Raw genomic sequence first — 110,746 nt, 5'->3', positions numbered from 1 at the left:
TCGGATTGTTCGACGCGTCGTTACCGGTTTGTGGTCGCGCCCACCCGCGCCGGGACAACCCTTACGACCAGGGGCCGCCGGGTCCGCCGCAGGCGGGCGGTAGCGTGGGGAAGCCCAAATCGGACCCTTACACCGACCGAGACGAACAGCGGGGAACTCGACCCATGAGCGGCCAGCCCACCGGTAACCCCCTCGCGCACGCTGTCCAGCTCGCCCGCGAGACGTTCCCGCCCATGCACCCGGCAGGACGGCCGTTCCTCCTCGGCGGCCTCGCCGCGACCTTCGTGCTGCGCCGGTTCTCCAAGCGCCTCGGCGTCGTCGGCGCGCTCGCCACCGCGGGCATGACGGCGTTCTTCCGCGAGCCGAAGCGCGTGCCCCCGGTGCGGGACAACGTCGCGATCTCGGCCGCCGACGGCACCGTCTCGCTCATCGAGGAAGCGGTCCCGCCCGCCGAACTCGGCCTGCCCGCCGAGCCGCGGATGCGGGTGAGCGTGTTCCTGTCGGTCTACGACGTGCACGTCCAGCGCACGCCGGCGGCGGGCGTGATCTCGAAGGTGGCGTACAAGCCGGGCAAGTTCCTTTCCGCGGACCTCGACAAGGCGAGCGAGGTCAACGAGCGCAATTCGCTGGTGCTGCACACCGTCGACGGCCACGAGCTCGTCGTCGTGCAGATCGCCGGGCTGGTCGCGCGCCGCATCCGGTGCGACGTCCGCGAGGGCGACAAGGTGGCCGCCGGCGAGACCTACGGCATCATCCGCTTCGGCTCGCGCGTCGACACCTACCTGCCGCCGGGAAGCCGGGTCGTGGTGGCCAAGGGCCAGCGCACCGTCGGCGGCGAAACCGTGCTCGCCGAACTTCCTGCGCAGGGAGAAAGCTGACCATGGTCCGCGTGACCACCCCGGGCGTCCGGCTGCTGCCGAACGCGATCACCGTGCTCGCGCTCTGCGCCGGGCTGTCCTCGGTGCAGTTCGCCCTCACCGGCAACTACGCGATGGCGATCGGCTCGATCGGCATCGCGGCCGTCCTCGACAGCCTCGACGGCCGGATCGCCCGCCTGCTCGACGCGACGTCCAAGATGGGCGCCGAGCTCGACTCGCTGTCCGACGGCATTTCGTTCGGCGTCGCACCCGCGCTGGTGCTCTACGTCTGGCAGGCGCACGGCGACCGCATCGGCTGGGTCGCGTCGCTGATCTTCGCGGTCTGCATGATCCTGCGGCTCGCTCGCTTCAACACGCTGCTCGACGACACCGACCAGCCGCCGTACGCCGCCGAGTTCTTCGTCGGCGTGCCCGCGCCGGCCGGCGGTCTGGTCGCGATGCTGCCGCTGATCGTCACGCTGCAGTGGGGCGAGGGCTGGTGGTCCGAGCAGTACGTGGTGCTCGTGTGGACGATCGCGGTCGCCGCGCTGCTGATCAGCCGCATCCCGACGCTCTCGCTCAAGACGGTGAAGGCCCCGGCGAAGGCGATCGCGCCGCTGCTGGTGGGCGTCGGCCTGCTGGCCGCCGCGATCATCGTGTTCCCGTTGGCGGCGCTGGCGGTCGCGCTGGTGCTGTACCTGCTGCACATCCCGTACTCGGTGTACCGGCACCGCTGGCTCGCCGCGCACCCGGAAGCCTGGGAAGTGCCGCCGAGGGAACGCCGCGCGATCCGCCGGGCCCGCAGCCACCGACGGTTGCGGCTGCGCCCGGCGTCGGGCCGCGTCGCCGGTGCCGCGATGCGCGCGGTGCGGTTGCCGCGGCAGAACTCGGACCTGGTGCGCAGCCGGAATCTGCGAGACCGCGACCACAGCTCGGCCACGTCCGGGCCCAGCCAGCGGCGGCGCAGCTGGCGCCGGATCGGCATTCGGCGCCGGTAGGTTTCCCGCCGCGCGTGCGGGCAGCCGCGGACGCGTCTGGGGCCTCACGACGTCAACCTTGCTCTCTCCCGCGGTCCGCGGCTGGTGGGCAACGCGGTAAGCGGCCTTTCGTTCACGCATAACCGCCCACCGGTTCATTAGGGTGAGAAGCGTGAGCGATCCGCAGATCACCCTGACCGTCCGGCACACGCCGTCCGCGCTTGACGCGCGGCGGGGAGTGGTCCGGCTGCACCCGGAAGTGCTTGACGCGCTCGGCCTGCGGGCTTGGGACGCCGTGCACCTCACCGGCGCGCGGCGCAGTGCCGCATTGGCCGCGCCCGCCGCGGAGGAGGCGACGCCGGGGGTCGTGTTGACCGATGACGTCACCATGTCGAACGTCGGCGTCGCCGAGGGCGGCGAGATTGTCGTTTCGCCAGCAGAGGTCACCGCGGCTCGGACGGTCACCGTGTCCGGGTCCCGGCTGGCCTCGGTTTCGGTGTCGCCGCAGACGTTGCGGCTCGCGCTCACCGGCAAGGTGCTGACCCGCGGCGACGCGGTTTCCCTGTTGCCGCAAGACCTCGCGCCCGCGCCGGGATCGGACGTCGCCGCGGTGCGCGGGCAGTTGTCCCGCGTGATCGGGGCGACGTGGACCAACGAATTGCTGACCGTCACGGCGACCGAACCGGCTGGCGCGGTCGTGGTTGGACCGTCCACTGTGGTCAGCTGGCGGGACGGTGCCCGTACTGGCGCGCCGACCGGCGGCGAGCAGCCAGTACGCACCGCGACCGCGCTCGTGCGCACTACGGCTGTCACCGCGGCAGAGGACTACCTCGAAGCGGAGATCGTCGAAGAGGTCGTCACCGAGGCTCGCGAGGAAGAGCTGGACGAGCCGGTGCCGGTCGCCGATCTGGTCGGGGCCGAGGGCGCGGCGCGCAAGCTGTCCGAATGGTTCGACCTGGCGTTCCACCGGCCGGAGCTCCTGGCGAAGCTGGGCACTTCGGCGCATCTGGGCGTGCTGCTGTCCGGGCCGGAAGGCGTCGGCAAGGCGACGCTGGTGCGGTCGGTCGCCGCGGCGGAGAAGGTGCGCGTGGTGTCGGTGACCGCGCCGAATATCGCGGTGCTGGAACCGAACGCGGCGCACCGTTCGCTGCGCGAGGCCATCGACCGGGCCGCTGACGGCGATGGTCCAGGCGTGCTGTTGATCAACGACATCGACGCTCTGCTCCCGGCCACTCAACCGCCGCCGGTAGCCACTGTGGTGCTGGAGGAACTGCGCGCCGCGCTGCGCCGGGAGGGGCTGGCGGTGGTGGCCACGACCGCGCGAGCCGAGTCGGTGGATCCGCGGCTGCGCGGGGCCGACCTGCTCGACCGCGATCTGGGTCTGCCGTTGCCGGAGGCGAAAACGCGCGTCGAACTCCTGCGGATCCTGCTCCGCGACGTGCCCGTCGAATCCGGTGCCGACCTGGGCGTGCTCGCCGAGCGGACCCCCGGATTCGTCGCCGCCGACCTGCTCGCCCTTCGCCGGGACGCGGCGTTGCGGGCCGCGCTGCGCCAGCGGGACGTCGAAGAACCCAAGATCTCCCAGCAGGATCTGCTCGACGCGCTGGCCACCGTCCGGCCGATCTCACTGTCCACTTCGGACAATCTCGCGACCGGCGGGCTGACGCTGGACGACGTCGGCAACATGACGTCGGTCAAGGAAGCGCTCACCGAAACCGTGCTGTGGCCGCTGCGCTATCCGGATTCGTTCGCCCGCCTCGGCATCGAACCGCCGCGCGGCGTGCTGCTGTACGGCCCGCCCGGCGGCGGCAAGACGTTCCTGGTCCGCGCGCTCGCCGGCACCGGCGCGCTGAACGTGTTCGCGATCAAGGGCGCGGAACTGCTGGACAAATGGGTCGGCGAATCGGAACGCGCGGTCCGCGACCTGTTCCGCCGGGCCGCCGACGCCGCCCCCTCGCTGATCTTCCTCGACGAGATCGACGCGCTCGCCCCGCGCCGCGGCCAGTCCTCCGACTCCGGCGTGGCCGACCGCGTGGTCGCCGCGCTGCTCACCGAACTGGACGGCGTCGAGCCGATGCGCGAAGTCGTCGTGCTGGGCGCGACGAACCGGCCCGAACTGGTCGACCCGGCCCTGCTGCGCCCCGGCCGTCTGGAACGGCGGATCTACGTCCCGCCGCCGGACGCCGAATCCCGCGCCGCGATCCTCGCCTCGACGGCCAAGCACACCCCGCTGGCGTCCGATGTGGACCTCGAGGCCACCGCGGCGGCGCTGGAGGGCTACTCGGCCGCCGACTGCGCCGCTCTGATCCGGGAAGCGGCGCTCACCGCGATGCGCGAGTCGCTGGAAGCCCGCGAGGTGACCGCGGCACATCTGGCCAAGGCCCGCGAGACGGTGCGGCCGTCGCTGGACGCCGCGCAGCTCGCGACGCTGGAGGCGTACGCGCAGGCGCAGCAGGAACGCTGAGGTCGTGGGTGCTGGTGCCAGCACCCACGGCATCTCGCCACCTCGCACTGGGCACGCCAAGCCTTCGAAGGTGAGGGAGCTTCGCGACCGCGCCCACCGTGCCGAACCGCACGCCCGCCGCAGCCACCGGTTTCGCTCGCCTCGGCACCCGCCCAGTGAGGTTTCCGCAGCAGCCGTCGCGCCCGTGGTCCCGCGGCGGGAGCAGGGGGCATCGTCTGGGCTCGTGGGGCGGCGTGGCTGCGAGGCCGCGCACCCGCCTACTGAGAAAACCGCTGGCAACTCACCGGGCAACGCCCGTAGCGGCACCCGGCACACATGACAAAGCCCGCGCCGGAGCGCGGGCTGTCACGAATCAGGTCAGCTGCCCTGGTGTCCGCCGGGCTGGTAGTCCTTCGTGATGATCACGATCACGCCCGGGCTGGAGTTCTGGATGCCCTCGAACCGGGGCTGGGCCTGGAAGCCGAACTCCTTGGCCAGCTGTTTCGCGGCGGCTTCCTCGTCGGTGCCCGGCCGGAAGTAGGCCGTGGTCGTCGGGATGACGCCCTGCGCGTAGTTGCCGACCTCGACGACGTTCCAGCCGGAGCCGCGGAAGTCGGCGGCGGCCTGTTCGGCGAGGTGCTTGATCAGCGAGTTGTTGTAGACCCGCAGGGTGACCCACTTGTTCGAGGCCTGCTGGTCCGGACCCGCCTGGCCCGGCTGTCCTGGCTGCTGCCCCGGCTGGCCGCCGGGCTGCCCGGGCTGGCCTGGCTGGCCCGAAGCGGGAGCCGACGAAGCGGCGGACGACGAGGCCGGCGCGGACGAGGCGGGCGACGACGGCGTGGAGCTGGGAGCCGAGGACGACGACGGCTGCGGCGCGGACGACGAGCCGCCGGGCGCGGTGGGCTCGCCGGACGTGCTCGGCCCGGCGTTCTGGTCCCCGCTCGTGGTGAGCACGGTGACCCCGCCGATGACGGCCGCGACCACCGCGACCCCGATCAGCGCGACTCCCGCGGCCTTCAACGGCCTGGACAGTCCCGAGAAGACGCTCATGACAGTTCGATCCCCAACCGCCGGGCCCCGCGTTTGCGCTGACGGGCGGCGCGCGTTTTGCGCAGCCGCTTGACCAGCATCGGATCGGCGGCGACCGCCTCCGGCTTGGCCAGCAGCGTGTTCAACAACTGGTAGTAACGGGTGGAAGACAGCCCGAAGCGCTCCCGGATGGCGTTCTCCTTCGCCCCGGCGTGGCGCCACCACTGCCGCTCGAACGCGAGAATGTCCAGTTCGCGTTCGGTCAGGCCACCGACATTGTCCGGCGGCGACGGCTGGTTTCCAGCCATCGACTCCGCGGCGTCCATGCGGTCCTCGCAATCGGTGTCGGCAGTCCTTCCGCGGGCGTCATTGAACCACGGAACCCATGGTCGACATGGGCATCCGACACGGCGCGTCACGGTCCGATCCAGGTGTACCAGAAGGGTCCGACTAAACTCGGCGTCCGTGACCGTCCACCCCATCTGCATCGCCGGCGAACCCGTGCTGCACCAGCCCACGCGCGAGATCACCGAGTTCGACGACAAGCTGGCCACCCTCGTCGAGGACATGTTCGAGACCATGTACGCGGCCGAGGGCGTGGGCCTCGCGGCCAACCAGATCGGGCTCGATCTGCGGGTGTTCGTATACGACTGCCCGGACGACGAGGGCGTCGAGCACAAGGGCGTGGTGGTCAACCCGAAGTTGGAGACCTCCGAGATCCCGGAGACCATGCCGGACCCGGACGACGACTGGGAGGGCTGCCTCTCCGCCCCCGGCGAGTCGTACCCGACCGGGCGCGCCTCGTGGGCGAAGGTGACCGGCTTCGACGTCGAGGGCAATCCGATCGAGGTCGAGGGCACCGGCTACTTCGCGCGGTGCCTGCAGCACGAGACCGATCACCTCGACGGGTTCATCTATCTGGACCGCCTCGTCGGCCGCCACGCCCGCGCGGCGAAGAAGATGCTGAAGAAGAACAAGTGGGGCGTGCCCGGCCTGACCTGGCTGCCGCCCAAGGAACCCGCGGACGCCTGACCCGCGCGCCAAGCCTTTCCGGACCACAACCCCGAGACCGCCCCGCTCCCTGGGCCCCAACCCGAGACCGCGCTGCTCCCTGGACCACAACCCCCGATCGCGCCGGTTTCTGGACCGAAACCCGAGATCGCGCTGGTTTCTGGACTGAGCGATTTCCCCGGCCCCCAGGCCGGGGAAATCGGGAGGGAAGAAACCAGCTTCCCGGCGATCTCGGCGCCCCGGCGGAGCCGGGGCAATCAAACGGAGCCGGGGCAATCAAACAGAGCGGGGCAATCAAACACTCCGGCAGGGTTGTGCCAACCCGACGCCGCATGGCATCGTCGGACGAGCAACCTCAACCGAATGCAACGCGGGAGCTCGCGCCTTGGCGGGCTGAGAGGGTGACTGGTGTCCATCTCGCGGGCACCCGGCGTCACCGACCGCATGAACCTGACCGGGTAATGCCGGCGTAGGGAGTGAACGTCGTTGACGACGCTGGAAAATCAGGGTGCCATCGCTCCGTCCGTCACCACCGGGCCGATCACCGGCTCGCGGAAGGTCTATCACCGCACCGAATCCGGGCTGCGGGTTCCGGCGCGGCGGATCGACCTGTCGAACGGGGAGCATTTCGACGTGTACGACACGTCCGGCCCCTACACCGATCCGGACGCGAACATCGATGTCCACAAAGGACTGCACCCGCTCCGCTCCGGCTGGGCCGACGGGCGCGAGCACAACACCCAGCTCGGCTGGGCCAAAGCCGGGGTGATCACCCGGGAAATGGAATTCATCGCCGCGCGGGAGCGCTGCACTCCGGAGTTCGTGCGGGACGAGGTCGCCCGCGGCCGCGCAGTGATTCCGGTCAACCGCAAGCATCCGGAGACCGAGCCGATGATCATCGGCAAGAACTTCCTGGTGAAGATCAACGCCAACATGGGAAACTCGGCCGTTTGGTCCTCTGTGGAGGAAGAGGTCGACAAGATGGTGTGGGCCACCCGCTGGGGCGCCGACACGATCATGGACCTCTCCACCGGCAAGCGGATTCACGAAACGCGCGAGTGGATCGTGCGCAACTCGCCGGTCCCGGTCGGCACCGTGCCGATCTATCAGGCGCTGGAAAAAGTCAACGGGGAGCCGGAAAAGCTCACCTGGGAGATCTACCGCGACACCGTGATCGAGCAGTGCGAGCAGGGCGTCGACTACATGACGGTGCACGCCGGCGTGCTGCTGCGCTACATCCCGCTGACCGCGCGCCGGGTCACCGGCATCGTCAGCCGCGGCGGGTCGATCATGGCCGCCTGGTGTCTCGCGCACCACCAGGAATCCTTCCTGTACACGCATTTCTCCGAACTGTGCGAGATCCTGCGCGAGTACGACGTCACGTTCTCGCTCGGCGACGGCCTGCGCCCCGGCTCGATCGCGGACGCCAACGACCGCGCCCAGTTCGCGGAGCTGGAAACCCTCGGCGAGCTGACGCACATCGCGCGCGAGCACGACGTGCAGGTGATGATCGAAGGCCCCGGCCACGTGCCGATGCACAAGATCAAGGAAAACGTGGAGCTGGAGGAAAAGCTCACCGGCGAGGCCCCGTTCTACACGCTCGGCCCGCTCGCCACGGACATCGCTCCGGCCTACGACCACATCACCTCGGCGATCGGCGCGGCGCAGATCGGCTGGTACGGCACGGCGATGCTGTGCTACGTCACGCCGAAGGAACACCTCGGCCTGCCCAACCGCGACGACGTGAAAACCGGCGTGATCACCTACAAGATCGCCGCGCACGCCGCCGACCTGGCCAAGGGCCACCAGTACGCGCAGGACTGGGACGACGAATTGTCCAAGGCCCGCTTCGAATTCCGGTGGAACGACCAGTTCAACCTGTCGCTCGACCCGGACACCGCGCGGTCCTTCCACGACGAGACGCTGCCCGCGGAACCGGCGAAGACCGCGCATTTCTGCTCGATGTGCGGGCCGAAGTTCTGCTCGATGCGGATCACCCAGGACGTGCGCAAGTACGCCGAGGAACACGGTCTGTCCTCTGTGGAGGCGATCGAGGCGGGCATGGCCGAGAAGTCCGCGGAGTTTTCCGAGCAGGGCAACAAGGTTTACCTTCCCGTGGTCAACCAGTGACACGCACGCCCCGCACCGCCCTCACCATCGCCGGATCCGATTCCGGCGGTGGTGCGGGCGTGCAGGCCGACCTGCGCACGTTCTTCGCCAACGGAGTACACGGACTGGTCGCGCTCACCGCGGTCACCGTGCAGAATTCTCTTGGCGTGCAAGGGTTTTCCGAGATCCCGGTCGACGTCGTCACCGCGCAGATCAAAGCGGTCGCCGAAGACATGGGCGTCAACGCGGCGAAGACCGGCATGCTCGCTACCGCGGACATCATTCAGGCGGTGGCGAAAACCCTCGACGAAGTCCACATTGGACGCAGCACGGATACGCCGTTCGTCGTCGACCCAGTGGCCGCGTCGATGACCGGCCACGCCCTGCTGCGCGAAGAAGCGCTGGAAGCGATCCGGACGGAATTGTTCCCGCGCGCCACGCTCGTCACGCCGAATCTCGACGAGGTCCGGCTGCTGACCGGCGTCACGGTCACTGACGCCACGAGCCAGCGCACGGCGGCGGAAGCGTTGCTGGAGTTCGGTTCCCAGTGGGTCCTGGTCAAGGGCGGGCACCTCTACGACGCCGCGGATTGTGTCGATTTGCTGACCGACGGCTCGGCGGTGATCGAGCTGAGCGGTCCGCGGATCGACACGGAAAACACCCACGGCGGTGGCGACACCATGGCGTCGGCGATCACCTCGTCGCTCGCGAAGGGCGCGGACGTGCCCACGGCGGTCGCGGAGGCGAAACGGTTCATCGAACGCTGCGTCCTGGAGGCGTACCCGCTCGGTGCCGGAGTCGGCCCGGTCTCCCCGTTCTGGCGGCTCGCGAACCCGCGGTGAATGCGACACTGGCCGGATGAGCGAGACACCGGAAGCGTTGTGGGCGAGGCTGCCGCTTGAGGTGCAGCACGCGGTCGACGGCCTGGTCACCGAGCACCGCACCGCTTCGGCGGTCAAAACGATCCGCAAATCGGGCGTTACGCCCCGGCCGGGGATCGCCGAAGCGCAAGCGGTGTACGAATACCGGATGTCCGTGCTGAAACCGCCGCCGCGGTTTTAGCCGCGCGCGTCCACCATCGGCAACACGGTCGTGAGGCCGGTCCAGTCGGACGTCACCACGGAGGCGTGCTGTTTGGCCAGCTCGGCCACGCGCTGAGTCGCCTGGTCAACGGTCGGGTTGTGGTCGTCGATGGCGGGCGCGACGTTTTGCGCGTCCGTCATCACCACGTAGTAGTGGTTTTCGTCGTACCAGGACATTCCGGCCTTCGCGAGCCATTCGCTCGCGTCCCCGTCGAAAACGACGAACCACGGTTTCTGGTCCGCGGAGTATTGGTCCCGCGGGTCGCCGCCCGCGGCACCGTGCACGGTCGGGAAGATCTGTACCGAATTCAGCTTCCCGGCCGCCTTCTGGTCCAGCAGATACCCGGCGTACTCGACGTCGGTGTGCAGGGTGTCGGTCGGGTTTCCCTCTTCGACCGTGCCGGGGATGATCTCGGTGAGCACCTTGCCCCGCAGCGCGTCCAGCGTCGGCCAATTGTCCGCTTTGGACGCTTCGTCGAGCGTGGCGTGGCTGCCGAGAAGGTCGGCCGGCTTGAACACGGCATCGCCGAGATGGTCGCGGAAAGCGGCGTCCAGCTGGGCTGGGCCGAGGCCGGTGTTCGCCGAGAAACCGGTCTTCATTTCGATCTTCAAGGTAAGCGGGGTATGCCCGGGATGCGCGCCGAGCCAGATCCGGATGTCGTCCAGACAGGATTCGAGGTCTTTGTTCGTCTCGCCGGAGTAAAGGTCCGCCGCCGAACGCGCGTCGACGCAGTTGTTGCCGTTGCCCAGCGGGTTGGAGTGGCTGACCTTCCACTCGTGGGTGAAGAAGTCCGGCCAGACGTCGAGTTCGAGCAGGGACGAGCCGTTGTCCAGCGCCTGCGCGAGGTACGGGTACGCGGCCGGATCGTAGGTGTTGTGCACGCCGACCGTGGTCACGTGCGAGAGCTTCGGGCTGTCCGCGTGCGCCACCCCGGGCACGGCCAGCGCGGACAGGAGGAGAAGACCGGCCGCGGCGAGCTTCACAGATTTCTCCTTCGGCAGGAGGACCAGCACGGACGTTTACTGTGCCATCGTGGTGGACTGTGCATGAAGCACCTTTGCCTCAATGGACCAGACCAGAAGTCGGAACGCGCACATGACTGAGAACCCGAGCCCGCCGTCGGCGCTCACCATCGCCGGATCGGATTCCGGCGGGGCCGCCGGACTGCAGGCGGACCTGCGGACCTTCCTCACCTGCGGGGTGCACGGCCTGGTCGCGGTCACCGCGGTCACCGTCCAGAACACGCTCGGCGTGCACGACCGCTCCGATCTGCCGCCGCACATCGTGGCCGGGCAGATCGAGGCGGTGGCGGCGGACATGGGCGTCGGCGCGGCGAAAACCGGCATGCTCGCGTCCGCGGAGATCATCCACGCGGTCGCGGCGGCCTGCGACAAGGCCGGGATCGGCCGCGACGGCGCGATCCCGTTCGTGGTCGACCCGGTGGCCGCGGCGATGACCGGCCAGTCGCTGTTCGACGACAACGGCCTCGCCGCCCTGCGCGACGAACTCCTGCCGCGCGCCACCGTGCTCACCCCGAACCTGGACGAGGTGCGGCTGCTCACCGGCCTGACCGTGACCGACCGCGAAGGCATGCACACCGCGGCCGTCGTGCTGCACCAGCTCGGCCCGAAGTACGTGCTCGTGAAGAGCGGCCACCTGCAGTCCGACCCGGAGTGCGTCGACCTGCTTTTCGACGGTTCGACCTTCGTTGAGCTGCCCGGCCCGCGCTGGCAGACCCCGCACACGCACGGGGCGGGCGACACCATGGCCTCCGCGTTGACCGCGGGGCTGGCCAAGGGCATGCCGGTGGTCGAGGCCGCGCGCTACGGCAAGTGGTTCGTCTCGCAGGCCGTCGAACACTCTTACCCGATGGGCGCGAAAGTCGGCCCGGTGTCGGCGTTCTGGCGGCTGGCTCCCGAAGAACGCTAGCCCTCGTCCGAGATCAGGGCTTCCAGCGCGGGCAGTGCGGCGATGATCGACTCGCGCGCCTCGGGCGTGAGCCGGTCGAGGCGGCGGTTGAGCTCCTGCACGCGGGTAGACCGCACGCCGGAGACGAGGCGTTCGCCTTCTTCGGTGGCGCGGGCGAGCCAGGCGCGCCGGTCGACCGGGTCGGATTCGCGGGTGACGTAACCGGCCTCCACCAGCGTGGCCACGATCCGCGACATCGTGGCCGCCGCGACCCCCTCCTTCGCCGCGAGGTCGCCGAGGCGCAGCTCGCCGAAGTGGACGAGCGTGGCCAGCGCGGAGATCGACCCGTGTCCAGGCCCGGGCGCGCCCGCCTGGCGCAGCGAGCGGGAAAGCCGCCCTACCGCGAGATACAACCGGCCCGTTACGTCCTGGACCGAGGAAAGAGTCACGATCGGCTCCTTCTGACGCTGGTGCCCGCCGCTGGGTGCGCCGGAAAGGGTGCCGTCAACCATACGGCGTGCCCGTGCTCAATCCGTGTCAAGCGCGGGCGAAATCACCACGACCCGGGCATTTGTGCAGCCTGGCCGCCCATTTAGAGCACCGACACGTCGAGCGGAAGCTCCGCGGGCGGCGGCAGCGGCGCGGCCGCCTCGGCCCGGAACGACTGCAGCAGATAGCCGGCGAGCCGACGCGACGCCGCCGGTGCCGCCGTTCCCGCGCCGGAGCGCAGCCCGCCGTTCGCCAGCAGGATCAACGACAGGTCGGATACGGCGAAGTCGGCCCGCAGCGCACCGGCTTCCTGCGCTCGGCGGATCAGCTCGGTGAACGCTCGCAGCGCACGGTCCCGCAGCTCCGCGAAAACAGCCTGATCCGGCAGCGCGGTCACGATCGCGGCGGAGAAACCGTGGTTGCGCGCTTGCATCGAGCACACCTCCTCGATCACCCGGCAGAAGCCGCGCCAGGGATCGGGGTCGGCGAGCGCCTCGTCGAGCATGCCCGCGCATTCCGCCATCGGCCCGGCGAAGGCTTCGGCGACGAGGTCGGCCTTGGTCGGGAAATGGCGGTACACCGTGGCGACGCCAAGGCCGGCGCGACGGGCCAGCTCGCTCATCGACACGTCCAGGCCCTCGGTCTCGAAGGTGCGCTCGGCGACCTCGAGCAGGTGCGCGCGATTGTGGGCGGCGTCGGTGCGCAACCGAGTCGATTTCTCCGGCACTCTCTCACTTTAGCCGAACCGGAAGACCCTTTCCATTTTCCGTGCTAGAAGTGGAACATGCCTTCCACTTCGATGCGCGCCATCGTCTACGACCGCTATGGACCACCGGAAGTCCTGCACGAAGCGAATGTTCCGAAACCCGTGCCCGGTCCCGGCGAGGTCCTCGTCCGAGTGCGCGCCCTGTCAGTCAACGGCGGCGAGCTCGCTCTGCGGTCCGGGAAGCTGCTTCCGTTCAGCGGCAAGCGTTTTCCCAAGCGGATCGGCTTGGACCTGGTCGGCGAGGTCGTCGAACCCGCAGCAAGCCGGTTCGCCGTCGGCGACCTCGTGTGGGGCATCGGGCGGCGGATGGGCACCGCCGCCGAGTACTCCGCGATGGCCGCTGATCGGCTGGACCACGTGCCAGCCGAGCTGGATCCCGCGTCGGCGGCGTCGCTGTTGGCGGGGAGCACCGCGATCACCGCCCTGCGCGACAAAGCTCATCTCAAACCCGGCGAGCGTCTGCTGATCCGCGGCGCGACCGGCGGGGTCGGCTTTGTGGCCACCCAGCTCGGCAAGGCGATGGGCGCGCACGTGACCGGGCTGGCCAGCGCCAAAAACCTGGAGCTGGCAAGGGAACTCGGCGCGGACGTCGCGCTCGACTACCGCGCTCCGGGCGAACTGGGGAAGTTCGACGTCATCCTCGACACCGTCGGGCGGGACCTGGGCGCGTTCCGGCGGCTGCTGACCCCGCGCGGGCGGATGGTCACGATCGCGTTCGACCTCGACCAGCCAGCCCGCACGCTCGGCTATGTGGCGGCGAATTCGCTGCGGCCCCAGCGCTGGGTGCGGGCGTTCAGCGGGAATCCCCGGGCCGACCTGCTCGCCGACCTCAGCCGGTGGGTCACCGCTGGGCTGGTGCGGCCGTTGGTGGACCGGGTGTTTCCGTTGGCGGACCTCGCCGCGGCACACCGCGCGCTCGAAACCGGCGGTGTGCGCGGCAAAATCGTCGCCGAGGCTTAGCTCAGCGCGGCGGACTCGACGCCTGCGCCCAAAACCGCTGCGGCACCCGCCCCGCGCCACGCGCCAGATACCCGGCCTCCACCGCGCTCCGCATCGCCAGCGCCATCCGTTCCGGATCCGCCGCCCGGGTGACCGCCGTCGACAGCAGCACCGCGGAGCAGCCGAGTTCCATCGCCAGCGTGGCGTCCGACGCCGTCCCGATCCCCGCGTCCAGCACGATCGGCACCGACGCGCGCGAGACGATCAGCTCGATATTGTGCGGATTCCGGATGCCCAGCCCGGTGCCGATCGGAGCGCCGAGCGGCATCACCGCGGCGCAGCCCGCCTCTTCGAGCCGAAGCGCGAGGACCGGGTCGTCGTTGGTGTAGGCGAACACCGTGAACCCGTCCGCCACCAGGCGTTCGGCGGCTTCGAGGGTTTCCAGCGGATCGGGAAGCAGGGTGCGGTCGTCGGCGTGCACCTCGAGTTTGATCAGGTTCGTTTCCAGCGCCTCGCGGGCCAGCTGGGCGGTGAGCACGGCTTCGGCCGCCGTCCGGCAGCCCGCGGTGTTGGGCAGCAGTTCGATGTCCAAGCGCCGCAGCAACTCCAGTACGCCGGAGCCGCCCTCGGCGTCGGCGCGGCGCATCGCCACGGTGGTGAGCTGGGTGCCCGACGCGACCAGCGCTCGTTCCAGCACCTCGAGATTCGCCGCGCCACCGGTGCCGATGATCAATCGCGACGACAGCTTGTGCTCGCCGATGATCAGGTCGTCCATGCTCAACCTCCTTGAACCGCGGTCAGCACTTCGAGCTGCGCGCCCTTCGGCACGACCGCTTCTTCCCATTCGCCACGCCGCACGACCTCGCCGTTGACCGCGACGGCCACGCCCCGGCGTTCCGCTCCCAGCGCGTCGAGGACCGCGGAAACGGTGCTGTCGTCGGGAAATTCCCGCCATTCGCCGTTGACCTTGATCTCCATCAGACTCGCTCCTTCTCGACCAGCCGGGCGGGCGTCGCCGCGGCGACCTCCGGCGGCGGGGTTTCGCCAGCCAGCCACGCGACCACGGCGTCCGCAGTCGCGGGCGCCATCAGCAAACCGTTGCGGTGGTGGCCTGTCGCCGCGTACACGCCTTCGCTCACTTCACCGATGTACGGCAAAGCGTCGCGGCTCGCGGCCCGCAGTCCGGCGGCGACTTCCACCAGTTCGTACTCCGTGATGCCGGGCAAAATCCGTTCCGCGCCTTCCAGCAGCTCGCGTACGCCGCGTGCGGTGACGGCCTGGTGGAAACCGGCTTCGTACTGTGTCGCGCCAAGAACCAGTTCGCCGTCTTTTCGCGGTACCAGATAGATCGGCCGTCCTTCGACCATCGCGCGCACCGTGTACGGCGGAGGCGGCAGACAGCCGCGACGCGGACGCAGTCGCAGAATCTCGCCCTTCAACGGGCGTACAGCGTGCTCCAGCAACGGATGCAGCTGACCGGTCCATGCTCCGGCGGCGAGGACCACCGGACCGGACACTTCGGAAAGGCTCTGCAGCCGTTCGCGACGGAACTCGACCCCACGCTTCGTAGCCGCTTCGCTCAGCGCAGTAAGCAGTTTTCGGTTGTCCACGGCTAAATCGCCCGGCACGTGCAGGCCGCTGCGTACGGCACCGACGCCCGGCGCGAGCCGCTTCACCGCGCGACCGGTGAGCGTCTCGACGTCGCGGCCGAGCGAACGCAGGTACCCAGCGAGGATGTCGAGGTGCCCGGCGTCGGCGCTGTCGAACCCGACGACGATCGTGCCGTGCTCGGCCAGCCCCGGATCGGTGCCCTCGGCGGCGAGCTCCCGCGCGAAGCCCGGCCAGCGCCGCAACGACGCTTCCCCCAGGCTGAGCACGGCTTCCTCACCCGGCCATGCCTCGGTGACCGGGGCGAGCATCCCGCCCGCCAGCCAGGACGCGCCGCCCCGCACGGGGTCCGGGTCGACGACCGTGACGCGCCATCCACGAGCGGCCGCGCGCCAGGCAACGGACAGCCCGATGACGCCGCCGCCGACGACAGTGACGGTTGTGGTGCTGGTGTTCACAGTGGAATCACGCTCCCTGCGCCGGCATGACCCGGATCAGGTTCCACGGTCGGAGCGGCAGCTCCCTCTCAGCCCGTTGCCTCGGGCTCCCGTGCGGACTCCCACACCGTAGCGCGCGGGTAACGTCACCGCCATGCCTGCCTTGACCGGAGACCAGATTCGCGCCCGGCTCGCCGATGCCCGGCTGTACCTGTGCACCGACGCCCGCACCTCCCGCGGCGCCCTGGCCGAGTTCGCCGACGCGGCCCTTGCCGGCGGCGTGGACATCGTGCAGCTACGCGACAAGACCGGCGGCGCACCCCTCGAGGCCAAGCAGGAAATCGCAGCCCTGGAAATCCTGGCGGAGGCCTGTGCGCGCCACGGAGCGTTGCTCTCGGTCAACGACCGAGCGGACGTAGCCTTGGCCGTAGGCGCCGATGTCCTGCACCTGGGCCAAGACGACATCCCGGTCTCGCTGGCCCGCCGAATCCTGGGCGACGACGTAGTGATCGGCCGATCCACCCATTCGGCGGAGCAAGCGACCGCGGCCGCGACGGAACCCGGAGTGGACTACTTCTGCACCGGCCCCTGCTGGCCCACTCCCACCAAACCCGGACGCTCCGCCCCCGGCCTCGACCTGGTCCGCTCCACCGCGGCGAGCGATCCGAAGCGCCCCTGGTTCGCGATCGGCGGGATCGATCTGGAGCGGATGGCCGAGGTCGTGGAGGCCGGGGCGTCTCGGGTGGTGGTGGTCCGGGCGATTACCGAGGCGGAAGATCCTCGGGCAGCGGCGGAGGCGTTGCGGGCTCGGCTTTCTTAAGGAGGTTCGTCGCCTGGCAACGGACCGTGCGGGGACTTTAACGCGGTGCAAGTCCCCGCACGGACAGCGGCGGGACGCTACTCCCCGCCGTTGGACGGAACCGCGGGAGCAGTAGGCGTCTGGTTGGTGCTGGGCGCCTGCGAAGACGTACTCGGCTTGGAGGACGTCGAAGGCACCCGGCTCGGCTCCTGCGTCGGGTTGCTAGACGGCGGAGCGGACGGTGTCGTCGTCGGGGTGGACGTCGGCTTGTTCGGCCGCGACTCGCCAGAAGGCGGCACCTGCGGCTCGGTGCTGGGCGTGTTGTCCCGGCGCTCGTCCTCGTGCTGGCTGGTATCCGGCTGCCGCGGAATCAGCCCCGTGGATACGCCGCCCTTGGTCGTCCAGTCGATCCCCAGCAAAACGACCAGCGAGACCACGAACGCCACCGCACTGGACCCGATGATCAGCGGCCACCGCATCTTGCGAAGCTTCTCGCCCAGCGTGTCGGCCTTTTCCGGCTCAGTCGGCCGCAGCTCGGACAACCGGACCGTCGGCATGTTCGCCAGGTCATCGGGCACATGCACCGTCGGTGCCGCACCAGGCGCGGACTCACGCACGGCGTCAACCGGCACCTGCACCGGCGACAGTCCGCTACGGCTACGCCGAGCAGCCGTCTCAAGGGCTTTCCGAGCGGCATCACGAGTGCGCTGCAGAGAACGCAGGTACAACTCACCGCCGACCGTGCTGACCACACTGGCCACCCCGGCGCCGATAACTGTCCCCGCCACCCCCAGCGTCGAACCCAGCAACGCCGCGGTGACCGCCGCGAGCGCCGCGGCGAGCACCGAGGTCATCCGGATGTTCTTCTTCTCCTCCGGCGCTTCCTTCTGCTCCTCGCTCATGATTCCGATCTGATCGTTTCCCAGCCGTTCTTCCCTGTTTCTTCAACGGTTAAGTCGCGTGAGGTGCTCCCTTCGTTGCCCCGGCGTGAGGGACGCCACGTTGACTGTCCACAATGGATAAACTAGAGCTCACACTTTCCTGACATACTCAGCTCATGCACCTCGTGACGATCTCCGACATCGAAACCGCGGCCGAGCGGGTGAAGGGCACCGCGGTGCGCACCCCGTTGCTGCGTCAGCTCTGGGTTCCCGGCGAATTCTGGGTGAAACCCGAGAGCCTGCAACCGATCGGCGCGTTCAAGATCCGCGGCGCGTACAACGCGATCGCCGCACTCACCGACGCCGAACGGAAGCGCGGCGTGGTCGCGTATTCGAGCGGCAACCACGCGCAAGCGGTCGCCTACGCCGCCCGCGAATTCGGGATCACCGCGGTGATCGTCGTGCCGGACGTCACGCCGCGGCTGAAAGTCGAAGCGACGCTGCGCTGGGGCGCGGAAGTCCGCGAGGTGCCGATCGCGGAACGGGAATCGGCGGCGCTCGCACTCGCCGAGGAACGCGGCCTCACGCTCATCCCGCCCTTCGACCACCCGGACATCATCGCCGGGCAAGGCACCGTCGGGCTGGAGATCGCACAGGACCTGCCGGACGTCGAGACCGTGCTGGTCCCGGTCAGCGGCGGCGGTTTCGCCTCCGGAGTCGGCACCGCGATCAAGGCGAAGTGCCCGAACGCGAAGGTGTACGGCGTCGAACCGGAACTGGCCGCCGACACCGCAGCCAGCCTCGCCGCGGGCGAACGCGTGGACTGGCCCATCGCCGACCGCGCCCGCACGATCGCGGACGGCTTGCGCGCGCAACCGTCCGAACTCACCTTCGCGCACCTGCGGCGCGTCCTGGACGGCGTGATCACCGTAACCGAGGACGAAATCCGCGACACCGTCCGCGCGCTGGCCCGGCAGGGCCGCCTAGTCACCGAACCCAGCGGTGCCACCGCCCCGGCCGCCTACCTGCACCACGCCGACGAACTGCCCGGCGGACGCACCGTGGCGATCGTTTCCGGCGGGAACATCGACCCGGCGATGCTGGCCGAACTGCTCGCCTAGCTCAGCCGCCCCAGCCGCATGGGGTGTGCCGGGTTGCCGCGGACGCCCGTGAAGGACTGCTTGAAGACGTCAAGGAGTCCTTCACGGACCTCCGCCGCAGCGGCGGCCAGTCACCAGTTGACGGTCTGCCCCTGCCGGTCCAGGTAGTGCAGCCCGCCCTTGCCCGCCCAAGCTTCGATCGTGTCGGCGACGCCGGGAATGCTCTCGTCGATGGTCAGCCGCGCACTCGGTCCGCCGAGGTCCGTCTTCACCCAGCCGGGCGCCATGAGCAGCAGCGTGCGCGGGTCGTCGGCGTGCCGCGCGGCGAAACTGCGCATGAGCTGGTTCAGCGCGGACTTGCTCGCCCGGTAGACCTCGAAGCCGCCGTTCGTGTTGTCGGTGACGCTGCCCTGGCCCGACGACATCACGCCGAGAGTGCCTGTCTCGGGGACCAGATCTTGCAGGGTTTCGACGACTCGCATGGGGCTCAGCGCGTTGGTCACCATGACCTGGACGAAGTCCTCGGTGGACACGTCGGCGAAGGTCGCCGAGGGGTCGGTCGTGTAGTTGGTTCCAGCGTTGACGAACAGCAGGTCGAACGCCGATCCGGCCAGCCGCTCGCGCAGCGCCGCGACCTCGGCGGGCACCGCGATGTCGACAGTCTCCACCGTCAGCCTGCCCTCGGCCGACCCGGCCAGCTCGTGCAGCGCGGAGGGGGTTCGTTCGGTCGCGGTGACCCGCCAGCCGCGCCCGAGGAACTCGGCGGCGAGCGCGTAGCCCAGTCCGCGCGAGGCCCCGATGATCAGTGCGTTCTTGCCTGCCATGAGCGCTCCTTAGCTATCATTTGATAGCTAACCTACGGCGCGAATGAGATACCTGTCAAACGATAGGTAATGGGTTAGGCTGGTCGCGTGGAAGACGAAAAGAGCGCCCGGCTCTTCGAGCTGGCCGACCTGATCCTCGCGGTGGCCCGGCACATCAATGCCGCCAAGGAAGCCAACGCCGAGTCGGGAACGCCGCTGGAGGGAGCGGTGATGCGGTTCGTCGACCGCCACCCGGGGACCACGGTCAACGCCGCCGCCGAGGCCACGCAGATGATCTCCAGCAACGTCAGCCGAGCCGTGCGGGGCCTGGAGAAGAAGGGCTTGATCCGCCGGGAAGCCGACCTCGACGACGCCCGGAGAGTACGCCTCTACCCCACTCCGAAGGCAGCGGAGAATCTGCAACGGCTGCGTGACACCTGGTCTGCGCTGCTCGACAGGACCTCCCCGGCAGAGACCAGCACCTTGATCACGGCCCTGCAGAACATCGAGGCCCGGCTAGTCGCCCAGTCCCGCGGCTGACCCGCGCAGCCGAGCCAGCACCGCGTCCAATCCTCGCCGCACCATCTCCGGCATCCCGCCCTGCCGAAGGGCAGTCAGCAACTGCTCGTTGATCCCGCCCGGAGTCATGTGCCGGGAGGTCAGCTCGTCCAGCGGCCCGCCTCCGGCCAATGACTTGCCGACCTGCGCGAACACCTGGGCCACGTACGCCGAGGCCAGCTCAGCTTCGACTCCTTGCGAGGCCATCCACCCGGCAATGGTCGCCAAGTAGTCCAAGTGCGCGGCGAAGGTCGCCGTAGCCGCGCTGAACGCTTCCAAACTCGGCTCATCACGAGGTACCACCACCTCGCCAACGCGCTCGAACAACTCCCGCGCGACGTCGTCCTCCGGGTACATCGCGGTGAGGCTCTGCCGCTGCGCCGCCTGTGGCAAGGGAATCGACCGCACCACTCGCGAAGCCGGTGCGACCCACTCCCGCACCTGCTCCGTTCGCACCCCGGCCACCGCACTGATCACCACGTGCTCCGGCCGGAACGTCAGCTCGTCCACCACTTCACGCAGCACCGGCGGACGCACGGCCAAGACCACCGTGTCCGCCTGATCAAGCACTTCCTGATTGCTCGCGCACACCCGCACGTCCGGATACCGCGCAGCCAGTCCCGCGCTGATCTCCCGCGAGCGCGGCGACAACACCACCGGCAAGCTCCCGTCGAGCCCGGTCACGATGGCCGCGGTCAGCTCCCCGGCACCAACAAACCCCAGCACAATTCCCCCGGCGAAAGATCAGTGATGTCCACCTGGATGGACGTGCGTGGGCGGTCCCTCCACCCCGCAGTGCAGGCAATCCCCGGGATGCGGCGAATCATCGGCTTCCGCGGCGCCGAGCACCCCGTTGTGAATTCCCAACGCGATCAGCCCGCCGGCGATCGCCAGCACCGCGCAGATCACCAGTGCCGTCCGCCATCCGGCGGTCAGCGCGACCGGGTCCCGGTAAGCCGAACCCGTCAAACCTGCCGCGGCGGGCAGCACCGCCACCGCCAGAAGTCCACCCGATCGGGCGATGGCGTTGTTCACCCCGGACGCGACCCCGGCGTACCGGTCCGGCGCGGCGGCCAGCACGGTCGCGGTGACCGGAGCGACCACAGTGGCCAGTCCGAGCCCGAACACCACCACCGCGGGCAGCACCGACCCGAGATACGACGATCCCGGCCCCACCCGCGTCAGCAACAGCATCCCGGCGCCGACGACGATCGGCCCGACGACCAGCTGCAGCCGCGGCCCGATCCGTTGCGCGAGCGCCCCCGACCGGCCGGACAGCAGCAGCATGATCACCGTGATCGGCAATCCGGCCAGCCCGGCCAGCGTCGGCGAATAACCCAGTGACACCTGGAGCTGCAGAACCAGCAGCATCATCACGCCGCCGAGTGCCGCGTAGACCACGAACGTCAGCGCGTTCGACAGCGTGAACGTCCGGTCGCGGAACAACGAAGGCGGCACGAGCGGCTCGGCGGCCCGATGCTGAAGCCAGAGAAACATCCCCAGCCCGGCGACGCCGACCACCAATGCGACCAGCACGACCGCGTCGCCGATCCCGCGCACCGGGGCCTCGACCAGCGCCCCGGTCACCCCGGCCAGCCCGAGCGCGCCGACCGCCGCCGCGACGTAATCCGGATGCCCGGTCGCCGCGGTGTCCCGCGACTCCGGCACGAACCGCCGCGCCATCAGTACGACGACCACCGCGAGCGGCAGGTTGATCAGGAACGCCAGCCGCCACGACCACGCCTGCACCAGCAGTCCGCCGAGCAGCGGGCCGACCGCCGCGGCGATCCCGCCGAGCCCGGACCACGAGCCGATCGCCCGGGCCCGGTCGTCGTGCGAGAACGACGATTGCAGGATCGCCAGGGACCCCGGCGTCAGCAACGCCCCGCCGATTCCCTGCAGCACGCGGAACAGCACGAGCAGTTCGGTCGACGTCGCCGCCGCGCACAGCCCGGACGCGAGGCCGAACCAGACGACCCCGATCAGGTACATCCGCCGTCTGCCGTAGCGGTCGCCGAGCGACCCGGCGACCAAAATCAGCGCGGCCAGGGCGAGCAGGTAGCCGTCGAGAATCCACTGCAGACCGGCGACCGACGCGCCCAGCTCCTCGCCGATCCGGGGCAGCGCCACGTTCACGATCGTGCCGTCGAGCATCGCCATCCCCGAGCCGAGGATGGTCGTCCAGAGCACGCCGCGAGCCGCGGGCGTGCCCCAGCGGATGCCGGTGTCCCCCGCGGTCGTCACGCGATCAGGGCAGCAGCGTGGTGACGAACTTGTACCGGTCGCCGCGATACACCGCGCGGGCGAACTCGACCGGCTTGCCGTCGGTGGCGAACGAATGCCGGGTCAGCATCATCACCGGCATGCCGACGTCCGCGCCGAGGATCTCCGCTTCCTGCGGCCCGGCCAGCGAGGTCTCGATGGTCTCCTCCGCGCGCTCCAGCTCGACGCCGTAATGCTCGCGCAGCACCGCGTACAGCGAACCGCCCGCGGTGATGTGCTTGCGCAGCCCGCGGAACCGGCCGAGCGGAAGGTGCGTGGTCTCCAGCGCCATCGGCTGGCCGTCGGCGAGCCGGAGCCGGCGCAGCCGCAGGATCTTCGCGCCGTTGCGCAGCTGCAGCAGCTTGGTCATCTCGCCCTCGACCGGCAGCTCTTCGAGTTCCAGTAACTGGGACGAGGGCTTCAAGCCCTGCTTGCGCATGTCCTCGGTATAAGAGGACAGCTGCAGCCGCTGCGCGAGCTTCGGCTCGGCGGCGAAGGTGCCCTTGCCCTGGACGCGATGCAATCTGCCCTCGGCGGTGAGATCCGCCAGCGCTTGGCGCACCGTGGTGCGCGAAACGGTGAACTCGCCCGCCAGCGCCCGCTCGGTCGGGATCGGCGATCCCGGCGGCAGTGCGTCGAGCAGGTCCAGCAAATGCTGCTTCAGCGCCCAGTACTTGGGTTCGCGCTGCCCTCGCGCAGCAGTCCCCGCCTCGCTCGCGGGGGGTGTCTCCAGCATGCCCGGCTCCCTCAGTCTTCCCACATTAAACGCGCCAGCGCCCCGTGAGGAAACGTACCCTTCTCCCGACCCGCTCCGCCCGGCTAGCATTGGTCTAGACCTGACCGGACGCCGCTCAGCACACCGGGACCTCCGTCCCGGCGGAGAGGAAAGTGATGACCCAACTACGTCCCGGCGAGCACATGGCCGCGGAGATCTCGGAGCAGCCCAGCGTTCTCGCCGGGCTGGTCGAGCGGCGGTCCGGCATCGCGGAAGTCGCGGAAAAGATTTCACAGCACCCGCCGCGGTTCGCTTTGCTCGCCGCTCGCGGTTCGAGCGACCACGGCGCGCTGTACGCGAAATACCTGATCGAGGTACTCCTCGGGCTGCCGGCCGGGCTCGTGTCGCCGTCCACCGCGACGCTCTACGGAGCCCGTCCGGACCTGCGCGACGTGCTCTTCATCACCGTCAGCCAGAGCGGCGGTTCGCCCGACCTGATCGAGGTCACCGAAGCCGCCCGCCGTCAGGGCGCGCTCACCGTGTCGGTCACCAACACCCCGGACTCGCCGCTGCGCGCGGCTTCGGAACTGGGCATCGACATCGGGGCCGGTGTCGAGAAGGCGGTCGCGGCGACCAAGACGTATTCGGCGACGCTGATGGCGCTGTATCTCTTCATCGACGCGATTCGCGGCGGCAAGGGAGAAGACGCCGAGAAGATCGGCGAATTGGCCCAGCAGACACTCGACGGCGCCGTCGAAGGCGTGCAGCGCGCAGTGGACCGTTATCGCTTTGTCGACCGCGTGCTCACCACTGGCCGCGGTTACTCCTACGCCAGCGCGCTCGAAGCGTCGTTGAAGCTGGCCGAGACGAGCTACCTCGCGGCCCGCGCGTACAGCGGCGCGGACCTGCTGCACGGTCCGGTCGCGGCGGTCGACGGCGAGACCGCCGTGCTCGCCGCCACCAGCCTCGGCCGTGGCGGCGAAGCCATGCGAGAGGTGCTCGAAGCGGTCGGCGAACGCGGCGCGGACGTGCTCGCGGTCGGTTCGGCGGCGCAGGACGTGCCTGCCGCGCTGCGCATCCCGGTCGCCCCGACCGTCGAGGAATTGGCTCCCGTACTGGAAATCCTGCCGATCCAGCGGATCGCGCTCGGGCTGTCGCTCGCGCGCGGCGGCAACCCGGACAACCCGCGCGGTCTGCTGAAGGTGACCAAAACCCGGTGAGCCTCGTAGTAGGCGTGGACGCCGGCGGCACCTCGACGCGAGCGATCGCGATCGACGCCGCCGGCGTCGTGCACGGCACCGCGGCCGCGGCGGGGGCGAATCCGAACTCGCATCCGCCCGCGGAGGCGGCGGCCCGGATCGCCGGAGCCATCGAGTCCGCAGTGGACGGACGGGCCGGCGTGCTCGGCGTCGTGGTCGGCATGGCGGGCGAGAGCAAACTGTCCGACCCAGCGGTCGCCGCGGAGTTCGCCGCGGCGTGGGAGCGGATCGGGCTCGGCGGGTTGGTCCGGGTGACCGGCGACGCCGAAGTGGCTTACGCGTCCGCGACGGCCGAGCCGGACGGCACCGTGCTCGTCGCGGGCACCGGTTCGATCGCCGGGCGCATCCGCGGCCGCCGGATGGTCGCCACCGCGGGCGGGCACGGCTGGCTGCTCGGCGACGAGGGCTCCGGTTTCTGGCTCGGCCGCGAAGCCGTCCGCGCCACTCTGGCCGCGCTCGAAGGCGACGGCCCGCTCGGCGGATTGCCCGAGGCGGTCCTCGCCGAAGCGTTCGGACCGTCCGCAGTGGACTTGTCCGACCGCGCCAAAGTCATGTGGGCGCTCGTCACCCATGCCAATGCCGAACCCCCGGTCCGGCTCGCCCGGTACGCGCCGCTGGTGAGTGCGGCAGCCGCCGCGGGCGAGCCCGGCGCGGAGGAAATCGTGGCGCGGGGCGCCCGGCATCTCGTGCGCATCGCCCGCGCCACGCGCGAGCCGGAAGAAAAAACTCCGATCGTGCTCGTGGGCAGCGTACTGGCCGAAAACAGCCCGGCCGGGGCTCGCGTGCGGGCCGAGTTCGCCGGGCTCAACGTTCTGACCAGCTCCGATGGTGTGCTCGGCGCGGCGTGGCTGGCGGCGGTGCGAGCGTGGGGCGAGGACACCCCACGACCATCCCGACGGGTGAATGCCACCAAAACTTGAGCGGAAGAGTCGAAACCGTCGACTCAACCCCTCCGGTCCGGGTACCGTAGGAACCGGCCCCCGGACCCTCCCCCCTCGCCGGGGGCCGCCTTAACTTCCGGGTCCGGTTTCGGACCCGCCCGCACTCGGGTCTTTCGCCAGGCGAAGGCCCGGGTGTTCTGCGGGAAGGCTCCGATAGAGGACCCAGCCGCTCACTGCCACGGTCGCGGCCACCAGCGGCCAGGAGAGCACCGTGCGCGCCACGCCGAGCGCCACCACCTGCCCGGTCCACCACAGCAGTCCGTAAACGACCACGCGCAGCAAGTACTGCAGCACCCACACCCCGCTCGCCCACGAATACGCGCGCAGCAGGGCCGGATCGCGCCGCCACCGGGTCTTCTGCCCGAGCAGTATTCCCACGATCACGCCGAGCAGCGGCCAGCGCACCGCGATGCTCGCCGCGAACAGCAGCGCGCTCGCCGCGTTCGAGAACAGCTGCAGAAGGAAGAAGTCCTCGGCGCGGCCGGTGTGCATCGCGATCAGCGCGGCGATCACCACCGCGGCGAGGCTCACCACCACCGCGCGCGCCTTGTCGCCGTGGATCAGCCGGTACACGCCCAGCAGCACGGCGACGCCGATCGCGACCCCGGCTCCCCAGGCGATCGACTGGCCGGAGGCGAGCCAGCCGACGACGAACGCGGCGGGCGGGATGCTGGCGTCGATCGCGCCGCGCCGCCCGCCGAGGATCTGCGTGAGCGACTCCCGCGCCGGCCCCTTCGCAGTCTCGTCTGTCACAGCTTCCAGCCTGCCGCAACTCGCGGCGGACCCCCAGGTCGGGAGACCTACCCCACATGGCGCCCGGTACGGGTCCGATCGTGAGGTTCGTCCCGGTGAAAATGCCGTAATAGGGAGGCGGAAACCCCCGACAAGGTAAGAGACTGTGACATCCGGCTGAACCAGTCGTGGCCGGCGGGAAGGATACGGGGATATCCGACTGTTAGTTGGGGTGTACAACTAGGTCCGGGACTTCACGGGGAACAGGCGCGCACCAGCGGGAAAGGGGAACCCAGCGTGTACGGGATCAACAGCTACGTAGCCATCGGGGACAGCTTCACCGAGGGGCTCAACGACCATCGGGGCGACGGGACGTTCCGGGGCTGGGCCGACCGGCTCGCCGAGATGCTGGCGGGCGACGAGCCCGGCTTCCAGTACGCGAACCTGTCGCTGCGCGGCAAGATGCTCGACGAGATCATGGACGAGCAGCTCCCGATCGCGCTGGAACTCAAGCCCGACCTGGTCACGCTGTGCGCGGGCGGCAACGACGTGATCGTGCCGGGGGCGGACGTCGACGCCATCGCGGAGCGCTTCGAGGCGGGGGTGGCGAAGCTGCGCGCGGCCGGGATCCCGGTGGTGATCTTCAACGGGCCGGACACCAAGACGCTCTCGGTGATGAGCGTGCTGCGCGGCAAGGTCGCGATCTACAACACGCATCTGTGGGCGATCGCGGCCCGGCACGGCGCGAAGATGGTCGACCTGTGGACGATGGAGCCGCTGCACGACCGCCGCGCCTGGAGCGACGACCGGCTGCACTTCACGCCGGACGCGCACCGCCGGATCGCACTGCTCACCGCCGAGGTGCTCGGCGTCCCGGTCACCGAGGACTGGCGGGAGCCGTACCCGGCGAGCACCGAGCCGGCCACCTGGATCACGTCGCGGCGCTCCGATCTCGCGTGGACCAAGGTGCACCTGCTGCCGTGGATCCGCCGTCAGCTGCGCGGCGAGTCCATGGGGGACGGTTTGTCGCCGAAGCGCCCGGAGCTGGCTCCGCTCGTGCCGAACGACGCGGCGGCCCTCGACCTCGACGTGCGAGGCAACGCGACCGCCTCCTGACCGCCGTTTCCCCGACAGTGCCGGCGCCGGTGACCACCGGTGCCGGCACTGTCGCGAGAGCCACCCGAACGGCTGCTGTCACCAGGTCGCCAAGCGGACGGACCCGGCATATGGTCCTCTCATGTCCGGTGCACGAGGGTGGCTTCGCTTGATCCCCGTCGCGGTGGTGGTCACGGCCCTGCTCGCGGGCCTGGCCACGTGGCTGCAGGGCAGCGGAATCCAGGACGACCTCGCCTCGCGCTCGCGTTCGGCGCTCGACGCGGCCGGGATCCGCGGCGGCGACGTGAAGTTCTCCGGACGGCAGGCGACGCTCGAAGGGTTTCCCGCCGAGGAAGCCGGTCGCGCGCTGGGCATCGTGCAGGGAGTCGACGGGGTCGAATCCGCGCAAGCCTCCGGCGGGGCCGGGCCGGTGCGACCCGCGCCGTCGCCCGAACTTTCGCCCGCGCCGTCGTCGGCACCGTCGTCCAGCCCGCCGCCGAGCCCGTCCACCACGCCCTCCGCGCCGCCGACCGACCGCGACGGGATGCAGGCCGAATTGGACCGCAGGCTCGCGGCCGCGCCGATCACTTTCGAACCGGAAACCGCGAACCTCACCGACCAAGGCGAGCAGGCGGCGCGCGATCTCGCTCCGCTGCTGCGCGACGCGCCGGACAATCTGCGCTACCGCCTCGTCGGCCGGGTCGCCGACGGTCCGGGCGGGCGCAGCGCGGCACTCAAGCTTTCCCGCAACCGGGCGCTGACGGTGATCCGGTTGCTGATCCGCGAGGATGTGCCGCCGGACCGCTTGCTCGCGGTGGCCAGCACGGGCAGCACGGGCAGTGCGGATAACGGGAACGGCGACAGCGACCGGCGGGTCGAGATCACAGTGGAACAGAGGTGAAGGCGGATGCTCTGGCTCTTCGGGCAGATCTGGCTGTGGCTGCTCGTCTCGTTCCTGATCGGGGCGGCGGTCATGTGGCTGTTCACGCGGGCGTCCCGGCCGAAGGCCGCCGCCGAACCTGAGCCGTACCGGGCCGCGGCGGCGGAGGCGCCTGCCGAGGAAACCCGGCACATCCCGCCGGCGAACCCGTACGAGGACTACGAGGAGCACGAGGAACCGGCGTACCCGCAGTACGACGACCAGCCGGAGCGCGTCTACAACGACTATCCGGAAGTCGATCCGGACGAGCCGTACCACGAGCACCGTCCGCCGCAGCACGCGGCCGGGCACGCCCTGCCCGATCCCGAGCCTCGGCTGTCCGGAGAACTGAGCTGGCCCGAGGAGGACCAGCGGAGTCCGCACTGGCCGCACGACGACGAACCCGCTCCGCGGCGACCTGGACGCGGTGGCTGACACCCACCTGGTAGATTCGGCTACGCACGGTAAGCGGGCGCCGAGGGCCCCGGACGATGTCAGGAGGTCCGATGGCGCTTCCGCACTGGACGCCACAGAACCTGCTGCCGCCCGGCCGTCACCACGCCGACCTCGCCGACGTCTACGAGCGGCTGGTCTACGACGCGCCGCACCAGAACGAACGCGAGATCCTGTTCAGCGCGCTCAACAGCTACCTCGGCGTCGCCCAGCGGGTGATCACGTCCGGGCGAGCCTGGCTCGGCGGCGCGTTCATCACCCGCACGGCGCATCCGCCGCGCGGGCTCGACGTGGTGCTGCTGCCGGACGAATGGGGCGCGTTGAAGCGGCTGGACGACAGCGGCCGCACCGCGCTGTACGGCCTGCTGACCCTGCGCGGCATCATCGTCGGCCAGCCCGCGATGTACCTCGACCAGATCCAGCCGGTCGGCGGCATGCTCGACGGCTTCCTGTGCCGTCCCGGCGACGAGGACGTGTGGGAATCGGTGTGGGCCGAAGGCGGCAGAGGCATCCCGGAGATGGTGTGGTGAGGAACGAGTTCCGGCGGATCGCCGACGAGATCCCCGGCGGCACGTGGCTGGACGACCTCGCACGGGCCTCGGCGATGGCGGCGAACGCGAAGTTCGAGCGCACCTGCCGCGCGCCGCTGCTGCACGTGTCGGTGATCGGCGAAACGCACATCGACGCGTACACCTTTTCCGACATCAGCCGCGCGCTGCAGGACGCGACGGCGAAGATCGGGCACATCATCCGCAATCCGTCGAACGAGGTCACCTTCGTCCAGCAGGCGGACCGGGACAAGGCCCCGCTGATCCAGAAAGGACAGGCGGGCAACGCGATCTTCTTCGGCTTCCCGGAACCGGCGGTCGACGACGCGCTGATCCACGACGGCATCGAAACGCTGTCCGAGCGCGCGGTGAAGGAACTCTGCGATTTCCTGCCCGCCAACGGTTCCGACGACGGCGCGCTCGACGCGGTGCTGCTGCAGCGCGACACGGTGCGCAACGCCGTCAGCGACGTCGTCAACGCGGTCAGCAAGCACGCCGGCATCGGGATGGCGCTCACGCCCACCGCGGGTGAGCAGGTGACCAGGAGCATGACCACCGAACAGGCCAGGGTGCTGCAGGGCAGCCTGCGCGAGTCCCGCGAGGCGGTCGGCTACGAGACGGTGACCGGACGCCTCGACGGCGTGCGCACCCGGCGGCGGATTTTCTACCTGGAGCGGGAATCGGGCGGAACCATTCAGGGCGCGGTCGCCCCGGATCTGCTCGACCAGATCAAAGAAAATCTCGATCGACCGGTGACCGCGCGGTTGCGCGTAGTGCGCACCACGACCATCGACGGCAGGCGCGGCAGGCCGGTGCACGAACTTCTCGAGATCACTCCGGAAGTCAGCCTTTTCGATCAGTGAATGGCGTGCGGAACATCGCGTCGCCAGGTCAGGGCCGTCGGGTAAGCACGCGGTCGCTCTTCGGAATCAGCGCGAATCCCCTTTTTCCGCGCAGCAAATGGCGCCGCTTCGGGCAATCCGGCGGGAAATGACCCCGATTGCCCGGACGCGGTAAATGAATGACATTGTCACTCGATAACGATTATTCCAACTTCGCGCCCATCTGCGTTAGCGTCTTCGCCAACCAAGGCGGAAGAGGCACGCATGACGACCGAGCAGCCGTATCCGGCCGCACCCGCACGACACAGCCGGACCACTACTCGCCCTGGTCCGCCCCGCCCGCCCCAGCAGACGCTGTCCCGGCGGCAGGCGAACTGGCCCGGCGGCCTCGGGGTCACGCTGGGACTGGCCGCGGCCGCTGTCGCCTTCCTCCCGGATTGGGGTTTCCTCGGCTGGCCGGTCGCCGGTCTGGGACTCCTCGGGGGAATTGCGGGAATCGTCCTTTCCTCCAAGGGCACAATGCGCGGATTCGGCGTCGCGCTCACCGGCACCACGCTTTCCGCGCTGGCCGTCCTGCTGTGCGGCGCGATGCTGCTGTACCCGTCGATGTTCGGCACCGCGCGGGCGGGCGAACTGCACATTCCGCCGCAGCCGGGCGAGAAGCATTCGGTCGACTTCGTCGTGACCTCGGCGGGCGGCGCGACCGTCCGCTTCGGCACGCTGAACGACCAGCGCACCGCGTCCACCCCGCCGAGCACCGACGACTGGCACGGGCACGCCTCCTACGACGGCGGCAGGCCGGTCCTCTCGCTCACCGCGGACACCGCGAACGCGGGCGTGACCAACCAGATCAGCTGCCAGATCCTCGTCGACGGCAAGAAGGTCGCCGAGAGCAGCGGCAGCTCGATCGCGCTTTGCACCTCGAACGTCGAATAGAGCCTGGCGGCCGGCCGGCCTACCCCCATCTCGGCCGGCCAACCGCCACCGAACCGCTCCTGGCGGCTCTTCCAGGTCCGCGCGGTGCTGCCGCGGTCCCGTCGCCGGCTTCACAGCCTGCCCCTCCCCTAGGGCTCCGCCAGCGTCGCGGCCGACCCTACGCGCGCTGACCGGCCAATGGCTAAGAATCCGCTAAGCGGACGCGATTATTACCACGTTGACCAGCGAAAACACAGCTGAACATTGTACAAGAGCCGGGCTCGCCGACTGCCCGCTCACCGCGGGCCGACCAGGGGCGGGCGCTACTGCTCCTCCAGAGCGGCCGCTTCCTTGCGCAAGTCCTCGACCTGCCGCGGATTCATCCGCTCGAACAGCGCGATCGCCCGCCGGTACTCTTCCCGCGCCGGCTCCAGCCGCTCCTGGCCGCGCAGAATCCGCGCCAGCGTGACCCGCAGAATGCCCTCCTGCAGCTCGAACTGCCGCACGACCGCCAGCGACACCGCCTCCCGCGCGTAGCGTTCCGCCGCCGCCAGGTCGCCGATGCCCAGGTGCAGTTCGGCGAGGTTGTTCAGCGACACCACGGCGTAGCTGTCGTCGCCGAGTTCGCGGTCTATTTTCAGCGAGGCCAGCTGATGCGTGATCGCCTCGGCCGGGCGGCCGGCGCGCTTTTCCGTCTCGGCGCAGTTGTTGAGCGCCTGGCCGCGCAGTTCGAGATCGCCGGTGCGTTCGGTCTCCGCGACGGCCTCCAGCAGCCGTTCGATCGCCTCCGAGTAGCGGCCGAGCAGCGTCAGCACGCTGCCGAGGTGGATCTTGGCGACGATGAGCGAACGCCCGTCGAGCCGGGTGGCCAGCCCGACCGCGCGTTCGGCGTCGGCGATGCTGCCCGGCGACAGCTCGAAGGTGAGCGCGATGGCGCAGCGGGAGATCAGCATCCAGCACTGGCCGAGCGGCTCGTTCGCGGCCTCGGCGGCGGCCAGGCCGAGGTCGACCAGCCGGATCCATTCCTCGTACAGCGGGCAGACGACGCGGTAGGTGTGCGCGACCCGGGCGAGCCGCCAGACGTCGGCGTAGCGGCCGTCGGCGTGCGCGGCGTCCAGCACGGCGAGCAGGTTCGGCCATTCCGCGGCGAACCAATCCTGCGCCTGGGCGAAGGTTTCCAGCGGCGGCAGCTTTTCCGGCGGCACGAGGCCGGTGAGGTCGAGCGGGTCGACGATGCGCAGCATCTTCCGGCGCGCGGTGTCCGAGGCGGCCTGGTGGTAGCGGATCGCCCGGTCGAGCACCGCGGCGCGTTCCGCCGGGTCCAGTTCGGTTTCCGCCAGGTCCCGCAGGTACAGCCGGACCAGGTCGTGCGGAGCGAAGGCGTCGCGCGAGACTTCGGCGATCAGGTTGTGCGCGGCGAGCGTGCGGAGTTCGCGGCGGGCCTGCTCCACCGGGATCTGCGCGATCGCCGCCGTCAGATGCGGTCCGGTGTGCCGGGCGGGCACCGCGCCCAGCCGCAGCAGCGTCCGGGCGAGACCCTCCGGAAGGCCGCGGAACGAGACGTCGAACGCCGCCCGCACGCCGTCGTCGGCTCCGGTCACGTCCAGTCCGGCCAGCCGGGTGCGTTCGTTTCCCAGCTCGCCGACGAGATCCTTGAGCGTCCATTGTGGACTGGCGGCGAGTTTGGCCCCGGCGATCCGCAGCGCGAGCGGCAGGTAGCCGCACAACCGGGCCAGCGCGTGGTTGAGGTCGAAATCCGCCGGCCCGGCCAATTCTTCGATCACGCTCACCGCGGCTTCCGGCGCGAGCGTGCCGAGCACGCGCAGCTTCGCCGCGTGGGACACCGCCAGTGCCTCCAGCCGCGACCGGCTCGTCACCACCGTCATCGACCGCGCACCCGGCGGCAGCAACGGACGCACCTGTTCGGCCGAACGCGCGTCGTCGAGCAGCACGAGCATCCGCCGTCCGGCGATCAGCGAGCGGTACAGCGCGACGCGTTCGTGCACGTGCTCCGGCACCTCGTCGGCGGGCACGCCCAGCCCGAGCAGGAACTGCGACAGCAGGTCGCCCGGCTCCAGCGGCGGCTGATGCGGATCGAACCCTTGCAGCGCCGCGTACAGCACTCCGTCCGGGAACAACCGGGCCGCGCGATGCGCCCACCAGATGACCAGAGCGCTCTTGCCGACCCCGGCGGTGCCGGAGACGATCACGGTGCTGTCGCCGCGTTCGGCGAGCCCGTCGAGCCACTCGACCTCCGCCTCGCGCCCGGCCAGCGTCGGCAGCGCGGGCGGCAGCTGGGACGGCGCGACCGCCTGCTCCAGCTCCGCGCTCTCGTGCGCGGCGAGATCGTCGTTGAGCACGCGCTCGTGCAGCGCGCGCAAATCCGCGCCGGGTTCGACGCCGAGCGAGCCGAGCGTGGCCCGCGAAACGGTGTGGTACAGCTCGAGCGCTTCCCCGCGCCGCCCGGCGTGGTAGAGCGCGCGCATCAGCTGTCCGGCGACGCGTTCGGCGAGCGGATCGGCCCGGACGATCGGGCTCAGCTCCACGATCAGCTCGTCGTACCGGCCGAGATCGAGATCCGCGTTGACCCGGGCGTAGCGGATCGCGCGGCGCAGCTCCTCCAATTCGGGCGCCCGCACCGAATCGGGCACGCCGGACAGCGCCGGTCCCTGCCACAGCGCGAGCGCTTCGGCGAGCAGCTTCGAGGCGTTCTCCGGGGTTTCCAGCGCGGCCTGGTCGAGCAGAGCCCGCGCGCGATGCGCGTCGATCCGCTCCGGCGCGAGGGAAAGCTGGTAACCCGGCGGACGGGTGCTGATCTCGGCGACCGGATCGGCCATCTCCCGCAGCAGCCTGCGCAGCTGCGACACGTTGCCGTGCACGATGGTGCGGGCGGTGGCGGGCGGATCGTGGCCCCACAGCGCGTCGATGATCTCCTCGAGCGGCACCACCTTGCCCACGCGCAGGGCGAGCAGCGCCAGCAGCCCCCGCACCCCGGGGCCGCCGACGGGAACCGCGCGGCTGCCGTCGAGCAGCCGCACCGGGCCGAGCAGTTCGACCCGCGCGCCGCCATCGGCCATGCTCGCGCGCACCTCCCAGGCTCACCCCCAGCCAGAGGTGTCAACTTACCGTCAGCGGCAGCCCGCAGAAACCGCCCTTTCGTGAATTTCGACCCCTGAACAGACGAGTCCGGCCCCGCACCATCAGTCCCGATCTGATGGTGCGGGGCCGGACTCAATGATCGTCGGCCGGGCCGCCAGGGGGCGCGGTCCACCCGTCTTTCGTGGCCGTCCACCGGCGGCTCGGGGGGCTCACCCCGAGCAAGAACCCGGACCGCTGCGGACAACCGTGCCTCCGCAGCCGAACTGCGAGGTGGCGATAACGTAACAGGGCGCACATCCCTCGTTACGAGCGACCCGCCGGTTGGCGAAGGTAACGCTGGTCACCGCGTGATCGGGGCGGGGTCGCGGCCGGCGATGAACGACGGCCGCGGCTCGCTCGCGGCGAACGGCTCCTGCAACGCGTTCTCCACGCTGTTGAACACCAGGAAGATGTTCGACCGCGGATACGGCGTGATGTTGTTCGACGAGCCGTGCATGATGTTCGAGTCGAACCACAGCGCCGAACCGGCCGAGCCGGTGAACTGGTCGATGCCGCAGTCGGCGGCGAGCTTGGTGATGTCGTCCGGCGACGGCACCCCCACCCGCTGGTCCTTGAGCGAGCTCTTGTAGTTGGACTCCGGGGTCTCGCCGACGCACTGCACGAACGTGCGCTGCGAACCCGGCATGATCATCAGCCCGCCGTTGTACGGGTAGTTGTCGGTGAGCGCGATCGAGCAGCTCACCGCGCGCGGCGACGGCATGCCGTCCTCCGCGTGCCAGGTCTCGAAATCGGAATGCCAGTAGAAGCCGGTGCCCTTGAAGCCCGGCATGTAGTTGATCCGGCTCTGGTGGATGTAGACCTCGGAGCCGAGGATCTGCCGCGCCCGGTCGAGCACTCGCGGATCGCGCACCAGCTCGGCGATCAGGCCGGAGATCTCGTGCACGTCGAAGATCGACCGGACCTCGCCGGTGCGCGCCTCGGTGATGACGCGTTCGTCGTCGCGCAGCTTCTCGTCCGACGACAGCCGGACGACCTCCTGCCAGTACGTCTGGACCTCACCGGGCGAGAGCAGTCCCTCGACGACCGTGTAGCCCTTGGCGTCGTGATTCGCCAGGGTGGCGGCGTCGATCGGGCCGTCAGCCTCGGTACCCCACACGGTGGGGTGCACGCGCGGAAGATGATCCGGCGTACCGGTGATCCGGGTCGGGTAACCGTCTTCGACCCGGGTGTCCATGATCGTCACAGTGGCTCGCCTCCAGTTCTTCTGGCGTTTCTTCTTTCTCGGGGTGGTGGTGGGAGTGGCGCCGTGTCAGGAGTCTTCGGTGACGAGCGGGTAGACCCCGTTTTCGTCGTGCACCTCGCGGCCGGTGACCGGCGGGTTGAACACGCACACGCACTTGATCTCGGTCTTCGGCCGGACCTGGTGCTTGTCGTGGTCGTTCAGCAGGTACAGCGTGCCCGGCTTGAGCGGGTACACCTTCCCGGTGGCGAGGTCTTCGATCTCGCCTTCGCCGGAGGTGATGAAAACGGCCTCGATGTGGTTGGCGTACCAGAAGTCGTTCACCGTGCCCGCGTACAGCGTCGTCTCGTGCACCGAGAAACCGACGCCCTCCTTCGCGAGGATGATGCGCTTGCTGCGCCAGTTCTCGGTCTTGATGTCAGCGTCGGTGTCGGTGATCTCGTCGAGCGTGCGGACCAGCAAGTGAACGGCTCCTTCTGTTCTTCGGGGTGGTTACTTGAGAACGGCGGCGACGGATTCGGAGATGATCGAAAGCCCTTCGCTCAGCTCGTCGTCGGTGAGGGTGAGCGGCGGCAGCAGCTTCATCACCTCGCCGTCGGGACCGGAGGTTTCCATCAGCAGGCCGCGCTCGAAAGCCGCCTTGCAGACCGCGCCCGCCAGGTCGCCGTTCGCGAATTCGAGGCCGCGCGCCAGACCGCGGCCCTTCGCGGCGAGGTTCGCCTCCGGGTAGGTCTCCACCAAGTCCTTGAAGGTGCTCGCGATGCGCTCGCCCTTGGCCTTGGTCGACTTCTCCAGCTCGTCGTCGCTCCAGTAGACGCGCAGCGCCTCGGTCGCGGTGACGAACGCCGGGCTGATGCCGCGGAAGGTGCCGTTGTGCTCGCCCGGCTCCCAGACGTCCAGCTCCGGTTTGATCAGCGTGAGCGCCATCGGCAGGCCGTAGCCGCCGATCGACTTCGACAGGCACACGATGTCCGGCGAGATGCCGGCGTCCTCGAAGCTGAAGAACGGGCCGGTGCGGCCGCAGCCCATCTGCACGTCGTCGAGGATCAGCAGGATGTTGTGCCGCTTGCACAGGTCGTCGAGGCCGCGGAGCCATTCCAGGCGCGCGGCGTTGATGCCGCCCTCGCCCTGCACGCCCTCCACGATCACCGCGGCGGGCTCGTTCAGGCCGCTGCCGGAGTCTTCGAGCAGCTTCTCGAAGTACATGAAGTCCGGCATCGCGCCGTCGAAGTACTTGTCGTACGGCATCGGCGTGGCGTGCACCAGCGGGATGCCCGCGGCGCCGCGCTTCATCGAGTTGCCGGTGACCGACAGCGCGCCGAGCGTCATGCCGTGGAACGCGTTGGTGAAGTTGATGACCGATTCCTTGCCGGTCACCTTGCGCGCCAGCTTCAGCGCGGCCTCGACGGCGTTCGCGCCGCCGGGGCCGGGGAAGACGATCTTGTAGTCCAGTTCGCGCGGCGTCAGGATCTTGTCCCGGAAGGTCTCCAGGAAGTCCCGCTTCGCGACGGTGAACATGTCCAGCGCGTGCGTCACGCCGTCGCGCTGGATGTAGTCGATCAGCGCCTTTTTGAGATGCGGGTTGTTGTGCCCGTAGTTCAGCGCGCCGGCGCCGGCGAAGAAGTCGAGGTACGGCTTGCCGTCCTCGCTGTAGAGCCTGCTGCCCTGCGCCCGGTCGAAGACGACCGGCCATCCCCGGCTGTAACTGCGGACTTCCGATTCGAGCTCTTCGAAGATGCTCATGACGTTTTCTTTCGCTCCTACTCGGCGAAATTGACGGGTTATTAGCGGTGCAACGGCCCGATGCGGTAAAGATCCTCGGGTTCGTGCGCCTCCCCTTGCGGAAAATCAGCGACTTCGAACAACCGGCGGTGTTCCAGATCCGCGTTCCAGCGCTTCGCGAACGACTCGAAGAGCCGGACCGACGCTTCGTTGTCCGGAGTGATCGTGGTTTCCAGGTACCGCACGCCCTCGCCGACCAGACGCGTGTACAGGTTGTCCAGCAGCTGTCCGGCCAGGCCTTTTCCTCGCTGGGACGCGTCGACGGCGACCTGCCAGACGAGCGCGACCTCCGGCTCGGACGGCCTTCGGTAAGCGATCACGAATCCGACCGGCTCACCGTCGACGCGGGCGACGACCGAGGTCTCCGCGAAATCCTTGCACCACAACAGGTACGCATACGGCGAGTTCAGATCGAGCTTCTGCGAATCACGCGCGATTCGCCAGAGCGTGGCACCATCGGCCTTGGTCGGGGATTCGATCAAGTGCTTTCCGGACATACTTTGGAAACGTAACAGAGAATTTTCCCGCCGCCAGCGATCCATGCCACGCCCACCGCCCTCACCAGGGAGGACGCGGATACCCCGGTGAGGAGTACCACAAACATGTTTAACGTACCGAAGTTCTGGGCATGCGTGCGCCTGAGCCGCACACCTCGAGTATGCGACCTGTGAACCCCGACCATGGTCCTTCGTCGGCGCTATCGCAACTCCAGCGCCGAAAAAACGGGGTCGACCTGGGGTTCAGTGCCGACTGTCCGCACGCGACCGTCGCCGCTTCCCACGCCGGCGCCGGCCGAGCCCGGACAACGGCGTCCAGACCGCGGGCAGCAGGAGCAGCGCGACGACCGCGAGCCACCACAGCGGGGCCTGCCCGCGCCGCCAACCGTCCACAACGGTGCCGAGCCAGCCGAACAACGGCTGCGCCAGGGGCGGCAGGAAAGCCGCGAACAGCAACGCGGCCACCACCAGCACGGCCAGCACGGTCAGCACCATTCGCCACGTGCGTCGCAACGTCAGCAGGCTCACCACGAGAAACACGAGCGCGCCGGCGGCCACCGGCAGGCCGAGCCATTGCAGGACGGATCCGCCTTCGCCGCTGAGCACGAGCCCGGCGACCGCGGTGATGGCGGCGGCGATCAGGTTCCAGGGACGGGCGAGCTGTGTCGCGCCTTGCGTGACCCACCACGAACTGCGGCTGCTGAGCTGGGCGAATTTCGCCAGCGGCTGGAGCGTTTTCGGGACCCGGGTGGCGGTGGACGCGGCGTTGAGCCCGGCGGCTCCGGCTTTGACAATGGTTTTGGCGAGCAGAGTACTGCCGAGTTCGCCCTCGAAACGTTCGGCGGAAACCTGACAGGCCTGGAAAGCACGCTGTGCCGGGTCCGGTTCCGCGGACTTTTCCCGCTGTGCGGCGGTTTTCCCGGCAGCTGGTTCGAGCGGGCGGGCGGCCATCAGTTTCCGGAAGCTCTCCGACGCCTTGCCGTTGCCCTCCTTCGCGTCTTGTTCGGCCTGCCGGGCGAGCACCGGCAGTTCCTCCCGCGCGATCGCCAGTTGCCGTGACTTGGCCAGCACCATCGACGTCACCGGGAGACTGGTCGGGACGTCTTTCCCGAAGCCGACCGGCGACAGATTCGCGTCCAGGCCAAGGAAAGCCAGCTCGTCGCCCAGCTGCGCGAGCAAACCGGGCAGGTCCGCGGGCCTCCCGTTGTCCGCGGGCGAGGGCGGCTGCCAGCCGATCTCCTGGAACGTCGTCCTCACCTGCTCCCGGAATTGTTCGGGGCCGACGATGTCGCGCAGCACCCGCAGGCGTTTCGGGTCGAGCAGGCATTGGGTCAGCCAGCCCGCGGCATCGATCCGGCCCCACATCCAGTCGTTCGCGCGCCAGGAAGCTTTGTAGAACGCGCCGAAGTTGTTCGCCTGGGTACCGGTCAGCTTGTCGCGGCCGCGGGTGCGCGCCAGGTCGAGCAGGGTGCGGCTGTCCGCGCTCAGCTGCACCAGGTCGACGCGCTGGTCCACCGCCGGAGCTTCGGCGAGCAGCCCGCGCGTCGCCATGTGCAGCAGCAAGAACCGGGCCAGCACGAATCCGTCCGCGACGTCCGCGTTGTCCAGGCCGAACCAGTCCAGCAGCGTCTCCACTGTGTCGGCGGCGTCCTCGGACCACTGGTTTTCCTTGCCCGACAACGCTTGCAGCACCGGAGCCGCCGAGCGCAACGCGCCGGTGACCTCCGGCCACGCGTCCCGTACCGCGTCCGACGCGCCGAGATCCGCCCATTCGCGGGCGAGCTGGCCGATCCAGTCCGGCATCGCCGTGCCCGGCTTCGGCGGCTCGTGCCGGGCCACCCACGCGGGCAGCCGCACGTCGCGAGCCGCGCTCCGGCGGGCGGCGTGCATCTTCGCCCGCGCCTCGTTGAGCTGGGTCGCCTGGTCGAGGTCCGGGCCCATCCGGAAACCCGCGTTGATCAGCTGGATGCCGGTGGCGACGGCGTCTTCCAGCGTCGAGGTGCGGTAGCGGACCATCTCGCCGACCGTGACCGATTCGCCGGGCAGCGTTTCCGGAATCCCGCGGCGCAGTCCGTCCGCGGCGATGTCTTGCAGCAGAGCCGAATTCCCGGCCGCCCATCCACTGTCCTCATCGGACAGTTCGTAGCGGCGGGTGACCGCGCGCACCAGGTCGGCCGCGTCGAGCGCGACCCGGCGCTCGAGGTACGCCTGGTGCACCCGGTCGTCCACCAGCTGTCCGCCGCGCAGGCCGAGCGACGCGAGCGCGACCCGCGTGTCCCGGGTGCGCGTGACGGCGCAGTTGTGCTTGCTCAATTCCTCCAGCTCGACGCTGATGGTCTGGCTCATGATCGTCGAGGCGACCTTCGCCAGCGCGGTGCCGAGCATCGGCGGTTCGGCCGGATCGCACGTCATCGGCTTGGCTTCGCCGTTGACAGTCGGGACGACGTACAGCAGCAACCGCCGCACATCGGTCGAGGACGAGCGTTCGAAGATCTCCCGCAACGCCGGCCGCAGCGGTTTGTTCACCAGCACGCCGCCGTCGGCGAGCCAATGCGAACGCACCAGCTCCGTGTAGTCGGTCATGTCCGGGTGCAGCCGGTCCGCCGCCTCGGGACCGATCGGCATCCGCGACAGCTCGAAGGCGCCCGGGAAGGACGCGCTCGACCGCGCGGCGAGCGCGAGCGGGGCGTGCACCTGGTTGTTCCACAATGGACCGTGAAAGCGGAACAGCATGCGATGTTCGGTGTCCCGCACCCGGTTTCCGAGCGCGTCGTCGTACTGCGTGGTCTCGCCGTCGAGCATGGTGCCGGTGAGCAGCACGGTCACGTCCGGCGGCTCGGTGGGCGCGACGCCGGATCCGGTGATGTCGTGCATCGCCTGGACCAAGCCGTTCAGCAGCACCTTGTCGCCGTTCAGCACCGAACGCGGCTGGGTCTCGCCGGGGTCGCGGATCAGATTCTCCAGCGATCCGGCGGAGAACCAGGTGTCGCGCAGCACCGCGGGCGTCGACCGGTACGCCTCCGCCAACCCGAGGCACGCGGCGTTGATGCCGCCCGCGCTCGTCCCGGTGAGCACGTCCAGGCGCACCGAAGCGTGCAAAAGGTCGAGCAGTTTCCGGTAGCCGTTACTCTCCTTCGGCGTGCGCGAAGCGTGCAGCAACGCCGAGGTCTCGGTAGCGACTCCCCCCATCCACACCGCCAGGCTGGATCCCCCCACCATGGCCATCGCGATCCGGATTTCCTGCGGCCACGGCACCGCCGTCTCACCCATGAGGGTCAGTCTCCCGGCCCAGCCCGCCCCACCACAAGGGGGAGGTTTCAGGCGGCCAGATGCTCCAGCACCAATACCTGCGCCTCGCCGACCGCGAACCCGAGCACCGCGCCGGTGGCGATGAGAATCCATTCGTCCTGCTGGAAAGCCGGGCGCAGCAGTTGTTCGAACTCCTCTGGCGACAATTCCTTCATCTTGGAGACCAGGACGTTCCGGATGTCCATGGCGTCGGTGGCGTAATCCTCGATGTAGCGCATCGTGTCCGGCAGCCGGGTCATGATCTGCTCGGAGATGGCCAGCTTCATGTCCTGGTAGCGGCGGCTGCCGATGGCGAAGACCAGCAACGGTTTCGCCACGTTCGCCGCCCGGCCCAGCTCGCGGTCGAGCTGCCGCTGGATGAGCGCGAGCACCCGGTCGGAAAGCGGGCCCCGCAGCACCGCCTCGATGACGTTGTGCGGCGTGATGATTTCTTTCGCGATCAACTCGCCGTAGGCCTCGGCGACTTCCACGCGCCGTTTGAGGAAGAGGCCCTGCCAGGTGATGCCGAAATATTTCTTCGGCTCCAGCGGGTAGAAAATCATCCGCAGCGCGAGCCAGTCGGTGAACCATCCGGTGAAGAGGCCGAACAATGGCATGATCGGCGGGAACTTGAACAGCACCCAGGCGACCATCTGGATCACGCCGATCAGGCCGCCGAACACCAGCCCGGACCGCGCGATGAACTTGAACTCCTCCGCGCCTGCTTCCTGGAAGATCCGGTTGAGCAGCCGTTTGTCCTTGACGAGGCTGGTCACCACCATGCCCTTGAGGTCGAACACACTGTCCACATCGGACTGAATGAGTTCGAGCACCGCCTTGACCATGTGCGGCGATTCGGCCTGCACGCGCTGGATCACCAGCCGCTGCACGCCGACCGGCAGCGATTCCCACAGGCCCGGCTGGTAGTGCCCGGCCACCTCGCGCACGATGTCCTCGACCGCCGCGAGCAGCGGTTTCTCGATTTCCTTGGCGATCCGGTCGGCGTCGAGCCGGGCGACGACCTCGGCCGGTTTGATCAGCTGCTCGGTCATCGTGTCGCAGGCGATGCTCGCCATCCGCGCGGCCCGTTTGGGCACGATGCCCTGCCAGCCGAGGAAGGGCTTGACGCCGATGAACTCGACCGGCTGGAACATCATCCGGATCGCGACCAGCTTCGTGCCGTATCCGATCAGCGCGGCGACGATCGGGATGGAGACATACAGCGGCCAGTGCCGGACGAAGTCGTCGAGGAGTCTCGAGACGAACTCGCCCATCGGGCTCAGCCCAGGCTCGGGTCGCAGGCCTGCCAGAACTGCGCGCCGAGCCGCGAGACGTGGATGGTGCGGCGGATGATCTTGATCCGCTTCACCTGCTTCTCCACCTCGCGGACCGACTCGTCGGTCAGCAGGATTTCGTACTGCGTCTCGAGCGAGGGCACCTCCTCGTCCAGTTCGACCAGGCCGAGGCCGATCAGCCGGGTCACGTAGCCGGGCACCTGGTCCGGCAGCGACACTCCGGCCGCCTTGCCGACCGTCGAGGCGTTGCGCAGCATGATCCGGCCGGTGCCGCCGATGGCGGTGCGCTCGGCGACGTCGACCGCGGGGAACGGGGAGCCGTCCGACAGCGCGGAGAGGATGCGCGCTTCGTCGGGCGTGAGCTGGCGGAGGATGATCGCGTACAGGTACTCGCGGGCCCGCTCGCGGCCGAAGCCGATGGAGTGGTTGAGCAGTTCGGCCATCGCCGCGCGCAGCGGTTCGACGCGGTCGCGGGCGGGCACCAGCGTGACAGTCGTTTCGACGGCGCGGCTGCCGCCGTCGGCCCGGTTCATCGCGGACGCCGCGGTCAGCGCCGCGTGGTAGGGGTCGTCGACCTCGTCGAGGCGGCGGCGCAGTTCGCTCAGCAGCCCGCGTTCGACCTGTTTGAGGCCGCGTTCGGCGGTGTCGATCCCGGGGAGTTTGCGGGTCAGGTCGAAGCCGGTGCGCGCCGCCCATCCGGCGAGCTGGCCTGCCCGGCGGGCCAGATTGGCCACGTCCTCGGCGGTGGCCCGGCCGTTCGGTCGCTGGTAGTCCACGGGCTGCTCCCCTCACTGTTCGCGCTGATGCTACCTGCGAGTAGGCCGGATGGCCCTGTGATGCCGGGCCGGGAGGTGTTGGATGACGCGCATGACCGCGCCGTGGGGACCGCCGATCGACGTGCTGCCGCTGCTCGCCGAAGAGGAACAGGCGCTGATCGGGGTTCTCGCCGACCTCCGGACGCCGGACTGGGCCCGGCCCGCGCGCGGCGAGTGGACGGTGCACGACCTCACCGCGCACATCCTCGGCTTGAAGCTCAGACGGCTCTCGCGAGACCGGGACGGCCACTTCGCGGAAGGGACCTCTTGGGTTTCCGCCTGCCGGCAACTGTCCCCGGAGGTGCTGTTCGCGATGTTCGTGGACAGCACGACGCAGCTGACCGAACTGTGGAAGCACCGCGACCTGGACGAACCGGCCGCGGAACCGGCGTGGCTGACGGTCGCTCGCGACTACTCGGAGCAGTGGGTGCTCCACCAGCAGATCCGGGAGGCGGTGCAGGTTCCGCTGCTCGATGAGCCGGAATTCCGGACGCCGGTGGTGGACACGTTTCTGCGTTCGCTGCCACCGACGTTGCGGGCGGTGACCACGCGGCCCGGACGCCAGGTGGCCTGTTCGGTGGAGGGGGCTGGCCGGTGGACTCTCCGCGCTACCGCAACGGGCTGGACGATCGACCGCGGTGCGGCGACGTCCCGCTCTCCGCTCGCGTCGATGACGACTGACGCCGACGCGTTCTGGCGGCTGTGCAGCGGAACGTTGCCCGCGGCGGAAGCGGACGCGCGAGTGCGGCTCAGCGGGGATCCCGCGGTATGCGAGATCCTGCTGAGCCTGCGTGCTCCGGAGAGCGGCTGATCCTGGTCAGCGTCGGCGAGCTTGTTTCCGCAACTGGAGGATCCGGGCCCCGCCGATCAGCGCGACCAGCACCGCACCCGCGATGGCGGCGAACAGCATCGCCACCGCGAGCGGCATGCTGCCGGACGCGCCGAGGAAGTGCACGGTCGCCGTGTCCAGGTTCTGCAGGATGAATACCAGCAGGAACACCAGCACGACGATCGCCACGATCACCGCGACCCAGGTGCCGCTGATCCGGGTGGGCTTGATCTTGCCTTTGCGGCCGGCGGGTTTCGCGGCGGGCGGCCGCGGTCCGGGTTCGGCTCCCGGTGCGGTGCCCGGGGCGGCGGGGTCGAACGCGCCGGGCACCTCGGTGCCCGGCGCCTCGGGAATTTCCGATTTCGCGACCCCGTCGGGGCCGTCGTTTCGCGCGTGGGACATATCGTGATTGTCCGCCCACTCGCCGTGATGCGCTAATTCAACTGAGTGTCGACCTCGCGCAGCACCCGCAGCGTGTTGCGGCCGGCGAGCTTCGCGCAGTCCTCGTCGCTCCAGCCGCGTTCCATCAGCGCCGCGATCAGCACCGGGTATTTCGACACGTCTTCAAGACCCTCGGGCAACGCGCCGACGCCGTCGTAGTCGCCGCCGAGCCCGATGTGGTCGATTCCGGCGATCTCGCGCGCGTGCTCGATGTGCGCGACGACGTCCTCGACGGTCGCCTTCGGCTTGGGCGGCCCGTCCCAGGTCTCGGCGAACCGGCCGCGCTCGCCGAGATTGAGGAACTCCTGTCCGGCCGCCTTCATCGCGGCCTCGAGCTGGTTGTCCCATTCGGTGACCGCGGCGGAGATGAAAGCGGGCACGAAGGTGATCATCGCGACGCCGCCGTTGCCAGGCAGCTGAGCGAGCACGTCGTCGGGAATGTTGCGCGGGTGATCGTTGACCGCGCGGCACGACGAGTGGCTGAAAATCACCGGCGCACTGGACACCTCAAGCGCGGCGCGCATGGTGCTCGGCGCGACGTGGGAGAGGTCCACCAGCATGCCGATCCGGTTCATCTCGCGCACGACCTCGCGGCCGAATTCGGTGAGCCCGTCGTGCTCGGGCTTGTCGGTTCCGGAATCCGCCCAGGTGGTGTTGAAGTTGTGCGTCAACGTCATGTAGCGGACGCCGAGCCGGCGCAGAATCCGCAATACTCCGAGGGATTCGGCGATGCTGTGCCCGCCCTCGGCACCGAGCAGCGACGCGATCCGCCCGTCCGCGAACGCCGCCTCGGCCTCGTCGGCCGTGGTGACCAGCCGCAGCCGTTCGGGATAGCGCTCGGCCAGCTGGTAGACCACCTCGATTTGTTCCAGTACCGCGGTGACCGCGCTGTCGCCTTCGAACTGGCAGGGCACGTACACCGACCAGAACTGCAGGCCCAGCTTGCCTTCGGCGAGTTTGGGGAAGTCGGTGTGCAGCGTCGGCTGCGGCACCGTGAGGTCCACGCCCGCCACTGCTTCGACCGGGTTCGGACCGGCTTTGAGCCGGAGTGCCCAGGGCAGATCGTTGTGTCCGTCGGCGAGGATCGTGGAGGCGAGCAGGTCTTGCGTGCGAGTCAGCTCGGTCATGCCCCGACCCTAGCGAGCCGGGCCGTGGCGGCGCTCATTCCTTCCCCAGTCCTTTGTGGACAGCACAGGTTCATTGTGCGGGTAACTTCTCGCACGCAAGAGGTATTCCGGGTAGACTCCGCCGGATGACCCCGGATCCGCAGACGGACGACGACGAGATCGTGACGTGGTGGGGCCTCGTGATCGAGGGCTACCTGGCCACCCAGAACGCGCTGATGAGCGAAATCTCCGATCGGTTCGGCCTGGCCCCCGCGTCCTTCGACGTCCTGCTGCGCCTGGTGCGCTCCCCGGACCACCGCATGCCGATGACCCGCCTCGCCACCGAGGCCGCTCTGTCGAGCGGAGGTTTCACCAAGGTGGCGGACCGGCTGGTCGCCGCGGATTTGATCTGCCGGGTTCCGAGTCCGGAAGACCGCCGGGTGACGTTCGCCGCCCTGACCGACCACGGGCTGGAGGTGGCGCTCAAGGCAAGAACCGCCTGCGCGGAGATCCTGCGGCGGATCGTGCTCACACCCCTGGGCCCGGACGCCGAGGCGTTGGCCGGGGCCATGCGGACGCTTCGCTCGGTGAACCGGTGATTTTAGCTCCCCCCGCTCATGGATAGCGGATCGTGCTCACCCCCCGGACGCCGAGGCACTGGCCGATACTCCGACCGGCGAACGGACGATTTCCGCTCCCCCGCTCATGGATAACTGAACCCCTCCGATTCAAGCCGCCGCCGGAGCGCCGTCAAACAGCGCCGCCGGATCCGGCTCACGCTCGACGGCGAGATGCCCAGCTCGGCAGCCAGCTGGTCATGCCGGAGTTCCGGACAGTGCGCCAGCAGAAGCATCATCCGCCGATGCCGCTCCGGGAACTTCTCCACCGCACACCACAACGCGGCCGCCAGTTCGCTGGCCAAGGTCTGATTCTCGGGCGACTCCGCTGGCTCGTGCGCCTCCAGGGGCGAATCAGCGAAAAACCTGACCCGCGAACGATTTTCGGCTGCTCGGCGCGCGTGCCTCAGCGCGACGGTCGTCAGCCAGCCCGCCACGCCTTTCGCGTCCCGCAGCGACGGTTGGCGGCACAGGAATTCCAGCCATGCCATTTGGCAAGCGTCGTCCACGTCGGCGCGAAAGCCCGGGTTCGCGCCGACGATCCGATTCATTCTCGTCGACAACCGGCGCACCTCGTCGTCGTTCCGCACGCCCCGGCTCCTTCCTCGTTCGGGAAGGCTGACGGGCCGGACGTCGCCGCGGATCCGTTTCAGCAGGGCGAACGCCGAATCGAGTGATCAACTTCGGCCGGATGTATCCAGGGGCGGGCAAGCGCCTCGGGCCCGTGGACCCTCACCCCCGCGCGACCGCCTCCGCGTAAGCCGCCGCCAGACGTTCCGTCGCCGTCGGGCCGTCCCCGCTGGGCCGGGGGATCCCCAGATGCCGTTCCCGAAGCTCCGCCATGAATTCCTCCCACAGCGGCGGTCCGCCGGCCTCCAGCAGTTCCGCCCGCACGCGCAGTTCCGGCGTCGTCGGCCGATGCCGCAAACCCCAGCTCGCCAGCTGCACCAAAACCGGCACCAGCTGAATCGCCGCTTCGGTCAAACTGTAGGTCGCGCGCTGTCCGCGACCGGCCGAATCGCGCGTCAGCAAGCCTTCTTCGGTCAGGGTGCGCAAACGGTCGGCGAGGATGTTCGACGCGATTCCTTCTTCCGACTGCGACTGCAATTGCCGGAAATGCCGCCGGTCGCCGAACATCACGTCGCGCAGGACCAGCAGGCTCCAGCGGTCGCCGACCACCTCGATCGCGGCGTTGATCGGGCACCCCGAGCGCGGGCCGTCGGGCATCGCACACCTCCTGTAACCACTTGCACTTTACCACCGCCTTCGGCATAGTGCTTGCAAAAGACAAGCAGGGAGTTCCCGATGCTGGTGCGCGTCCAGTGCTTCACCGTTTCCGCCGACGGCTACGGTGCTGGCCCGGACCAAACCCTCGAGCAGCCGTTCGGCCATCCCGACCCGGGGCCGCTCTTCGCCTGGGCCGGGGCCACCGCCAGCTGGCCGATGCGCGGCGAGCCGGGCGGCACCCGCGGGCTCGACGACTACTTCACCCGCGACATGCACCAGGGCAACATCGGCGCGGAAATCATGGGACGCAACAAGTTCGGCCCGCACCGCGGCCCGTGGGAGAACCACGACTGGCAGGGCTGGTGGGGCGACGAACCCCCGTTCCGCGCGCCGGTCTTCGTGCTCACCCACCACGAACGGCCCTCGATCACCCTGGGCCAGACTACTTTCCACTTCCTCAACACCACCGCCGAGGAAGCGCTCGCGCAGGCGAAGAAAGCCGCGGGCGACAAGGACGTGCGCATCGGCGGTGGCGTCAAAACGGTGCGCCAGTTCATCGAAGCCGATCTGATCGACACGCTGCACATCGCCGTCGCGCCGATCGAACTCGGTGCCGGGGAACGGCTCTGGGAAAGCCCCGAAGAATTGACCGACCGCTACCACCTGGAGAAAATCCCCAGCCCCAGCGGAGTCGTGCACCACCTGTTCTGGCGGAAGTAACTCAGCGCAGGCCGGGCATCAGGCGTAGAGCGTTGCCAGACAGAACGCCTTCCAAAACCTCGGCGGGCAAACCCAGATCAGCGACGGCGCGGACATTCACCGCGGTTCCCGGCACACCCGGCCAGTCCGTGCCGAAGATCCATTTCCGCGCCAGCCGCACGAGATCGAAGCGCGCGTAATACTCCGGCAGTTTCTTCGGCGGCAGCCCGGCGAGGTCGAGCCATACGTTCGGCCTCGCCTGGGCCATGAACGCCGCCACGTCGTACCACCAGCCTCGCCCGCCGTGCGCGAACACGAAGTTCACCGCCGGGAAGTCTTCGACCACATCGGACAGCAGCGCAGGATCCCCGTAACTAGCGCGCGAGCCGGGAAAGACCGAGAGTCCAGAGTGGAGGATCACTGGGACGCCGCGCTCGGCGCACAAGGCGTAAACCGGGTAGAGCTCCTTGTCCGCCGGGGAAAACGCGCCGTGCACCGGATGGATCTTCAACGCCACCGCACCCAGCGCTAGCTGGCGTTCCACCTCGTCGGCCAGCGGGTGGTGCAGATGCGGGTTCACGTTGGCTACCAGCCGAAACCGCTCCGGGTTGTACTCGACCAGCGGAAGATTGTCCTCAATCGCCTGGATTCCGGTCGCTCGCGGACTGTATTCGCAGAACAACAGCACCCGGTCGACCCCCTCGCCCGCCATGAGGTCGTCCATCGCCGCGGGGATCACCGTGCCGTCGGCGTCGTACACCGTGCGCCACGGGTAGTCGCCGGCGAAGTCGCGCGCCCAGTCCAGCCACGCGGGCTTGAGCGTGGGCAGCCGCGGCGTGTGCACGTGGGCGTCCACCACGAAATGCTCGTCGATCATGATTGCGGCTGCGGCACGAGCAGCGACTCGCGCACCATTTCGCGGATAACGTTCCGGCGGATCTTCCCAGTCGAGGTCTTGGGCAACTCGGCCATCTCCACCACGCCGCGCGGCCGTTTGAACGCTGCCAAGCCCTCGCGGCAAAACTCGATCAGCTCACCAGCGTCCACAGTGGCCGAAGGCGCGGCGACGACGCACGCCACCGGCTTGTCCAATCCGTCCTCGTCCGGCGCGGCGACCACCGCCACCTCGGCGACGGCCGGATGCTGCAGCAACCGTTCCTCCACTTCGGACGGAGACACCCAGATCCCGCCCGCCTTCAACATGTCGCCGAACCGGCCGAGACACGTGTAGGTACCATCCGGATTGCGCACGTAGCTGTCCCCGGTCCGCAGCCACGAACCCTGGAAAACCTCTTTCGTAGTCTCATATCTCGCCCAATATCCGGTCGCGATGGACGGGCCGGCCACGAACAGCTCGCCCGCCTGGCCCGCGTCCGAAATGACGACGCCCTGCTCGTCCCGGATCTCGACGGAGTATCCCGGCACCGCCACCCCGGTGCTGCCCGGCCGTATCGCTCCCGGCTGGTTGGACAGGAAAATGTGCAACGCCTCGGTCGACCCGATGCCGTCCAGGATCTCCACCCCGAACCGTTCGCGAAACCGCGTGAACAGCGTCGCGGGCAACGGCTCTCCAGCTGAAACCGCATACCGGACCGAGGAAAACGAGTCGTCCGGGACGTCACTGGCCAGCAGCGCCGCGTAGAACGTCGGCACGCCGAAGAACAACGTCGGCCGATCCGCTCGCGCCCGCGCGGCGATAAGCCCCGGCGTCGGACGTGCCGGTTCCAGCAGCGTCGTCCCTCCACACGAGAGCGGGAAGAACGCCGAATTTCCCAACCCGTAAGCAAAGAACAACTTAGGAACAGACAGAAAGCGGTCCGAAGAGGACACTTTCAGCACTTGTGAAGCGTAAGTCGAGCACACCGCGCGGATGCTCCCGTGCCGGTGCATCGCGCCCTTCGGCTTCCCGGTCGTGCCCGAGGTGTACAGCCACAGCGCGGGCGAATCCTCCCAGGTCGGCGAGGCCACGACATCGTCGGTGGTGGTCAGCGGCCACCGGTGCGTCCGCACTCCAGAAGGGAATTCCGCCGGGTCCGCCCGGTCCAGCACCACGTCGGTCACCTCGGGCGCGCCGGTCAGCGCGCCCGCCGCCTGCGCCGAGAACTCCCCGGACACGCACAGCACCCGGGCCCGCGAATCGGCGAGCACCTGACCCAGTTCCAGCCCGGTGACCATAGTGGACACCGGCACCGCGATCGCGCCGACGAGCATCGCGCCGAGGATTCCGCTCAGCAGTTCGACGTCGTCGACCATGCAGAACATGACCCGCTCCTCCGGGCGCACGCCGAGGGCGCGCAGTCCGGACGCGACCCGATGGGTCTCGGCGGCGAGTTCGCCGTAGCTGAGCGTGCGCCGCGGGGAAACGACCGCGAGCGCGTCCGGACGGCCTTGGCCGAGCAGGTACTCCGCGGCGTTGAAGTTCGCGGGAACCGTCATCGGTGCTCCTCAGGTGAGGTACACGTACTCGTAGTCGAAAGGTTTGCCGTTGATGCCCTGCCTCGGCGGCGCGACCCAGCTGGCGATCTTCCCGCGCTCGTACACCGGGTGCATGAGCGACCGGACGAACGTCAGGTCCTCGGCCGTCGGCAGCCACTTGTGGCGAGCCGCCTCCCACGTGGCCTCGTCGACGATGGTGCCGTCCGGAGTCACGTGGTGGCCGGAGTTTATGCCCACCTCGCGATTGAAACCAGGGTGCGGCAACGCGAACCGGAAGTCGATGCCGGCGTCGTCGAGGATCTTGTTCCACCGGTTCACCCCGGTCTGACAGTCCGCGGTGTATTCGGCGCGCAGGTCGAGATTGAGCAGGAGGATGGCCTGCATTTCCTCGGACGTCCAGGTCCCGTCGGCGCGCGGACGTTCCAGCACGCGGCTGTCCTCGGTGAGTTTGTGGTCGTCCTTGCGCCGCGTCTCCTGCCAGCGGCCCTTGAGCCCGGCGGTGTAGTAATTCGCCGCGTTGGTCGACGTTTCACTGCCGAACAGGTCGAGCGACACGGTGTAGTGGAAGTTCAGATACCGCTGGATGATGTCCAGCGGGATGCCGCCGTGCGACGCGATGTCGTAGGTGTCGTGTTCGCGGATGAGTTCCGCGCTGCGCTGCACCACCCGGTCGACGCCGGTGGTGCCCACCATCATGTGGTGCGCCTCTTCCTTGAGCATGAATTCGCAGGTGCGCGACAGCGGGTCGAACGAGCTTTCCTTCAACGTGCCGAGCTGGTATTTCCCATCGCGGTCGGTGAAGTACGTGAACATGTAGAACGCGAGCCAGTCGGCCGTCTCCTCGTTGAACGCGCCGAGAATGCGCGGCGCGTCCGGGCTGCCGGAATTGCGGAGCAAAAGACCTTCGGCCTCGTCCCGGCCTTCGCGGCCGAAGTACGCGTGCAGCAGGTACACCATCGCCCACAGGTGCCGTCCCTCTTCCACATTCACCTGGAAGAGATTGCGCAGGTCGTACAGCGAAGGCGCGGTGAGCCCGAGCAACCGCTGCTGTTCGACCGACGCCGGTTCGGTGTCGCCCTGGATCACGATCAGCCGTTGCAGGTCGGCGCGGTACTCGCCGGGCACCTGCTGCCACACCGGTTCGCCGGCGTGCTCGCCGAACGCGATCCGCCGGTCCGGTTCCCGTTCGGCGAGGAAGATGCCCCAGCGGTAGTCCGGCACGTTGACGTGGTCGAAATGCGCCCAGCCGTCGCGGCCGACGCTGACCGCGGTGCGCAGGTAGACGCCCTCGGTTTCCAGCGTGGGGCCCATCTCGCCCCACCAGTTCATGAACTTCGGCTGCCAGCCCTCCAGCGCGCGCTGCAGCCGCCGATCGTCGGCGAGGTGGACGTTGTTCGGGATTTTGGCGTCGTAGTCGATCTTTTCGGGCATCGGTTCAGACCCGCTTCCTGTCGAAGACCGCCTTCTGCCCGGTGCCGTAACGGCGCAGCGCGCCCTCGGGCCCGGAGGCGTTCGGTCGGGTGAAGATCCAGTTCTGCCAGGCGGTCAGCCGCCCGAAGATCTTGGTTTCGATCGTTTCCGGGCCGACGAACCGGTGGTTCGCCTCCATCCCGGTGAGCGCGTCCGGCGACAGCGAGGCCCGGCCTTCCAGCGCGATCCGGATCTCGTCCTCCCAGTCGAGGTCGTCCGGGGCGTCGGTGACCAGGCCGAGTTCGACGGCTTCGGCGGCGCTCAGCGGGCGGCCGCGTTCGCGGGCCAGCCACGTCAGGTGGTCGTCGTCGCCGTAGAACCGCGACTGGAGCCGAGTCAGGCCGTTGCCCATCGGGAAGACGCCGAAATTGGCTTCGGACAGGGTGATCGACGCGCGTTCCGGCGAATCTTCGTCGTCGATCGGCGGCCCGTCCAGCAGGTATTGCCGGTCCGCCGCGAAAGCCAGCTCCAGCAGACTGCCCGCGAAGCAGCTTCCCGGTTCGATCAACGCGATCAAGGTGCGGCTGGTGACGTCCAGCCGTTTCAGCGTGCGCTTGTAGTAGTGCAGGATTTCGTTGCTCAGCCAGTCTTTCCCGCTGAGCACGATCTCCTCGTGCGCGAGCACCGCCTCCGGGTCGCCCTCGGTTTTCAGCACCCAGGTGCCGAGATCCGGTTCGTTCGTGCGCAGCCGCAGGATCGCGTCGTCGAGTTCCCGCGTCAGCCGTAACAGCCAGCCGTCGAGCCGAGGTTCGCCGTCTGGACCGAGCACGGTGAGCGTGACCAGCGAGTTCGGCCGGTCATACGCGACGCGGACGTGCCGGTACTCGATCCCGTCCTCGGTCACCGACGGCTCCAGCGGCGCCAGCTCGATTCCCTGTTCAGCGGGCAACCGGTCGGATTCGGCCGCCAGTTCGTGCGCCCGCGACAGGACTTTTTCGCGGAACCCGACGCGCGGCACCAGCTCGTCCACCAGCCGCCAATCCACCGCGGTCCGGCCCTTGACGCCGTCCGGTCGCGTGGCGAACACGTCCGCGAGATCCCGGCGGACGCGCCGTTTGTCGACCACCCGGGTCAGCCCGCCGGTGCCGGGCAGCACGCCGAGCAGCGGCACCTCGGGCAACGCGACAGTCGAGGAATTATCGTCGACCAGCAGGATCTTTTCGCAGGCCAGCGCGATCTCGTAGCCTCCGCCGGCGCAGCTGCCGTTCACCGCCGCGAGGTAGGTCTGGCCGGAGAACTCGGTGGCGTCCTCGATGCCGTTGCGGGTTTCGTTGGTGAACTTGCAGAAGTTGACCTTCCACTCGTGCGACGACCCGGCGAGCATCCGGATGTTGGCCCCGGCGCAGAACACCTTGTCCTTGGCGCTCGTCACGATCACCGCGCGCACCTGCGGATACTCGAACCGCAGCCGCTGGGTGGCGTCGTAGAACTCGATGTCGACACCGAGGTCGTAGGAGTTGAGCTTCAGCTCGTAACCGGGGACGAGGCCGCCCTGTTCGTCGACGTCCATCTCCAGCCAGGCGACCTCGCCGTCGACGGTCAGCCGCCAGTGCCGGTAAGCGTCCGGGTGCCGCTCGAATGTGACAGGTGTGGTGGTGGTCACGTCCTCGATTGTCTACATGGTTTCAACTAACGTCAATGTTGTGTAGACATTTGTCCGGCGACGCTCACCCGGTTGAGCCGCATCGCCGCCCAGCAGACGAATACCCACAGCGCGACGGACGCGAGCGTGTCGGTGAAGATCGTGGCGAACCAGAACGCCGGGATGCGCGGCACGCCGACCAGGAAGTGTCCCGCGCTCGCCAGCCCGGACAGCGAGTAGACCAGCAGAAACCCCAGTGCTCGCCAGTACTTGCCGTGCAGATAAGCGCGATAGCCGAGCGCACCGAAGACGGTGAAAACGACCCAGCTCAACCCCACCACGATCTGCACAGCCAGCACGGTGAGACCGGGGACCTGCGGGTAGTCCGCTGCGCGCACGACGTTGTGGGTGTAGTGCAGGACCGTGCTGACCAGGGTGAACGCCAGAATCAGCCGCAGCGGGCCGAGTCCCTTCTCGCGCAGAACGTCCATGCCGCTCGCCCCCTTGCGATTAGATAGATCGCTCTAGCTGGAGAGTACTAGTCCTGCCCAGCTCGGACCAGCCCGCTCAACTCGCGAAGCGTGTGCAGCGTCGTTTCGATGTCCGCCGGAGGCAGGCCCGAAGCGACAGCGTCCGCCCACTCGGCCTGCTTGGAGCCGAGAATCCGTAGCGCCGCCCGGGCCTTGCTGGTCAGCTGCAACAGCGGCGCCCGGGCGTCCGCCGGGTTGTCGACCCGGGTGAGCATGCCGTCTCGCAGCAGGCGGTTCACCGTTTCCTGCACACTCTGCCGTCGCAGTCCCCGCCGCCGGGCCAGCTCCGCGGCAGTCGCCGGACCGTCTTCAAGAAAGCCGACGACCAGCCATTGCGCGGCGGTCAGGCCCGCTTCCGCGGCGAGCGCGTCCCCGGCGGCCAGCAGCGCGCCGTTGGCCACGAAGACCTCGTTGACGAGCTGGGTAAGGCTTTCCGCGCGGGGCGTCCTCGATGGCATGCGTGCTAGTGTTCCATTTCGACAGGTACCTGTCGAAACCAAGGGGGACTCTCATGGAAATGCCCGTTGTCGGACCCGCGCACGAAGCCCTCGCCGCGCTCGTCGGGGACTGGGCCGGCACTGAAGATCTCGCCGCAGCGCCGTGGGCACCCGCTTCGACCGCCACGGCCACCTGCAGTTACCGCCGCGCGCTCGACGGATTCGCCGTGCTCGAGGACTACGTGCAGACGCGCCAAGACGGCTCGCGAATGCTGGGCCATCACGTCTTCACCGTCGACCCGGCAACCGGCGACACACTGTGGTTCGGCTTCGACAGCTACGGGTTCCCACCAGCGCTTCCGGCGCGCGGTGGGTGGCGTGACGGCACTCTGCACCTGGAGAAGCAGACCGAACGCGGCGTCGCCGTCCACCGGATCACTCCGGAAGGCGATGTCCTCACCCACGAAATCGATGTCCGCCTCGGCTCCGACGAAGACTTCCGCCCCTTCCTTCGCGCTCGCTATCTCCGGAGTGCGCGAGACTGACCCCATGACCGAGCAGACCATCCAGGCTGAGGGCATCACTCTGTGCCACGAATCGTTCGGCGATCCGTCCGCGCCGCCGCTGCTGCTGGTGATGGGCCTCGCCGCGCCGATGATCTGGTGGGACGACGAGTTCTGCACCCAGCTCGCCGAGGCCGGGTTCCACGTGCACCGGTTCGACAACCGCGACGTGGGGCGTTCGCAGTGGTGGACCGGCCGGGCCAGCCTGCCGCTCGCGTACTTCCTGCGGTCCGCGCCGTATTCGCTCGGCGACCTGGCCGACGACGCGGGCAAACTGCTCGACGCGCTCGACATCGAAAGCGCGCACGTGGTCGGCACGTCGATGGGTGGGATGATCGCGCAGGAGTTCGCGATCCGGCATCCCCAGCGCGTGCGGACGCTGACCTCGATCATGTCGACCACCGGCGCGCGGAATGTCGGCCTGCCCAGCCCACGGGCCGCGCTCGCGATGCTGGCCCCGGGACCGCGGACGCGCGAGGACTACGTGACACAGCTGATACGCACGTCAAAGCTGATCGGCTCGCGCGAGTACGAGTTCGACGAGGAGCATTTCCGCCAGCGTGCGGAGCGCACGTACGACCGCGGCCTCAACCCGGCGGGCGTGTTCCGGCAGCTCGCCGCGATCCTGTCCTCCCGCGACCGGACCGCCGATCTGCGCCGGCTTTCCGTGCCGTCACTGGTGATTCACGGTACGGCCGACCCGCTGGTGCACGTCTCCGGCGGCCGCGCGACAGCCCGCGCGCTGGGCGCCGACCTCGACCTCGTGCCCGGGATGGGACACGACCTGCCGCGCGAAGTGTGGCCGCGCGTGATCGCCGGGATCAAACGGCTCGCTACCCGCTGATCGTCACCGAGCCCAGGTTCGAGAAGTGCGCGGCGACGCGAGAACCGGGGCGCAGTTCGACGGCGTCGGTCATCCCGCCGGTCAGCACGAGCCAGCCCGGTTCGAGCGCCAATCCGCGTGCGGCCAAGGAATTCGCGGCCAACGCCAACGCCTCGGCGGGGTGGCCCTGCACGGCGGCACCGGTCGCGGTGTCGACGATGTGACCGTCCACTTCGAGCAGTGCGGCTTCCAACGAGAGGTCCAAAGAGGACGGTGGGCGGCCGACCGAGCCGAGCCCGAACAGCGCCGACGAACCGTTGTCCGCGACGACGTCCGGCAGCGTGAACCGGTAGTCGCGGTACCGGCTGTCGATGATCTCGATTCCGCCGTACACCTGGGAAACCGCGGAGAGAGCGGTAGCCGCGGTGACACCCGGACCGGCGAGCCGCTCGCCGAGCACGAACACTAATTCCGGCTCCGCGCGAGGGTGGATCAGCTGCGGCACCGGCGCGCCCGCGGGCAGCACCATCGCGTCGGTCAGCCACGCGAGCAGGGGTTCTTCGACACCCATCCGCTGCTGCTTCGCCCGCGACGTGAGCCCGAGCTTCACGCCGATCAGCGTCTCGCCTCGTTCCCGGCGAAGACGCAGGGCCTCGTCCTGGATCGCGTACGCGGTGGCTAGGTCGAGGTCCGGCCAAGTGTCGGTGAGCTGCGCGCTTTCTTGCGTCCGGTTCAGCAATTCCCGCGCTGCGGAGACGATGTCGGCGGTCACTTTTCGTCCTCCTCCGGCGCGAACACCGCGGTCACACTGCCCAGGCCAGCCATGGTCGCCACGACGGTGTCGCCGGGGCGGACGGTCTGCGCGGCGGTCATCGAACCGGGCAGCACGACGTGGCCGGGCTCCAGCGTCACGCCGAGCGGGCCGACCGTGTTGGCCAGCCAGACCAAAGCGTTGATCGGCGAACCCAGCACCGCGCCGCCCGCGCCGGTGGCCGCGAGCTGACCGTTGACGTGCAGCGTGCAGCCAGCGAGCCGCAGGTCGACGTCGCGCAGGTTCGTCGGGCTGCTGCCCAGGATGACGCCGCCGGAGGACGCGTTGTCCGCGACGGTGTCGAAGATCGAGATTTTCCAGTCCCGGACCCGGGAATCGACGATTTCCAGCGACGGCAGCACGAAATCGACCGCGCGGACGGCGTCGGCGACGGTCACGCCCGGCCCGCGCAGCGGCGCACCGAGCACGAACGCGATCTCCGGTTCGATCCGCGGCTGCAGGAACCGCCTCGTCGGGATCGGCTGGTGTTCGAGCAGGAACATCGAGCTGGTGAGGTGCCCGAAGTCGGGCTGGTTCACGCCCATCTGGCGCTGCATCGCGGCGGAGGCGAGGCCGACCTTGTGGCCGCGCACCACGTCGCCCGCCGCCACCCACGCGCGGACTTGCTCCTGCTGCACGCGGTAGGCGTCTTCGATGGTCGCGTCAGGGAAGGTCTTCACGAGCGGATCGATCGGCTCGTGGCGCTCGTACGCGCTCGTCAGCAGCGCGACGGCGTCCTGCAGCTCAGCGGGTTCCACGCGCCGAACTTTGCCCGACCGCGCCGCCCGCGCCAACCCGCCCGTTCCATTCAGCGGCACGAACCACTTCTCTTGTCATACAACTTCTTGCGCGCGAGAGTTTGTCGGCGTACTGTTCTTCGTGTTGGCTCCCAGAGAGGACGTGACCCGGAATGGCACCCACCGAGACCGAAGTCGCCCAGCTCGCGCAGGTCCGCGACCGGTTGCGGGAGCAGCACCTGCGCCCCGCGGCGGAACGCCCGGCCACCGTCGGCCGCGGCATCCACCACACCGCGCTGCTGTCCAGCGACGTCGAGCGGACCATCACCTTCTACCAGGACATCCTCGGCTTCCCGCTCACCGAACTGATCGAAAACCGCGACTACCCGGGGTCGAGCCACTTCTTCTTCGACGTCGGCAACGGCAACGCGGTCGCGTTCTTCGACCTGCCCGGCCTCGACCTCGGCCCATACGCGGAGGTGCTCGGCGGGCTGCACCACCTGGCCCTCTCCCTCACACCGGAAGCCTGGGCGGGCGCGCGTTCCCGGCTCGACGCCGCCGGCGTGAAGTACCAGGAAGAGAGCGGTACGTCGATCTACTTCACCGACCCGGACGGCGCGCGGATCGAACTGATCGCGGACGACCTCGGCGAGATGTACGGGTCGAAGATCGGCTGAACCTCTGGACTCGGTGCGCTGCCGGGTTCAGAGTGTGGGCCCATGGGCGACTGGGCGGCTTCGCGGCAGAAAGCACGGCTCGACCGGCGGGAAACGATCGACTCGCTGCTCGCGCAGGTCCGCTACGAAGTACGGCTGCACCTGGCGGAACCGACCGCGATAAGCCGGTACGACGACCTCGCCGAGGTTTTCGCCCTCGGCCACGGCGAGTGCGCTGCGCTGCTGGCCCACCAGCGCTTGCTGCCCTGGTGGGAACGACGGCTGCTCACTCGATTCGCACGTCGACTGCATGGCCGCGCGATCGTGGGCAGCGTGTCTGACGTGCCCGCGGGTGCGCCTGTCGCTGGCGCTTTTCGCGTGGAGATCGCTCGCCTCCTCCCCGACGCGGGCGATACCGGTGCGCGGTACGACCTGCAGGGACGGGGTTTGCTGACTGTCTTCCGCCTCGCGCTCGGTGCCCGCGGCGAAGCTTGGCCGGATCGGCACGAGGTCGCGTCCACCGTCGCGCGCAACATCTTGGCCTGCAGTTCCGCCTTCCTGCGCCGGTCGCCGTGGCACGTGTTGTGGCCGGTGTACCGCGTCCGCGGATTGCGGTTGTGGCGGCTGTGACGTCGAGGAATCAGTGGCGGCAGCGGAATGTTGTGGAGAGTATGAAGCCTGAAGAGATCCTCGCTGGTGCGCGCACGATCGCGGTCGTCGGGCTGAGCCGTGACCCGGGCAAGGCCGCGCACGGGGTACCGGCTTCGCTGCAGGCGCACGGTTTCCGGATCATCCCGGTGCATCCGACGGCGACGGAGCTGCTCGGGGAGAAGGTGTACCGGACGTTGGAAGACATTCCGGAGCCGGTGGATCTGGTGGACGTCTTCCGTCCCGCTGAGGAAGCGCCGGACATCGCACGCTCCGCGGCGGCGATCGGGGCTAAGACGTTGTGGCTGCAGCAGGGAATCGTGTCGGCGGAGGCTCGGAGGATCGCTTCCGAGGCGGGGATGGAGTATGTCGAGGACCGGTGCACTGCCGTGGTGCGGGCGGTGGCGGGGATTTCACTGGCTTAGCCGGTGGAACGCCTGGGAACGTCCGGGTTTCGCGATGAAATCCGCGATTATCTCGGCGCATTCTCGGGGACTGTGCACCGACGTATCGCATTCGAGGTCGTAATCGCCGTGTGCGTGCACGATTGGGTATTGCCGCTCCGCTAATCCGGCAGGACGGTCGCCTCGCGCCTGCTCACGTCGCCGCAGCTCCGGCAGTGGGCAATGGACGCCGACGAAGGTGACTTCCTGGTGTCGCAACACTTCCAGGCATTCGGCGAGCCAATGCGGGCGCAGCACGTGGTCGGCGATCACGCCGTTGCCCGCCTCCGCGAGCCCGGCCAGCATTCGGTGATAGCCGCGCACAGTCCGTTCGAAAACCTCATCGAACTCGGGCGTGCCGAATTCTGGAGTCCGCGTCCGAGAGCGCATGCTGTTGACCGCGTCCCGCGACAGAGAGAAATAAGGACCCGGCAGCAGATCCAGCAGTTCCGCCGCGATACTCGACTTGCCGGAACTGGACGTGCCATTAAGAAAAACGACGTGCCCGCTCATCCGACGAGCCGATACCCCACCCCGCGCACCGTCTCGATCGTCCGCGTCCCGAACGGCGCGTCGATCTTCCGCCGCAAATACCCCACATAAACCTCGACCACGTTCTCGTCCCCCTCGTAATGCGCGTCCCACACGTGGCCGAGGATCTCGTTCTTGGTCAACGCCGCGCCCTGCCGGCGCAGCAGAAACTCCAGCAACCCGAACTCGCGCGCGGTCAGCTCGATCCGCGTCTCTCCTCTGTGGACAGTGCGCGCGGCCGGGTCGAGCCGCAGATCTCCCGCGGTCAGCACCGCCGGCCGCGCCGGTGCGCCCCGGCGCAGGAGTGCTCGCAGCCGAGCCAGCAAAACGACGAACGAGAACGGTTTCGACAGGTAATCATCCGCGCCGAGATCGAACGCGTCCGCCTCGTCGTACTCGCCGTCCTTCGCCGTGAGCATCAGCACCGGCGTCCAGTTCTCCGCCGCCCGCAAGCGTTTCAGCACCTCATAGCCGGAAAGCTCGGGAAGCATGATGTCGAGCACCACGGCGTCGTAATCGTGCTCCATCGCCGACCAGAGCCCGTCCCGGCCGGTGTGCGCCACGTTCACCGTGAACCCCTCGGCGACCAGGCCGCGGCGAAGGGTTTCGGCGAACTCCAGCTCGTCCTCCACGATCAGCAACCGCATGCTCAGTCCTCCTCGATCCGGGGCAGGTCAATGCGCGGCAGTTCGATGACGAAATGCGCGCCCGGGTAGGTCGGATCGGCCACGTCGACGTACCGGGCGCGGCCGCCGTGCCGGGCCGCGATACCGGCCACGATCGACAGGCCCAGTCCGGTGCCGCCGCGCCGGCGTGACGCGTCCAGCCGCACAAACCGTTCGAACACTCGCTCCCGGTCCTCCTCGGCGACGCCCGGGCCGTCGTCGCTCACCTCCACCACGACCATCTCATCTCGCACCGAACTCGCAATCCGGATGCGCTCGCGCGCGTGCCCACACGCGTTGTCGACGAGGTTGCGTACGGCGCGTCGCAGCTGCGCCTCACTGCCACGCACCTTCGCCGGTCTCGCGCGCACTTCGATCTCTACAGCCGCTTCGCCGCGTACGCGTTCAGCTTCGGCGCGGACGATGTCGTCTAGATCGACTTCGGTGCGCGCGGGCCGGTCCGTGGCGTCGTCAGTGCGCGCGAGCATCAGAAGGTCGTCGACCAGCTCTCGCAGGCGCGCAGTTTCGCGGGTGATGACCGGCACCAGTTCGTCCGTGGTCTCCGGGTGCTGGTTCGACACGTCGAGCGCGGTGCTGATGGTTGACAGCGGTGAGCGCAGCTCATGGCTCGCGTCGGCGACGAAGCGGCGTTGCGCGGCCTGCGCGGACCCTAGCCGTTCGAGCATCTCGTTCAGCGTGACAGCGAGCCGGTGCACCTCGTCGCCGCCAGGCGGCAGCGGTACGCGCAACGCGAGGTCGCGCGTCGAAATCTCGGCGACAGTGCGCCGCATCCGCTCTACCGGGCGCAGCGCGGATCCGACCGAGCGGTACACCGCGAAGCCAGCGATACCCAGCAGTGGCAGCGAGATCAACCCGAGCAGCAGCGTAAGCCGCGCAGACGCTTCGGTGACCGGCTCGAGCGACCGTGCGGAGATGACGGTGAACGGTCCACCCGGCCCGTTGACGCCCTCCGAGACCAAACGATATTCACTACCGTCCCCGTCTAGGCCGAGCGGCAGCGTTTCGACGGTCTCCTGCCCCGGAGCCGGGCGCGCGGCGGTGATAGCCGGACGGCCGACAATTGCCGGGTCGCTCGCGATCGGCGTGCTTCGCGGCCCGAGTACCTGCGTCACGGCTTCGGTGTCACCAGTGCTCGCGACGTCGCTCGGCGACAGGTCTCGCGCGCCTGCGCGCACGAGTTGGACGGCAACCTGCCGCGCGGTGCTGCGCGCGCTCTCGGTGACGCTTCGGTCGAGCGACTGCTGCAGCAACAGCACCACGACGACGCACGCGGTCGCGATGGCTAGCGCGAGCGCGAGCACGGCAACCCCGGTTGTCCGCATCCGGACGCCTGCGGCAGCGAGAAGTCTCACGCACGCAGCGTAACGAGCTGCGATTGACGTCATCGGGTGCGGCGGGCAGCCAGCCGCTCCGCGCGCAGCGTCTCCACCTCAGCCAGGTCCAACGGCTTCAACGCGTGGCCCAGCACCCACGACAGCAGCAGGTCGGCCAGGTCGGGATTGCGTGCCAGCGCGGGGCCGTGGAGGTAAGTGCCGAGGACGTGGCCGTTGACCGCGCCCTCGCTGCCGTCGCCGTTGCCAGTGCCCCGGACGACGCGCCCCAGAGGCGCGCTGCCCGGACCGAGCACACTCGAGCCCTGATGGTTTTCGAAGCCGGTCAACGGGGTATCGAGCAGATTCGGCTCGACGATCAGCTCCGCCACCGCGCGCTGCTGCGCCGGCTCCGTGACGAGGTCAAGCAGCCCCAGCCCGGCGTGGTCGACGCCGTCGACGCCGCGGAACCGCGTGCCGAGGATCTGCAGGCCCGCGCACACGCCGAACACCGGGCGTCCGGCGTCCGCGGCGGTCCGCAGCCCCGGCGCGTCGCGCAGGAAGTCCGCGGCCAGCACCTGCGCCATGTCCTCCCCGCCGCCGAGCAGGTAGAGGTCCAAAGTGGACGGTACTGCCGAGTCCAGCGAGATCGGCACTACTTCGGCGTCGTAACCACGCCATTGCAAGCGTTTGCAGAGCACCTGCGCGTTGCCGGAATCGCCGTACGTGCCCAGCACCTCCGGCAGCAACAAGCCGATGCCGACGGTCGAATCAGACATCGGGCAACCGGTCCACCAGATCGCGGAAGGCGGTGTAGTTCGCGACGAGTTCGACCCCGCCCGGCGGCAGCGTGTCGATCGCGCTGACCGGGTCCGGGGCCGACCAATGCGGCACCTCGGCGTAGCAAAGCCGCACCGCGAGATCGGCGTACCGCTCGCCGGCGACGACGACCTGGCGGCCGCGCAGCCGTTCGAAATGCACGTCCCAGAGCCACGACAGGTCGCGGCCGTCCGCCTCGTGCGCGTTGACCGCGACGACGACCGGGGTGTCCTCGTCGAGCACGCGCAGCGTTTCGGCCCAGCCGGCCGGGTTCTTGGCCAGCATGAGCCGCACCGAATGCCGGGTGCGGCGAATCGTGCGGTAGCGCCCGCCGATGTCGGTGATCGTGCGGAGCCGGGCCGCGGCGGTGTGCGGCGGCACGCCGACGCAGTGCGCGGCGGCGAGCGCGAGTGCGGCGTTGGCCCGATTGGCCTCGCCGGGCAGCCGCAGGTCGAGGTCCACCTGCCGGCCGCCGGGCGTGTGCACCAGGTCGCCGTCGAGGTTCCAGGTCGGCTCCGGCCGGGCGAAGGCGCACACCGCGCAACGCCATTCGCGGTCGTTGTGGGTGATCGCGCCGCCGCAGCGCGGGCAGGAGACGGAATCGCCCGACCAGCGTCGTCCGGTGCCCACCCACACCGGTCGCGCCGCCGCCGAAGCCGCCGACGCGACCAGGACGTCGTCGCAGTTCGCGACCACGACGGTGCGCGGCAGCTCGGCGAACGCGGCACGGAGGTCGCGCTCCATCATCCGGACCTCGCCGACGCGATCGAGCTGGTCCCGGCTGAGATTCAGCAGCACGAGCGCAGCGGGCTGCACCTGCTCGGCCACCCACGGAACATAGGTTTCGTCCACCTCCAGCACCGCGTACGGCGCGTCCGGGCGGGCGGCGAGCGCGGCCACCAAACCGTCGGGCATGTTCGCGCCGTCGCCGTTGTGCGCGACTTCGGCGAGCGCTTCGAGCGCCCGGGTCAGCATGAGCGACGTGGTGGTCTTGCCGTTGGTGCCGGTGACGATCACGACCGTGCGATCGTGGCCGAGCCTGCGCAGCGCCTTGGGGTCGAGGCGCAGCGTGACGCGGCCGCCGATCACCCCGCCGCGGCCCAGCCGGGCGGTACGGGAAAACCACGCGGTCAGCCGCCCGGCGGCGACCGACGCCCGGGTGCGCAGACGTGTGGACATCACCCAAACCGTGCGGCACGGGCGCTGTGATTTTCCTGAGAGGGTGACTCCAGTCTCCGTTACCGTTTGTAAGCACTCTTACCGATCGGAGGTTGAACCATTCGGCGCAACCTTGACCTCGCCGAATAAGCCAGATCGGTCAAGATCTTCCGTCCATACATCGGAGGTGTTAGCGTCCAACCCCGCTTGATGGCACCACGCACCGGTGACCGGGAACGCAGAGCGACAAGCGGAGGGCGAACGTGGACGCAGCAGCACGCGGGCTGGACCAAAGCGGCACCCTGGAGCGCGGACTGGCGGTGCTCGAACACGTCGGGCAGCACCAGGAGATCTCCACGAACGCGCTCGCCCGGCAACTGGGTTTGTCGCGCAGCGCGGCGTACCGGATCGTCGGCACCTTGAAGCGGCTGGAATACCTGGAGGCGGACACCGTCACCGGACGCGTGCGGCTCGGCACCCGCCTGGTCGAACTGGGCGCCCGCGCGATGGCGGCGACCGACCTGCACCGTTGCGCGCCGCGGTACCTCACCGCGCTGGCCGAACGATCCGGCGAGACGACGTACCTCGCGGTGCCGGACAACGACGCGATGGTCTACGTCGCGACCGAACGCAGCGCCAGCGCGGTCACGCTTTCCTGCCGCCTCGGCACTCGGCGACCGCAGCACGCGACGTCGCTGGGCAAAGCCTGGCTGGCCGCGTTGCCCGAGGCCGACCGGGTGGAACGCGTGCGCCGGATGAAGCTGGACAGCCTCACCCTCAAGACCATCAACGACCCGGTCCGGTTGCTGGACGAGCTGGCGCGCACGCGGCGGCGCGGCTGGGCCGTGGACGACCTGGAGAACGAGCCGGACGTCGGCTGTGTCGCGGCGGCCGTGCGGGACCACTCCGGCCGTCCGATCGCGGCGATCAGCGTCGCCGGGCCAGCGCCGCGGGTGATGCGCCGGGCCGACGAGCTGGGCGCGACAGTCGCCGGGACGGCGGCCGCGTTGTCGATGCGGCTGGGGTACGTCCGAAACCGCTGAGGCATTCACCGGATCGGGTCGATCGACCGGATTCATGGGCCGTGACCAGCGGAAACAGGTTGTCCACAAGCATGTCGACTTGTGGACAACCCTGGGGATGGCAGTGGGCGGACGCGGGAATTGTCGGACCGGTGGCGGACCGTTGCCGGCATGACGAACACTTCCGCACCGCAGGGTGCCCAGCTATCTCGTTCCCGCTTCCAGCTTGCTGCACGACTCGGCCCGCTCCAGAAGCAGCGCGCGCTCCCGCTCGTTGCCGGTCATCTTCGCCGCGCGCTCGAATTCGGCGCGCGCCTCGTCCCGGCGGCCCAGCTTGTACAGAAAGTCGCCGCGCACGCTCGGCAGCAGGTGGTAGTTCTTCAACGCGGGCTCAGCCAGCAACGTGTCCACCAGCTCCAGCCCGGCTTCCGGCCCCTCGGCCATCGAGATCGCGACGGCCCGGTTCAGCTCGATCACCGGAGACGGCGTGAGCTGCGCCAGCCCCGTGTACAGCGCCGCGATCCGGGCCCAGTCGGTGTCTTCCGGCCGCACCGCCACGGCGTGGCAGGCGGCGATCGCGGCCTGCGCGGAATACGGCCCGTACGTGCCGTCCGCCAGCCGTTCGGACCGGGCCAGCGCGGTGAGGCCGCGCTGGATCAGCAGGCGGTCCCAGCGGCTGCGGTCCTGGTCCATCAGCAGCACCGGTTCACCGTTCGGGCCGGTTCGCGCCGCCGAGCGCGACGCTTGGATTTCCATCAGCGCCACCAGGCCGTGCACTTCCGGTTCGGCGGGCATCAGACCGGCCAGCACCCGGCCGAGCCGCAGCGCGTCCTCGCACAGAGCCGGCCGCATCCAGTCGTCGCCGCGGGTGGCGGAGTAGCCCTCGTTGAAGACCAGGTAGATCACTTCGAGCACGGCGGGCACCCGCGCCACGCGCTCGTCGCCGACCGGCGTTTCGAAGGGCACCTTGGCCTCGGCGAGCGTCTTCTTCGCCCGCACGATGCGTTGCGCGACGGTGGATTCCTTCACCAGGAACGCGCGAGCGATCTCATCGGTGCTGAGCCCGCCGAGCATGCGGAGCGTGAGAGCGACCCGCGCCTGGGTGGACAGCACCGGGTGGCACGCGGTGAACACGAGCCGCAGCAGGTCGTCCTCGATCTGCTCGTCGTCGAGCACCGCGTCGAAATCGGGCAGCACGCCCTCGCCGAGCTGTTCGGCTTCCCGGCCGATCTCGTCCAGCTTGCGGCCGAGGGTTTCGTTGCGCCGGAACAGGTCGATGGCCCGCCGCTTCGCGATCGTCGTCAGCCAGGCGCCCGGGTTGCGCGGCACCCCCGTCTCCGGCCACTGTTCGAGCGCGGCGACGAGCGCGTCCTGCGCCAGTTCCTCCGCGAGGCCCACGTCGCGGGTCACCCGCGCGAGACCGGCGATCACCCGCGCCGATTCGATCCGCCAGACGGCCTCTACCGCATTTCGCGTGTCCACCGGCCCATCAGACCGGCCCGGCCCGCCCGAGGCAACCCTCGGGCGGGCGCGGCGTCAGAGCTCACCCGCCATCGGGCGGATCTCGACGGTGCCCGCCCGCCGATCCGGATTGGGCGCCCGCTTCATCAGCTCGACGATCTCGGCGAGCGACTCGCCCTCCAGAATCCACACGCCGGCGACGAGTTCCTTGGTCTCGGCGAACGGGCCGTCGACCACGCTGGGCTCCGCCTCCCCGTCGAACCACAGCAGCCGGGCGCCTTCCGCGCTGGGCGTCAGCCCGGCCGCCCGCACCAGGTGGCCGGATTCGGCGAGTTCCGTGTTGAACCGGCCCATCTGCTCCACCAGCTCCGCGCTCGGCGCGGCTCCCGCTTCGGACTCCTCGCTGGCTTTCACCAGCACCATGAACCGCATCAGTTCTTCGCGGCCTGCTCGCGCAGGTTCTCTTCGGCCTCGCGCAATTCCGGGGTGAGGTTGTCGCCGAAATCGGCCGCCTCGAAGATCCGCCGGATCTCGATCTCGTGGTGCGCGCCGTCGGTGTTGGGCACGCGCTTGATCCACTCCACGGCTTCCTCGAGCGAACGGACCTGGAGAATCCAGAACCCGGCGATCAGCTCCTTGGTCTCGGCGAACGGCCCGTCGACCACGCTGGGCTCGCCGTCCCCGGAGAACTTCACCCGGGCGCCCTCGGAGCTGGGGGCCAGTCCCTCGCCCGCGAGCATCACGCCGGCCCGCACGAGTTCCTCGTTGAACTTGCCCATCTCGGCGAGCAGTTCAGTGCTGGGCAGCTGGCCCGCTTCGCTCTCTTCGCTGGCCTTCATGATCACCATGAATCGCATCTTCGGTTCCCCTTCGTTCTCGGCTTGCCTTCACCTGTGCGTCGAACGGGCCGGGGCCGGATCGACAGGGTGCTCAAACTTTTTTTCCGGTCGCGAAACTAGCAGGTCAGGCGAACTTCGGGGGACAAAACGGGCGTGGGAGAATCGGTGCCCGTGGCAGTACTCCCCGAAGCTCTCCGCGCCGCCCTCGACGACGAACTGGCCCGGTTCCCCGAATCCCGGCTCGCACAGGCCGTGGACCGGCTCAGCAAGCGTTATCGACAAGGTGACTCAGCGACGTCGCCGATCCTTTCTTCCGAGCTGGATGTCGCCGCGTACGCCGGGTACCGGATGCCAGCGACGTACGCGGCGGTCAGCGCGGTGCTGGAAGAGGTGGCTGCCGCCGCGCCCGGGTTCGTTCCGAAGACGCACGTCGACATCGGCGGCGGCACCGGCGCGGCCGTATGGGCAGCGGCCGGCGTATGGCCGTCACTGGAGAAGTGCACTGTCTTGGAGCAAGTGGCGGCCGCGCTGGCGCTGGGCCGCAAGCTTGCGGCGCACGCTGACGAGCCAGCCGTCCGCACCGCGGTCTGGCAGCGCGGACTGGTCGATTCCGCAGCGGCCGCGCCAGAGGCCGATTTGGTCACCCTGTCGTACGTCCTCGGCGAGCTGCCAGAGCGCGGCCGTGCCGAGGTCGTCCAGTGGCTCGCCGCGAAAGCCGGCACTGTCGTGCTCATCGAGCCCGGAACGCCCGCGGGATTCGCGCGGATCCGCGAAGCCCGCGAAGTGCTGCGCGAAATGGGTCGCAGTGTGGTGGCGCCGTGCCCGCACGACGACGCCTGCCCGATCAAGCCGGGAGAAGACTGGTGCCACTTCTCCGCCCGGCTGCCCCGAAGCGGGGTGCACCGGCGGATCAAGTCCGGCACTCTGGGATTCGAGGACGAGAAGTTCTCGTACGTGGCGGCCACGTCGGCACCGGTCGACCGTCCGTCGGCCCGGATCATCCGACATCCGCGCAAGCACAAGGGGTTCGTGCAACTCGACCTGTGCACGGTCGAGGGGCTCGCTCCCGGCACAGTCGTGTCGAAGCGGCACGGCGTCCGCTACCGCGCCGCTCGCGACGCGGAATGGGGAGACGCCTGGAGCGTGGAGTAGCCCGGTTTCTCCGGCTGCGGTGTCTGGACGGCCGCGTCGGCTCCGACTGTCTGGTGTCAGCGGACCCGAACCGGAAAGGACACCCCATGGACTTCCAGGAGCGCTGCGCCGAGATCGTGCGACAGACGGAACTGCTCGCCGCGGCCGTCGAAGGCGCGGACCGGACGGCGCGGGTCGCGGCGTGCCCGGAGTGGAACCTCGGCCAGCTGCTCGATCACGTCAGCACCGGGCACCGGTGGGCGGAGGAAACCGTGCGGACGCGGGCCAGTCATTGGCTGCCGGACGACGCACTCCGGACACCGGTGGACACTCCGCGCCCAGCGTCGTGGCTCGTGGACGGAGCGAGAGCGTTGGTGGCAACGCTGCGCGAAGCGGGTCCGGACGCGGAGGTGTTCACACCGGTGCCGAACGGGCCGCCGCGAGCAGCCTTCTACGCGCGTCGGTTCATGAACGAGACGCTGATCCACCGCGCCGACGCGACGCTGGCCGCAGGCGGGGAATTCACCGTCACGCCGGAAGTCGCGCACGACGCGATGGAGGAATGGCTGGAACTCGGGTCGCTGCCACAACTGCTGGAGTACGTTCCCGAACGCCGCGAACTGCTCGGCCCGGACCGCACGATCCACCTCGCGCCGACCGACCATCCGGCGTCCTGGACGGTCGACCTCACCGGCGACCAGCTGGCCTGGCGTCCGGGCGCACCGGCGAACGCGGCGGTCACCGCGGCCGCGCCGTTGGGCGATCTCCTGCTGATGGTCTACGGCAGGCTGCCGTCGGACATCGCGGACCGCACTGGCGACGCGGTCTATCTGGATCGCTGGCTCGCACTCGTCGGTTTCAGCTGAGCCGGTCAGTCCCAGCGGATCGGGAGGCTTTTGATCCCGTTCTGGAAATTCGAGCGCAGCCGGCGGGGTTCGCCCGCGAGACGCACTTCGCCGAGCTGGTCGAAGACCGCCTCGAACAACGCCCGCATCTGCATCCGCGCGAGGTGCGAGCCAAGGCAGAAATGCGGGCCGTGGCCGAACGTCAGATGTTCGGTCGGCGCCCGGGTCACGTCGAATGCGTCCGGATCGGGAAACACCGTCTCGTCGCGGTTGGCCGAGGAGAACCACACCACGACCTTGTCCCCGGCCTTGATGTCCACATCGGACAGTCGAGTGTCCTGCGTCGCGGTGCGGCGGAAGTGCATCACCGGCGTGTGCCAGCGCAGCATCTCTTCGACCGCGCCGGGAAGCAGGCTTCGGTCGTCGAGCAGCTTGCGGTACTGCTCGGGATGCGCGAGCAAGGCGGCCATCCCACCCGGCAGGCCATTGCGCAGAGTTTCGTTGCCAGCTACGGAAAACAACCAGAAAAGATTCTCGAACTCCGCGATCGACACCCGGCCGCCGTCGTCGTCCACGTACTGCATCAAGTTGCTCATCACGTCGTCGCCGGGGTGTGCGCGTTTGTGCTCGCCAAGGGCGTGCGCGTAGGCGTAAAGATCCGGCATTCCGGCGCGGCTGCGCGGATCCGGCATCTGGCCGTCCGGGCCGGGTTCCGGGCGCACGGCCAGTGCGGCACGGGCGAGGTCGGTGACGTCGTCGGCTTTGACGGTCGCGCTCACCGCGTATTCGGGGTCCTGGAAGCCGATCACGCGGTTGCTCCAGTCGAACATCAGCCTGCGGTCCCGCTCGGGCACGCCGAACACCTCGGCGAGCGTGAGCAAGGGCAGGTCGGCGGCGATGTCCTTGGCGAAATCGCATTCGCCGCGATCGGCCACCGCCGCGACGAGATCCCGTGCCCAGCCGTCGATCCGCTCAGCGATCCGGCCGACCGCGCGCGGGGTGAACGCTTTCGTGAGCAGCCCGCGCAGCCTGCCGTGCTCGGGCGGGTCCATGTTGAGCATCATCCGGCGCACGTAGCGCAGGTCCTCGGCGGTGGCCGGGTCGCGGATCTGCGTGCCGCCGAGCTGCGAGGAAAACACCGCCGGGGTGCGGAGTACCTGCCGTACGTCGGAGTGGCGCAGCACCGCCCAGAAATCGCCGATCCGCGTCACCGGCGTTTCCTGGCGCAGGCGGGCAAGCAGGTCGTAAGGCACACCCGTGACGTAGGTGTCCGGGTCGGCGATGACAGCACTCGACACGATCCGACCCTAGCCCCGAGACCGCCGCCTGCGGAAAGATCCGTCCGGTGGAAAAGCTGAAGCTGCGCGTCACCGGAGAAGGCGAACCGCCGGTCCTGCTGCTGCACGGGCTCGGCGCCACCGGCGCGGTCTGGGACGGCCTCACCGGCCTGCTCGACCAGCGGCTGCTCGTGCCGGACCTGCCCGGCCACGGTGGCTCGCCTCGGCTGTCCGGGTACACGTTCGAGGCGCTCGCGGCGGCGGTTGCCGAGTCACTGGACGAGCCGGGCCCGGTCGCCGTCCTCGGCCATTCGCTCGGCGGTGTCGTCGCGCTGGAGCTGGCGAGCGGCCGTTACGGGCTCGATGTCCGCAGCGTGCTGGCAGTGGGCATCAAAGTGGAGTGGAGCGAAGACGAGCTGGCCCGGGCCGCCGCGATGGCTGCCCGGCCACCACGGTTTTTCGACAGCCGAGAGGAGGCGGAAACCGCCTATCTGAAGATCGCCGGGCTGACCGGTCTGGCTCCGGCCGACCCCGACGGCGTCACCGAAACAGCGGACGGCTGGCGGCTGGCCCTGGACCCGCCCGCCTTCGGTGTCGGCCGCCCGGAGATGCCGAGCCTGCTGGCGGCCGCGCGCTGCCCTGTGGTGCTCGCCACCGGCGAGAACGATCCGATGTGCCGTCCCGAGCAGTTGCGTGCCCTCGTTCCCGAGGCAGTGGTGCTGTCCGGGCTTGGGCACAACGCACACGTGGAGGATCCAGCCGCGGTGGCGGCGTTGCTCACCCCGCGAGGCGACTGAGCAGGCGCTTAGACTGGCCGGGTGACGACGATCGATCCGACCCGGACCGGGCTAGACCAGCTGTTGAAGCTCGAACCGCTCGAGCTGAACCTGTTCCGCGGCTGGTGCCACCAGGGTTCGCCGCAGCGGGCGTTCGGCGGTCAGGTCGCGGCGCAGGCGCTCACCGCGGCGGGCGCGACCGTGCCCGCCGCACGGCATGTGCACTCGCTGCACGGCTATTTCATCCGCGGCGGCCGCACCGACATGCCGATCATCTACGAGGTCGAGCGCACCCGCGACGGCGGTTCGTTCACCACGCGCCGGGTCGTCGCGATCCAGAACGGCGAGAGCATTTTCAGCCTGTCCGCGTCGTTCCAGACCGAGGCGGACAGCAGCGCGCACCAGGCGCGGATGCCGGAGGTTCCCGCCCCGGACGAGGCGGGCGTCGTCGAGCAGGATCGCTCGCCGATCGTGCTGTCCGCCATCGAAGTCCGCTTCGTCAGCCACCCGGAAACCGGCCTGCCCGACACCGGCCGCGGCCCGCGGCAGCGGATCTGGGTGCGAGCGAAGGACGCGCTGCCGGACGCCCCGCTGGCGCACGTCTGCGCGCTCACCTACATCTCCGACATCCGCCTGGCGGGCACCGCTCTGCTGCCGCACCGCGACGACCCGGGCGAACCGCAGCTGACGTCGCTGGACCACGCAGTGTGGTTCCACCGCCCGTTCCGCGCGGACGAATGGCTGCTGTTCGACATGGAAAGCCCGAGCTACGCGAACACCCGAGGCCTGACCCACGGCGAATTCTTCACCACCGACGGACGGCTCGTCGCCTCGGTGACGCAGGAGGTGCTGCTCCGCAGGCGCTGAACGAGTCCGATGTAGACAGTTCAGCCAAGCCGGACGCGCACCGGCCCCGCCGGTTCCGCGGCGGTCTCGGCAACCGGCTCGCGCAGCACCTTCGACAACTGCCACGCTTCCAGCCCCGCGAGGACGGTGTTGGCGACCACGAGCGCCAAGTACAACCCGGCCTGCACCGAAAGCTGGAACGGATGCAGGTCGGAAGCGCTGGTCAGCAAAGAAATATGGCACGCGACCACGACCGCCATCGAAGCCGCGGACAATCCGCCGAGCACGATGAGCACTACTCGCAGCACCCGGGTGCGCCGCCAGTTCAGGTAGCCGGTCTGGACCAGATCCGGCGTGCTGACCATGACGAGCCCGCAGCCGTAACCGGAAAAACCGCCGACCACGCCGCCGCCGGCGACCAGCGCGGTCGTCAGGTGATCCGAAACCGGGACCCGGTAGGCGGCGAGGATCGCGGCCACGCAGACCAGCAGTCCCAGCGGCAGGTGCGGCCAGCCGTACCAGGGAAGCCGCCGCTCCATGCGGAGAATCGTCGGCAGGTCGATGTCGCGGTACGCCTCGGGGTCGCGCAAAGCCATTCGCACCGTTCCTCTCGTCCCGGAAACCCCCGGTGTGTGCGCGGTGACCGGCGAAGCCTAGGCCAGGCCGACGGGCCGTGCAAAACCCACCCGATCCCGCCGACCGGCGGGATCGGATCACCGAACCCTTACCCGCGCATCCCTCTCCCGAAACCGCCCGGACCGGAAGACCTCGTGACCCACGCCACCCACTAGTGGACTCATATCCTCCCGACCAGCGACAACTACCCCCGAACGCGTATTCATTCCTTGCACTTCCTCCTGGCTCGTCCCGCGATGTCCGGTAGAGCGATTTTCTGTCGGTGGGGCCAGTTAGGCTGCACGCATGAACACCGACGAACCCACCGTCGCCGCCGAAGATCTCGCCAAGGGCCAGTGGTTCTGGCACGAACCCGCTCCCGGCCTGCGTTCCTGGCCGCTGCAGGTGGCCACGGCCGAGATCCTGGAAGACGCCGTCCGCATCATCACCACCGACGAGGTCCGCGAACTGGTCTCGTACGCCCGCGACCGCCGGGTCCGCCTGGCTGTCGCTTCCTGAACAACAACCACTACTGGGGAAATCTGGGGGATCGGGCTGGCCGCACCTCGCGAGCAGCCCGTCCATTATGGACACCGCATCCGGCGCTCTCTTGGCTCCGGCACTGAACTTCCACGTTTCCAGCGCCGTTCACACCGCACAACGACGGTCGCCGCGAGCTGCACGCGCTCGCAACGTAATTTCCACCGTGCGTAATCGTCGTACCCGACTTACGCTCCGCACCTCGGTCACGACCCCGCGATAAGCACCAAGCGCGCGGGAATCCGTTGACTCGCAAGCCTGTCCGGCTCAGCGGGAAAGAACCCCTTGGAGCAGAACGTCCAGGAGATGCCGAGCGCGGGAATCCCACTCGTCCTCGTCCAGGCGAGTCAGGTAGCCCGACAGAATGAAGAGGTCACGAGCATCGACGTCCGGGCGGATGGCTGCCTCAGCCTTTCCGGCGTCGAGCAGAAGGGTGATCGCATCCCCGAGCGGACCGTGGCTTTCTTCGGACAGTCCTTTCCACACCGCGGTTTCCAATGCCGCGAAGACACCGCGCTTGACCCGTGCGTATTCGGCGATCCGATCGAACCAGCGGGACAGCGCCTCGACCGGACCGTGTGCCTCCAACAGCTCCGGAGCCAGCGCGACCAGTTCCTCCACCTCCTGCCGGTACACCTCGGCTAGCAGGTCCTCGCGCGTGGGAAAGTGCCGATACAGCGTCCCCTGCCCCACACCCGCCGACTTGGCCACCGCGTTGAGCCGCAACTCTCCCGAAGCGGCAATCGCCGCACGGGCGATCTCAACGATCCGCTCCCGGTTCTCCCGGGCGTCAGCCCGCTGAGCCGCGTTCATCGCCGACGACCGGCACCAGTGGAAACGCACATACCGCAACGGTATCGCGGACCCAGGGAGTGCTGCATAATCTGGCGTTCCCGGCACGCCCGAGCACCAGCCGAGCAAGGAACGGCAGCGGTCCCGGCAACGCCCACGCTGCGCTCCCGGACAAACCGCCGCGCTGGTGATCCCAGCCAAACCGCCACCACGTTGGTGATCCCGGACGGACCGCCGAACTGATGCTCCAGGTCCGACCGCCATACCGACGTGACCGACCAAAGCACCACACCGGCTATCCCGCGAGAGCACCACCTTGGCGACCCCGCCAGACGCCCATACCGACGCGACCGACCAGAACACCGCACCGGCAGCCCGCCCAAACCAACGCACCGGCAGCCCGCCAGAGCACCACACTGCCGACCGCACCAGACACCCACACCGACGTCACCGACCAGAACACCGCACCGGCAACCCACCAAACCACCACACTGGCAATCCCGGCCAGAGCACCACACCGCCGACCCCACCGGACACCCATCCCGACATCACCGACCAGAACACTGCACCGGCAACCCGCCAGGCCACCCTGCGCTCCCAGCCAGACCGCCGCACCGACATTCCCGACCGGACCGCTCCGAACAGGACGGAATGACCACCGCGAGCCCACCACTAATGCCGATGATCACCACATCAGCAGCCGTGCACGCTCCGCGTGCGAGAAGCCGGGCGAGCGACGCAACAGGGCGTTGTCCAACAACCCAACCCACCCATTGATAACCACCACCTCCGCGTTGAAACACACCACGCATAACTCGCCGTTTCGATTGACAACCCTTCCGGACCGAGCAGAGGCTGGTTACAAGCTGCCGTCGTCCGGATCGGTCCGGTTATCCTGTCAACGACAGGCGAAAACCGCACCGAAAGGCCAGACCCGGCACGAGCCGCTACCTGTCACTACTTCTCTGGTGAGGAAAACGATGTCTCTCGAGCACGCCGCACCCTCCGCCCCGGCCGCCGGCAGCCAGGACCGGCGGATCGCCGCGCTGGAAGAGACCGTCGCGGGGCTGGTTCGGCGGGTCGGAGTGCTGGAGGCCGAGGCGGAGATCCGCCGGGTGCAGGCTCGCTACATGTTCCTCTGCGACACGCCCTGCCCCGAGTTCGGCGTCGGCGACGACGACGCGCGGATCGACCGCATCATGGAGCTCTACACCGAGGACGCGGTGTGGGAGGGCGTCGGCGAGTACTACGACGGGCAGTTCGGGCGAGCCGAGGGCGCGAAAGCGATCCGAGCGCATTTTCAGCGGTTCTGGGGCGAGAAAAAGGATCCCGAACTTCTGCTGAACGCACATTACCTCACCTCCGAACAAATCCACGTGGACGGCGACGAGGCCACCGGGCAATGGATCCACATGCAACCGTGGCTGTTCTCCGACGGTAAAGCGCTTCTTCGGTCCAGCCGGTTGAACAACGCGTTCCGCCGCGTCGGCGACACCTGGCGGATCACGCGCACCCGCACCGAAAACGTCTTCATCGCCCCGTTGCCGGAAGGCTGGGCCAGCGACTATCCCTCGGCGTCGGTGCTGATGAAGCCATGAGCGACGACCCGGTCGTGCACGTGGTGGACGACGACGAGGATCTCCGGCAGTCCCTGGTGTTCCTGCTGGAGAGCGTCGGCGTGCAGGCGTTGACGTATCCGGACGCCCAGACGTTCCTCGACGAGTTCGATCCGGCCGAGCCCTCGGTGGTGATCGTCGACGTGCGCATGCCCGCGATCAGCGGCTTTCAGCTGCAGGAAAAGCTCGCGGAAATCGACTGCCCGGCCCCGCTGATCTTCTGTTCCGCGCACGGCGACATTCCGATGTCGGTCCGGGCACTCACCGCGGGGGCGGTCGATTTCCTGGAAAAGCCTTATCAGGCCCAGCGCATGGTCGAAGTCGTTCAGACGCAGCTGATCGAGGCCCGCCGCCGGTTCTCCGAGCACGCGGAGCGGCAGGCGGTGCGGGCGCGGCTCGACACCCTGACCCAGCGCGAGCGTGAGGTGCTGCGGCTGGTGGTCGACGGGATGCCCAGCCAGGCGATCGCGCACCGGCTGGGCACCAGCGTCAAAACCGTCGACGTGCATCGGGCGCGGATCAAGGCGAAGACGTCGGCGGACAGCCTGGGGACGCTGGTCCGCGACATCCTCACCCATCGCGTCACCGTCTGAGCGCGGCCTCCACCCAGCGGCCCGTGCCCAGCAGCGCGGACTCCCCCGAAGCACTGCCGACCAGCTGCAACCCCAGCGGCAAGCCAGCCTCGTCGCGCAGGCCCGGCACGGCGACGACCGGCAGGCCCAGCGCCTGCCACGGACGGCTGAGCACCGGATCCCCGGTCGCGGACAGACCTGCCGGAGCCGAACCGAGCGCGGCGGGGGCGAGCACGGCGTCGTAACCGGCGGTGATCTCGGCGAGTCGCGAAGCACCGGAAGCGACGACGTCCAGCGCGGCCTCGTACTCCGCGCGCGGCATCTCCGCGCCGGTACGCAGCAGTTGCGCCAGCGGGGCGCTGAGCCGGTCCGCGGAAGCAAGCTCGACGGAACGTTCCCGCGCCGCCTCGTAGGCCATCACCACGGGGTGTGCGGCGGTCAAAGCGGGGACGAGAGCGGGGTCTGGGAATTCGTCGACTACGGCACCGGCGGCTCGCAGCTGAGAAACCGCAGTACCGACAGCGTTCTCCATAGCTGGGCTGACGTCGGCTGAGGACCACACCAGCAGGCGCGGCGCGGAAGAGGCAGCGACCTCCGGTTCCCCCGACAGCGCTGACCAGGCCAAGGCCAGATCGGAAACCGTCGCGGTGAACATGCCGTGGCTGTCCAGGCTTGGGCTCAGGCCGGTGACGCCGTCGACCGGGAACCGGCCCCGGCTCATGACCAGCGAAGCGACTCCGCAGAACGCGGCTGGTCGCGTGACCGAGCCAGCAGTCTGCGACCCGAGCGCCAGCGGGACGTGGCCAGCGGCAACGGCGGCGGCGGAACCGCTGGAGGAACCACCGGGTGTGTGGCCAGGCGCGGCGGGGTTATCCGTGGGTCCGGGCGCGAAGAAGGCGAATTCCGTGGTGACCGTTTTGCCGATCGGCACCGCTCCGGCCCGACGCCATTCGCGGACGATCGAAGCGTCCACAGTGGCCGGTGGAGCATCCGCGCGCAGGACGGAACCGCAGCGGGTCGGAAGCCCGGCCAAGTCGATGATGTCCTTGACGCCCAACGGAACTCCGCCCAGCGGTCCCGTCGAGACAGGCAGGTAAGCCGAGGAAACCCAGGCGTCGTAAGAAGCCGCCGCGATGCGTGAGCGAGCCTCCGCGATGGCGGCTTCGGGAGTCGTCCGGCCAGCGGCCAGATCATCGACCAGGGCGCGCAGCGACCACCGGCCGGTCACGGCTGGGTCCAGGCGGCGTCGGCGGTCCAGTAGTCCATGCCGCTCGAGCTGACCGCGTGCCGCCATTCGGACGTCCGGCGCAGCAGCGGTTCGACGCGCGCGGTGGCCTCGTCGGCGGCGTCCGGACCGTCGGCGGCGACCTGCCAGTGCACCCAGTCCAGTTCGCGGCCCTGTTCGTCGTGCACGAAGAGGTCGACGTGCCGCCAGCCGTAGCCGTGCGTGTCGTTGTAGCAGGTCAGGGTCATCCGTTCCACGGGTTCTCCTCGATCAGGCGCTCAGCGCGGCAAGCCGGTGGAAGCGGCGCTGGAAATACACCAAAGCACCGCTGTCCGGCGCGGTCAGCACCTTTTCGATCTCTACGAACAGCACCGAATGCGACCCATGCTCCTGCTCGGCGGCGATCCGGCCGACCAGCGAGGCCGCCGCGCCGCGCAGGACCGGGGCGTCCTCGCTGTCGAGGTCCCAGCAGTCCTGGTCGAAGCGTTCGGCGGTCGGGACCTTCGTCGCGCCGGCGAAGTGCATGGCCAGGTCCTCCTGCCCGGGGCCGAGGACATTGACGCAGACCCGGCCGTTGCCGACCAGGATCGCGTGCGACCGGCTCGACCGGTTGACGCACACGAGCACGGTCGGCGGGCTGTCGGTGACCGAGCAGGCGGCGCTCACCGTCATCCCGGCGAGGCCGTGCGGGCCTGCGGTGGTCACGACGTTGACGGCCGCGGAGAGGTTGGCCATCGCGGTGCGGAATTCGCGCTGGGTCCGGGTCAGCTCGGACACGGTGCCTCCTAGGACTGGGGCCGGGACTGAGCCGACCGTACAAAGCCGCACCGGTCGCGGGATATCGAGAACTTCCCCGGCGTAGCTGAAGAATTCCTAACCCGGGCCGGTCGCGGGCAGTGCGAAGCCGAACCGCGAACCGCCTCCGGCGCGGTGTTCGGCCCAGATCGTCCCGTGCTGGCGGGTGATGATGCGGTGGCTCAGCGCCAGCCCGATGCCGCTGCCGCGCTCCTTCGCGGTGAACGACTCGTCGAACGGGTTGCGCGGGAAGCCGCGGCCGCGGTCGTCCACGGTGACCACACCGGTGCCGCCGTCGCGACGTGTGGTGAGCACGAGCTTGCGCCGCTGCTGCGGGCACTGGGCCATTTCCTCGATCGCGTTGAAGCACAGGTTGAGCACGACCTGGCCGGTCAGCACGCGTTCGCAGTGCACGGGCACCGCCTCGGCGGATCGGTCGAACCGCACCTCGATCGCGGCCGGTTCGGCGCGCAACCGCACGAAATACAGGCATTCCTCGACGATCTCGTTGAGGTCGGCCACCTGCTCCACGTGCTCCAGATGCCCGACGAACGCCCGCACCGACGACACGATCTGGCTCGCCCGTTCGATCTGCCGGACCGCGCTGTCGATGCCGTACACGACCGGCGCGGCGTCGAGCGTCCGCGACCGGACTCCGGCCAGGAAGTTGCCCGCGGCGGCGAGCGGCTGACTCAGCTCGTGCGCGATCGCCATCGCCATGTCGCCCATCGCGGTGTAGCGCGCCAGGTAGTTCTCCCGGTGCAGCTCACGCTCGCGCCGGACCTCGCCGCGGACGCGTTCGGACACGTCGTAGAGCAGCAGCAGAAACGCGTCTCCACCAGGCTCTTGAAGTCGTTCGACGCTGCCCTCCAGCCATACGCGACCCTCGATTTCCAGCCGCACCTGCGTGGCTGGCACGGCGCGTTCGCGGACCTCGTCCCAGGTGGCCGGACGGTCGTCGAGGCGCAGACCGGCGTAGTCGGTCAGGCGGCCGAGCGGTTCGTCCGGTGTCGCGCCGAACAACGCGACCGCGGAGTCCGTGGCGAACCGCAGCTCACCCGAGCTGTCGAGCATCAACGCGATCGCCGACGTCTGCCGGGCCAGCGCGTCCACCCAAGACGTGGTCAACCGCAGCTCACGCTCGATTTCCTGCTCGCGTTCGATGTCGCGGAACTGCACCATCACCGCCGGGCCTTGTTCCAGCTCGACCCGCGTGGCCACCGCGTCCGTCGGAATCACCCGGCCGGATTTCGTGCGGTAGTGCCATTCGATCCGGCTGACGCCCTTGTCGACGGCTTCCTGCAGCCACGCCCGGCCGATCACCCGGTCGTATTGCTGCGCGGAGCTGCTCATGTGGTTCGCCTTCAACGGCCGCAACTCCGTGACGCTCCATTCGAGCATCTCGCAGGCAGCCGGGTTGGCCCACAGGATGTTCTTCGTCGCGCCGTCGTGCACGAGCACGCACGTGCGGCTGGCGTTGAGCATCGCGACGAAATCGTGCGTCGTCAGCTCGGGCGCGCGCGGGTCCGCTTCCATCGGCTCAGCGTAAAGCCCCTGGCTGGCGGCTCGCACTGAAGAAATCCCCTACGCCCGCTCAGGCACTACCAATTCCCGCGCGGCGGAGTCCTTCGTACCGTCGGGACCGACCGCACCGGCATTGTGAGGAGCAGCGATGAGCGAAGTCACCCTGGAGGAGGTGCTCGCCGAGCTCGCCCAGCGCAAGGACGAGTTCCAGCAGCAGCGCTACGTTCCGCGGGACTTCATCGACCGGCTCAAACAGCTCGGCGTCTACCGGGCCAGCACGCCGGCGAAGTTCGGCGGCAACCCGCTGCCGCCCGCGGAATTCCTCCGCCTGATCGAGCGAATTTCCACAGTGGACGGTTCGACCGGCTGGGTCGCCAGCTTCGGCTCGTCGTTGATCTACCTCGCCGCGCTTCCGCTGGATACGCAAGCCGAGCTGTACAAGGACGGCCCGGACGTCGCGTTCGCTGGCGGGCTCTTCCCGGTCCAGCCCGCCCCGGCGACCGAGAACGGCTTCCGCGTAGAGGGTCGCTGGAAGTTCGCCAGCGGCTGCATGGGCGCGGACATCCTCGGCGTCGGCATCCCCGGCGACGAATCGACCGGCGGCAAACCGCGTACCGCGCTGCTGCGGCCCGAGCAGGTCGAAATCGTTCAGGAATGGGACGTCGTCGGCATGCGCGGCACCGGTTCGTTCGACTTGGTCGTGCGTGGCGTCGAGGTCCCGCGCGAGTGGACGTTCATCCGCGGCGGAGCACCCACGGTGGACGAGCCGCTCTACCGCTACCCCACGATCGCTTACGCCGCACAGGTTCTCGCCATCGTCGGCGCGGGCGTCGCGCGTGCCGCGCTTGACCACGCCCGCGAGGTCGGCGCTGGCTACACCGGCGTCACCGGTGCACCGAAGCTCGCCGACCGCGGCTACTACCGCACCGGATACGCCGACGCCGAGGCCGCGCTGCGGTCCGCCCGCGCCTGGTTCTACGAGGTCAGTCACGAGGTCTGGGACACCGTCGTTTCCGGCGACGAGGCTTCCGACGAGCAGAACGCCCAGCTGCGGCTTTCGGCCGCGCACCTGGCGAAGACGGCGTCCGAGGTGGTCTCGAAGCTCGTCGAGATCTCCGGCACCGCGCCGATCTACTCGACGCATCCGCTGCGTGGACTTCAAGGCGACGCACTGGTACCCAAGCAGCATGCGTTCCTGGGCCCGGCCATCCACGACGCCGCCGGTGCGGTTCTGATGGGACAACCGCCGACCAGCCCCGGATTCCGCTGACCAGCCACCACCACGACGAGGAGTCTCCGACTGTGAGCACGCAGCCCCTGCGGGTGCTTTTCTGCATCGGCATCAACCAGAACTTCTTCGACCTGCCCGCCGACGGCATCACCATCGGCGATGTCTGGCAGTCCTTCGTGTCCATGATGGATCAGCTGAAAGCGTTGCCCGGCATCACTTTCATCGGTGACATCGACGACGACTCGCACATGGTCGGCCCGTCTGACGGCTGGCCGTGGACCTGCTACATCCTCGCCGACGCCGACAGCCAGGAAACCGTCAAGGCCGGATGCAACCTGCTGCGCACGACGGAGGTCGGCAGCAATGGCGTCAAACTGTGGCGCTTCGCCAAGATCGAAGCCCGGATCGGCCGTCCGCTGACCGTCCGCGAAGACGTCGAACTGCCCGACTGAACCGGAGACCTCATGACTGAGACAGTGCCCGCCGATTTCGCCGAGAGCGACCGCGTCGCCGCCCGGCTGTACACCGACCCGGACATCTTCGAACGCGAAATGACGCAGATTTTCGAGCGTTCGTGGGTATGGGTCGCGCATGAAAGCGAATTGGCCCAGCCGGGGAACTTCAAATCCACGTACGTCGGCCGTCAGCCGGTCATCGTGACGCGGGACCGCAAGGGCACGCTGCACACGATGCTCAACCGCTGCCGGCACCGCGGCGCGAGCCTGTGCGAGAAGCCGAGCGGCAAGGCCAACGGCTTCACCTGCCCGTATCACGCCTGGAGCTACGGCCTCGACGGCAAGCTGCGCGGCATCCCCTACCCGGACGGCTACGAAGGCGTCTTGGAAAAGGGTGAGCTGTCACTGAAGAAGCTCCGCACCGAATCGTACGGCGGCATGGTTTTCGCGACCTTCGCCGAGGACGGCGAGTCCCTTGAGGAATTCCTCGGCGACGCGAAACTGTGGATCGACCGCTTCATGAAACAGGGCGGCGGTTATCCGATCAAGGTGCTGGGCAAACACCAGTTCAAATTCCGCGGCAACTGGAAAATCCAGCTGGAGAACACTACCGACGGCTACCACTTCCCGATCGTGCACCGGTCGTGGATGGCTTCGGTGGACGCGGAAACCGCCGACATGATGTCGTTCATGACCGACCCGTCGGCGATCACGCACGCGCTCGGCAATGGCCACAGCGTCATGCAGATGGTGCCGGAACACTCCGACCTGGACGTCGACGACGGCAGCGAACCGCTGCAGGCCCGCTTCGACCACGTCGTGGCAGAGCTGTCGAAGACGCTGGACGAGGCGCAGGTGCGCAAGGTGGTCCGGGCCATGCACGGCACCGGGTTCAACCTCAACCTGTTCCCGAACGTTTCGATGTCCGCGGCGTTTTTCCGCGTGCTGCGGCCGATTTCGGTCGACGAAACGCTGATCGAGCACGTCGCGATCGGCCCGGACGGACCGCCGGAGCTGGACGTGGTCAACCGCGAACGGCTGCGCATCCACGAACACTTCCAGGGCCCGTTCGGATTCGGCACGCCGGACGACGCCGAGGGCTGGGACCGCGTGCAGCGCGGTGCGCACGGGGGCCCGGACCTGCCGATCCTGGTCAACCGCGGCCTGGCGCGTGAAAAGGCGAGCCCCGAGGGCTGGCCGACCTCGCACGTCACCGACGAAACCGGCATGCGCGCCGCGTACGCCCAGTGGAAGGAGATGATGGGCGATGACTGAAACCATCCCCACCACCGACCCCCGGGTCGCGCGGGCCGTCGACCTCGTCAACCGCGAGGCGGAGCTGCTGGACCGCACCGAATACCACGAGTGGGAAAAGCTGTTCACCGACGACGGGATTTACGTCATCCCGATCGACCGGGAAACCGACGATTTCGCCGGCTCGCTGAACATGGTCTACGACGACGCTCGGATGCGGCAGATGCGCGTCGCGCGAATGACCGAGGGTTACGCGCTCGCCGCCGTCGATTCCGCCCGCACGGTGCGGACGGTGTCGCGTTTCGTGCCGGAAACCGTTTCCGATGAAGAAGTCGTGCTGCGTTCGGCACAGATCTTGGTCGCCTACAAGCGTGGCAACCACGACCTGTGGGCGGCGGATCTGGTGCACCGCATCCGGTTCTCCCCGGACGGCCCCGAAGGCGACCGGATCGTGTTGAAGGTCGTCCGGCTGGTCAACAGCGACGACGCCGTTCCGGCCGCGGGATTCCTGCTGTGAGCGCGCCAGCGGAACCGCACGTCGCCGTGGTCACCGGCGGCGCGAACGGGCTCGGGGAAGCGATCGTGCGGCAGTTGCACGCCGAGGGTTATCGCGTCGCGATCGCGGACGTCGACGGCGAAGCAGCCGAAAAGCTTGCGGCGGAACTCCGCAGCTGCCGTGGATACGCGGTCGATGTGCGGGACCGGGCGGCTCTCGCGCAGCTGAAAGACGACGTCGTCCGCGACTTCGGCAGCGTCCAGGTGCTGGTCAACAACGCGGCCCGCACGCAGGCGCGGCCGCTGATGGAGATCACGCCGGAAGACCTCGACGAAGTCCTCGCGGTCAATTTCACCGGCACGTTCACCGCTTGCCAGATTTTCGGTGCGTACTTCGCGGAGCAGGGTTACGGCCGGATCGTCAACATGGCGTCGCTGGCCGGCCAGAACGGCGGTACGGCGACCGGCGGGCATTACGCGTCGTCCAAGGGCGCGATCATGTCCGCGACGAAGGTGTTCGCACGGGAACTCGCGCCGCGCGGGGTCACCGTGAACTCCGTGTCGCCTGGGCCGCTGGACAGCCCGATGGTGCGGTCGATCGTCGGCGAGGACAACCTCGAAGGCTTCACGAAGAACATCCCCGTCGGACGCCTTGGCGACCCGGCGTTCATCGCGCGGATGGTGTCGCTGCTCGCTTCACCCGGCGCGGCCTCGGTCACCGGGGCCTGCTGGGACGCAAACGGCGGCCTTTACCTGCGCTGAGCCGCCTGAAACGGAGAGCCGATGCCGAACACCGTGGTCCGCGTGGCCGAGGTCGTCGAGGAAGCGCCCGGGATCCGGGCGCTTCGCCTCGTGCGCGCCGACGGCCTGCCGTTCGACCCGCTTCCCGCCGGTGCGCACATCGACGTCACCGGTCCGACCGGGATCCTGCGCCAGTATTCGCTGTGCGGGCGGCCGGACGACACGTCGTCGCTGCTGATCGCGGTCAAACGGGAGCCGGATTCGCGCGGCGGTTCCGCGGCGTTGCATACCGTCGCGGAAAACGACAAGCTCGAGATCGGTGAATCCCGAAACCTGCTTTCGCTGGCTCCGGACGCCCAGCGGCACGTACTGATCGCGGGCGGCATCGGCATCACTCCGTTGTTGAGCCTGGCTTATCAGCTGCACGCCGACGGCGCGGAATTCGAACTGCACTACTTCGCCCGCAGCCGGGAATCGGCGGCTTTCGTTTCACTGCTGGAAGAACAGGCTGAATTCCGGGACCGAGTGCTGCTGTATTTCGGCGTGCCGCGCGACGAACAACCTGCGGTACTGGCGGAAGTCGCGACGGGGCTCGACTCCTCCGGGCACGTCTACACCTGCGGTCCGGAAGGGTTCATGGAGCAGGTCACCAGCGTGTTCGCGCCGGTGGTCGGCGAAACGCGGGTGCACGTCGAACATTTCAGCGCGGCCGAGGTCGACACGAGCGGCGACCAGCCGTTCACCGTCGAACTCGACACTGGCGAGGTGTTCGAGATCCCGGCCGAAAAGTCGATCCTGTCGGTGCTGACCGAAAACGGGATCGAGGTGTTCAAATCCTGCGAGGAAGGCATCTGCGGTTCGTGCGTTTCCGGGGTGCTGGAAGGCACTCCGGAGCACCGGGACCAGTGCCTTTCGGCCAGCGACAAGGCGGCGGGCGACCAGATGGCGCTGTGCGTGTCGCGCGCCCGCTCGGAAAAACTGGTGATCGAACTGTACTGACGCGGCGGCCGGGATCTCACGATTCCGGCCGTCTCGTCTCTTCATTGATAGATTTTATTTATTAATCCACCGCAAACCGGACTTTGCCTCCTTCGTCACGTTTTCCCTAAGCTGTGTCCACCGTTTCCCCACCACCGGACACTCCGCGCATTCCGCGCGAGACGACGAAAGGCCTGCCATGGCCAAGCGCGACGAAGCGCACTCTCCCGGCGTGCTGCGGCTCGGATTCGCCGCCGGCGTCGGAACTTCCCTGGAAATGTACGATTTCTCAATTTACGGCACCGCGGCGGCACTCGTATTCGGGTCAGTGTTCTTCAAAACCGGGAATGCCTGGTTCGGCACCTTCATGAGCCTCGCGACCTTCGCCATCGGTTTCGTCATGGCACCGCTCGGAGCGGCGCTGTTCGGCTGGCTCGGTGACCGTCGCGGCCGCCGCACCGCGCTGTACGCGGCCTTCCTGCTGATGGGTTTCGCGACGCTGGGCATGGGCGTTCTCCCGCCGTACGCGGTGATCGGCATCGCCGCGCCGCTGCTGCTGGTCGGACTGCGCTTGCTGCACGGCGCCGCCCGCGGCGGGGAAAGTGCCGGCGCGGCGGTGTTCGCCGTTGAACACGCCCCGGAAAAACGGCGCGGCCTTTACGGTTCTTTCGTCGCACTCGGCTCGCCGATCGGCGTCGTGCTGGCGAACCTGGCTTTCGCGCTGGTTCTCCTGCTGCCCAACAACGACGTCATGAGCTGGGGCTGGCGTCTCCCGTTCCTGGCCGGCGGCGTCGTGCTGGCCATCGGGATCTGGATCCGCCGCGGCGTTTCGGAAAGCCCGGAATTCGAGAAAATGGCCGCCGCCAAAACGCGTGCGAAAAAGCCGCTCGCCGACGTCCTCCGCTCGAACTGGCGACGGCTGCTGCTGATCGCGGGTGCGAACCTCGGTCTCACCGCCTGCACCTTCGCACTGGTCACGTTCATGCTGTCGTACGCGACTGCCGCCGCACCGGAAGGCCTCGGCCTCCCGCGCGCCCCGATCGTCACCATTTCGACGATCACCCTGCTGTGTCACGCCGCCGCGAACGTCGGAGCCGCCTGGCTGTCCGACCGGATCGGCCGCAAACCGGTGATGCTGACCGGCTCGGTGCTGTCGATCATCGCCGCGCTCGTGATGTTCCCGATCGCCTCGGCAGGCACCATCAGTTCGGTGTTCCTCGCACTGCTGCTGGGTTTCACCGCCACCGGAATCCTCTTTGGACCGATGTACACCTGGTTCGCCGAACTGTTCCCGCGCGAGCAGCGCCAGTCCGGCCTCGGCGTGGGCTACCACGTCGGCGCGGTGCTGGGCGGCGGATTGTCGCCGATGATCGCCAACCGGATCGTGGCCGCGACCGGCGACGCCCTCGCGGTCGGCTACTACCTGGCCGCGCTGCTCGTGCTGAGCCTGGTCTGTCTGCTGATCCTCCCGGAAACCGCCCCCGCGCGACGCGCCGCGAAACCGGCCCCAGAACTGGTCAGCTGACTCGGCTGCACCCCAGTCTCCCCGGTGGGCGAGACTGGGGTGTTATGCGTGAGCTCGACGAAGTCCTGGACGCGGTCGGTCCCCGTTTGCGGACCCTGCGCACCCGGCGCGGCATCACCCTGGCCGATCTGTCGGCGGAGACCGGCATCTCGGAAAGCACCCTGTCCCGCCTGGAAAACGGCCAGCGCCGAGCGAACCTGGAACTGCTGCTGCCGCTCTCGCGCGCCTACGACGTGCCGATCGACGACCTGGTGGGCGCACCCCGCGCCGGCGACCCGCGCGTGCACCTGCGCCCGATCCACCAGCACGGAATGACCTACGTGCCGCTCACCCGGCGACCGGGCGGCGTGCACGCGTACAAAATGCTGATCCCCGGCCGCTCCGCGGAACCCGCACTGAAAACTCACAGCGGCTACGAATGGCTATACGTCCTCAATGGACAGCTGCGGTTAATCGTAGGCGAGAAGGATCTGACCGTCCCGCCCGGCGAGGCAGCGGAGTTCGACACGACGGAACCCCACTGGCTCGGCTCAGCCGACGGCGCTGCGGTTGAGCTGCTGATCCTCTTCGGACTGCAGGGGGAACGAGTGCATGTAGAGCCGCGCCCGAACTGATACCAGAAATGACGTAACGCCTGTGGCGACTAGTGCGACCTGTTTGTGCACGGTCGATCATGAAAGGCTCTCAATGTCCGCCCCTGACTATCCTCCGCCGCCAGCACCCCAGGCGGCCCCGCCGGCACACCAGCTCCCGCCGAAGAACGGCCTCGGCACCGCCGGGTTCGTACTCGGGCTGGTCGGCCTGATTTTCTCGTTCATCCCGGTCATCGGGCTCGTCGCGTGGCCGCTGGTGATCCTCGGGATCATCTTCTCCGCACTCGGCTTCGCCCGGGCGCGGTCCGGAAAGGCCACGAACAAGGGCCTCTCGATCGCCGGTCTGGTGCTTTCGGTGATCGGCCTGGCGATCTGCATCGTCTGGACCGTGACTGCCGCCAAGGTGGTCAACGAGGTCAACACCGAAGCGAACCGCACCGTGACGATCCACTACGAGGTCACCGGCACCGCGAAGGAAGCCTCGATCACCTACACCACCATCGGCGACGGCAACGCGGCCTCGAACCAGGACCAGCCGCAGACCCTGCCGTGGTCGAAAGACATCACCACGAAGGGCCTGTTCAAGGGCGGCAGCCTGTCGGTGACCACCGGCGCCGAAGGCGGAGAGGTGACCTGCAAGGTCGTCGTGGACGGCAAGGAAGCCAAGACGGCGAAGGCGTCGGGCAACTTCGCGACCGCCACCTGCGACGGCTTCTGATCTTCTGAACGACGAGTGGGCCTGGCATCCGTGCCGGGCCCACTTTGCCGTTCCGGATGCGGCATTCTCGCGGTATGGCCTACCTGAACGGCATTGCCACGCGAGTAGTGGACGACGAGTTCCCCCGGCTGGGTCGAAGTCCAGTTCTCCGGGGCCGACGGCACCGAAATCACGCTCGTGGAGAAGCTGCCGGTGCTGGACGGCGACCTCACGGCAACGTCGCGGTATCCAGCACCCGCTCGCGTCCCTTGCCGAGTGGTGAAGACCGAGGACGATGGCGCCGTGGCTCTTGTCGAGCTAGCGCACGGCATCACCGACCGCAGTGACCGAAACATGTTTCGAGTGCCAGCCGGCGCGGTTATCTACGGCCGGACAGGACCATGATCGAGACGGAGCCGGCAAGGGGGTTCGAACCCCTGACCTTCTGTTTACAAGACAGATGCTCTACCAACTGAGCTATACCGGCACGCACCCGGCGACGGGCGCGCCAAAAGTATATCGGGCGGCTCCCGACTCAGCCGGGCAACCCGCCTTGAGCCCCAGGTCAGCACCGGAAACCGGCGTGATCCGACCCCATGCGGCACGATCGGCGGCAGGTGTGGCGGACACCACTGCAACAGCTGGGGCGGCGCGGCCGATGGTCCCCGGGAACGAACGAGGAGGTGGGGATCGATCATGAAGATCAACGAGCGTGCCGGCCAGGGGGCAGCGCGCAGACGGTGGCCGATTCTCGAGCCCCCGCACCCGCGGTCGAACCAGCGGCACCGGCCCAATCTGCTGCGCCGGCGCGCGTGGCACATCCTCGAGGCTCCGACCGCCGAACAGCCCGCGGTCGAGTCCGAGGAGGCGATCGGGCCCAAGCCGCCGGACGACGCGACCGTCAACTTCGTTCTGGATCTCACTCTGCGGATCGGCGAAGTGCAGATGGCCAGCGGCGCCGGTGCTTCCGACGTCACCGCGACCATTCTCGCGCTCACCTCCGCGCTCGGGCTGCCGCACTGCGAGGTCGACGTCATCTTCACGTCGATCACCGTCACCTGTCACCGCGGGACCGATCTCGCGCCGGTGACCGCGTTGCGAGTGGTCCGTTCGCGCAGTCTCGACTACACCCGGCTGACCGAGACCGAGACGCTCGTGCGCCAGATCGTCCGCGGCCGCACCGGTGCCGAGGAAGCGGTCACCGAACTGGACCGGATCACCTCCGCGCCGCACCCGTACGCGCGCTGGACCGCGACCGCGGCCTGGGGCGGGCTGGCCGGGTTCATCACGCTGCTGCTCGGCGGGGGCCTCGACATCGCGCTCGTCGCGATGGTCATCTCCGCCGCGGTCGACCGGATCGGCAGGCTGCTCAACAAGGTCAACCTGCCGTTCTTCTTCCAGCAGGTGGTCGGCGGGCTGTTCGCGACGCTGTCGGCGATGGTGATAGTCAGCAGCAACATCCTGACCACCGACCGGCCGACGCTGGTGGTCGCCGCCGCGGTCACCGTGCTGCTGTCGGGGCTGTCCACGGTTTCCGCGGTGCAGGACGGGATCACCGGGTACTACGTCACCGCGTCCGGCCGCACGATGGAAACCGCGTTGATGAGTGCCGGGCTGATCGCGGGCGTCGTGCTCGCGCTGCGGATCGCGGTGATGCTCGAACTGCCGCGCACCCCGTTGCCCGACGTTCCCGTGTCGACCGCGCAGCACCTGCCGATCATCGTCGTCGGCGGGGCCGGCGCGGCCGCCTGCTTCGCGCTCGCCTCGTACTCGAAGCTGCGCGCGATGCTCGTCGCCGCCGCGGCGGGGGCGATCGGCGCGCTCGTGTACGGCGCGTTGATTCTCGCGACGCTCGACGCGGTGAGCGCTTCGGCGATCGCCGCGACGCTCGTCGGGTTCTGTGGCGGCGTGATGGCGCGGCGGCTGAAAGTTACTCCGCTCGTGGTGGCCGTGTCCGGGATCACTCCGCTGCTCCCCGGTCTTTCCACCTATCGTGGTCTATACCAATTAGCGGTATCGCCGGGCGGGAACATCTCCACCCTGATGACCGCGGTCGCCATCGGCCTCGCTCTCGCGGCGGGCGTTGTACTGGGCGAATACCTCGCCCAGCCGGTCCGCACCGGGCTCGGCAGGCTCGAGCGCAAGCTCTCCGGGCCCCGGCTGGCCGGGCCGATGGAGCCCACGGAACGGCGTTTGGAGTAACCAAGTTGGTCAACAGCCGGTCACTCCGCGCGCGCTAGGGTTCTCTTGGGGCCGCGACCCGCCGAAGACGAGGGAGCAGCTGGAGTGACTGACGCGATCGCCGAGGAGAACAGCGCACCGTCCGCGGATTTCGTCGTGGTGGCCAACCGGCTGCCCGTCGACCTCGAACGGACCGCGGACGGGGAACAACGCTGGACCGCCAGCCCGGGCGGGCTGGTCTCGGCACTCGAACCGTTCCTGCGCTCCCGCAAGGGCGCGTGGGTCGGCTGGCCGGGCGTGCCGGACGTCGACGTGGACGAGTTCGACGACGACGGGCTCGTCCTGCACCCGGTGTCGCTCAGCTCGGCCGAGGTGCGCGACTACTACGAGGGCTTCTCCAACGCCACGCTGTGGCCGCTCTACCACGACGTCGTCGAACGGCCGGTCTTCGACCGGTCGTGGTGGGACAGCTACGTGAAGGTCAACCGCCGGTTCGCCGAGGCCAGCGCCGGCGTCGCCGCGCACGGGGCGACCGTGTGGATCCAGGACTACCAGCTGCAGCTCGTGCCCCGGATGCTCCGCGAACTGCGGCCCGACCTGCGCATCGGGTTCTTCCTGCACATCCCGTTCCCGCCGGTCGAGCTGTTCATGCAGCTCCCGTGGCGCGCGGAGATCGTGCGCGGCCTGATCGGCGCGGACCTGATCGGCTTCCACCGGCCCGGCGGCGCGCAGAACTTCCTGTGGCTGGCCCGGCAGCTGGTCGGTCTCGAACCCACCCGCGGCGCGGTCGGCGTCCGGTCGCGGCCGGGCATGGTGCAGGTCGGCGACCGCACGGTGCGCGTCGGCGCGTTCCCGATCTCCATCGACGCGGCCGGTCTCGACTCGCTCGCGCGCAGCAAGGGCGTCGCCGAACGCGCCAAGCAGATCCGCCGCGACCTCGGCAACCCGAAAGCGGTGCTGCTCGGCGTCGACCGGCTCGACTACACCAAGGGCATCGACCTGCGGCTGCAGGCGCTGCACGAACTGCTGCACGAGGGCAGGCTCGAACCCGGCGACGTCACGTTCGTGCAGCTGGCCACGCCGAGCCGCGAACGCGTCGAGCACTACCAGCGGATGCGCGGCGAGATCGAGCAGATGGTCGGCCGGATCAACGGCGAGTTCGCCCGCGTCGGCCACCCGGTCGTGCACTATTTGCACCAATCCGTGAACCGCACCGAGCTGGCCGCCTTCTTCTCCGCGGCCGACGTCATGGTGGTGACGCCGCTGCGCGACGGGATGAATCTCGTCTGCAAGGAGTACGTCGCGTGCCGCCCGGATCTGGGCGGGGCGCTGGTGCTGAGCGAGTTCGCCGGCGCGGCGGCTGAGCTGACCAGCGCTTTCCTGGTCAACCCGCACGATCTGGACGGGGTGAAGAACGCGTTGGAGGCTGCCATTACGCTCGACCCCGCCGAGGGCCGACGCAGGATGCGCGCCATGCGTCGCCAGGTCCTCACCCACGACGTCGACCGGTGGGCGCGTTCGTTCCTCCAGGCGCTGGGTGCCGAACCGGCCGACTGACCCCCTCCCCCGTACCGCGCTGGACCTCCTGAGGAGGAGTGTTGACCGCCGAGGCGTTGCCCGCGGAGCTACGGCGCGCGATCGTGCAGATCGCCCGTACCCCGCGCCTGCTGGTCGCCTGCGACTACGACGGCACATTGGCCCCCATCACGGCGAACCCCGACGAGGCGCGGCCGCTGCCCGAGTCCGTCGGGGCGCTCAGATCTCTCGCCGGCCTGCACGAAACGACCACCGCCGTGATCTCCGGGCGGGCCCTGCGCGACCTCGCGACGCTGTCCCGGCTGCCGTCCGAGGTGAACCTGGTCGGCAGCCACGGCTCCGAGTTCGACATCGGCTTCATCCACGCGCTCGACGAGGACGCGAAGGCGCTGCACCGGCGGCTCGAACACGAGCTGGAACAGCTGGTGCTCGACGTGCCCGGGGTGGCGCTCGAGGTCAAGCCGGCGAGCATCGCGGTGCACGTGCGCCGCGCCGAGCACAACGCCGGCCGTCGCGTCCTCTCGGACGTGCACAACGGACCGTCCAAGTGGGACGGCGTCACCACCACCGACGGCAAGGAGGTGGTCGAGCTGGCGGTCGTGAAGACCGACAAGGGCAACGCGCTGGACACCCTCCGCCACCAGGTCGGGGCCACCGCGGCGGTGTTCCTCGGCGACGACGTCACCGACGAGAAGGCGTTCGCCCGGCTGGCCGGTCCGGACCTTGGCATCAAGGTCGGCGACGGCGAATCGCTCGCCGAGTACCGCGTGCCGGACACCGTCGACGTCGCGATGGTGCTCGCGTTCCTCCTGGAAGAGCGGCGCAACTGGCTCTACGGCGAGTCCGCGCCGCCGATCGAGCGGCTCTCGATGCTGGCCAACGAGCGCTCGGTGGCGCTCGTGACGCCGGACGCGAAGCTGACCTGGCTGTGCCACCCCGGCCCGGACGCCCCCGCGGTGTTCGCCGATCTGCTCGGCGGTCCCGGGGCCGGGCATTTCTCGATCAAACCGCACCGCAACGGCCTCCCGCTCGGCCAGCGGTACCTGCCGAACACGATGACGGTGGAAACGCGCTGGTCGCGACTGCTCGTCACGGACTACCTCGAACCGGAAAGCCCCGCGCACCGCACCGACCTCGTGCGCGTGATCTCCGGCGAGGCGGTGGCGCAGGTCGTGTTCGCGCCGCGGCCGGAATTCGGCGGCGTGCCGGTGCGGCTGGTCGCCGAGGCCGAGGGCCTGCGTGTGCTGGGCACGTCGGAGCCGTTCGTGCTGCGCTCGCCGGGCGTCGAGTGGTCGATCACCTCCGACGGGCTGCAGGACACCGCGACCGCACTCGTCCAGCCGACGCCGGAAGAGCCGGTCGTGCTCGAACTCCGTTGCGGCACCACGGATTTCGCCGCGCACGAACTGTCCGAAGTGGACCGCCGGGACCGCGCGGGCCGGTACTGGAGCGACTGGGCGGCGAAGCTCAAGCTGCCGACCGTGCAGACCGAACTGGTGCGCCGCTCCGCGCTGACCCTGCGCGGGCTGGTCAACACCGACACCGGCGGCGTGCTGGCCGCCGCGACGTCGTCGCTGCCGGAGGAGATCGGCGGGGTCCGCAACTGGGACTACCGCTACTGCTGGATCCGCGACGCCGCGATGACCGTGCGCGAGCTGGTGCACCTCGGCTCGCACGAGGAGGCCGAGGGCTACCTCAAGTGGCTGCACGGGGTGCTCGCCACGCTGGCCGGCCCGGAGCGGCTGCACCCCCTCTACACCCTCGCTGGCAGCGTCATCGGCGCGGAGGCGGTCATCGAATCGCTGCCCGGGTACGCCGGTTCGCGGCCGGTGCGCGTCGGCAACCTGGCCAACCACCAGGTGCAGCTCGACGTGTTCGGCCCGGTCGTGGAGCTGGTCGCCACGCTGGCGAAGGTCCGCGGCGAACTGCGCGACGAGGACTGGCAGATGGTGCGCGCGATGGCCGAGGCCGTCACGCGGCGCTGGAACGAGCCCGACCACGGCATCTGGGAAGAGCGGCACGTGCCGCGCCACCGGGTGTACTCGCGGGTGATGTGCTGGGTGACCATCGACCGCGCGGTGCGGCTCGGCGACGAGTACGGCCGCGACGTCCCGGGCGCCTGGCCGGCGCTGCGCGACGAGATCAAGGCCGACGTTCTCGAACACGGCTGGAACGAAGAGGTGCAGGCGTTCACCACCGCCTACGACGGCACCGACCTCGACGCGGCGTCCCTGTTCGTGGGCCTGACCGGCCTGATCGACCCGGCGGACGAGCGGTTCCAGAAGACCGTGACCGCGATCGAGGCCGAACTGCGCAGCGGTTCCACGGTGTACCGCTACCGGCGCGACGACGGTCTTCCCGGCGGCGAGGGCGGTTTCCACATCTGCGCGGCCTGGCTGATCGAGGCGTACCTGTGCACCGGCAGGCGCAACGAGGCCGAGGAGCTGTTCGCGCAGATCGTCGGCGCGGCGGGCCCGACCGGGCTGCTGCCGGAGCAGTTCGACCCGGTCGCGGAGCGCTCGCTCGGCAACCATCCGCAGGCTTACTCGCACATCGGCCTGATCCGGTGCGCGAACCTGCTGGCCGAGAAGGCTTGATCGGGCAGCGAGTTCGCACGCCTCGGTGACAAGTGCCGTGAAGGCCACCTTGCCGGAATCGCATTCCGTTAAGGTGGCCTTCACGAGCATTTGCACGTTCGTTCGGATTGCCGGGCGCGGAGGTGATGCGGTGAAGCAGTACTACGGGCAGCAGGCCGCGGAGTACGCCCCCTTGCCGCGGCTGTTCGCCGCCCGGGTGCGCTTCGCTTCCGTGGTCACCGGGGTCTCCCTGGCAGTCGGCACGCTGCTCGTGTTCGGGCTCACCGTGTTCGTGAACCGTCCGCTGCACGGGCACAGCCTGCCCCGGGGCACGCTGGGTCTCGCCGCGCTGCTGCTGCCCATGCTGTCCGTCCTGGCCACCGCGGCGGTGGTGTTGTCCGCGCGCCGCTGCCTGCAAGGCGACTACCTGGTGGTCGCCCGGGCGCGCAGCACCCGCGCGGCGCTCACCACCTGTTTCACCGCGCTGTCGATCAGCTGCCTGATCGCGCTCGGGGTGTCCGCGCTGGTGGATCTCTGGGGCGAGCACGCCCGGCTGGGCTTCACCGAACTGCTCGCGACGTTCGCGAACTTCGCCATCGGCCTGATCGGCTACGGCGCCGGGCTCTGGTTCGTCCGGCCGTCCGTGAGCACGCTGGAGAAATTCAGCGACCACCCCATCTGGTGACGGAAACGAACGCTCGCCCGGTCTGCGGGCAAGAGTGGGTATGCAGGTGACCCATGACGGTCCCGAGCCGGTGTCGACCGGCCCGCAGGACCGCCCCGACCTGGGCGGCCCCGATCCCGCCCCGGCCTTCGGGCGGCTGTTCGACGCGCACGCGGCGACCATGCACCGCTATCTCGCGCGCCGCGTCGGCCCGGATACCGCGCACGATCTCGTCGCCGAGACGTTCCTCGTCGCACTGCGCCGGCGGGATTCGTACCAGCCGGAACTGGGCACGGCGCGCTCGTGGCTGTACGGGATCGCGACGAACCTGCTGCGCCATCACGTCCGCAGCGAAACCCGGGCGTTGCGAGCCACCGCGCGGCTCGCGAATTCCAGCGACCGCGGCCACGGCGGGCACGACACCCGGGTCGCCGAGCAGGTGGATGCCCAGGCCCGGGCGGCGCAACTGGCGGGGGCGCTCGCGAAGCTGAGCGTCGCCGACCGGGACACGCTGCTGCTGGTCTCGTGGGCCGGGCTGGAACCGGTCGAAGTCGCCGAGGCGCTCGGCGTCCCGCCGGGCACCGTGCGTTCGAGGCTGCACCGGATCCGCAGATGGCTGCGCACCAATTCCACCGCATCGACCCGCGAGGAGGCGAAGGAACAGTGAACGACGACACCGTGCGGCACCTGTGGTCCGACGCCGAACTCGACGAAGCTCTCGCCGCACTGCACCCGCACGAGGCGACCACCGACCGCGCCGAACTCGATCGGGCCCGCGCGAGCCTGATGCGAGCCGCCGCGGCAGCGAGCGAATCGGACGAACCTGTTGTCCCGCAACGGAAAAAGCGCTCGGGCGCGTGGCGCTGGATCGCCGTGGCCGCGGCGGTCGCGGTGCTGACCGGCGGCGTGGTCGTGGCGAGGGAACTCGCCAGCGCGCCGACGTCGCTGGCTCCCGGGGGCTCGGTGGACAACCCCGAAACGAGCCCGGACCCCACCGCTACTACGACCCGGCGGCCGATCGGCATGTTGTTCACCCACGTGACGAACAACTACAGCGGGATCGCGTGGGTGAACGGCACCAGCGCGTTCCTCGTCCGGGAACGAGTGGACCTCTGGATCCCGACCGATCCCTCCGGGACCTGGATCCGCCGCTGGACCCGGTCGGCGCAGCCGGAGCTGTTCACCGGGAAAGCCTCGGACGTGAGCGCCCTGCCCGGGCCGTCGCAGGGCGAGGACTACGGGCCGGACGGGAAGTTCGGCAAGGACTTCCCGCACCCCGGCGGATCGGCCGCCGGGGACCCGCCGGGCTGGTTCCACCCCACCCCGGACTTCCTCGGGAGCCTGCCGACCGATCCCGCGGCGCTGACCGCACGCCTCCAGAAAGACCGCAACGTCCCGCAGCCGCCGCTCGCCGCCCAGAACGGACCGGTGCCGCAGCCGAAGTACTACGGCCAGATGCCGCAGATTCCCGGCGCCATCACCTATCCGGCCGCCACGGGCATGATCTTGAGCGTCCTCACCTCCGGGCAGGCGCCTCCCCCGCTGCGGGTCGCCTTGGCGAAGGTGCTGGACAACCCGGCACTCGGCTTCCGCCTGATCGCGATCGACCCCGCCGCCACGGAGTACTCCACGTCCGACGGCACGTTCGAGACGATCGTCTCGATCGACCGCAAGGAGCTCCAGGCGACCAGCGTCCGCGTCCTCGCCCGGGGTCCCGCCGCGGGGTTCCCGCCCGGCACCACGATCAGCTCGGCCCAGTTCACCTACGAGACCACCGACCAGGCCGGGAAATGATCATTTCGCGTGATTCGCCGCGTTGAGCGCGCTCGCCACGTCGGGCACCTCCAGCACCCGGATCCCGTCCGGGAGCTTGCCGGAATCCGGCGGCACCAGCGCGTGCGTGAAGCCCAGCCGGGCAGCCTCGGCCAGCCGCCGCCCGACGTTCGGCACCCGCCGGATCTCGCCCGCCAGCCCGACCTCGCCCACCGCCACCAACCGCGGCGACAGCGCCACGTCGTGCAGGGACGAGGTCAGCGCGAGCACCAGGGCGAGGTCGATGGCGGGCTCGGTGATCTTCATGCCGCCGACTGTGGCGACGTAGACGTCTTTGTCGCCCAGCTTCATCCGGCCGCGCTTCTCCATCACGGCGAGCACCATGGCGACCCGAGCCGAATCGAGACCGCTCACCGCGCGCCGGGGCTGCGGCATGCCGCTGCTCGACACGAGCGCCTGCACCTCGCCCAGCAGCGGCCGTTTCCCTTCCACCGCGACCGTGACCGCGGTGCCCGGCACCGGCTCCGCCGTCCGGCTCAGGAACAGCCCGGACGGATCCGGCACGCCGACGATGCCTTCCTCGGTGAGCTCGAAACAGCCGATCTCGTCCGCCGCGCCGAACCGGTTCTTGATGCCGCGCACCGTCCGCAGCGTGGAGTGCTTGTCGCCCTCGAATTGCAACACCACGTCCACCAGGTGCTCCAGCACGCGCGGACCGGCGACCGAACCGTCTTTCGTGACATGTCCCACGAGCACGACCGGCAGCCCGCGTTCCTTGGCGAGCGCGACGAGCCCGGCGGTGACCGCGCGGACCTGCGTCACCCCGCCCGGCGAGCCCTCGACCTGCGGCGACGCCATGGTCTGGACCGAATCGACGATCAGCACGCCCGGCTTCACCGCGTCGACGTGCCCGAGGATCGCGGACAGGTCGCTCTCCGCGGCGAGGTACATCTCGCCGTGCACGTTCCCGGTGCGCTCGGCGCGCAGCCGGACCTGCCCGGCCGATTCCTCGCCCGTGACATACAGCGAACGCCCGGCCGTGACCGCCCATTGATAGGCGACCTCGAGCAGCAGCGTGGATTTGCCGACCCCGGGCTCACCGGCCAGCAGCGCGACCGCACCGGGCACGAGCCCGCCGCCGAGCACCCGGTCCAGCTCCGGCACGCCGGTGGCCTTCGCCCGGGCCGCCTCGACGTCGACCTCGGCGATCGGCCGCGCGGGTGCACTCGGCGCTCCGGCGGCCACTCGCGCGATCGCCGGTTTCGCGGAGCCGCGCTCCTCGAGCGTGCCCCACGCCTGGCATTCCGGGCAGCGGCCGACCCACTTCGCCGTTTCGTACCCGCATTCCGCGCACCGGTGGACGGTGCTGGTCTTCTTCACCACGCCGCGAGGCTATCGGCGGACACCGACAAAACCCGCGGCGGCGATCAGGACCCCGCGTGCGCCGGCGCGGCGACCGGCAGCTCGACCACGATCGGGCCGGCGTTCTGGAAGGTGAAGGTGACCTTGATCGTCGCGCCCGGCCACAGCGGCTGCTTGAGGCCCGGCAGCACGACCTTGCCGGTGCCGAGCTGGCTCGCCGCGCCGCCGTTCTCGCCCGCCTGCGGCACGCTCGACGCGGTGCCGGGTGCCGAGCTCGACGAGCTGGCCGGAGCCGAGCTGGGCGCGCTGCTGGGAGCCGAGTTCGCGTCGGAAGCCGGGGTGCTGTTCGCCGACTCCGGCTGGTCCGGAGCGCCCTTCTCGACCGGGGCGGCCGGGCCGATCACGAGCGAATGCCCGGCGACGATCGCGGAGTCCCCGGAGATCTGCGCCGGACCGGAAGCGCCCTCGGACGTCACCGAGACGAGCTTGTCGTCCTTCTGGCCCTGGTTGACGACGGTGAGCGTGAGCGGGGCCGGCGAACCGGCCGCGTAGCCGGGGCCCTGCGCCGGGTACTGCACCGCGGCGTTGCGCAGCACGATCGTCTTCACCTGGGCGTAGGTGCCGTTGACGGCGGGCTGCTGGGTGTCGGTCTGGGTGATCTGACCGGCTCCGCAACCGGCGAGCACGAGTGCGGCGCCGAGCGCCGACACGCCTGCGCCGAGCACGCGGCGATTCTGCAGCCTCACGTCAGAGTCCTTCCCTTTCACGGCCTCGTCCTTCCCGAAGACTAGCCGGGCGGTTCCGCCCGCGCGGAACCGGTGTGCTTTCCCGGCCGATCGACTGTCCACAAAGGATCTCACGGCACCGGTCGGGGCGTTGTCGGCTCACCTGCATGAGCACGGCGAAAACCGGTTTGTCAAGCCCTGCTCAGGCCGCTGACCTGCGACGACGATCCCGGGCCGCTAGGTGGCCGCCGAACAGCCGTGATAGGATGGACCTCAGCGAAAGGGGCAGAGGACACATGGTTTTCAAGGTCGGAGAGACCGTCGTCTACCCGCACCACGGTGCCGCACTCATCGAAGCCATCGAGACCCGCGTGATCAAGGGCGAGGAAAAGAAGTACCTCGTCCTCAAAGTCGCGCAAGGGGATCTTACGGTTCGCGTGCCCGCGGACAACGCCGAGATCGTCGGCGTACGCGATGTCGTCGGGCAAGAGGGACTGGACAAGGTCTTCGATGTTCTGCGTGCTCCGCACACCGAAGAGCCCACGAACTGGTCTCGTCGGTACAAGGCCAACCTGGAGAAGCTCGCCTCCGGCGATGTGAACAAGGTGGCCGAAGTGGTGCGCGACCTCTGGCGGCGAGAAAAGGACCGCGGACTTTCAGCCGGCGAGAAACGCATGCTGGCGAAGGCACGGCAAATCCTGGTCAGCGAGCTCGCGCTCGCGGAGGGCACCGACGAGGGCAAGGCGGAGACGCTCCTCGACGAGGTTCTGGAGACCGCGACGGTCTGACCCCGGGTCCTCCGGTTCGCCGCCGCGGCAACCGGTTCCCTACGATCACGACCTGATGAACCCACAGGTGCTCAGTGTCGCGTTCGTGACTGTCGCGCACCGTCCGGCCGATTCCGAGCTAGCGCTCGCGGCGGTCGGTGGTGCAGCACTACTCACGCACACCGTGCGGGGGCTGCTCGGCACACCGGAGATCGATCTGGTGGTCGCCGCAGCCCCCGAGCGGTGTGCGAAGTCGTTTTCCGAGGCGTTGCGCGGCCTCGCATGCCGGGTCGTTCCCGGCGCATCGCTCCGGCAGGTGTTCGCCGCCGTCGAGCCGCTTCTTTCCCCGGACGCCGTCGTGCTGGTGCACGACGCGCTGCGGGCGTTCACTCCACAACGGACAGTCCGGCAGGTGCTGGCCGCGGTACGGGACGGCGCGCCCGTCGCGGTTCCGGTGCTGCCGATGTCCGACACGGTGAAAACCACCGACGAGACAGGAATTGTCACCGCCACGGTGGACCGCGACGGTCTCCGCAGCGCGCAAACCCCGGTCGGTTTTTCCCTTTCCGCTTTCCGCTCCGCGCTCGCCGATTCCGCTGACCCCGGTCTCGCCGACACCGCGGGCGCGGCTGTCGTCCCCGGCGATCCGGACGCGATGCGCGTCGCGAGCGCCTTCGAACTCACCCTCGCCGAGGCACTCGTCGCCGGCGGGGACCGAGAGGATCCCCTGTGACCGATCTGCGGGTAGGCAACGGCGTCGACGTCCATCCGATCGCACCGGGCCGCGAATGCTGGATGGCCGGGCTCCAGTGGCCGGGAGTGGACGGTTGTGCGGGCCATTCGGACGGCGATGTCGCGGCTCACGCGCTGTGCGACGCCCTGCTGTCCGCCGCCGGACTCGGCGATCTCGGCGCGGTCTTCGGCACCGGCGATCCGCGCATGGACGGCGCGCACGGCACCGACATGCTCGTCGAGGTGCGGGCGTTGCTGCGGGCCGAAGGCTGGCAGGTAGCCAACGCGACCGTGCAGGTCATCGGCAACCATCCGCGGATCGGGAAACGGCGCGACGAGGCGCAGCGGGTGCTGAGCGACGCCGTCGGCGGGCCGGTGAGCGTCTCCGGGACGACGTCGGACGGACTCGGCCTCACCGGCCGCGGCGAGGGCATCGCGGCGGTCGCGACCGCGCTGCTGATCCGCGGCTGATCGAATTCGCAGACCCGGGGGAAATCGTAATATTCCCTTTCCCCCGATACGTGACCAGCAAGGACAACTCGGTTCGCGGAAAACGATCTTCGCGGCCGGGCAAGAATCCCCGCTAACTTCTGCACGGGTACCCACCGCTCATTATAGTTATTCCGCGATGTTCGCGGCGGCAGGGAGCGGGGCCGCCCGGCCAAAGGGGGACGATGCCCGTCGATGCGCATCGGTTGTCCGGAGTACGGTCGATCACCGGAAGGCTGGTCGAGGAACTGCTGTCCCGTCCGGGAGGGCAGAGCAGACCGCTGCCGATCGTGGTGGCGCTCGGCGTGCGCGGCGCGGGGAAATCGGCGCTGCTGGAGGAATTGCGCGGCCGGTGCGCGGATCTTCCGCACGCGCTCGTCGATTTCGAACGGCGCGACTGGGAGCAGATTCAGCCGAGGGAACTGCTGGGCCACTTGGCTTTTGATCTCGGCAGGCAATGGCGGCAATTCGGCCGTATCGCGTTTCCGCGGCTGTGGCTGTGCATGCTCGTGCTCAGCGCACCGGTGGAACTCGGCGACCGCCGCGCGGCGCTGCGCAAGCTCCGGGATCTGATCGCGAAAAACCAGCCGCTGGAACGCAATCGCGACGCGATCGTGGACGTCGTCAAGCTCGTCGGCGGGGTCACCTCCGGCAACAACCTTCCCGGCTGGAACGAGGCGACCGAACTGCTGCTGCGCGGGCTCAGCTGGTACGACCGGCGGCGGCTGATGGGCAAGGTCAAGGCCATGCCGACCGGGCACGGCAATCACCAGGACTTCCTGATCGAGATCGCCAAGCACGCGCACGGCGACGACGAGGACCGGGCCGCGGTCGACGCGATCATCTGCGACGCCTTCCTCGCCGACCTTCGCCGCGCCTACTCCGGCATCTCCGGCACCCGCAGGACGATGAATTGCCTGGTACTGCTGGACAACGCGCACACGAAGGGCGGGCAGGAGTTCCTGCGCACGCTCGCCGAATCGCGCAGGCACACCCCGGACGAGCCCGATCCGCTGGTGGTGATCGCGACCAGCCGGACCTGGAATCCGGACTGGGGCGAAAGCTGGTCGATGGTCACCGCGCATCCCGGAAGCGACCGGGAAATCCGCCGGAACCCGGAGCACCGGACCAGCGGGCTCGAATGGCCGGTGCCGCGGCAGCCCGCGCACGTGGAAACCGACTGGCTCCCCGGCCAGCCGCACAGCCGTTGGAGCCCGTGGTACCTGCTGGAACTCGGCACGCTTTCCAGCGGAGACGTCGTCGATGTCGCCGCCGCGCACGACGTGCACCCGACGTCGCGGCTGCCGCGGTTCCTGTCCCGGCTCACCGACGGGCATCCCGGCGCGGTGCGGGAACTGCTGCACACCCTCGCCGCGCGGTACGAGCCGTCCAATCCGAACACCTTGCGGGAAGCCTTGTACACCAAGGTGCCCGGGGACGACGGCGGCGAGTCCACTTTGCTCACCGAGATGTGCGACTACCTGCTGCAGGACTTTTCGGCCGCGAGCCGTCAGGAACTCGTCACCGCGAGCGCCGCGGTCGACGTGGAAATGCTGTTCCACAAGGAAATTCTCGATCTGCGCAATCCGATGGGCGAGGGGCCGCTGTTCAAGCAGCTCGCCGACCAGCTGTGGCTGCGGGCGGATCCGGACGATCCGTCGCGCTACGTCCTGCACCCGTGGCTGCGCCGGCTGCTGCTGCGGAAACTGGCTACGCGCGCCGACGACCATCCGTTGAGCTGGGAAAAGGTGCACACGCGCTGCCGCGATTTCTACGAGAAGAACGGCCGGGTCGCCGCCGCCCGCTACCACGATCTGGCGCTCGAAAACGTCGACGCGGTGGTGACGCATCTGTGCAAGCCGCTCACCGCTCCGCACGCCGAGTTCGACGTGCCGACCGCGGAAGCCTGGCTCGCCGAGCTGGACACGATCACCGCCGCGCCCAACCGCCTGGTGGAGAACGCGGATCCGTACACGCAGGTGCAGCAGCGCGTCGGGGAATGGGAAGGCGAACTGGAGACGACCGTGGCGTGGCTGGTCGTTTCGCTGTGGCTGGCACGTGATCCGCTCGGCGATCCGGGCGGCACCCTGAACGCCACCATCGAGAGCGGATTTCACCATCTGGCCCAAGGCCGGGGCCGAGGATCGATGCTGTTGCACGAGCGAGCGGAGCGCTACCGATGACGCAACGGATCAAGCCGCCGCGGCCGTCCTGGGCGAAGTGGCTGTGGGGCTGCGGCACGGTGGTACTGATCGTGGTCGTCTTCGTCGTGCTGCGCTACGTCGTGCCCGCGATCGTCAAGGCCAACCACACCTGCGGCACCGGCGTCGAGGAGCGCGGTGATAATTCCGAATGCATCGGCACGACTGACGGCGAATTCGTGTTTTCCCCCGACCTCACGGATGTGGAAAACAGAATTCATCAGGAAAACACCGAAACCGTCAGCTCCGGAAAACCGTATGTGACCATCGCGGTGCTCCTGCCGATGACACTCACCGACCACGACATTCTTTCCCGCGAATGGGTGCGGCATCAGCTCGAAGGAGCCTATGTCGCGCAGCACCGGGCCAACAAAACGCAGTCCTGGGGCAGCGTGCCGCTCATCCGGCTGCTGCTGGCCAATCCCGGCAGCCAGCTCAAACAGTGGGAGCCGGTGGTCGACGACCTCATCGGCCGCGTCGGAGCCGACCGGATCGTGGGCGTGACCGGGATCGGGCTGAGCCTCGACACCGCGCGCAGCGCCATCCAAAAGCTGTCCGAGCACCGCGTTCCGGTTGTCGCCTCGCATCTGGCGGCCGACGAGTTCTCGCAGATCCCCGGGTTCCTGCGGGTCTCCCCGACCAGCTCGACCTACGGCAGTTCGATGGCGGGTTACGTGAAGCCGACCGCGCACACCGCGGCCGTCGTACAGGACCAGAATCCCGACGACCTGTACCCGAAGACGCTGGCCACGGCGTTCGTCAGGACGTTCGCCGACGCCGCGCACCGGATCGTCGGGCGCACCGAGTCCTACGACTCCAGCCTGCCCGGGATCGAGAACACCTTCCTGCAGATGATGCCCAACATCTGCGGCGACAACCCGGACGTCGTCTACTTCGCCGGCCGCGAAGACCACCTGAAGTCGTTCGTCGCGCAGCTCGCCCAGCGGCCCTGCCTCGACCGGCACCTGACCGTACTGACCGGCGACCTCGCCCAGGTCGGCCCGCCCGGCCCGGAAATGCGCCGCGGCCTCCAGGCGAACGTCACCGTGCTCGCGCCCGGGCTCGCGCATCCGCAGGCCTGGCGCGATCACCCCGAGTCGTTCAACAAAGCGGCCGTCGCGAGCTTCGAGGAACCGGCGTGTGACGGCTGTTTCACCGCGGTCTTCCCCCGGGAACGGCTGGACGACGGCATCGCGATCCTGGCGCACGACGCGGTGCTGACCGTGGTCTGGGCCATCCGCGGCATCCCGAGGGCGTCGCCGGAGCTGGTCACCGCGCAGGACGTGCTGCAAGCCAGGAACCGGCTGCACGGACAGTCCGCGGTCCCGGGAGCGAGCGGCATGATCTCCTTCGACGACCGCGGCGACCCGGTGAACAAGGCGGTGCCGATCCTGCGGGTCCGGCTCGACTCGACGCCGGAGTTCGTGGAGCTGTACGTCCCGGCAGGCTGATCTTCGCGAAGATGAGCCGGGGACCACAAACGGGCGGCATCGCACCCGGCTCGCCGGATAAGGTTGGCGCGTGGCCATCAACGCGGTGTTGTTCGATTTCTCCGGCACTCTTTTCCGGCTTGAGCAGCAGGACGGCTGGCTCGACGACGTCCGCGACGACGACGGCGAGGCGCTCGACGTCGAAGCGCAGACCGAGCTGATGCGGCGGATGACCGCGCCGGTCGAGCAGTCCGTCGAACTGGACGAGGAGCACCAGCACGCCTGGCACAACCGCGACCGCGACCCGGAGCTGCACCGGAAGGTGTACCTGGAGGTGCTGCGGCTGTCCGGCGTTCCCCGGCGCGACCAGGCCGAAGCGCTGTACGCCCAGCTCATCGACCCGGACCAGTGGACGCCGTACCCGGACACCGAGGCCGCGCTCAAGGCCGTCGCGAGCAGCGGGCGCAAGGCGGGCGTGCTGAGCAACATCGCGTTCGACATCCGGCCCGCGTTCGGCCAGCGCGGCTGGGACGCGCACGTCGCCGAGTTCACCCTGTCCTTCGAGGTCGGAGCGATCAAGCCGGAGCCGGAGATCTTCCAGGCCGCGATCGAGCGGCTCGGCGTGCGCGCCGAGGAGACCCTGATGGTCGGCGACAGCGAGGAGGCCGACGGCGGGGCCCGGGCGCTGGGCTGCCAGTTCGCGCTGGTCGACCCACTGCCCACCGCGCAGCGGCCGGACGCGCTGCTGGGCGTGCTGCGGGAGCACGGCGTGCTCTGACGTCCTGCGACGTCCCCCACAGTGTTCCGGCAGGCGCCGGTACCCTTTACCCGTGGCTTTGCACCTGTACGACACCGCGACCCGTGCCCCTCGGGAGTTCACTCCCGTCCGCAGCGGAACGGCGTCGATCTACGTGTGTGGTGCCACTGTGCAGGGAGTACCGCATATCGGGCACGTCCGCGGCATGCTGAATTACGACGTGCTGCGCCGCTGGTTGCTCCACAGTGGACTGGACGTGCTGCTGGTCCGCAACGTCACCGACATCGACGACAAGATCCTCACCAAGGCCGCCGACGCCGGACGGCCGTGGTGGGAATGGGCGGCGACGCACGAGCGGGCGTTCGAGAAGGCGTACGAGGACCTCGGCTGCCTTCCGCCGTCGGTCACGCCGCGCGCGACCGGGCACGTCACGCAGATGGTCCAGCTGATGCAGCGGCTGATCGAAGCCGGGCACGCGTACGCCGCCGACGGCGACGTGTACTTCTCGGTGAAGTCGTTCCCGGAGTACGGCTCGCTGTCGGGCCAGCAGCTCGACGAGGTCCAGCAGGGCGAGACGCCCACCCGCGGCAAGCGTGATTCGCGCGACTTCACGCTGTGGAAGAGCGCGAAGCCGGGCGAGCCCGCGTGGCCGACGCCGTGGGGCGACGGGCGGCCTGGCTGGCACCTGGAGTGCTCGGCGATGGCGACCAACTACCTCGGCGCCGAGTTCGACATCCACGGCGGCGGCGTCGACCTGGTGTTCCCGCACCACGAGAACGAGCGCGCGCAGTCGAACGCGGCGGGCGACGGGTTCGCCCGCTACTGGCTGCACAACGCGTGGGTGACCATGTCCGGCGAGAAGATGTCGAAATCGCTGGGCAACACGGTCTCGATCCCGGCGATGCTGGAGCGCTACCGCGCGCCAGAGCTGCGCTACTACCTGGTCCAGCCGCATTACCGGTCCACCGTCGAGTACTCCGACGGCGCGGTTTCCGAAGCCGCTCAGGGATACCGGCGGATCGAGGCGTTCCTGCGCCGGGCGGAGTCGGCCGGTCCGGTGGACGTCGGCCCGGTCTCCCCGGAATTCGCCGCGGCGATGGACGACGACCTGGCCACCCCGGCCGCGTTCGCCGTGGTGCACAACACGGTCCGTGACGGTAACGCCGCCCTCGACGGCGGCGACACCACGAAGGCGCTCGAATTGGCCGGCACGGTCCGCGGGATGACCGGCGTGCTCGGTCTCGACCCGCTGTCGCCGGACTGGGCGGACGGCGGCTCGGACACTCCCGTCCGCGAAGCGCTGGGAACGCTCGTGGAAGCCCTGCTGGCCGAGCGCCAGGAGGCCCGTGCGGCGAAGGACTTCGCCCGCGCGGACGCCGCCCGCGACCGTCTCGTGGCGGCGGGGATCGCGGTGGAAGACACCCCGAACGGTCCGCAGTGGACGGTCAGGAACTCCTGACCGTCCCTTGCGGCAGCAGAGATTGAGGACTCATGGCAGGCAACTCACAGCGCAAAGGTGCCATCCGCAAGACCGGCACCAAGAAGGGTGCCGTCGTCGGTTCGGGCGGGCAGCGGCGCAAGGCGCTCGAGGGCAAGGGCCCGACGCCGAAGGCCGAGGACCGGCCCGGGCACAAGGCGTACCGCGCTGCCAACGCCGCCACTAAGCGGGACCAGGCCCGGCAGAAGAAGGCCGACCGGCCGGAGCTGATCGCCGGCCGCAACCCGGTCGTCGAGGCGCTGCGCGCGGACGTGCCGGGCACGGCGCTGTACGTCGCGCTCAACATCGACATCGACGACCGGGTCAACGAGGCCGTCCGGCTGGCCGGCGACAAGGGCATCTCGATCCTGGAGATCCCGCGCGAGGAACTGGACCGCAAGACCAACCGCGCGATGCACCAGGGCCTCGGCCTGCAGGTGCCGCCGTTCGAGTACGCGCACCCGGACGACCTGATGCAGGCCGCGCGCGACTCGGGCAACACCCCGCTGTTCGTCGCGCTCGACGGCGTCACCGACCCGCGCAACCTCGGCGCGGTGATCCGGTCCGCCGCGGCGTTCGGCGCGCAGGGCGTGCTGCTGCCGGAACGGCGCAGCGCCGGAATGACCGCCGTCGCGTGGCGCACCAGCGCGGGCACCGCCGCGAAGCTGCCGATCGCGGTCGCCACGAACCTCACTCGCCAGCTGCGCGCGTGGGCTTCGAAGGGCCTGATGATCGTCGGCCTCGACGCCGACGGCACGGTGGACATCGACGCGCTCGAGCTGGCCGCGGACCCGCTGGTCGTCGTGCTCGGCTCGGAAGGCCGCGGCCTGTCCCGGCTGGTCCGCGAGACCTGCGACGCGACGGTGTCGATCCCGATGGCGGCAGGCGTGGAATCGCTGAACGCCTCGGTCGCCGCCGGAGTGCTGCTGGCCGAGGTCGCCCGCCGCCGCCGGATCGCCGGACGCGTCTGAGCGCGCCGACGATTTACCGGCTGTTCGCCCAGCCCTCGCTGACGACCCGTGGGAGAACTTGCGGCGGGGCTGGGACCAGCACTTGGAGTTCGCCTGGCCAACCCCGCGCTGTACCTGCTGATGACCACCCGGCCCGGTCCTTCTCCCGCGTTGGAGAAGTCTCGGGCGTTCCTCTCCGCGAGGGTCACCCGCATCGCCGAGGCCGGATGGCTCCGACGCGACGGCCATTGATCCACGCCGCCGGGTCCGGGACGACGTTGAGCCGGATCGGCACTCCGCCGGATTCCCGCGACCTGGCGGTGTCGGTCGCGGCCTGGGAAGCGGTGGTCGCCGCGATCAGCACGGATCGGCCGGTGTCCCGCACTCCTGGCCCAGCCACGGCTTTGCGGGCGGTGTTGCCGCAGGTCTCGGGGTTGAGTGCGGTGGAGAAGCATTGCTGGGCGAGTGGCCGGACCGGATCGCTGACTGAGCCGCTTCTCCGTCCGAACCTCGCCGCTCCCGATTCCCTGTCGCGAGGGGCGAAATCCTCCCAAATCCGTCACCCACAGTGATTCGGGCTGTGATCCGTCGGGCATCGCCCCGCGAAGCCACCCGCTCGGGCTAAGGTCTCCTCCGGAACCGAGGGGGTCCGTCACCGATGTCGTTCGTTTCGCCGCTGTTCTTGTGGTACTTCATGCCCGCGGTGCTGATCGCGGTCCTGGTGTGCCCGCGCAGCTGGCGCAACGGCATCGTCGCGGTCGCGAGCCTGCTGTTCTACACGATCGGCGCCGGCCCGTACCTGTTCCTGCTGCTGCTCTGCATGGCGGTGAACTTCCTGGCCGGACCGGCGCTGGAGCCCAGTCCGTGGGACGTGCGCGGCCAACGCCGGAAGCGGATCCTGATCGGCGTCATCACGCTCGACGTGCTCGTACTGGTCATCTGGAAGTACGCCGGTTTCGCGACGCAGCAGATCGCGGCCGTCGCGCACTGGTTCGGCGGCGACCTCGGCGTCGCGAACATCGTGGTGCCGATCGGCATTTCCTTCTACACCTTCCACCACATCTCCTACGTGGTGGACATCTACCGAGGCGAGCGGCACGCGCTGCGCAACCCGGTGTCGTTCGCCGCGTACATCGCGATGTTCCCGCAGCTGGTGGCGGGTCCCATCGTGCGCTACCGGGAGATCGCCGACCAGCTTCCGCAGCGCCGCTCGCACCGGCTGGACGACATCGCCGCGGGGTTCCCGAGGTTCGCGCTGGGCCTGTGCAAGAAGTCGATCATCGCCGACTCGCTCAGCCCGATGGTCGAAGCGTGCTTCTCGACCCCAGCGAACCAGATGACGTTCACGACGGCCTGGCTCGGCGCGATCGGCTACACCCTGCAGTTGTTCTTCGACTTCTCCGGCTACTCGGACATGGCGATCGGCCTCGGCCGCATGCTCGGCTTCCGGCTGCCGGAGAACTTCGCCCGCCCGTACTCGTCGGTGACGATCACAGAGTTCTGGCGCCGCTGGCACATGTCGCTGTCCCGCTGGTTCCGCGACTACGTCTACATCCCGCTGGGCGGCAACCGTTCGGGTGCCGGAAAGACCTACCGGAACCTGTCGATCGTCTTCGTGCTGACCGGTTTCTGGCACGGCGCGCAATGGACGTTCCTGATCTGGGGCTGCTACCACGGCGCGCTGCTGGTCATCGAACGCCGCTTCAACCTCGGCGACGCCCCGTCCAGCCCGGTCGCCCGCATCGCCCGCCGCGTGCTGACGCTGATTCTCGTGGTGTTCGGCTGGGTCTTCTTCCGTTCCGCCGACCTGGGCCACGCGCTGTCGATGATCGGCCACATGCTGATCCCGGACTTCGGCGGCCTTGGCGACGTCGTGGAAAGCGCGCTGACGAACCAGCGGATGGTGATCCTGCTGCTCGCGCTGATCGTGTTCCTCCTCCCCGCGCACCCGGTGACCGGCCCGCTGCTGGAGTCGTCCCGGAGCCGCGGAGCGACCGCGCTGCGAATCGGGGTCATGACGGTGGGGCTGGTTTACGCGGCGATCCTGGTGGCTACGGGGACGTTCAGCCCGTTCTTGTACTACCAGTTCTGACCTTGCCTCGGCGCGGGATGGTTGTGGCAAGATGGCAGACATGCTTGCGACCTCTAGGGGAAATGCCGCGTAGGCCGCCGGGAACAGTGCGCGCCGGGTTACGGACGCGCCGGTCAACTGCTTCGGGCACTCCCGCCAAGACTCCGAAGTTCATCCAGAGCGCTGAGGCGGCCCGGCTTGGAGTCGGCGACGTCGGGTCAGCACTGCAGCGCTATCAAGACTTCGTTCGGCAGCCTGGACGCTGGCTGGACACGGAAGCGGATTTCCCTCGCTGCGACCAGATTGACGCTCGCGATGAGCTAGAGCGTGCGCTCCGTACCTTGCCCCCGAAACGTGGCCTTGCCCTTCGCGAGCTTGTCTCACGCCTTGACGACGAGCTCCGCCGGAGGACCTTGCCGGATCCCCACGCCGGTCCCGGACCGTGGTGGTACTGGCGCCAGTGAGAACGAAACGGCGCTCTGCCTGAGCACGCCGACGGTAAGCTTCGCCCGTTGCCTAACGGAAGGCCCGGAACGATGACCGACCCGACCGAGCCGTCAGATCTGGCGTCCACCCCGAACGTGATCCCGTACGTCGACCCGCACGACGGACCTCGACGGTTGCTCACGATCGACATTTCCACGCATATTTTCCACGCTGGCGCCTTCATCCCCTTCGCGGGAATCGACGGTCGGCAGTACGTCGTTTCCTGGGGCGCGGTGTCGTTCGAAATTCCCGCTGACCGCAACGTCCATGTCAGCGTGCACCTGCAGAGCAACGGCGGATCCGGGTACACGCCGTCCCCGTTCGCGTCGATCATTCTGTACCCGAATCCGTTGCCGCAACGGTTGGCGACGCAGTTCGCACGGCTAGGCATGGGGGCGCTCGTACCGCTACCGTGAGAGGATCGCAGCGGGGGAATTACGGGTTATCCGGCACGCGTACCTCCGCACCGCGGAACGGTTACCCTGCACAACCCGCCCCAGCACAGCCTGGCTACCCGCAACAGCCTGAGCACCCGCCGGGCCAAGGCGGTCAACCGCCCTCGCACTGATCAGTCAGCGTTGGCCGTATCCTTTCAGTTTCTCCACTACGTGCTCGATTTCCGCTGGCGGCAACAGATTTGGCGCACCGGCGGACCGAGCCGCCAGCCACACCTGGCAGACCCATTCCAATTGCTGGGCCCGGCTGTACGCGCTCGACAGCGAATCGCCGAAGGTAATTGTGCCGTGGTTTGCCAGGAGGCAGCCTCGGCGGGCCTCTAGAGCTTGCAGCATGGCGTCGGCGAGTTCGGTGGTGCCGTAAGTGGCGTACGGGGCCACTCGGGCCGTGGGGCCGATCGCCGCGAGCATGTAGTGGATCGGCGGGACTTCGGTGACCAAAGTGGACACTGCGGTGGCGTGCACGGAATGCGTGTGCACGACCGCGTTCACCGGGGCGGACTCCGGGTCGGTGGCGCGGGTGTACACGGCCAGGTGCATCGGAAGTTCGCTCGTCGGTTTCAGCGCACCGTCGGCGAGCTTGCCGTCGAGGTCCACCACGGGGATGTCGGCGGGCGTCAGCGCGGCGTAGTCGACGCCGGTCGGGGTTACCGCCACCAGATCGCCTGACCGCGCGGAGACGTTGCCCGACGTGCCGACGACTAAACCGTCCGCGGTGAGACGGCGGGCGTACTCGCATACTGCGGCACGTTCGTTTTCCAGGATCATTCACAGCCTCCACAGTCCGCGCGCGGCAGACAGGGAAGCCTGATAATCGGCGTAACCGCGCTCGTAGTCAGCCACATTCTCGGGCCGGGCCTCGACCGTTCGCGAGTTGGCGGCCCAGCGGTCCCGATCGTACGGCGTGCCCAACGCGGCCGCGGCGGTGAGCACGGCACCGCGGGCGCCGACGCCGGGATCGCTCGGGATCACGACCGGACGGCCGAGTACATCGGCGAAAATCCGCAGCCATTCCGGCGAACGAACTCCGCCGCCGCAGGCGTAAAGCTGTCCCGACAAACCAGCTGCGTCAAAGCAATGCCGTGCGGCGTAGGCGATCGACTCGCAGAGCGCTCGCACCAGGTCAGCCCGTCCGGTTTCCAGGCTCAGCCCGGAGAACTGCGCTCGCGCTCCAGCGTCGACGAAGGGCGCGCGTTCGCCGGAAACCGAGAGGAAC

Annotated in this window: 115 protein-coding genes, 1 tRNA gene and 1 riboswitch (1 of these 117 running past the window's edge); of the genes, 61 read left to right on the top strand and 55 right to left on the bottom strand. The window is 69.0% G+C overall.

Annotation, left to right across the window (positions count from 1 at the left end):
- The first annotated feature begins 164 nt into the window (after positions 1-164).
- The 3 genes from ACZ63D_RS32345 (at position 165) to ACZ63D_RS32335 (ending at position 4,298) form a co-directional block, all read left to right on the top strand.
- The gene (locus tag ACZ63D_RS32345; RefSeq protein WP_465358140.1) at positions 165-878 is read left to right on the top strand and encodes a phosphatidylserine decarboxylase; all 714 of its coding nucleotides are present in this window, start codon (positions 165-167) and stop codon (positions 876-878) included.
- Between the two features lie 2 nt (positions 879-880).
- Positions 881-1,855 carry a CDP-diacylglycerol--serine O-phosphatidyltransferase gene (gene pssA / locus ACZ63D_RS32340; protein ID WP_465358139.1) on the top strand — a complete coding sequence of 325 codons (975 nt, stop codon included), beginning with the start codon at positions 881-883 and terminating at the stop codon, positions 1,853-1,855.
- Positions 1,856-2,006: 151 nt separating this feature from the next.
- Positions 2,007-4,298 (top strand): AAA family ATPase, encoded by a 2,292-nt coding sequence (locus ACZ63D_RS32335; protein WP_465358138.1) that lies wholly within the window; start codon positions 2,007-2,009, stop codon positions 4,296-4,298.
- 357 nt (positions 4,299-4,655) lie between these two features.
- Here the strand turns inward: ACZ63D_RS32335 and ACZ63D_RS32330 are convergent, their stop codons facing one another.
- Together ACZ63D_RS32330 and ACZ63D_RS32325 are read right to left on the bottom strand one after the other, a co-directional pair.
- A complete protein-coding gene (locus ACZ63D_RS32330) occupies positions 4,656-5,327 on the bottom strand; it encodes a LytR C-terminal domain-containing protein (RefSeq protein WP_465358137.1) in 672 nt (223 codons plus the stop codon).
- Positions 5,324-5,632 (bottom strand): DUF3263 domain-containing protein, encoded by a 309-nt coding sequence (locus ACZ63D_RS32325; RefSeq protein ID WP_465358136.1) that lies wholly within the window; start codon positions 5,630-5,632, stop codon positions 5,324-5,326. Before ACZ63D_RS32325 ends, ACZ63D_RS32330 begins: the two co-directional genes overlap by 4 nt.
- 139 nt (positions 5,633-5,771) lie before the next feature.
- On the opposite strand from ACZ63D_RS32325, the gene ACZ63D_RS32320 reads away from it, so the two are divergent.
- From ACZ63D_RS32320 to ACZ63D_RS32305, 4 genes are all read left to right on the top strand, one after another.
- A complete protein-coding gene (locus tag ACZ63D_RS32320) occupies positions 5,772-6,338 on the top strand; it encodes a peptide deformylase (protein WP_043827268.1) in 567 nt (188 codons plus the stop codon).
- Between the two features lie 465 nt (positions 6,339-6,803).
- Positions 6,804-8,447: a phosphomethylpyrimidine synthase ThiC gene (gene thiC / locus ACZ63D_RS32315; protein WP_465358135.1), complete on the top strand. Its 1,644-nt coding sequence runs from the start codon at positions 6,804-6,806 to the stop codon at positions 8,445-8,447.
- Positions 8,444-9,268 carry a bifunctional hydroxymethylpyrimidine kinase/phosphomethylpyrimidine kinase gene (gene thiD / locus ACZ63D_RS32310; protein WP_465358134.1) on the top strand — a complete coding sequence of 275 codons (825 nt, stop codon included), beginning with the start codon at positions 8,444-8,446 and terminating at the stop codon, positions 9,266-9,268. Before thiC ends, thiD (ACZ63D_RS32310) begins: the two co-directional genes overlap by 4 nt.
- A 16-nt stretch (positions 9,269-9,284) precedes the next feature.
- Positions 9,285-9,488: a hypothetical protein gene (locus tag ACZ63D_RS32305; protein ID WP_465358133.1), complete on the top strand. Its 204-nt coding sequence runs from the start codon at positions 9,285-9,287 to the stop codon at positions 9,486-9,488.
- On the opposite strand, the gene ACZ63D_RS32300 is transcribed toward ACZ63D_RS32305, so the two are convergent.
- The gene (locus tag ACZ63D_RS32300; RefSeq protein ID WP_465358132.1) at positions 9,485-10,492 is read right to left on the bottom strand and encodes a phosphatidylinositol-specific phospholipase C domain-containing protein; all 1,008 of its coding nucleotides are present in this window, start codon (positions 10,490-10,492) and stop codon (positions 9,485-9,487) included. The two genes, ACZ63D_RS32305 and ACZ63D_RS32300, sit on opposite strands and share 4 nt — an antisense overlap.
- A gap of 112 nt (positions 10,493-10,604) precedes the next feature.
- On the opposite strand from ACZ63D_RS32300, the gene thiD (ACZ63D_RS32295) reads away from it, so the two are divergent.
- On the top strand, positions 10,605-11,438 hold the full coding sequence (gene thiD, locus ACZ63D_RS32295) for a bifunctional hydroxymethylpyrimidine kinase/phosphomethylpyrimidine kinase (protein ID WP_465358131.1): 834 nt from the start codon (positions 10,605-10,607) through the stop codon (positions 11,436-11,438).
- Here thiD (ACZ63D_RS32295) and ACZ63D_RS32290 read toward each other — a convergent pair.
- Both ACZ63D_RS32290 and ACZ63D_RS32285 read right to left on the bottom strand, forming a co-directional pair.
- On the bottom strand, positions 11,435-11,866 hold the full coding sequence (locus tag ACZ63D_RS32290; protein WP_037718524.1) for a MarR family winged helix-turn-helix transcriptional regulator: 432 nt from the start codon (positions 11,864-11,866) through the stop codon (positions 11,435-11,437). The genes thiD (ACZ63D_RS32295) and ACZ63D_RS32290 overlap by 4 nt on opposite strands.
- A gap of 143 nt (positions 11,867-12,009) precedes the next feature.
- Entirely contained in the window at positions 12,010-12,633 is a 624-nt protein-coding gene (locus ACZ63D_RS32285; RefSeq protein ID WP_465358130.1) for a TetR/AcrR family transcriptional regulator, read from the bottom strand.
- 57 nt (positions 12,634-12,690) lie between these two features.
- Here ACZ63D_RS32285 and ACZ63D_RS32280 point away from each other — a divergent pair, with 57 nt between their 5' ends.
- Positions 12,691-13,632, top strand: a complete 942-nt coding sequence (locus ACZ63D_RS32280; RefSeq protein WP_465358129.1) for an NAD(P)-dependent alcohol dehydrogenase — start codon at positions 12,691-12,693, stop codon at positions 13,630-13,632.
- A 1-nt stretch (position 13,633) separates the two neighbouring features.
- On the opposite strand, the gene thiG is transcribed toward ACZ63D_RS32280, so the two are convergent.
- The 3 genes from thiG to thiO form a co-directional block, all read right to left on the bottom strand.
- Entirely contained in the window at positions 13,634-14,386 is a 753-nt protein-coding gene (gene thiG / locus ACZ63D_RS32275; protein WP_037807946.1) for a thiazole synthase, read from the bottom strand.
- A gap of 2 nt (positions 14,387-14,388) precedes the next feature.
- Positions 14,389-14,589, bottom strand: coding sequence for a sulfur carrier protein ThiS (thiS, locus tag ACZ63D_RS32270; protein WP_037361904.1), 201 nt, complete (start codon positions 14,587-14,589; stop codon positions 14,389-14,391).
- Entirely contained in the window at positions 14,589-15,677 is a 1,089-nt protein-coding gene (thiO, locus tag ACZ63D_RS32265; protein ID WP_465358128.1) for a glycine oxidase ThiO, read from the bottom strand. The genes thiS and thiO overlap by 1 nt, the downstream gene beginning before the upstream one ends.
- A riboswitch (TPP riboswitch) is annotated at positions 15,674-15,780 on the bottom strand. It overlaps the preceding gene by 4 nt.
- Positions 15,781-15,810: 30 nt before the next feature.
- Between thiO and thiE the strand changes: the two genes are divergently transcribed.
- On the top strand, positions 15,811-16,476 hold the full coding sequence (thiE, locus tag ACZ63D_RS32260; RefSeq protein WP_465358127.1) for a thiamine phosphate synthase: 666 nt from the start codon (positions 15,811-15,813) through the stop codon (positions 16,474-16,476).
- A 77-nt stretch (positions 16,477-16,553) separates the two neighbouring features.
- Here the strand turns inward: thiE and ACZ63D_RS32255 are convergent, their stop codons facing one another.
- The gene (locus ACZ63D_RS32255; RefSeq protein WP_465358126.1) at positions 16,554-17,357 is read right to left on the bottom strand and encodes a hypothetical protein; all 804 of its coding nucleotides are present in this window, start codon (positions 17,355-17,357) and stop codon (positions 16,554-16,556) included.
- A gap of 155 nt (positions 17,358-17,512) precedes the next feature.
- Between ACZ63D_RS32255 and ACZ63D_RS32250 the strand changes: the two genes are divergently transcribed.
- Positions 17,513-18,457: a threonine ammonia-lyase gene (locus ACZ63D_RS32250; protein WP_465358125.1), complete on the top strand. Its 945-nt coding sequence runs from the start codon at positions 17,513-17,515 to the stop codon at positions 18,455-18,457.
- Positions 18,458-18,567: 110 nt separating this feature from the next.
- Here the strand turns inward: ACZ63D_RS32250 and ACZ63D_RS32245 are convergent, their stop codons facing one another.
- On the bottom strand, positions 18,568-19,260 hold the full coding sequence (locus tag ACZ63D_RS32245) for an SDR family NAD(P)-dependent oxidoreductase (protein ID WP_465358124.1): 693 nt from the start codon (positions 19,258-19,260) through the stop codon (positions 18,568-18,570).
- 87 nt (positions 19,261-19,347) lie between these two features.
- Here ACZ63D_RS32245 and ACZ63D_RS32240 point away from each other — a divergent pair, with 87 nt between their 5' ends.
- Positions 19,348-19,779 carry a MarR family winged helix-turn-helix transcriptional regulator gene (locus tag ACZ63D_RS32240; RefSeq protein WP_465358123.1) on the top strand — a complete coding sequence of 144 codons (432 nt, stop codon included), beginning with the start codon at positions 19,348-19,350 and terminating at the stop codon, positions 19,777-19,779.
- Here ACZ63D_RS32240 and ACZ63D_RS32235 read toward each other — a convergent pair.
- The 3 genes from ACZ63D_RS32235 to ACZ63D_RS32225 are packed head-to-tail and all read right to left on the bottom strand — an operon-like array spanning position 19,756 to position 22,795.
- Positions 19,756-20,523, bottom strand: coding sequence for an NAD(P)-binding domain-containing protein (locus tag ACZ63D_RS32235; protein ID WP_465358122.1), 768 nt, complete (start codon positions 20,521-20,523; stop codon positions 19,756-19,758). The genes ACZ63D_RS32240 and ACZ63D_RS32235 overlap by 24 nt on opposite strands.
- Before the next feature lie 18 nt (positions 20,524-20,541).
- Positions 20,542-22,041, bottom strand: coding sequence for an MFS transporter (locus ACZ63D_RS32230; protein ID WP_465358121.1), 1,500 nt, complete (start codon positions 22,039-22,041; stop codon positions 20,542-20,544).
- Positions 22,042-22,045: 4 nt separating this feature from the next.
- Positions 22,046-22,795 carry a GntR family transcriptional regulator gene (locus ACZ63D_RS32225; RefSeq protein WP_009084055.1) on the bottom strand — a complete coding sequence of 250 codons (750 nt, stop codon included), beginning with the start codon at positions 22,793-22,795 and terminating at the stop codon, positions 22,046-22,048.
- 155 nt (positions 22,796-22,950) lie between these two features.
- Here ACZ63D_RS32225 and ACZ63D_RS32220 point away from each other — a divergent pair, with 155 nt between their 5' ends.
- Together ACZ63D_RS32220 and ACZ63D_RS32215 are read left to right on the top strand one after the other, a co-directional pair.
- Positions 22,951-23,994, top strand: coding sequence for an SIS domain-containing protein (locus ACZ63D_RS32220; RefSeq protein ID WP_465358120.1), 1,044 nt, complete (start codon positions 22,951-22,953; stop codon positions 23,992-23,994).
- On the top strand, positions 23,991-24,953 hold the full coding sequence (locus ACZ63D_RS32215; RefSeq protein ID WP_465358119.1) for an N-acetylglucosamine kinase: 963 nt from the start codon (positions 23,991-23,993) through the stop codon (positions 24,951-24,953). The genes ACZ63D_RS32220 and ACZ63D_RS32215 overlap by 4 nt, the downstream gene beginning before the upstream one ends.
- A gap of 90 nt (positions 24,954-25,043) precedes the next feature.
- Here the strand turns inward: ACZ63D_RS32215 and ACZ63D_RS32210 are convergent, their stop codons facing one another.
- Positions 25,044-25,727, bottom strand: coding sequence for a DUF3159 domain-containing protein (locus ACZ63D_RS32210; RefSeq protein ID WP_465358118.1), 684 nt, complete (start codon positions 25,725-25,727; stop codon positions 25,044-25,046).
- Between the two features lie 276 nt (positions 25,728-26,003).
- On the opposite strand from ACZ63D_RS32210, the gene ACZ63D_RS32205 reads away from it, so the two are divergent.
- The 6 genes from ACZ63D_RS32205 to ACZ63D_RS32180 all read left to right on the top strand — a co-directional run bounded on the left by ACZ63D_RS32205 (position 26,004) and on the right by ACZ63D_RS32180 (position 30,499).
- Complete coding sequence (locus tag ACZ63D_RS32205; protein WP_465358117.1) at positions 26,004-26,822, top strand: SGNH/GDSL hydrolase family protein; 819 nt, start codon at positions 26,004-26,006, stop codon at positions 26,820-26,822.
- A gap of 121 nt (positions 26,823-26,943) precedes the next feature.
- On the top strand, positions 26,944-27,702 hold the full coding sequence (locus ACZ63D_RS32200) for an OmpA family protein (protein WP_465358116.1): 759 nt from the start codon (positions 26,944-26,946) through the stop codon (positions 27,700-27,702).
- Positions 27,703-27,708: 6 nt separating this feature from the next.
- Positions 27,709-28,155 carry a LapA family protein gene (locus ACZ63D_RS32195; protein ID WP_465358115.1) on the top strand — a complete coding sequence of 149 codons (447 nt, stop codon included), beginning with the start codon at positions 27,709-27,711 and terminating at the stop codon, positions 28,153-28,155.
- 71 nt (positions 28,156-28,226) lie between these two features.
- Entirely contained in the window at positions 28,227-28,703 is a 477-nt protein-coding gene (locus ACZ63D_RS32190) for a DUF6932 family protein (RefSeq protein ID WP_465358114.1), read from the top strand.
- Positions 28,700-29,584, top strand: a complete 885-nt coding sequence (locus ACZ63D_RS32185) for a hypothetical protein (protein WP_067580198.1) — start codon at positions 28,700-28,702, stop codon at positions 29,582-29,584. The genes ACZ63D_RS32190 and ACZ63D_RS32185 overlap by 4 nt, the downstream gene beginning before the upstream one ends.
- A gap of 243 nt (positions 29,585-29,827) precedes the next feature.
- Positions 29,828-30,499 (top strand): hypothetical protein, encoded by a 672-nt coding sequence (locus ACZ63D_RS32180; RefSeq protein WP_465358113.1) that lies wholly within the window; start codon positions 29,828-29,830, stop codon positions 30,497-30,499.
- Positions 30,500-30,801: 302 nt separating this feature from the next.
- On the opposite strand, the gene ACZ63D_RS32175 is transcribed toward ACZ63D_RS32180, so the two are convergent.
- From ACZ63D_RS32175 to ACZ63D_RS32140, 8 genes are all read right to left on the bottom strand, one after another.
- Positions 30,802-33,555 carry an AfsR/SARP family transcriptional regulator gene (locus tag ACZ63D_RS32175; RefSeq protein ID WP_465358112.1) on the bottom strand — a complete coding sequence of 918 codons (2,754 nt, stop codon included), beginning with the start codon at positions 33,553-33,555 and terminating at the stop codon, positions 30,802-30,804.
- Positions 33,556-33,917: 362 nt separating this feature from the next.
- Positions 33,918-34,820, bottom strand: a complete 903-nt coding sequence (thpD, locus tag ACZ63D_RS32170; protein ID WP_465358111.1) for an ectoine hydroxylase — start codon at positions 34,818-34,820, stop codon at positions 33,918-33,920.
- Positions 34,821-34,886: 66 nt separating this feature from the next.
- Entirely contained in the window at positions 34,887-35,279 is a 393-nt protein-coding gene (locus tag ACZ63D_RS32165; protein ID WP_465358110.1) for an ectoine synthase, read from the bottom strand.
- Positions 35,280-35,309: 30 nt separating this feature from the next.
- Positions 35,310-36,560, bottom strand: coding sequence for a diaminobutyrate--2-oxoglutarate transaminase (gene ectB, locus ACZ63D_RS32160; protein WP_465358109.1), 1,251 nt, complete (start codon positions 36,558-36,560; stop codon positions 35,310-35,312).
- Positions 36,561-36,601: 41 nt separating this feature from the next.
- Positions 36,602-37,096 (bottom strand): diaminobutyrate acetyltransferase, encoded by a 495-nt coding sequence (gene ectA, locus ACZ63D_RS32155; RefSeq protein WP_465358108.1) that lies wholly within the window; start codon positions 37,094-37,096, stop codon positions 36,602-36,604.
- A gap of 243 nt (positions 37,097-37,339) precedes the next feature.
- Positions 37,340-40,366 (bottom strand): patatin-like protein, encoded by a 3,027-nt coding sequence (locus ACZ63D_RS32150; RefSeq protein ID WP_465358107.1) that lies wholly within the window; start codon positions 40,364-40,366, stop codon positions 37,340-37,342.
- Positions 40,367-40,413: 47 nt separating this feature from the next.
- Positions 40,414-41,658 (bottom strand): DUF445 domain-containing protein, encoded by a 1,245-nt coding sequence (locus ACZ63D_RS32145; RefSeq protein WP_465358106.1) that lies wholly within the window; start codon positions 41,656-41,658, stop codon positions 40,414-40,416.
- Between the two features lie 5 nt (positions 41,659-41,663).
- Positions 41,664-42,455, bottom strand: a complete 792-nt coding sequence (locus ACZ63D_RS32140; protein WP_465358105.1) for an Abi-alpha family protein — start codon at positions 42,453-42,455, stop codon at positions 41,664-41,666.
- A gap of 82 nt (positions 42,456-42,537) precedes the next feature.
- Here ACZ63D_RS32140 and ACZ63D_RS32135 point away from each other — a divergent pair, with 82 nt between their 5' ends.
- Complete coding sequence (locus ACZ63D_RS32135; RefSeq protein WP_465358104.1) at positions 42,538-43,305, top strand: maleylpyruvate isomerase N-terminal domain-containing protein; 768 nt, start codon at positions 42,538-42,540, stop codon at positions 43,303-43,305.
- A 6-nt stretch (positions 43,306-43,311) separates the two neighbouring features.
- Here the strand turns inward: ACZ63D_RS32135 and ACZ63D_RS32130 are convergent, their stop codons facing one another.
- Together ACZ63D_RS32130 and ACZ63D_RS32125 are read right to left on the bottom strand one after the other, a co-directional pair.
- A complete protein-coding gene (locus ACZ63D_RS32130) occupies positions 43,312-43,725 on the bottom strand; it encodes a LapA family protein (protein WP_465358103.1) in 414 nt (137 codons plus the stop codon).
- A 32-nt stretch (positions 43,726-43,757) separates the two neighbouring features.
- Positions 43,758-44,891, bottom strand: a complete 1,134-nt coding sequence (locus ACZ63D_RS32125) for a dipeptidase (RefSeq protein ID WP_465358102.1) — start codon at positions 44,889-44,891, stop codon at positions 43,758-43,760.
- Between the two features lie 125 nt (positions 44,892-45,016).
- On the opposite strand from ACZ63D_RS32125, the gene ACZ63D_RS32120 reads away from it, so the two are divergent.
- On the top strand, positions 45,017-45,469 hold the full coding sequence (locus ACZ63D_RS32120) for a MarR family winged helix-turn-helix transcriptional regulator (protein ID WP_465358101.1): 453 nt from the start codon (positions 45,017-45,019) through the stop codon (positions 45,467-45,469).
- Between the two features lie 104 nt (positions 45,470-45,573).
- Here ACZ63D_RS32120 and ACZ63D_RS32115 read toward each other — a convergent pair whose 3' ends face one another.
- Positions 45,574-46,077 (bottom strand): sigma-70 family RNA polymerase sigma factor, encoded by a 504-nt coding sequence (locus ACZ63D_RS32115; RefSeq protein ID WP_465358100.1) that lies wholly within the window; start codon positions 46,075-46,077, stop codon positions 45,574-45,576.
- Between the two features lie 142 nt (positions 46,078-46,219).
- Positions 46,220-46,714: a winged helix-turn-helix transcriptional regulator gene (locus ACZ63D_RS32110; RefSeq protein WP_452075835.1), complete on the bottom strand. Its 495-nt coding sequence runs from the start codon at positions 46,712-46,714 to the stop codon at positions 46,220-46,222.
- Positions 46,715-46,792: 78 nt separating this feature from the next.
- Between ACZ63D_RS32110 and ACZ63D_RS32105 the strand changes: the two genes are divergently transcribed.
- A complete protein-coding gene (locus tag ACZ63D_RS32105; protein WP_465358099.1) occupies positions 46,793-47,434 on the top strand; it encodes a dihydrofolate reductase family protein in 642 nt (213 codons plus the stop codon).
- 1 nt (position 47,435) lies between these two features.
- On the opposite strand, the gene ACZ63D_RS32100 is transcribed toward ACZ63D_RS32105, so the two are convergent.
- From ACZ63D_RS32100 to ACZ63D_RS32075, 6 genes are read right to left on the bottom strand one after another with little or no spacing between them, the layout of a single operon-like run.
- Entirely contained in the window at positions 47,436-48,290 is an 855-nt protein-coding gene (locus tag ACZ63D_RS32100) for an amidohydrolase family protein (RefSeq protein WP_465358098.1), read from the bottom strand.
- The gene (locus ACZ63D_RS32095) at positions 48,287-49,849 is read right to left on the bottom strand and encodes a benzoate-CoA ligase family protein (RefSeq protein WP_465358097.1); all 1,563 of its coding nucleotides are present in this window, start codon (positions 49,847-49,849) and stop codon (positions 48,287-48,289) included. Before ACZ63D_RS32095 ends, ACZ63D_RS32100 begins: the two co-directional genes overlap by 4 nt.
- Before the next feature lie 9 nt (positions 49,850-49,858).
- A complete protein-coding gene (gene boxB / locus ACZ63D_RS32090; protein ID WP_465358096.1) occupies positions 49,859-51,280 on the bottom strand; it encodes a benzoyl-CoA 2,3-epoxidase subunit BoxB in 1,422 nt (473 codons plus the stop codon).
- A 4-nt stretch (positions 51,281-51,284) separates the two neighbouring features.
- The gene (gene boxC, locus ACZ63D_RS32085; RefSeq protein WP_465358095.1) at positions 51,285-52,922 is read right to left on the bottom strand and encodes a 2,3-epoxybenzoyl-CoA dihydrolase; all 1,638 of its coding nucleotides are present in this window, start codon (positions 52,920-52,922) and stop codon (positions 51,285-51,287) included.
- Positions 52,923-52,954: 32 nt separating this feature from the next.
- On the bottom strand, positions 52,955-53,392 hold the full coding sequence (locus ACZ63D_RS32080; protein ID WP_465358094.1) for a hypothetical protein: 438 nt from the start codon (positions 53,390-53,392) through the stop codon (positions 52,955-52,957).
- A 47-nt stretch (positions 53,393-53,439) separates the two neighbouring features.
- Entirely contained in the window at positions 53,440-53,889 is a 450-nt protein-coding gene (locus ACZ63D_RS32075) for a MarR family winged helix-turn-helix transcriptional regulator (RefSeq protein WP_465358093.1), read from the bottom strand.
- A gap of 59 nt (positions 53,890-53,948) precedes the next feature.
- Here ACZ63D_RS32075 and ACZ63D_RS32070 point away from each other — a divergent pair, with 59 nt between their 5' ends.
- A complete protein-coding gene (locus tag ACZ63D_RS32070; RefSeq protein WP_465358092.1) occupies positions 53,949-54,413 on the top strand; it encodes a DUF1579 family protein in 465 nt (154 codons plus the stop codon).
- A 4-nt stretch (positions 54,414-54,417) separates the two neighbouring features.
- Positions 54,418-55,275, top strand: coding sequence for an alpha/beta fold hydrolase (locus tag ACZ63D_RS32065; RefSeq protein ID WP_465358091.1), 858 nt, complete (start codon positions 54,418-54,420; stop codon positions 55,273-55,275).
- Here ACZ63D_RS32065 and ACZ63D_RS32060 read toward each other — a convergent pair.
- Together ACZ63D_RS32060 and ACZ63D_RS32055 are read right to left on the bottom strand one after the other, a co-directional pair.
- On the bottom strand, positions 55,265-56,026 hold the full coding sequence (locus ACZ63D_RS32060) for a 2-keto-4-pentenoate hydratase (protein WP_465358090.1): 762 nt from the start codon (positions 56,024-56,026) through the stop codon (positions 55,265-55,267). The genes ACZ63D_RS32065 and ACZ63D_RS32060 overlap by 11 nt on opposite strands.
- Positions 56,023-56,823, bottom strand: coding sequence for a 2-keto-4-pentenoate hydratase (locus ACZ63D_RS32055; protein ID WP_465358089.1), 801 nt, complete (start codon positions 56,821-56,823; stop codon positions 56,023-56,025). The genes ACZ63D_RS32060 and ACZ63D_RS32055 overlap by 4 nt, the downstream gene beginning before the upstream one ends.
- Before the next feature lie 152 nt (positions 56,824-56,975).
- On the opposite strand from ACZ63D_RS32055, the gene ACZ63D_RS32050 reads away from it, so the two are divergent.
- Genes ACZ63D_RS32050 through ACZ63D_RS32040 form a run of 3 tightly spaced genes read left to right on the top strand, consistent with a single transcriptional unit; the run spans position 56,976 to position 58,531 of the window.
- Complete coding sequence (locus ACZ63D_RS32050; RefSeq protein ID WP_465358088.1) at positions 56,976-57,479, top strand: VOC family protein; 504 nt, start codon at positions 56,976-56,978, stop codon at positions 57,477-57,479.
- Positions 57,480-57,521: 42 nt separating this feature from the next.
- Positions 57,522-58,088 (top strand): hypothetical protein, encoded by a 567-nt coding sequence (locus ACZ63D_RS32045; protein WP_465358087.1) that lies wholly within the window; start codon positions 57,522-57,524, stop codon positions 58,086-58,088.
- Between the two features lie 41 nt (positions 58,089-58,129).
- A complete protein-coding gene (locus ACZ63D_RS32040) occupies positions 58,130-58,531 on the top strand; it encodes a CoA-binding protein (RefSeq protein WP_465358086.1) in 402 nt (133 codons plus the stop codon).
- Here ACZ63D_RS32040 and ACZ63D_RS32035 read toward each other — a convergent pair.
- The 5 genes from ACZ63D_RS32035 to ACZ63D_RS32015 form a co-directional block, all read right to left on the bottom strand.
- Positions 58,520-59,062 carry a chloramphenicol phosphotransferase CPT family protein gene (locus ACZ63D_RS32035; RefSeq protein WP_465358085.1) on the bottom strand — a complete coding sequence of 181 codons (543 nt, stop codon included), beginning with the start codon at positions 59,060-59,062 and terminating at the stop codon, positions 58,520-58,522. The two genes, ACZ63D_RS32040 and ACZ63D_RS32035, sit on opposite strands and share 12 nt — an antisense overlap.
- Entirely contained in the window at positions 59,059-59,727 is a 669-nt protein-coding gene (locus tag ACZ63D_RS32030; RefSeq protein ID WP_037354559.1) for a response regulator transcription factor, read from the bottom strand. Before ACZ63D_RS32030 ends, ACZ63D_RS32035 begins: the two co-directional genes overlap by 4 nt.
- A gap of 2 nt (positions 59,728-59,729) precedes the next feature.
- Positions 59,730-61,067: a HAMP domain-containing sensor histidine kinase gene (locus ACZ63D_RS32025; protein WP_465358084.1), complete on the bottom strand. Its 1,338-nt coding sequence runs from the start codon at positions 61,065-61,067 to the stop codon at positions 59,730-59,732.
- 80 nt (positions 61,068-61,147) lie between these two features.
- A complete protein-coding gene (locus ACZ63D_RS32020) occupies positions 61,148-61,855 on the bottom strand; it encodes a type 1 glutamine amidotransferase (RefSeq protein WP_465358083.1) in 708 nt (235 codons plus the stop codon).
- On the bottom strand, positions 61,848-63,074 hold the full coding sequence (locus tag ACZ63D_RS32015; protein ID WP_465358082.1) for a MurT ligase domain-containing protein: 1,227 nt from the start codon (positions 63,072-63,074) through the stop codon (positions 61,848-61,850). The genes ACZ63D_RS32020 and ACZ63D_RS32015 overlap by 8 nt, the downstream gene beginning before the upstream one ends.
- A gap of 242 nt (positions 63,075-63,316) precedes the next feature.
- On the opposite strand from ACZ63D_RS32015, the gene ACZ63D_RS32010 reads away from it, so the two are divergent.
- Complete coding sequence (locus ACZ63D_RS32010) at positions 63,317-64,096, top strand: IclR family transcriptional regulator (RefSeq protein WP_081684630.1); 780 nt, start codon at positions 63,317-63,319, stop codon at positions 64,094-64,096.
- 183 nt (positions 64,097-64,279) lie between these two features.
- Here ACZ63D_RS32010 and ACZ63D_RS32005 read toward each other — a convergent pair whose 3' ends face one another.
- The 3 genes from ACZ63D_RS32005 to ACZ63D_RS31995 are packed head-to-tail and all read right to left on the bottom strand — an operon-like array spanning position 64,280 to position 66,393.
- Positions 64,280-65,557 (bottom strand): RNA polymerase sigma factor, encoded by a 1,278-nt coding sequence (locus ACZ63D_RS32005; RefSeq protein WP_465358081.1) that lies wholly within the window; start codon positions 65,555-65,557, stop codon positions 64,280-64,282.
- 54 nt (positions 65,558-65,611) lie between these two features.
- Complete coding sequence (locus tag ACZ63D_RS32000; protein WP_465358080.1) at positions 65,612-65,968, bottom strand: YciI family protein; 357 nt, start codon at positions 65,966-65,968, stop codon at positions 65,612-65,614.
- The gene (locus tag ACZ63D_RS31995; RefSeq protein WP_465358079.1) at positions 65,968-66,393 is read right to left on the bottom strand and encodes a YciI family protein; all 426 of its coding nucleotides are present in this window, start codon (positions 66,391-66,393) and stop codon (positions 65,968-65,970) included. The genes ACZ63D_RS32000 and ACZ63D_RS31995 overlap by 1 nt, the downstream gene beginning before the upstream one ends.
- Positions 66,394-66,546: 153 nt before the next feature.
- Between ACZ63D_RS31995 and ACZ63D_RS31990 the strand changes: the two genes are divergently transcribed.
- The gene (locus ACZ63D_RS31990; protein ID WP_465358078.1) at positions 66,547-67,527 is read left to right on the top strand and encodes a small ribosomal subunit Rsm22 family protein; all 981 of its coding nucleotides are present in this window, start codon (positions 66,547-66,549) and stop codon (positions 67,525-67,527) included.
- Between the two features lie 86 nt (positions 67,528-67,613).
- Positions 67,614-68,372, top strand: coding sequence for a maleylpyruvate isomerase family mycothiol-dependent enzyme (locus ACZ63D_RS31985; RefSeq protein ID WP_465358077.1), 759 nt, complete (start codon positions 67,614-67,616; stop codon positions 68,370-68,372).
- A gap of 5 nt (positions 68,373-68,377) precedes the next feature.
- On the opposite strand, the gene ACZ63D_RS31980 is transcribed toward ACZ63D_RS31985, so the two are convergent.
- Positions 68,378-69,649: a cytochrome P450 gene (locus ACZ63D_RS31980; protein ID WP_465358076.1), complete on the bottom strand. Its 1,272-nt coding sequence runs from the start codon at positions 69,647-69,649 to the stop codon at positions 68,378-68,380.
- A gap of 47 nt (positions 69,650-69,696) precedes the next feature.
- On the opposite strand from ACZ63D_RS31980, the gene ACZ63D_RS31975 reads away from it, so the two are divergent.
- A complete protein-coding gene (locus ACZ63D_RS31975; protein WP_465358075.1) occupies positions 69,697-70,425 on the top strand; it encodes an alpha/beta fold hydrolase in 729 nt (242 codons plus the stop codon).
- A gap of 21 nt (positions 70,426-70,446) precedes the next feature.
- Positions 70,447-71,271 (top strand): acyl-CoA thioesterase, encoded by an 825-nt coding sequence (locus ACZ63D_RS31970; RefSeq protein ID WP_465358074.1) that lies wholly within the window; start codon positions 70,447-70,449, stop codon positions 71,269-71,271.
- A gap of 20 nt (positions 71,272-71,291) precedes the next feature.
- On the opposite strand, the gene ACZ63D_RS31965 is transcribed toward ACZ63D_RS31970, so the two are convergent.
- Positions 71,292-71,846 carry a hypothetical protein gene (locus ACZ63D_RS31965; protein ID WP_465358073.1) on the bottom strand — a complete coding sequence of 185 codons (555 nt, stop codon included), beginning with the start codon at positions 71,844-71,846 and terminating at the stop codon, positions 71,292-71,294.
- A gap of 325 nt (positions 71,847-72,171) precedes the next feature.
- Between ACZ63D_RS31965 and ACZ63D_RS31960 the strand changes: the two genes are divergently transcribed.
- Entirely contained in the window at positions 72,172-72,384 is a 213-nt protein-coding gene (locus ACZ63D_RS31960; protein WP_465358072.1) for a hypothetical protein, read from the top strand.
- A 288-nt stretch (positions 72,385-72,672) separates the two neighbouring features.
- On the opposite strand, the gene ACZ63D_RS31955 is transcribed toward ACZ63D_RS31960, so the two are convergent.
- Complete coding sequence (locus tag ACZ63D_RS31955; RefSeq protein WP_465358185.1) at positions 72,673-73,218, bottom strand: TetR/AcrR family transcriptional regulator; 546 nt, start codon at positions 73,216-73,218, stop codon at positions 72,673-72,675.
- A gap of 959 nt (positions 73,219-74,177) precedes the next feature.
- On the opposite strand from ACZ63D_RS31955, the gene ACZ63D_RS31950 reads away from it, so the two are divergent.
- Both ACZ63D_RS31950 and ACZ63D_RS31945 read left to right on the top strand, forming a co-directional pair.
- Positions 74,178-74,795, top strand: coding sequence for a nuclear transport factor 2 family protein (locus ACZ63D_RS31950; RefSeq protein WP_465358071.1), 618 nt, complete (start codon positions 74,178-74,180; stop codon positions 74,793-74,795).
- Positions 74,792-75,406, top strand: a complete 615-nt coding sequence (locus tag ACZ63D_RS31945; RefSeq protein WP_465358070.1) for a response regulator transcription factor — start codon at positions 74,792-74,794, stop codon at positions 75,404-75,406. The genes ACZ63D_RS31950 and ACZ63D_RS31945 overlap by 4 nt, the downstream gene beginning before the upstream one ends.
- Here the strand turns inward: ACZ63D_RS31945 and ACZ63D_RS31940 are convergent.
- The 4 genes from ACZ63D_RS31940 to ACZ63D_RS31925 form a co-directional block, all read right to left on the bottom strand.
- Positions 75,396-76,613 (bottom strand): amidase, encoded by a 1,218-nt coding sequence (locus tag ACZ63D_RS31940; RefSeq protein WP_465358069.1) that lies wholly within the window; start codon positions 76,611-76,613, stop codon positions 75,396-75,398. The genes ACZ63D_RS31945 and ACZ63D_RS31940 overlap by 11 nt on opposite strands.
- Positions 76,610-76,858 (bottom strand): hypothetical protein, encoded by a 249-nt coding sequence (locus ACZ63D_RS31935; protein ID WP_465358184.1) that lies wholly within the window; start codon positions 76,856-76,858, stop codon positions 76,610-76,612. The genes ACZ63D_RS31940 and ACZ63D_RS31935 overlap by 4 nt, the downstream gene beginning before the upstream one ends.
- A gap of 22 nt (positions 76,859-76,880) precedes the next feature.
- Positions 76,881-77,387 carry a flavin reductase gene (locus ACZ63D_RS31930; RefSeq protein ID WP_465358068.1) on the bottom strand — a complete coding sequence of 169 codons (507 nt, stop codon included), beginning with the start codon at positions 77,385-77,387 and terminating at the stop codon, positions 76,881-76,883.
- A 96-nt stretch (positions 77,388-77,483) separates the two neighbouring features.
- Positions 77,484-78,941 (bottom strand): PAS domain-containing sensor histidine kinase, encoded by a 1,458-nt coding sequence (locus ACZ63D_RS31925; RefSeq protein WP_465358067.1) that lies wholly within the window; start codon positions 78,939-78,941, stop codon positions 77,484-77,486.
- A 136-nt stretch (positions 78,942-79,077) separates the two neighbouring features.
- On the opposite strand from ACZ63D_RS31925, the gene ACZ63D_RS31920 reads away from it, so the two are divergent.
- The 9 genes from ACZ63D_RS31920 (at position 79,078) to ACZ63D_RS31880 (ending at position 86,919) form a co-directional block, all read left to right on the top strand.
- Complete coding sequence (locus tag ACZ63D_RS31920; protein WP_465358066.1) at positions 79,078-80,199, top strand: acyl-CoA dehydrogenase family protein; 1,122 nt, start codon at positions 79,078-79,080, stop codon at positions 80,197-80,199.
- A 32-nt stretch (positions 80,200-80,231) separates the two neighbouring features.
- A complete protein-coding gene (locus ACZ63D_RS31915; RefSeq protein WP_465358065.1) occupies positions 80,232-80,612 on the top strand; it encodes a hypothetical protein in 381 nt (126 codons plus the stop codon).
- A gap of 12 nt (positions 80,613-80,624) precedes the next feature.
- Positions 80,625-81,890 carry an aromatic ring-hydroxylating oxygenase subunit alpha gene (locus tag ACZ63D_RS31910; protein ID WP_465358064.1) on the top strand — a complete coding sequence of 422 codons (1,266 nt, stop codon included), beginning with the start codon at positions 80,625-80,627 and terminating at the stop codon, positions 81,888-81,890.
- Positions 81,883-82,386, top strand: a complete 504-nt coding sequence (locus tag ACZ63D_RS31905) for an aromatic-ring-hydroxylating dioxygenase subunit beta (RefSeq protein ID WP_465358063.1) — start codon at positions 81,883-81,885, stop codon at positions 82,384-82,386. The genes ACZ63D_RS31910 and ACZ63D_RS31905 overlap by 8 nt, the downstream gene beginning before the upstream one ends.
- Positions 82,383-83,126 carry an SDR family NAD(P)-dependent oxidoreductase gene (locus ACZ63D_RS31900; RefSeq protein ID WP_465358062.1) on the top strand — a complete coding sequence of 248 codons (744 nt, stop codon included), beginning with the start codon at positions 82,383-82,385 and terminating at the stop codon, positions 83,124-83,126. The genes ACZ63D_RS31905 and ACZ63D_RS31900 overlap by 4 nt, the downstream gene beginning before the upstream one ends.
- Positions 83,127-83,147: 21 nt before the next feature.
- Positions 83,148-84,104, top strand: coding sequence for a PDR/VanB family oxidoreductase (locus ACZ63D_RS31895; protein WP_465358061.1), 957 nt, complete (start codon positions 83,148-83,150; stop codon positions 84,102-84,104).
- A gap of 178 nt (positions 84,105-84,282) precedes the next feature.
- A complete protein-coding gene (locus tag ACZ63D_RS31890; protein WP_465358060.1) occupies positions 84,283-85,608 on the top strand; it encodes an MFS transporter in 1,326 nt (441 codons plus the stop codon).
- A gap of 44 nt (positions 85,609-85,652) precedes the next feature.
- Positions 85,653-86,222, top strand: coding sequence for a helix-turn-helix domain-containing protein (locus ACZ63D_RS31885; RefSeq protein ID WP_465358059.1), 570 nt, complete (start codon positions 85,653-85,655; stop codon positions 86,220-86,222).
- A gap of 73 nt (positions 86,223-86,295) precedes the next feature.
- A complete protein-coding gene (locus ACZ63D_RS31880) occupies positions 86,296-86,919 on the top strand; it encodes a DUF4190 domain-containing protein (protein WP_465358058.1) in 624 nt (207 codons plus the stop codon).
- A 393-nt stretch (positions 86,920-87,312) separates the two neighbouring features.
- Here ACZ63D_RS31880 and ACZ63D_RS31875 read toward each other — a convergent pair.
- Positions 87,313-87,385: transfer RNA gene (locus ACZ63D_RS31875), tRNA-Thr, on the bottom strand.
- A 209-nt stretch (positions 87,386-87,594) separates the two neighbouring features.
- Between ACZ63D_RS31875 and ACZ63D_RS31870 the strand changes: the two genes are divergently transcribed.
- The 6 genes from ACZ63D_RS31870 to ACZ63D_RS31845 all read left to right on the top strand — a co-directional run bounded on the left by ACZ63D_RS31870 (position 87,595) and on the right by ACZ63D_RS31845 (position 95,649).
- Entirely contained in the window at positions 87,595-89,100 is a 1,506-nt protein-coding gene (locus ACZ63D_RS31870; protein ID WP_465358057.1) for a threonine/serine exporter family protein, read from the top strand.
- Positions 89,101-89,184: 84 nt separating this feature from the next.
- On the top strand, positions 89,185-90,636 hold the full coding sequence (locus ACZ63D_RS31865) for an alpha,alpha-trehalose-phosphate synthase (UDP-forming) (RefSeq protein WP_465358056.1): 1,452 nt from the start codon (positions 89,185-89,187) through the stop codon (positions 90,634-90,636).
- Between the two features lie 41 nt (positions 90,637-90,677).
- A complete protein-coding gene (gene otsB / locus ACZ63D_RS31860; RefSeq protein WP_465358055.1) occupies positions 90,678-93,212 on the top strand; it encodes a trehalose-phosphatase in 2,535 nt (844 codons plus the stop codon).
- A gap of 130 nt (positions 93,213-93,342) precedes the next feature.
- Positions 93,343-93,876 carry a hypothetical protein gene (locus ACZ63D_RS31855; protein ID WP_465358054.1) on the top strand — a complete coding sequence of 178 codons (534 nt, stop codon included), beginning with the start codon at positions 93,343-93,345 and terminating at the stop codon, positions 93,874-93,876.
- Positions 93,877-93,916: 40 nt separating this feature from the next.
- Positions 93,917-94,522 (top strand): RNA polymerase sigma factor, encoded by a 606-nt coding sequence (locus ACZ63D_RS31850; RefSeq protein WP_465358053.1) that lies wholly within the window; start codon positions 93,917-93,919, stop codon positions 94,520-94,522.
- On the top strand, positions 94,519-95,649 hold the full coding sequence (locus ACZ63D_RS31845) for a hypothetical protein (RefSeq protein WP_465358052.1): 1,131 nt from the start codon (positions 94,519-94,521) through the stop codon (positions 95,647-95,649). Before ACZ63D_RS31850 ends, ACZ63D_RS31845 begins: the two co-directional genes overlap by 4 nt.
- Here the strand turns inward: ACZ63D_RS31845 and radA are convergent, their stop codons facing one another.
- Together radA and ACZ63D_RS31835 are read right to left on the bottom strand one after the other, a co-directional pair.
- The gene (radA, locus tag ACZ63D_RS31840; RefSeq protein ID WP_465358051.1) at positions 95,650-97,011 is read right to left on the bottom strand and encodes a DNA repair protein RadA; all 1,362 of its coding nucleotides are present in this window, start codon (positions 97,009-97,011) and stop codon (positions 95,650-95,652) included.
- Positions 97,012-97,055: 44 nt separating this feature from the next.
- A complete protein-coding gene (locus ACZ63D_RS31835; RefSeq protein WP_465358050.1) occupies positions 97,056-97,736 on the bottom strand; it encodes a hypothetical protein in 681 nt (226 codons plus the stop codon).
- A gap of 275 nt (positions 97,737-98,011) precedes the next feature.
- Here ACZ63D_RS31835 and ACZ63D_RS31830 point away from each other — a divergent pair, with 275 nt between their 5' ends.
- The 8 genes from ACZ63D_RS31830 (at position 98,012) to rlmB (ending at position 106,539) form a co-directional block, all read left to right on the top strand.
- Positions 98,012-98,503 (top strand): CarD family transcriptional regulator, encoded by a 492-nt coding sequence (locus ACZ63D_RS31830; RefSeq protein WP_009084200.1) that lies wholly within the window; start codon positions 98,012-98,014, stop codon positions 98,501-98,503.
- Positions 98,504-98,558: 55 nt separating this feature from the next.
- Complete coding sequence (locus ACZ63D_RS31825) at positions 98,559-99,215, top strand: IspD/TarI family cytidylyltransferase (protein WP_465358049.1); 657 nt, start codon at positions 98,559-98,561, stop codon at positions 99,213-99,215.
- A gap of 5 nt (positions 99,216-99,220) precedes the next feature.
- Positions 99,221-99,685: a 2-C-methyl-D-erythritol 2,4-cyclodiphosphate synthase gene (ispF, locus tag ACZ63D_RS31820; RefSeq protein WP_465358183.1), complete on the top strand. Its 465-nt coding sequence runs from the start codon at positions 99,221-99,223 to the stop codon at positions 99,683-99,685.
- Positions 99,686-99,888: 203 nt separating this feature from the next.
- Complete coding sequence (locus ACZ63D_RS31815) at positions 99,889-101,886, top strand: hypothetical protein (protein WP_465358048.1); 1,998 nt, start codon at positions 99,889-99,891, stop codon at positions 101,884-101,886.
- Positions 101,883-103,355, top strand: a complete 1,473-nt coding sequence (locus ACZ63D_RS31810; RefSeq protein ID WP_465358047.1) for an ABC transporter substrate-binding protein — start codon at positions 101,883-101,885, stop codon at positions 103,353-103,355. The genes ACZ63D_RS31815 and ACZ63D_RS31810 overlap by 4 nt, the downstream gene beginning before the upstream one ends.
- A 70-nt stretch (positions 103,356-103,425) precedes the next feature.
- Positions 103,426-104,112 carry an HAD family hydrolase gene (locus ACZ63D_RS31805; protein ID WP_465358046.1) on the top strand — a complete coding sequence of 229 codons (687 nt, stop codon included), beginning with the start codon at positions 103,426-103,428 and terminating at the stop codon, positions 104,110-104,112.
- A gap of 52 nt (positions 104,113-104,164) precedes the next feature.
- Positions 104,165-105,550 (top strand): cysteine--tRNA ligase, encoded by a 1,386-nt coding sequence (cysS, locus tag ACZ63D_RS31800; protein WP_465358045.1) that lies wholly within the window; start codon positions 104,165-104,167, stop codon positions 105,548-105,550.
- Positions 105,551-105,582: 32 nt separating this feature from the next.
- The gene (rlmB, locus tag ACZ63D_RS31795) at positions 105,583-106,539 is read left to right on the top strand and encodes a 23S rRNA (guanosine(2251)-2'-O)-methyltransferase RlmB (RefSeq protein WP_465358044.1); all 957 of its coding nucleotides are present in this window, start codon (positions 105,583-105,585) and stop codon (positions 106,537-106,539) included.
- Positions 106,540-106,723: 184 nt separating this feature from the next.
- Here the strand turns inward: rlmB and ACZ63D_RS31790 are convergent, their stop codons facing one another.
- Positions 106,724-106,918 carry a hypothetical protein gene (locus ACZ63D_RS31790; RefSeq protein WP_465358043.1) on the bottom strand — a complete coding sequence of 65 codons (195 nt, stop codon included), beginning with the start codon at positions 106,916-106,918 and terminating at the stop codon, positions 106,724-106,726.
- A 258-nt stretch (positions 106,919-107,176) separates the two neighbouring features.
- Between ACZ63D_RS31790 and ACZ63D_RS31785 the strand changes: the two genes are divergently transcribed.
- Together ACZ63D_RS31785 and ACZ63D_RS31780 are read left to right on the top strand one after the other, a co-directional pair.
- The gene (locus ACZ63D_RS31785; RefSeq protein WP_465358042.1) at positions 107,177-108,610 is read left to right on the top strand and encodes an MBOAT family O-acyltransferase; all 1,434 of its coding nucleotides are present in this window, start codon (positions 107,177-107,179) and stop codon (positions 108,608-108,610) included.
- A 515-nt stretch (positions 108,611-109,125) separates the two neighbouring features.
- On the top strand, positions 109,126-109,491 hold the full coding sequence (locus ACZ63D_RS31780; protein ID WP_465358041.1) for a hypothetical protein: 366 nt from the start codon (positions 109,126-109,128) through the stop codon (positions 109,489-109,491).
- A 156-nt stretch (positions 109,492-109,647) separates the two neighbouring features.
- Here ACZ63D_RS31780 and ACZ63D_RS31775 read toward each other — a convergent pair whose 3' ends face one another.
- A complete protein-coding gene (locus ACZ63D_RS31775; RefSeq protein ID WP_465358040.1) occupies positions 109,648-110,298 on the bottom strand; it encodes a class II aldolase/adducin family protein in 651 nt (216 codons plus the stop codon).
- Positions 110,299-110,746, bottom strand: partial view of an FGGY family carbohydrate kinase gene (locus ACZ63D_RS31770; RefSeq protein WP_465358039.1) — the 3' end only. Its footprint extends 1,001 nt past the window's final position; the window shows 448 of its 1,449 coding nt (coding positions 1,002-1,449); its start codon lies off the right edge, out of view; the stop codon is at positions 110,299-110,301.

The sequence above is a fragment of the Amycolatopsis sp. NPDC104775 genome (genome assembly GCF_055583325.1).
The sequence above is the reverse complement of the archived record's forward strand: the minus strand, read 5'-3'. Positions and strand labels throughout refer to the sequence as shown.

Bases quoted from the DNA above. Each gene is read 5' to 3' on its own strand.
- ACZ63D_RS32345 (WP_465358140.1), top strand. From the start codon at position 165: ATGAGCGGCCAGCCCACCGGTAACCCCCTCGCGCACGCTGTCCAGCTC.
- pssA (WP_465358139.1), top strand. From the start codon at position 881: ATGGTCCGCGTGACCACCCCGGGCGTCCGGCTGCTGCCGAACGCGATC.
- ACZ63D_RS32330 (WP_465358137.1), bottom strand. From the start codon at position 5,327: ATGAGCGTCTTCTCGGGACTGTCCAGGCCGTTGAAGGCCGCGGGAGTC.
- ACZ63D_RS32325 (WP_465358136.1), bottom strand. From the start codon at position 5,632: ATGGACGCCGCGGAGTCGATGGCTGGAAACCAGCCGTCGCCGCCGGAC.
- ACZ63D_RS32305 (WP_465358133.1), top strand. From the start codon at position 9,285: ATGAGCGAGACACCGGAAGCGTTGTGGGCGAGGCTGCCGCTTGAGGTG.
- thiD (WP_465358131.1), top strand. From the start codon at position 10,605: ATGACTGAGAACCCGAGCCCGCCGTCGGCGCTCACCATCGCCGGATCG.
- ACZ63D_RS32280 (WP_465358129.1), top strand. From the start codon at position 12,691: ATGCCTTCCACTTCGATGCGCGCCATCGTCTACGACCGCTATGGACCA.
- thiG (WP_037807946.1), bottom strand. From the start codon at position 14,386: ATGGACGACCTGATCATCGGCGAGCACAAGCTGTCGTCGCGATTGATC.
- thiS (WP_037361904.1), bottom strand. From the start codon at position 14,589: ATGGAGATCAAGGTCAACGGCGAATGGCGGGAATTTCCCGACGACAGC.
- thiE (WP_465358127.1), top strand. From the start codon at position 15,811: ATGCCTGCCTTGACCGGAGACCAGATTCGCGCCCGGCTCGCCGATGCC.
- ACZ63D_RS32255 (WP_465358126.1), bottom strand. From the start codon at position 17,357: ATGAGCGAGGAGCAGAAGGAAGCGCCGGAGGAGAAGAAGAACATCCGG.
- ACZ63D_RS32250 (WP_465358125.1), top strand. From the start codon at position 17,513: ATGCACCTCGTGACGATCTCCGACATCGAAACCGCGGCCGAGCGGGTG.
- ACZ63D_RS32245 (WP_465358124.1), bottom strand. From the start codon at position 19,260: ATGGCAGGCAAGAACGCACTGATCATCGGGGCCTCGCGCGGACTGGGC.
- ACZ63D_RS32225 (WP_009084055.1), bottom strand. From the start codon at position 22,795: ATGCTGGAGACACCCCCCGCGAGCGAGGCGGGGACTGCTGCGCGAGGG.
- ACZ63D_RS32220 (WP_465358120.1), top strand. From the start codon at position 22,951: ATGACCCAACTACGTCCCGGCGAGCACATGGCCGCGGAGATCTCGGAG.
- ACZ63D_RS32200 (WP_465358116.1), top strand. From the start codon at position 26,944: ATGTCCGGTGCACGAGGGTGGCTTCGCTTGATCCCCGTCGCGGTGGTG.
- ACZ63D_RS32195 (WP_465358115.1), top strand. From the start codon at position 27,709: ATGCTCTGGCTCTTCGGGCAGATCTGGCTGTGGCTGCTCGTCTCGTTC.
- ACZ63D_RS32190 (WP_465358114.1), top strand. From the start codon at position 28,227: ATGGCGCTTCCGCACTGGACGCCACAGAACCTGCTGCCGCCCGGCCGT.
- ACZ63D_RS32180 (WP_465358113.1), top strand. From the start codon at position 29,828: ATGACGACCGAGCAGCCGTATCCGGCCGCACCCGCACGACACAGCCGG.
- ACZ63D_RS32175 (WP_465358112.1), bottom strand. From the start codon at position 33,555: ATGGCCGATGGCGGCGCGCGGGTCGAACTGCTCGGCCCGGTGCGGCTG.
- ectB (WP_465358109.1), bottom strand. From the start codon at position 36,560: ATGAGCATCTTCGAAGAGCTCGAATCGGAAGTCCGCAGTTACAGCCGG.
- ectA (WP_465358108.1), bottom strand. From the start codon at position 37,096: ATGTCCGGAAAGCACTTGATCGAATCCCCGACCAAGGCCGATGGTGCC.
- ACZ63D_RS32150 (WP_465358107.1), bottom strand. From the start codon at position 40,366: ATGGGTGAGACGGCGGTGCCGTGGCCGCAGGAAATCCGGATCGCGATG.
- ACZ63D_RS32145 (WP_465358106.1), bottom strand. From the start codon at position 41,658: ATGGGCGAGTTCGTCTCGAGACTCCTCGACGACTTCGTCCGGCACTGG.
- ACZ63D_RS32135 (WP_465358104.1), top strand. From the start codon at position 42,538: ATGACGCGCATGACCGCGCCGTGGGGACCGCCGATCGACGTGCTGCCG.
- ACZ63D_RS32130 (WP_465358103.1), bottom strand. From the start codon at position 43,725: ATGTCCCACGCGCGAAACGACGGCCCCGACGGGGTCGCGAAATCGGAA.
- ACZ63D_RS32125 (WP_465358102.1), bottom strand. From the start codon at position 44,891: ATGACCGAGCTGACTCGCACGCAAGACCTGCTCGCCTCCACGATCCTC.
- ACZ63D_RS32120 (WP_465358101.1), top strand. From the start codon at position 45,017: ATGACCCCGGATCCGCAGACGGACGACGACGAGATCGTGACGTGGTGG.
- ACZ63D_RS32110 (WP_452075835.1), bottom strand. From the start codon at position 46,714: ATGCCCGACGGCCCGCGCTCGGGGTGCCCGATCAACGCCGCGATCGAG.
- ACZ63D_RS32105 (WP_465358099.1), top strand. From the start codon at position 46,793: ATGCTGGTGCGCGTCCAGTGCTTCACCGTTTCCGCCGACGGCTACGGT.
- ACZ63D_RS32100 (WP_465358098.1), bottom strand. From the start codon at position 48,290: ATGATCGACGAGCATTTCGTGGTGGACGCCCACGTGCACACGCCGCGG.
- ACZ63D_RS32095 (WP_465358097.1), bottom strand. From the start codon at position 49,849: ATGACGGTTCCCGCGAACTTCAACGCCGCGGAGTACCTGCTCGGCCAA.
- boxB (WP_465358096.1), bottom strand. From the start codon at position 51,280: ATGCCCGAAAAGATCGACTACGACGCCAAAATCCCGAACAACGTCCAC.
- ACZ63D_RS32080 (WP_465358094.1), bottom strand. From the start codon at position 53,392: ATGGACGTTCTGCGCGAGAAGGGACTCGGCCCGCTGCGGCTGATTCTG.
- ACZ63D_RS32075 (WP_465358093.1), bottom strand. From the start codon at position 53,889: ATGCCATCGAGGACGCCCCGCGCGGAAAGCCTTACCCAGCTCGTCAAC.
- ACZ63D_RS32070 (WP_465358092.1), top strand. From the start codon at position 53,949: ATGCCCGTTGTCGGACCCGCGCACGAAGCCCTCGCCGCGCTCGTCGGG.
- ACZ63D_RS32065 (WP_465358091.1), top strand. From the start codon at position 54,418: ATGACCGAGCAGACCATCCAGGCTGAGGGCATCACTCTGTGCCACGAA.
- ACZ63D_RS32050 (WP_465358088.1), top strand. From the start codon at position 56,976: ATGGCACCCACCGAGACCGAAGTCGCCCAGCTCGCGCAGGTCCGCGAC.
- ACZ63D_RS32045 (WP_465358087.1), top strand. From the start codon at position 57,522: ATGGGCGACTGGGCGGCTTCGCGGCAGAAAGCACGGCTCGACCGGCGG.
- ACZ63D_RS32040 (WP_465358086.1), top strand. From the start codon at position 58,130: ATGAAGCCTGAAGAGATCCTCGCTGGTGCGCGCACGATCGCGGTCGTC.
- ACZ63D_RS32035 (WP_465358085.1), bottom strand. From the start codon at position 59,062: ATGAGCGGGCACGTCGTTTTTCTTAATGGCACGTCCAGTTCCGGCAAG.
- ACZ63D_RS32030 (WP_037354559.1), bottom strand. From the start codon at position 59,727: ATGCGGTTGCTGATCGTGGAGGACGAGCTGGAGTTCGCCGAAACCCTT.
- ACZ63D_RS32020 (WP_465358083.1), bottom strand. From the start codon at position 61,855: ATGTCTGATTCGACCGTCGGCATCGGCTTGTTGCTGCCGGAGGTGCTG.
- ACZ63D_RS32015 (WP_465358082.1), bottom strand. From the start codon at position 63,074: ATGTCCACACGTCTGCGCACCCGGGCGTCGGTCGCCGCCGGGCGGCTG.
- ACZ63D_RS32000 (WP_465358080.1), bottom strand. From the start codon at position 65,968: ATGCGGTTCATGGTGCTGGTGAAAGCCAGCGAGGAGTCCGAAGCGGGA.
- ACZ63D_RS31995 (WP_465358079.1), bottom strand. From the start codon at position 66,393: ATGCGATTCATGGTGATCATGAAGGCCAGCGAAGAGAGCGAAGCGGGC.
- ACZ63D_RS31985 (WP_465358077.1), top strand. From the start codon at position 67,614: ATGGACTTCCAGGAGCGCTGCGCCGAGATCGTGCGACAGACGGAACTG.
- ACZ63D_RS31965 (WP_465358073.1), bottom strand. From the start codon at position 71,846: ATGGCTTTGCGCGACCCCGAGGCGTACCGCGACATCGACCTGCCGACG.
- ACZ63D_RS31960 (WP_465358072.1), top strand. From the start codon at position 72,172: ATGAACACCGACGAACCCACCGTCGCCGCCGAAGATCTCGCCAAGGGC.
- ACZ63D_RS31955 (WP_465358185.1), bottom strand. From the start codon at position 73,218: ATGAACGCGGCTCAGCGGGCTGACGCCCGGGAGAACCGGGAGCGGATC.
- ACZ63D_RS31950 (WP_465358071.1), top strand. From the start codon at position 74,178: ATGTCTCTCGAGCACGCCGCACCCTCCGCCCCGGCCGCCGGCAGCCAG.
- ACZ63D_RS31945 (WP_465358070.1), top strand. From the start codon at position 74,792: ATGAGCGACGACCCGGTCGTGCACGTGGTGGACGACGACGAGGATCTC.
- ACZ63D_RS31935 (WP_465358184.1), bottom strand. From the start codon at position 76,858: ATGACCCTGACCTGCTACAACGACACGCACGGCTACGGCTGGCGGCAC.
- ACZ63D_RS31925 (WP_465358067.1), bottom strand. From the start codon at position 78,941: ATGGAAGCGGACCCGCGCGCGCCCGAGCTGACGACGCACGATTTCGTC.
- ACZ63D_RS31920 (WP_465358066.1), top strand. From the start codon at position 79,078: ATGAGCGAAGTCACCCTGGAGGAGGTGCTCGCCGAGCTCGCCCAGCGC.
- ACZ63D_RS31910 (WP_465358064.1), top strand. From the start codon at position 80,625: ATGACTGAGACAGTGCCCGCCGATTTCGCCGAGAGCGACCGCGTCGCC.
- ACZ63D_RS31905 (WP_465358063.1), top strand. From the start codon at position 81,883: ATGACTGAAACCATCCCCACCACCGACCCCCGGGTCGCGCGGGCCGTC.
- ACZ63D_RS31895 (WP_465358061.1), top strand. From the start codon at position 83,148: ATGCCGAACACCGTGGTCCGCGTGGCCGAGGTCGTCGAGGAAGCGCCC.
- ACZ63D_RS31890 (WP_465358060.1), top strand. From the start codon at position 84,283: ATGGCCAAGCGCGACGAAGCGCACTCTCCCGGCGTGCTGCGGCTCGGA.
- ACZ63D_RS31885 (WP_465358059.1), top strand. From the start codon at position 85,653: ATGCGTGAGCTCGACGAAGTCCTGGACGCGGTCGGTCCCCGTTTGCGG.
- ACZ63D_RS31880 (WP_465358058.1), top strand. From the start codon at position 86,296: ATGTCCGCCCCTGACTATCCTCCGCCGCCAGCACCCCAGGCGGCCCCG.
- ACZ63D_RS31870 (WP_465358057.1), top strand. From the start codon at position 87,595: ATGAAGATCAACGAGCGTGCCGGCCAGGGGGCAGCGCGCAGACGGTGG.
- ACZ63D_RS31850 (WP_465358053.1), top strand. From the start codon at position 93,917: ATGCAGGTGACCCATGACGGTCCCGAGCCGGTGTCGACCGGCCCGCAG.
- ACZ63D_RS31830 (WP_009084200.1), top strand. From the start codon at position 98,012: ATGGTTTTCAAGGTCGGAGAGACCGTCGTCTACCCGCACCACGGTGCC.
- ACZ63D_RS31825 (WP_465358049.1), top strand. From the start codon at position 98,559: ATGAACCCACAGGTGCTCAGTGTCGCGTTCGTGACTGTCGCGCACCGT.
- ACZ63D_RS31815 (WP_465358048.1), top strand. From the start codon at position 99,889: ATGCCCGTCGATGCGCATCGGTTGTCCGGAGTACGGTCGATCACCGGA.
- ACZ63D_RS31810 (WP_465358047.1), top strand. From the start codon at position 101,883: ATGACGCAACGGATCAAGCCGCCGCGGCCGTCCTGGGCGAAGTGGCTG.
- rlmB (WP_465358044.1), top strand. From the start codon at position 105,583: ATGGCAGGCAACTCACAGCGCAAAGGTGCCATCCGCAAGACCGGCACC.
- ACZ63D_RS31785 (WP_465358042.1), top strand. From the start codon at position 107,177: ATGTCGTTCGTTTCGCCGCTGTTCTTGTGGTACTTCATGCCCGCGGTG.
- ACZ63D_RS31780 (WP_465358041.1), top strand. From the start codon at position 109,126: ATGACCGACCCGACCGAGCCGTCAGATCTGGCGTCCACCCCGAACGTG.
- ACZ63D_RS31775 (WP_465358040.1), bottom strand. From the start codon at position 110,298: ATGATCCTGGAAAACGAACGTGCCGCAGTATGCGAGTACGCCCGCCGT.